The sequence below is a fragment of the Bacillus sp. FSL K6-1338 genome (assembly GCF_038006965.1).
GTDB classification, from domain to species: domain Bacteria; phylum Bacillota; class Bacilli; order Bacillales; family Bacillaceae_G; genus Bacillus_A; species Bacillus_A thuringiensis_S.
In genome coordinates this window covers 350,172-465,514 of sequence record NZ_JBBOWI010000001.1, presented here as the reverse complement: position 1 = coordinate 465,514, position 115,343 = coordinate 350,172, and the positions used below count along the sequence as shown (strand labels likewise).

The window sequence follows — 115,343 nt, the reverse complement described above, 5'->3', positions numbered from 1 at the left end:
AACAGCTCTGGTGGCAGTGGCTCTGGCGACAACGGTTCCGGCGGTAACGGCTCTGGTGGTAACGGTTCTGGCGGCAATGGTTCCGGCGGTAACGGTTCTGGTGGCAGTAGCTCTGGTGACAACGGTTCTGGCGGCAACGGTTCTGGTGGCAGTAGCTCTGGTGACAACGGTTCTGGCGGCAACGGCTCTGGTGGCAACGGCTCTGGTGGCAATGGCTCTGGTGGCAATGGCTCTGGTGGCAATGGCTCTGGTGGCAATGGCTCTGGTGGCAATGGCTCTGGTGGCAATGGCTCTGGTGGCAATGGCTCTGGTGGCAATGGCTCTGGTGGCAATGGCTCTGGTGGCAATGGCTCTGGTGGCAATGGCTCTGGTGGCAATGGCTCTGGTGGCAATGGCTCTAAAGGCGGTAATCGTGTTAAAGGCGATAGCAGTTCTCAAGGTGGTAATGGCTCTCAGGGCGGTAACCGTGTTAAAGGCGATAGCAGTGGAAACGGCTCTCAAGGTGGCAATGTAAAAGATAATGCGAAAAAACAAGGCGATAAGTTACCGAATACGGCAACACATTATCCTGCATCTATTTTAATGGGGCTTTCAACATTCCTAATTGGTATGTTACTATTTATTCGCCGTAAAAACGCAAAATAAAACACATCCTTCCATCTAAAAAATACATGAAATAAATTGTAAAAACTAAAAGGACTTTAGGTTGCATTTTATTATGCAGCCTAAAGTCCTTTTTATCACCTATCAGAAGGATTATTAATACGCTTTTCCCCAATACACCATTTGTTTAGCTTCTTTACCACAACAAATACATTCGTCAGCTAAATGCTCTTGCTCAAAAGGCATACAACGTGAAGATACTCCAACTTCTTCTTTTAGTTTCTCTTCACAAGCTAATTCTCCGCACCACATTGCCTTAATAAATCCTTGCTTTTCATCAGCTACTTGTTTCATCTCTTCAAAATTCGTCGCACTATACGTATTCTCATCGCGAAATACTTTTGCCTTATTAAATAAAGAGTCATGAATTTCCTCAAGTAGTGCTGGAATACGTTCTTCTAATTGATCCATTGATATAAATTCTTTTTCTTTCGTATCTCTTCTTACAAGTACAACTTGATTCTTTTCAATATCTTTAGGCCCAACTTCTAATCGAATTGGAATGCCCTTCATTTCATACTCATTAAATTTCCAGCCCGGTGTTTTATTACTAGCATCTATTTTCACGCGTGCAACTTTTTGAATATGTCCTTGTAACTCTGTTGCTTTCGCTAAAACTCCTTCTTTATGCTGAGCAATTGGTACGATAACAACTTGCACTGGAGCAACTTTTGGTGGCATTACAAGTCCATTATTATCGCTATGAACCATAATTAGCCCACCTATCATTCTTGTTGATACACCCCAAGATGTTTGGTGTACATATTGCCACTTACCGTTACGATCTAAAAATTTAATATCAAATGCTTCAGAGAAATTCGTTCCAAAGTTATGGGATGTTCCTGTTTGAAGTGCTTTCCCATCATGCATTAAGCTTTCAATTGTATAAGTTGCCTTTGCTCCAGCAAACTTCTCTTTTTCTGTTTTTTGTCCTTTAATAACTGGTATCGCTAAATAATCCTCACAGAAAGAAGCATATAAGTTTAAAATACTTAATGTTTCAGCCTGCGATTCTTCTGCCGTTTCATGGATTGTATGACCCTCTTGCCATAAAAATTCAGTCGTACGAAGGAATGGTCTAGTTGTCTTCTCCCAACGAACTACTGAACACCACTGGTTGTATAATTTTGGCAAATCATTATAGGATTGCACAATTTTTGAAAAATGCTCACAGAATAAAGTTTCAGATGTAGGACGTACACAAAGTCTTTCCGCTAACTTTTCATCTCCGCCATGCGTAACCCATGCTACTTCAGGAGCAAACCCTTCAACATGATCCTTCTCTTTTTGCAATAAACTCTCTGGGATAAACATTGGCATATATACATTTTCATGGCCAGTTTCTTTTAGCTTCTCATCCATCACCTTCTGCATATTCTCCCATAAGGCATAACCATATGGACGTAAAATCATGCACCCTTTTACACTTGAATAATCAACCAGTTCGGCTTTTTTTACAATATCGGTATACCACTGCGCAAAGTCCTCTTCCATCTTCGTAATGGCTTGCACTTGTTCTTTTGCCATAGTCAGTCTTCCTCCTTCTTCTAGAAAATACAAAAAAGCCCGCGTCCCTAAATAGGGACCGAGCTTTGCCGGCGTTACCACCCTGATTCATACACAAAAATTGTATATGCTCTCTTCTTGATAACGGGAAATTCCCGCTGCATATGCAGAACTCAAAGGCAGGTTCCATATTGCCTTTTTAAGAATCTTTCAGCCTGGCGGATTCTCTCTCTGCTAAAAAGGTTGAACATGTACTAGTCCTTTTTCATCGTTATAATGAAATAAATTTGTTGATTATCATAATACAAATTCTTTTTTAAAACAATAGCTAATTTTCTTATTATTATATATTCTTTTCGTTTTTTACAGTTTTATACGTAGCTTTTTCGAGAGATTTTTACAAGTTGATGTGCAATCATACCAATAAGTGTACCTAGTAGAACGAAGAAACCAATAAATCCATATCCCATTCCTTCCCACCCACCAATAACCATCATGGTAACAGGAAATGATGCTAAGCAAAGAAGTATTACAATCAGTGCAAATATAATATCAAACTGTTTGTCTGGAAAACGTTTCTTTAGTAAATATGAAATAGCAAATACAAGGAGAATTGTGATGCCACCAATGATGTAAAATATACCGAATCCATCTAACCAGTCCATACTATTCCCTCCGTCCGTAGATTCCCTTATACTTATTATATGTTTAATTTTTCTGAAAATAAACAATAAATTTTATTCGAAAACATATTTTTATTACTAGGTATTAATAGTAATATATAAGAATAGGTTTTATATAATTAGGAGGATTACTTTATGGATAAAGCATTAACGAATCGTGTCATTATTTTATCATTCGACTGTTTATCAGCTTTAGATTTTCCTATACTACAAAAACTACCTCATTTCCAATCTCTAATAAAAAAGGGCACGGTTGTCGAAAAAGTAGAACCAATTTATCCTTCTGTAACATATCCAAGCCACTCAACAATCGTAACCGGTAATTATCCTAACAAGCACGGTGTTGTTAGTAATACGTTACTTCAACCAGGACGTGAATCACCTGATTGGCATTGGTACCGAAAATCGATAAAAGGAACAACATTGTATGATGAAGCGCGTAAAGCAAATTTAACGACAGCTGCCCTTCTATGGCCTGTTACTGGGAGAGCAAACATTGATTACAATTTACCAGAAATTTTCCCCAATAGACCGTGGCAAAATCAAGTGTTAGTTTCCTTATTTAGCGGTAGCCCACTATACCAATTAGATTTAAATCGTCGTTTCGGCCATATAAGAAATGGTTTATCACAACCAGAGCTGGATGATTTCGTCCTCGCCTCTGCTGTACACACCATTCAGACGAAAAAGCCTAATGTTATGTTCGTACATTTCACTGATTTAGACACGCAAAGACATTATCATGGCTTTGAATCTAACGAAACAATAGCTGCAATTCATAGACATGATGAGCGGCTAGGGAAAATTATTCAAACTTTAAAAGACAGTGATCTATACGAAGAAAGTACAATTATTGCCCTTGGTGATCATAGCGCTTTAAGTGAAAACAAATCCATCCAATTAAATGTGCTATTCCATCAAAGAGGACTTATATCTCTTAATAAAAAAGGCAAATTAGTAGACTGGAAAGCCTATTGCCAAAGTTGTGATGGCTCTGCCTATGTATATGTGAAAGACAAAAATGATACGGATACAATTCGAGAAGTACAACTACTCCTTGAAGAACTGCTGCAAAATAAACAGAATGGAATTGAATTTATACTTCATGATGAAGCTGCGAAAGACCGCGGTGCAGATGGTAATTGTTTATTTATGTTAGAAGCACAAGAGGGTTATTATTTCACTGAAAACTATACAGGAGATTTTATAAAAGAAATTACTGAAAAAGATGTTACGCCTAGTAAAAAATATACATTTGGTACGCATGGATACTCTCCAACAAAACCTAACTATGAAACAATTTTTATCGCTGCTGGGAAAGGAATAAAAAGCGGCGTTACCGTCCCGTACATGAGGCTTATTGATGAAGGTCCAACTATCGCTAGACTACTCGGTTTACACTTAGGTGAAACAGACGGAGCAATTGTAGAGGATTTACTCCAATTGTAAAGAACTGTGTATATATGTAAAAGTTATGTAAAATTCATCACTGTTTCTCTTTTTATAATTTTTATTTTTGTACACTGTTAGTAAAACAAATTTAAGGGGGAACATTATATGAAAAAAATGTCCAGACAAGAAAAAAGCTGGATATTATACGATTGGGCGAACTCGGTATATTCGCTCGTCATTACAACTGCATTATTTCCAATTTACTTTAAAGCAGCTGCAAAAGAAGCTGGACTATCCGGGGCAACTTCAACAGCATATTGGGGATATGCAAACTCGTTCGCTACACTTTTAATTTCTATACTTGCTCCTATTCTCGGCACAGTTGCTGATTATAAAGGATTTAAAAAACGATTTTTCACATTCTTCTTTGGACTCGGTATCGTATTTACAAGTATGTTAGCAGTCGTTCCAACATCTCAGTGGTACTTATTATTAGGATGCTATATGCTCGCCTTAGTCGGTTTTGCTGGAGCAAACATTTTTTATGATGCATTTTTAGTAGATGTCACTTCTGAAGATAGAATGGACCGAATTTCTACGCGAGGTTTCGCATTAGGCTATATTGGGAGTACTATTCCTTTCATCGGTTGTATCGCTCTTATTATTCTTTCTCAAAAAGGAACTATCCCTTTATCTGTTGGTATTGCTAGTCAAATTTCATTTGCGATAACAGCTCTTTGGTGGGGGTTATTTACGATTCCAATGCTAAAAAACGTAGAGCAAAAGCACTATATTGAACGTCACCCTAGACCAATTACAATGAGCTTCAAACGCCTTGCTGCTACTTTTAAAAATATTAAAGAATATAAAACTGTATTCATGTTCCTAATCGCTTACTTTTTCTATATTGATGGGGTCGATACAATTATTACCATGTCCACCGCTTACGGAACAGATCTCGGTATCAGTGCAACGAATCTATTAATCATATTATTTGTAACACAAATTGTCGCTTGTCCATTTGCTTTATTATATGGAAAATTATCAGCAACATTTACAGGTAAAAAAATGCTATATGTCGGTATCATTATTTATATCATCATTTGCATATATGCTTATTTCTTAAAAACGACACTTGATTTTTGGATTTTAGCAATGTTAGTTGCTACATCTCAAGGTGGTATTCAAGCACTAAGTCGTTCATACTTTGCAAAACTAGTACCAAAAGAATCTGCTAATGAATTCTTCGGATTTTATAATATCTTTGGTAAGTTCGCCGCAATTATGGGCCCGGTATTAGTCGGTGTTACAACGCAATTAACAGGAAAAACAAACGCTGGTGTTCTTAGTATTATTGTTCTGTTTATTATCGGTGGATTCTTATTAACTAGAGTTCCAGAAAATAATACATCCGTTACACCAACTAGTCCAAAGACTAAAACACTATAAGAAAAGATCCTCTTCTCATGAGAAGAGGATCTTTTTTATTTTTAACGGTGCGCCTTATAATAAACGACTCTACTGCTTGTACAAAAATAATTTATCAACAGTTGTTCCTAATACTTCAGCTAAACGGAATGCTAACGCTAAGCTTGGATCATATTTATTATTCTCAATTGCATTTATCGTCTGTCTAGAAACCTTGCATTTATCAGCTAATGCGCCTTGTGAAATATTATTTTCAGTGCGTAATTCATAGATTTGATTTTTCACACCATTGCTCCTAACCTGTAAAATCGTTTTTACAACATCAGTATATAATTGGCTCATATAGTTGTCAAAAGTTCCTCAAAGAAAAAGGGAGCAATTTTGCTCCCTTAAAATAGTTATTTCGAAGCTAACGAATTTGTTAGTTTCTCTTTATTAACGACATCTTCTTTCTTTATTTGCATGCGTAGAACTGGCCCTATCGCTAATAAAACAAGTGCCATTGCTATACAAAACACAATAACTAGTGAAGTTAGTTCCTTTAATCCTCCAGCTAGTGAAGTTCCAATTAGCATTGCCCCCATAAACAGTGGTAAAATCGTCCCGTTTACTCTTCCAACCATATTTTCTGGTACAAGTTGAATCATAAGCGTACCGACAACGATATTAACACAAGCTAAACAAATACCTGTTCCAAATCTCATGAAACTAGTAATCCAAAATGATGTAGATAGCCCTTCTACTAAAAATGACATCGCTAATATGCTCATACCGAATACGAACATCTTTTTCGGATTCACTTTTGAAGCGAAAACTGCAGCAACAATACCACCGATTAACATACCTATTCCATCAGCTGCTGCTAAATATTGAACAGCTTCTTTTTCCATGCCTAAACGTTCAATTACAAGGAATACTTCTAATGGATTCGTTAATCCAACAGCTAAACCCATAATAGTAAAAGTGATCGTAATCATACGTAAATTTTTCGTGTGAAGAACGTATTTCCATCCTTCTTTTATATCATTTTTTAATGAATCTCTTGCCACTTTCTCTTTTTCAACCCATTTTGGTAAAAATGAAAGGGCGATAGCAGATAACAAAAATAAAATGATTAAGCTATATAGTGACGTAAATAAACCAAGTTGTGTATACACAAGCGATCCTACCACTGGCCCAAAAATTAGAAATAATGACTGTAATGTTTGGTTAAATGCAATCGCATTTGCTACCTCTTCTTCTTTTACATAGCGCTTAAATATACGCGAAGATGAGGGCTGAGAAAACTGACCTACAATCGCGGAAATGAGTGTTGCAAAAAATATAGCCTGCCAATAATCCAGCTTTAACAACAGGACAATTCCTATAATAGACAGTACACTCAACACATCTCCAGCGACCATTGTTCTTTTCGGATTCCAGCGATCTGCTAATGCACCACCAATGAACGAGAAAATAAAGATAGGTGCATACTCCATGACAGATAATAGAGACACTGAAACTGGATCATTATTTGTCCGCTCCATTATGAAATATAAAAGAGCCATATTTCTGATCCAAATTGCAAATTGTTGTAAAATATCAGATGCCATAACGAGCATAAATGCTCGGTTTTTAAATAAAGCTTTCACTTTCATTCCCCTTCCATAAACCGACCGTTCGGTCTAATTTGTTTTGTAAGAAAAGCAACTGACTTATTATTCAGCTGCCATTCCTTTTAACAATACATCTATTGCCTTTTTATAAATACGTTTCAGCTCTTTATAATCTAACTCGTAGTAAAGTACTCCAAGCCCTGATAATAATCCGTTCACAATATACATAAGATCACGAGTATTATCTTCACGGAACTCTCCAGACTGTATACCTGCTTCAATTAATTTCTCAAACATAACATATGATTCTCTAGTTAAAGCTAACAGTTCATCCAGAATCTCTTTACTTACAACTTGGCTCATAGAGAATTCCTCTATTGCATTTGAAATTGGTTGCTGTATGTCCTCTACATGATATTCCGCGAGACCATATAGTTTTTCAGTACTAGTACTATACAACTTCTCTTTTTCATTCCATTTTTCAACCCAATCATACGTATGCTGTTTCACTACAAATAAAAATAATTCTTCTTTACTTTTAAAGTGATAATAAATACTTCCTTTACTTCGCTCTGTAATTTCACAAATCTCTTCCATAGATGTAGCTGCGTAGCCCTTCTGTGAAAATAGACTTTCTGCTTTATATGCAATTTCTTTCTTTATCTCTTCTGCGCTTCTTCTCATATTCACACCTCTTTAAACCGACCGTTCAGTCTAATAATAACAAATCAAAAACCTCTATCGCAAGAGGCTATATTCCTTATTTAAGAAAATGTACTTTCAAACCAAGTTCGAATCATATGTATTGTTCCAAATTTAAATGTTAATTTAACAAGAAATACGCCTCCCACAGCTAATAAAAATAACACTACTTTCCCCTTATTTTTCACTCTCGGTTCCCTTTTCATTTCCATTCCCCTTAGTATGTTAAAAATATTAATCAAACGTTTGTTTAACTGTGTTTATGCATATGTAAGCCAACTAATCAAACGTTTGTTTAAAAAGAAATACGCCTATATAAGGCGCATTTTCATCAATCACCACCACCGCAGCTTCCTCCGCTATCTCCCCCAAAAGACCCTCCACAATCATGTGAGCCACCATCATGCGAGCTATCATTATCAGATCCAGCAAAGAAAAATAATGGTGATGAGCTGTTAGATGAATTATGAATGTTATTTTGTTTTGTAAGATTTACCTTCTTTTTGTTCGATCGAACTGCTGTTACGATTATTCCAACTACAACAAATAATAGTATGACGATAATAAATTCCATATAAAAGCCTCCCTTATTCCTCGAATAATTGAATGGTTCTCTCTAGATTTTCAAGTGAAATGAAGCGCGATTCTCGAAGGATCTCTTTTCCATTATAAAATAATAAAATTGTCGGTCCTGTAAATACGGCATATCGCCCCGCAATCTCTTGCATGTCTTGTAGTAATATCTCTATTTTCTCTACGTAATCATAATTCTCTAATACGCAATTTACTTTTCTTAGCATAACATCACAAACACCACAATTTTCCGTTTTAATAAACAGAAGTACCAATTGTTGTTCTTCGATATAGGTCGCTATTTCTTCTATCGTTTTAAATGTAGTCATCTTATCCCTCTTAGCGTAATTTACGAAATACTTTGTCTTGATACATACGAAAAGCTGAACTATCTTTAATCTTTCTCTTTTCCATTACCTGCTGAAAACGTAACGTTTTTATTGTTAACTCTTCTCGTAATTTCTTTCTCTCTTCTTCATCATAACAGCAGGCAATTAGATCCTCTATTTTTAATATATCTTTTTGTAGTTCCATCTCTGGTGGAATCATTCCCGCATTTTTTAAAATTTTATAACTCATTCTAAGTTCTGGAGGTACCATTGAAAAATCTTCTAATTGTAGTGGTTTTCCTTTTCCCGGAAGATAATCAAGATCACCATTCCGTATTGCTTGGCGAATTTTTTCTTCAGCAATGTTCAAAAACACATCCACACTATTCCCTCCTTTACATATTTTTACTATTATTTTACATGATATTTCCTTATCTTTCTACGTCTTTAATAATTGGCTCCATACAATTTTTTCTCAAATTTATTTATAATGAGCTATTTCCTCCCATACCGACCTTTCGTTTTCATATATAGTTTGTATTCAAGCCTTTTTGTATTGAGAAAGTCTTTTTCAACTTAATAAAGCGTTTACACTAAATCTTACATTTGTTACGATTTAATCACCCCCAGCTCCCTTGTATAGACTTCGTGATGTCTGATCATTTTATCTAGACGTTTCATACGTCTAGATTCATTTTGATTTATTGGCGTATGCCTTTAAATATATCTTTTATTTTGAAAGGAGAAATGGCTATGAGGTCTCAAAAATTCACACTGCTATTACTATCTCTACTACTTTTCTTACCTCTTTTTCTCACAAATTTTATTACTCCAAATCTCGCATTAGCAGATTCACCAAAGCAAAGTCAAAAAATTGTTGGGTACTTTCCTTCGTGGGGCGTTTACGGACGTAATTATCAAGTTGCTGACATTGATGCATCAAAACTTACTCACCTTAACTATGCTTTCGCGGATATTTGTTGGAATGGAAAACATGGAAATCCTTCTACCCATCCGGATAATCCAAATAAACAAACGTGGAACTGTAAAGAATCTGGTGTACCATTGCAAAATAAAGAGGTTCCTAATGGTACTCTCGTACTCGGTGAACCATGGGCTGATGTTACCAAATCGTATCCTGGCTCAGGTACAACTTGGGAAGATTGCGATAAATATGCCCGTTGCGGAAATTTCGGAGAACTAAAACGATTAAAAGCTAAATATCCTCATTTAAAAACAATAATTTCCGTTGGTGGCTGGACTTGGTCTAACCGCTTTTCTGATATGGCCGCTGATGAAAAGACAAGAAAAGTATTTGCCGAATCTACAGTAGCTTTTCTTCGCGCATATGGATTTGATGGCGTAGATTTAGACTGGGAATATCCGGGCGTTGAAACAATTCCTGGTGGTAGTTATCGTCCTGAAGATAAACAAAATTTCACTCTTCTTCTTCAAGACGTCCGAAATGCTTTGAATAAAGCAGGTGCTGAAGATGGCAAACAATATTTACTAACAATCGCGTCAGGTGCAAGTCAACGCTACGCTGATCATACAGAGCTAAAGAAAATTTCTCAAATACTCGATTGGATTAATATTATGACATATGATTTCCACGGTGGATGGGAAGCTACTTCTAATCATAATGCAGCTCTATACAAGGATCCAAATGACCCAGCAGCAAATACGAATTTTTACGTAGATGGTGCTATAGACGTTTATACCAATGAAGGTGTTCCAGTGGATAAACTAGTATTAGGCGTACCTTTTTACGGACGTGGCTGGAAAAGTTGTGGAAAAGAAAATAACGGACAATATCAACCTTGCAAACCAGGTAGTGATGGGAAACTTGCTTCTAAAGGTACTTGGGATGATTATTCTACCGGTGACACAGGTGTGTATGATTACGGTGATTTAGCAGCCAATTACGTTAATAAAAATGGTTTTGTACGCTACTGGAATGACACAGCTAAAGTACCTTACTTATATAATGCGACTACAGGCACATTTATTAGCTACGATGACAATGAATCTATGAAATATAAAACAGACTATATAAAGACGAAGGGTTTAAGTGGAGCAATGTTTTGGGAACTAAGCGGGGATTGCCGTACAAGTCCAAAATATAGTTGTAGTGGTCCAAAATTACTTGATACGCTAGTAAAAGAATTACTTGGTGGACCTATTAGTCAAAAAGATACTGAGCCACCAACAAATGTTAAAAATATTGTAGTTACGAATAAAAATTCAAGCTCAGTTCAATTAAGTTGGACTGCATCCACTGATAACGTAGGCGTTACTGAATACGAAATTACTGCCGGAGAAGAAAAATGGAGTGCAACAACAAATAGCATTACAATTAAAAACTTAAAACCTAATACGGAATACACATTTTCAGTAATTGCCAAAGATGCTACTGGAAATAAATCACAACCTACCGCTCTTACTGTCAAAACAGATGAAGCTAATACGACACCTCCTGATGGAAATGGCACTACTACATTTTCAGTCACTTCGAATTGGGGCAGCGGTTATAACTTCTCGATTATAATCAAAAATAATGGAACGACCCCTATTAAAAATTGGAAATTAGAATTTGATTATAGCGGCAATTTAACACAAGTTTGGGATTCTAAAATTAATAGTAAAACAAATAATCATTATGTAATTACGAACGCAGGATGGAATGGCGAAATTCCTCCTGGCGGATCTATTACAATTGGTGGTGCAGGAACAGGTAATCCTGCCGAACTTTTAAATGCCGTCATTAGCGAAAACTAGACGTAATATCCATTAATTATTTCACTAAAGTTTGAATTTAGGTTTGAGCAATACCTCCTAAATTCAAACTTTTAATTTTATGAAAAATAAAAAGCATCACAATAACCTATTATAATTAATTTCTACTATGAAGTTGATATGAAGTTAATTTGAATTTTACATGAATTTCCTTTAATTTCTATTGTCTTCCTATAATATCCACATTATTCTTTACATATAGGAATTATTTTCATTCCACTTTGAACTATCTATATATATAAAGAAAGATAGTCACCTGTTAGGGAAAGGCTTTCGTATTATTATAAATATAACAAAAGAAAAAGCACGCTTATAAGCGCACCATAAGAGTGCTTCTTCATACAATTCTCATGTAAGAGTTCTCGAAAATCATGTTAATCACAAAGAAAAGACATTAGCTCATAAAAGCTAATGTCTTTTCTTTATTCATATTGTTCAGCATTCCACTCTTCTATATTCCATACTTTTGTTATCCACGATTCATAGAAAGAAGGTTCATGTGAGACAATTAAAACCGTTCCTTTATATTGTTGTAACGCTTCTTTTAAAGCCATCTTAGTTTCTACATCCAAATGATTAGTCGGTTCGTCTAAAATTAAAACATTGCTTTTCGTTGCGATGAGTTCACATAAACGCACTTTCGTTTGCTCTCCACCGCTTAATAAATGAATAGGTTTTAATACATGTTCTTCTTTCAATCCACACTTCGCTAATGCTTGGCGCACTTCTTTCTTTGTCATATCTGGTCGCTCTGCCCAAACTTTCTCTAATGGTGTTATTTCTGAAGCAAACTCTTCCTGTGCAAAATAAGCAGGATTTACTCGTTCCCCAACAAAAATTGAACCGCTTAGCGGCTTTATTTGACCTAATAACGTCTTTAACATTGTCGTTTTTCCAATACCGTTATGACCAACAACAGCTATCTTTTCTCCTTTTTTCACTTGTAAATTCAAGCCTGGAAATAACGGCTCACTATAACCCACTCTTAGTTTCTCAGCCTGTAATATACGACTTACTGGTTCATTATAAACAGTAAAAGCAAAACGGGACCGAGGTATATTATTAACCTTTTCAACCCTTTGCATTTTCTCCAATACTTTCTCTCGACTTTTTGCCTGTTTTGCTTTTCGAATCTTATTTTTTTGAATAAATGTTTCTAACTGAGCAATTTCTTTTTGTTGTTTCACATACGCCGATTGTAATTGTTTCCTTTGTACTTGGTAACTTTGTAAAAACTTTTCATAATCCCCTACATATCGCTTAACTTTTCGTTCTTCTAGATGGTAAATGACATTCGTAATATTGTTCAAAAATACTTCATCATGCGAAATGATAATATAAGCTTTTTCGTACAGTTTCAAGTACGATTGCAACCATTCTATATGTGCTGTATCTAAATAGTTCGTTGGTTCATCTAGCAATAAAACATCAGCTTTTTCTAGAAGAAGCTTTCCTAGTAATAACTTTGTCCGCTGTCCTCCACTTAACTTTGAAACATCCTTTTCCAATCCTATTTCAAACAGCCCTAAACCAATTGCCACTTCTTCAATTTCTGTATGAATTTGATAGAAATTAGAGTTTTCCAATATAGTTTGTAACTCTCCATACCTTACTAACAATTTTTCTACTTCTACTGCTTCAGCCATCTCTTCTGCAATTTTTAACATTTCATATTCAATCGCATACAAGTTAGAAAATGCACTTTGCAAGTATCCTGCAATTGTTATTCCTTCTTGTAAATCTATATGCTGCTGCAAAAATCCAACCTTTACATGTGGAAACCATTCAATGTTCCCATCATCATGTATAAGTTCTCCTGTTAAAATTCTTAGCAGTGTTGATTTTCCAATCCCATTTTTCCCTACTAACCCAACATGCTCCCCCTTTAATAATCGAAAGCATGCATTATATAAGATGGTTTTCTCACCATACGAATGACTTAAATTTTCTACTGTTAATATACTCATTTTTTTCTCTCCTTTACTTATCGTCCATAAGCTAAATAGAGAGACCAACAGTATGAATCCTTATTTAATTATGCATATAAAAATGGGTAAGGTGAATACACCTTACCCATTACATATTATCGTAAAAAAGGATTAAGGTTCTTTACCTGCTGTCTTCAATTTAGCTTAATCTTAAAAAATGGGCAGACTTCTCCCATATCAAGCTAAAACCATTTGAAGAACAGTTGATAAAGTCATTTTATCCTTTCACTCCTTTAACATTTGTTATATTAAGAGTATAAACTACTCTGTTATATTCTATTCTCTATTTTCCCTTTTGTTCCTTCTCCATCTTTTCATATTCTAAAAAAAGCCTCTTAACAGTAATTATACTAACAACTGTTAAAAGGCTTTTTCTATTTTTTCATATAAGGAGCTAACACACTTAAAATCTCTTCTTTATCCTTTTTTAATTCGAGTGATGTTAACATATCCATCGTTCTCGGTCTAGGTAATTTCACTTGTACCTCGCCAACAATTGACGCTGGTCTTTGAGATAAAATAAATACGCGATCTGAAAGCAAGATTGCCTCATCTAAGTCATGTGTAACCATAACGATTGTTTGCTTCTCTTGATGCCAAGAGTTTAAAAGCCAGCTATGTACTTCCATTTTTGTAAATGCATCTAACTTTCCAAAAGGCTCATCAAGCAGCATAATTGGCTTTTCACATAAATATGTGCGCAGAAAACTAATTCTTTGACGCATACCACCAGACAATTCATCTGGATAATGGTCTGCATATTCATCTAGTTCGAACTGCTTTAATGCTTCCATTCCTTCTGTCAGCCTTTGTTTTTTCGGCTTTCCTTCAATTTCTAACGGAAGAACGATATTTTGCAAAGCTGATCGCCACGGTAGTAATAAATCTTGTTGTGGCATATAACTAACAACATCTTGCTCTTGTACTTGCTTATCTTTATACATTACGTTCCCGCTTGTTGGTTTTTCAACATTTGCAATCATGTTTAATAATGTGCTTTTCCCGCAACCACTCGGTCCTACAAAGGAAACAAACTCTCCCTCTTGTATAGAGGCACTAATATTCTCTAATACATTCTTTCCGTCGAAAGATTTCACTATATTTTTTATTTGTAATCCGCTCATTTTTCACTTGGAAGGAATTCATTTGTAAAAGCATCTTTTACATCGATTTTCTTTTTAATAACTTTGTTGTCATATAAGAAATTCATGTAATTCGTCCAAATTTCTTCCTTCTGTACTCCCCATGCTTTCGCATCATCTTGATACTTCGTACTTAACCATTTCTGGCTTTCTTGAACTAAATCTTTATTTACATCTGGAACAGCTTTAATTAGAATATCAGCAGCTTCTTTCGGTTCCTTAATTGCAAAATTATAACCTTCTGTTGTTGCACTCATAAACTTTTTCACAAAGTCTTTATCTTGCTTCGTATGTTTTTCACTCGTAATAATAACAGGACTATAGAAATCAAGCGCTGGATCTAAGTCCTTCACCATAATCGTATTTAACTCTTTTCCTTGGCGCTTCGCTTCAATACCATCCCAACCGTAATAAATCCATTCGAAATCTGCATCACGACCGATTGATTTAAAGAAATCTGTTTGTCCTAAGATGATTTTTTCAACTTTATTAAAATCAGCTTGATGCTTATCCATAATCGTCTTTAATGTCGCTTCTTCCGCTGGTCCTCCCCAGCCGCCATAACGTTTACCTTCAAAATCTTTCGGTGACGTCATATTATCTTTCTTAAGCGATGCAAACGCTGAAGTGTTATGCTGAATAATCGCTCCTACAGATACAACAGGAATTCCTTCCACACGAGCTAACGTTACATTTTCTTGTGCGCTTATTGCGAAGTCTGCTTTTCCTGATGCTATCATTTGCTCTGCTGTTACATTGTCACCCGGTTGAATAATTTCTACATCTAATCCTTGCTTTTTGTAATAATCTTTCGTTTGTGCTACATATAAGCCAGTATGATTCGTATTTGGAAACCAATCTAATACTACTTTTACTTTTTGATCTTTACTTGCACTTTCTTCTTTCTTCGCCGGATTACATCCAGCCACACCTACCGCTAATAAGGCAGCTAACATAACTTTCAAACCTTTTTTCATTTTCTGCCGTCCTTTCTATATATCCATGGTGCTGTTATTCTTGCCATAAACTCTACGATAAAATACAGGCACAATGTCACCATAACGATGATTGCTGCAACACCAAATACTCGAGCAGTCAAAAATGATTTTGTAGCCCTCGTAAGCATAACGCCTAATCCTTCACTTGCACCGAGCCATTCTCCGATAATTGCCCCCATTACGCTATATGTAACTGCAATTTTTAAGCCTGAGAAAAAGTATGGAAGCACTGCTGGAAATTTTACTTTCTGGTAAACTTGCCATTTCGTCGCCTTCATTGTTTGTAACAGCTTCAACATGTTTTTATCTACTGTTTGAAAACCTTCTAAAATACTAAGCGCAATTGGGAAGAAACAAACGAGTATTACGACCATTACTTTCGGCAACATCCCATATCCAAACCAAATAATAAATAGTGGTGCAAGTACAACAATTGGAATTGTTTGCGAAATAACGAGCAATGGATTTATTAAAATACGAAATAACGGTATAACGTCCATAATAATTGCGATGCTCGTCCCCAATAAAATTGCAAAGAATAGTCCAATTATAACTTCCTGCAGTGTTTGCATCGTATTTGGTAATAGTAAATCTTTCATCCCAATTAATTCTTGAACAATGGCAGAAGGCTTTGGTAAAATCCACGGTTCGATTTTAAATAATGAAACAGATCCTTCCCATATCGCAATGAGAAGGATAAGCCAAATAGTTGTAATAAGTTTAGATTGCTTCTGGTTTTGCATATTCATCACGGTACTTCCAAACCTTTTCATCTATCGTTACACCAGTGCTTGGACGATAATGGATTTTAATAGAAGTAATCACTTCTTCTGCTCCAGCATCGACGCAAGCTTGTTGTGCACGTTTAACGACATCAAGAAGTACATCTAATTCTCCTTCCAAAGTTGTTTCCATTGCCCCTACTTCATAACGAACTCCCGATTGTTGCACAACTTCAATTGCTTTATCGACAACAGAATATACATCTTTCGTTTTCGCTTGTGGTACTACTGAAAATGACATTGTAACTTGTTGTGACATAATAAAATCCCCCTTATAAAATTAAATTTCAAAAATAAGAAAAGGCTTTCCTACTGCGTAGGAAAGCCTTGTATGCAAGTTATTATAGAATAACATATGCTACATCACTTTAAGTAACTCCCTACGCTGGCATTATCCAGATCAGGTTGAGGGTCGATGTTTACTTACATCCTCTCAGCCAATTGGCTCCCCGGTCCTTAATTCGTTTTCATTGTAGCATGATTTATTTTATTGAACAAACAAAAGCATGCATAATCATTTCATTATTTTTGGAAAATAACCAACTTTTTCACCATGAGCTAATAACTGCTGTATAAATTCTTTATTAATTGCTGGTACTTTCAATTCTTTTTTCTTAATCCATTCATTCGTTCTACGCGTACCCATTACAATTTCAGATTGCTGCGCTCCATCTCCTGCAACTTGAGAAGCAATTAACTCTGCTATTACTTCATTTCCCTTTGCTAATTCAAGTCCGGCATTTTCATATTCTGAAAGTGTAACCAGTTCAAGATTGTATCCACACTCTCCAATTAGCTGTATAAATTGTTCAAACTCAATTTGATGTGGATGACAGATGTGCAATGTTTCTCCATCTATTTGTGAATCTTGTACATACGTTACAATTGATTTACTAGCAAAATCAATTGGTGTGAAATCAACTTTCCACTTCACATTTGGTGCTTTTCCAATTAATAGCATTGTTTTAATAAGACGATAAAATGCGTTTCCTTCAATATTTTGTTGGAACGAACCTGTTTCTGAATGACATGCTAAATTACCTGCACGATAAATATTTCCACGCAAACCATTTTTCATTGCTTCACGAACAATGTTTTCCGCTTGTAGTTTACTATTTGAATATACATTCTCTAAGTCTACACTGTAATTAAAATCACCAGTTTTCATGTATGTATCCCATTGATCTACTGCTAATTCTAACGGGATACCAATCGTAGAAATAAAATGGAATGTAGCATCTTTTTCCACTAATGCTAGCATACGGCTAGTTCCTTGGACATTTATATTTTCAAATTGTTTTACATCTCCAAAATGTCTTACATCTGCACCGCAATGAATTATCGTATCCATCTTAGAACTGATGAACATAAATTCTTCTTCGCTCATCCCAAGATACTCTTCTCCCAGATCACCAGCTACGGCCTGTATACGCTGTAACCATTCTTCACATATATCATTAAAGTAAGCTGTTAATGTATCTATAATTCTTTGCTGCACATCTTTGGTTGGTCTTACTAAACAATAAATAGTAGCAGATGTATCTCTCAGCAATTCATATAATATGTGTGATCCTAAATAACCAGTAGCTCCTGTTAAAAAGACATTTGAAATCTGGGTTTCTTCCAAAACGTTTGCATACGTAATAGTATCCGGTTCGTGAATCACTTTATATTCACGAAATACTTCTTCTTTCTCTACTTTTACTTCTCGCTCAATTCGAGCTAATCCATATATCGTTCTTTCTTTAAAGAAATCTTGAATTGTTAAATGTGAGAAATCTTCTTTTAACAATGTTAAGACTCGTAATACTTTCAATGAATGTCCACCAATTGTAAAGAAATCATCATGCACTCCAACTTTTGAAATTCCTAATACTTCCGCCCAAGCGCGCGCTATTTGTTTTTCTGCTTTATTAGAAGGTGCAACATATTCTTGTAGACGAACCGGTTCATACTTTTCTTCTAACTGAGCTAACTTCTTAACATCAATCTTTTTATTAGGTGTAAGTGGTAATTCATTAATATAAATTAGTTTAGATGGCACCATATAATCTGGTAATTGCTCTTGTAACTGATAAACTAATTCTGGTATTTCTTTTTTATTTAAAGTTGTATAGAACGCGATTAAATATTGGCTACCTTCCTTACTCTTCTTAGCAAAAACAGCATTTTCTTTTATATTATGATTTTGAGAAATTTTACTTTGGATTTCTCCTAGTTCAATACGATGTCCTCTAATTTTTACTTGATCATCTTTCCGATGTAAAAATTCTATATTTCCATCCTCTAACAACTTAACAATATCACCTGTTTTATATATATTAACTATAGGATTAAAAGGGTTCGGAATAAAAGCTTCAATTGTTTTATTAGGTTTATTAAAATACCCTTTTGCTAATCCTACTGAATCTATATATAATTCACCAGGTACACCAATTGGACAAAGATTCATATTCTCATCCAAAATCATAACTTGATAATTAGAACATGGTTTACCAATGGGAATACTCGCAACATCCTCATTTAACTGACTAGGTATTTTATAAGTTGTCGTCACTACTGTACATTCTGTCGGTCCGTATACATTATGAATTTCAACATTTGTACCTATTCTTTCTCTCCACAATTTAATAACCTCTACAGGCAACATTTCACCGCCAATCGCAATTCTTTTTAGGGAAGCTAGCTTATATATATCTTCTTCTGCTAAATAAGTTGCTACTTGTCGAACAAAAATTGTTGCTAATGCCAAGATCGAAGTTGCTTTCACTTTATAGATTGCATGTGCAAATGCTTCTACAGACAATCGCTCTTCCTCTAATAATACATACAAGTTTCCTCCACAGAATAAAGAAGCAAATGACTCCCATACAGAAGCATCGAAACTAAAGGAAGGAAATTGGGCAAATACATCCTCTTCTGTCAATTCATATTGCTTTTGCATCCAAATGTACAGATTAACAACGCCTCTATGTGCTAACATCGTTCCCTTTGGATTCCCTGTTGAACCAGATGTATAAATCATATAAGCTACATCATCACAATGAATAGACAACTTTACATCTATATCTTCACAAGTTTCACTATCATACATTGAAACTGTTTGAACCCCATCACATGTTATAGGCGTCTCTTTCATCAATATAACTTTCGCTTGGCTATCTTGAATAATGTACTGTATTCTACTTTCCGGATAATCTGGATCAATCGGAACATACGCTGCACCAGCTTTTAATATAGCTACCATACTTACTACTGTGTCTATGCTACGTTTCATAAATATTCCAACATAGTCTCCTAATTGGACGCCGTTTTTAATTAACATATGAGCTATTTGATTACTTTTTTTATTTAGCTCCTCATAAGTTAAAGTACCTTCCCTTGAAGATAAAGCTATGCGATTTGGAAATTGAGTAACAGTATTATAGAACATATCGACGATACTTTTCTCAGGATATACTGCTGTCGTATCATTCACTTGACTATAAAGTGCCATCTCGGCCTCTGTAATAACATTAAAATCATTTATATAATTATTATTATTTTGTAATGTATTGATTAAAACACCTTGTATTTGTTGTGCATAACGAGTAATCGTTGTCTCTTTCCAATTAACACTATTAAATATTATTTCTACGCTTTGCATATTTTTACTGAATACAAATTGTAATGTATTCGTGTCTTGTAGCTCATAATATGTTTCACCAATAATAATAGGTGACATTTCATATAATGTATTACCGTTTTGAAACTCTTCTATTTCTTCCTCATTCATTTCTTTAATTTGTTCCAGTTGCTCTTCAATCTGTAAATTCAAACTTTCATAGGAGAGAAAATTAGAAATTTCAATAGTAATCGGAAATAAACTTCCTCTTACATGATAAAGCACGACAATATGTTTTTCTTTAGAAATATGATATAACCACGTTGCAGTCGCTCCTATTAAATCTACAATGTGAGTCAAATTTGGAAATAGTTCAGTTTTTCTTTTTACCCCAAATTCTGTTCCTTGAACATCTTTAGGTATTTTAATACTTCCTTCTACTTTTCCTAAAAATTCTTTTACCATCTCATTATAAGAAATTGCTAATTTCATATTTATGTAAATTCCTCTCTCAAATATAATAAAGGTGTGAAAATTCACACCTTTTTCATCCCTTATTAACGGGCAAATTAGTTCAATTCATAATCAAAGGGGGATCCCCCTTCGATTAGAATTGATCTTTCTTCTTATTCACTTTTAAACTCACCAATTAGCTCTTGTAATTCCTGAGAAAGCCAACTTAAAGAAGTCGCTAATTCTGCAATATCTTGTACTGATATTTCTTGCTCTTTCATGCTTTCTTCAACATTACTACTGCTGTTGGCATAAGTATTTGCAATATGTGATAATTCATTTACGACTTGAACAATATTCTGGCTATTTTGTAAAATGTCACTCGAATTACCAGAGACAGCTTTTACTTGATCTGTAACAGATTGCGCTGATTTTGAAATTTTTTCAAAGAAATCTCCACTACTTTGAACAAGTGAAATTCCAGTTTCTACTTCTTTTGAACCTTTTTGCATTGAAACTACAGCATCTTCTGTCTCAGCTTGTGTTTCACCAATTAATTTCGCTATATCTTTTGCAGACGCTTCAGTTTGTTCTGCTAATTTTCGTACTTCATCAGCAACAACTGCAAACCCTCTTCCAGCTGCTCCAGCACGTGAAGCCTCAATAGAAGCATTTAAAGCTAATAAATTTGTTTGATTTGAAATACCTGTAATTACAGTTACGATATCACTAATTTCTTTTGACCTTGTTTCTAACGAATAAATGATGGAAGATAAATCCTGTACTGCATTTTGGATTAAACTCATTTGATTAATAATTTGTCCAATCACTTCATTACCTTCAATTGAATGTTGCTCCATACCTTCAGAAGCAACCGCAACTTGTTTTGCAGCCCCAGTTATCTCTTCTACCTTATCTTCCATTCCATGTACAATTCCTAAACATTGTTGTACTGAAGTTTTTTGAGACTGTGCCCCTACTCTTAAACCTTCAATAGAACTTGCAATCTCTTGAACTGCCATACTGTTTTCCTCTGTACTCGCCGACAATTCTTGTGAAGAAGAAGAAACTTGCTCAGCAGTTTGCCTTACTTTATCTATAATCCCTTTAAATTTTTCAATCGTGTTATTGAAATAAACATTAATAATTCCAATATCATCTGGTCTTTCTTTTAATTTAATACTTAAATCACCTTCACCAATTTTACGTAATCCTTCTCGTAAATCTTTTAATGGAGCTAGCGAGTGACGCACGATAAAGAATTGAGTAATAGTCGCAATTGCTAATGAAATAATGATAAAGAGTAAGCCCTGTATCATAAACTTCTCTTTTGTAATAGGAACAATGGAAGCATCTAAGTCAGCCGCAATAATTGCAACAATATTGTTTTCTCCATCTGTAATTGGTTCTAATATTGTCACCCACGAACCTATTTCATCTTCATATACTTCTGTCATTTGGGCCTTTTTCGTATCAATGACCTTATCGTACGCCTTCATCCAATGAGCGGGTTGTTCATAATAATCTCCCGGCTTTATAGGGAATGCATTTGTTAACTCTGTAGTCAAACCAACGAGTTGTAATTCTCGCTTTTCATTCGGCTTTGCTCCTGTAACATACGTTTGTCCAACACTTTTCAATTCTTTTGACACTTCATCTAATTTCTCTGTTAACTTTTCTTTTTTCACTTTTTCGGCTGTAGGATCTTTCGCCATGTCTCTAACTAATTCTACATCCAATTTTTTCAACACTATTTCTCCTGTTTCAATAGACTGTCTTTCAAATAAAGACATCATACTATTTTGAAACATGTTGAAACTTAACGCGCCCATACTTCCAACAAGTGTCAAAATAACTAATACGGTTAATAAGACGTTCTTTTGAAGGAACGATAACTTATGCCAATATTTTTTCATTAATATCCACCTTCCTTAATGATTCTAAACAAAAAAACAAAATATATGAATATTTTGTTTAAAGATGTTTCTCAATATGTTCGAGAATAAAAAAAAGCCAATGTAAAAGCATTGGCCAAGACCAACCCTATCCGTCCGGTAACTGGCTAGCATAGCCTTTCGACCTTAGCTCCTGTAGTTTTGCGTCCTCATGTTTCCATCAGTTTGCCTTTCTCGCTGAACGAGTTGAACGATATGGGAGTTCTATGAGAATCATATATTCTCTATCAAAGGTTACAACATATAAATCAAAATGTCTACTTATTTAGAGATATAAATACAAATTTTTAACGAATTGCTTTTTCGAAATAATTTCAAAAAGTACGTGAATGTTACTTTTTTTGTGTTATATAATAAAAAATGTATAAATAACAAGGATTTCTTCGGGTATTTATTTAATTTTCATTCAAATTAAACTATTCGAATATATCTTAACTAATGAATTTCGGAGGTAGTTTATCATGTTTTGGCTACAATTTCTTACCTTGTTACTCTGTATTTTTATTGGTGCACGCCTAGGCGGAGTTGGTTTAGGAGTAATGGGTGGAGTTGGTATGGCAATACTCGTTTTTGTCTTCCACTTACAACCGACCGCGCCTCCTATCGATGTAATGCTTATGATTTTGGCAGTAATTACAGCCGCTGGTGCTTTGCAAGCTGCTGGAGGAATGGACTATCTTGTTCACCTAGCTGAAAAAGCATTACGAAAAAATCCAAAGCGTATTACTTTTTTTGCTCCAATTGTTACTTATTTATTCACACTATGTGCAGGTACTGGTCACGTTGCCTATTCTGTACTTCCTGTTATTGCAGAAGTCTCTCGTGAATCAGGGGTTAGACCGGAACGCCCAATGTCGATTGCCGTAATCGCTTCTCAACAAGCAATTACAGCTAGCCCAATTTCAGCTGCCACAGTTGCTCTTTTAGCAATGTTAGCTGACTATAAAATCACTTTATTAGATATTTTAAAAGTGAGTATTCCTTCTACTTTCATTGCTTGTATGTTAGCAGCATTCGTTGCTAGTAAGATGGGAAAAGAATTAAATGAAGACCCTGAATACTTAAAACGATTAAAAGAAGGAATGATTCCTAAGCTTGAAGAGAAAAAAGAATTTGTAGGTGTAAAGGGCGCCAAATTATCAGTTATCCTTTTCCTTGTAGGAACCTTCCTTGTTGTACTTCTTGGTTCATTTGAAGCACTTCGTCCAGGATGGATAGTTGATGGGAAGTTAGCCCGTCTTTCCATGCCGAACACAATTGAGATGGTTATGTTAACTATCGCGGCTCTTATTATTATTTTCTGTAAACCAAATGTAGAAAGCATTGTGTCTGGTAACGTCTTTAAAGCAGGAGCAACAGCAGTTGTTGCTATTTTCGGTATCGCTTGGATGGGAGATACTTTCTTTAATGGAAACTTAAATATGATTCAAGGATCTATTCAGCATTTAGTAACAAGTGCACCTTGGCTATTTGCCATCGCACTATTCATTCTATCTATTTTACTGTACAGCCAAGCAGCAACAGTACGTGCCTTAATGCCACTTGGACTATCCCTTGGTATTCCACCAGCACTACTGATTGCGATGTTCCCTGCAGTAAACGGATATTTCTTCATTCCAAACTACGGGACAATCGTTGCTGCCATTAACTTTGACCGTACTGGTACAACAGGTATCGGTAAATACGTATTAAATCATAGCTTTATGATTCCAGGCTTAATTGCAACATTTACTTCTATCGGAATTGGAATGCTTTTAATTTCTATTATGTTTTAAAGAAAAAGCACAAACCCTTATTTAAAAAGGTTTGTGCTTTTTTAATAAGGGTTTGTTTAAATTTTTTGGGCAGTCTACTTCTCGATGTAGCACTTAAAATACTACATGTCCTTTTCTACAAACTTCTCTTTACTTCTTCAGCTAATTTTCTCGTACTTTCATACGCAGATTCAGCTAAACTAATTGCTGAAATAACTGAAACACCGTCCGCACCCGCTTCTATAACTGCCGCTGTATTTTCAATTGTAATCCCACCAATACCAACGATTGGCACTGTAATTCCTTGTTCTCTAAAATAAGCTAATCCTTTCGTTCCTTGAACCGCTTTCGTATCTTTTTTCGTACTCGTTGGGAAAATAGGTCCAACACCTAAATAATCTGCTCCATTTTCGATTGCAAAGCGTGCTTCTTCAATTGTATGAGCAGATACGCCGATAATTTTATCTCCCATTTTTTCACGAACAGATGTAATCCCTTCATCATTTTGTCCTACATGAACACCATCTGCATCTAATTCAATGGCTAATTCTACATCATCATTTACAATGAAAGGAACACTATATTCCTTACAAAGCGTCTGCAATTCTTTTGCAAAGCGCACTCTATCTCCTCCGATTAAAGAACCTTCCCCCTTCTCGCGAAACTGAAAAAGTGTCACTCCACCATCTAACGCTTCTTTCAATACAGCTAAAGGATCCCTCGTGCAGTTATTACTTCCCATAATAAAATACACTTGTAATAACTTAGACATTTTCTTTGTTTCAATGCGCATCGTATGTTTCATCCCCCTTACTCTAACTCCTCAATCTTCCCATACTTCTCAATATCAGCTGAAGTTGTATTCGCTAATTGATTTAAAAATTCAATTTGGAAACTACCCGGCCCTTTTTCTACTGTTTTAACAGCTGCCAGTTCCGCAGCTACACCATAAAACGTTAATGCGGCTACTACTGCTTTTACATAATCTTTTTCTACTGCTACAAATGCTCCTATTACCGAAGTTAGTAAACACCCTGTTCCCGTAACCTTTGTTAAAATAGGATGACCATTTCGAATAAGAACAGTTCGCTCTCCATCTGTAACAACATCTTCTTTTCCAGTAATGACAGCAACTGTATTTAGTTCATCTGCTGCCTGCCTTGCAATACTTACAACATTGCCATTTCCAGTACCAGCGTCTACCCCTTTAATTTCCCATTTCTCATTAATAACGTTTGCTATTTCAGCCGCATTGCCGCGGATAATTGCTAAATCTATTTCGGCTGGAATATGTCTCGCAACTTCTGTTCGATACGAAGTTGCTCCTGCACCAACTGGATCAAATAGTACTGGCACATTGTTCACATTTGCTGATTTACCAGCAAGTAACATCGCTTCTACTTCCTCAGGACGAAGTGTTCCCATATTTAATACTAACGCTCCAGCAATGCTAGCCATTTCTGCTACTTCTTCTTTTGCATACGCCATTACAGGCGATGCCCCAAGTGCCAACAAACCGTTAGCAGTAAAATTTGTTACAACAACATTTGTAATATTATGAACGAGCGGATTAGATTCTCTCACCAAATCCACTACTTTACTAATTTCTTTCATATTCATCCTTTTCATCTCCTAACTATAATGATGGGAGATACACAAAAAGGCACTTCGCGCGTACGCAAAGTGCCTGAACATGTGCTTTTACACTCTCCCTACGCTGGCATTATCCAACAGGTTCAAATGGTCAATGACGGACTAGTAGCCATACTCTCAGTTTGTATCCACAAACTCCCATGTGTTTCTTATTCATCTACTTCAAAGTCTACTCTTATTCTAGTAAAATAACAAGTTCTTTACTTTTCTATATAAAGTGAAACTTTAATCAGTGAGGATTTTGTTCATTCCACTAAAAACAGCTCAAATATGAAGCGAAACTGAATCTCAAGAAGATGTATGCTATATTTAACTTATGGAAATTTGAAAGGATGTTTTTAATATGTCAAAAAGCGTTGTAATCGCTGAAAAGCCTTCCGTTGCACGAGATATTGCTCGTGTACTGAAGTGTGATAAAAAAGGAAACGGCTATCTTGAGGGTAGTAAATATATTGTAACTTGGGCTTTAGGTCATCTCGTTACATTAGCAGATCCAGAAAGCTATGATGTGAAATATAAACAGTGGAATTTAGAAGATTTACCGATGCTACCAGAGCGTTTGAAATTAACGGTTATTAAACAAACTGGTAAACAGTTTAATGCTGTAAAGAGTCAGCTACTTAGAAAAGATGTAAATGAAATTATTGTAGCAACAGACGCTGGACGTGAAGGGGAATTAGTCGCACGCTGGATCATCGATAAAGTTAAGCTAAACAAACCAATCAAACGTTTATGGATTTCTTCTGTAACCGATAAAGCAATTAAAGATGGTTTTGCAAATTTAAAACCAGGTAAAGCCTATGACAATTTATACGCTTCAGCAGTTGCACGTTCAGAAGCTGACTGGTATATCGGTCTTAATGCAACTCGCGCTTTAACGACTCGCTTTAATGCTCAGTTAAATTGCGGTCGTGTACAAACGCCTACTGTCGCTATGATTGCTAGTCGTGAAGATGAAATCAAGAACTTCAAAGCACAAACTTACTACGGCATCGAAGCTCAAACGATGGAGAAACTCAAACTTACTTGGCAAGATGCAAATGGCAATAGCCGTAGTTTTAATAAAGAAAAAATTGATGGTATTGTAAAAGGTTTAGATAAACAACATGCTACTGTTGTGGAAATTGATAAAAAACAGAAGAAGTCATTCTCTCCTGGTCTTTACGATTTAACTGAATTACAACGTGATGCAAATAAAAAGTTCGGTTACTCTGCGAAAGAAACATTAAACATTATGCAGAAGTTATATGAACAACATAAAGTGCTAACGTACCCTCGTACAGATTCACGCTACATTTCATCTGATATCGTTGAAACACTTCCAGAACGTTTAAAAGCATGTGGCATTGGAGAGTACCGTCCTTTAGCACATAAAGTATTACAAAAGCCTATCAAGGCTAATAAATCATTTGTTGATGATAGTAAAGTAAGCGATCATCATGCGATTATTCCAACAGAAGGATACGTTAACTTCTCAGCATTCACAGATAAAGAACGTAAAATTTATGATTTAGTTGTAAAACGTTTCTTAGCTGTTTTATTCCCAGCATTCGAATACGAGCAACTAACATTACGTACCAAAGTTGGTAGTGAAACGTTCATTGCACGCGGAAAAACAATTTTACATGCTGGTTGGAAGGAAGTATACGAAAATCGATTTGAAGACGATGATGTAACTGATGACGTAAAAGAGCAGCTTCTACCCCACATCGAAAAGGGCGATACATTAACTGTAAAGTTAATTATGCAAACATCAGGTCAAACGAAAGCACCTGCACGCTTTAATGAAGCAACTTTACTTTCAGCAATGGAGAATCCTACAAAATATATGGATACGCAAAATAAACAACTTGCTGATACGTTAAAATCGACTGGTGGATTAGGTACTGTAGCGACACGTGCAGATATTATCGACAAACTTTTCAACTCTTTCTTAATTGAAAAACGTGGTAAAGATATTCACATTACATCAAAAGGTCGTCAATTACTTGATTTAGTACCAGAAGAGTTAAAATCCCCTACACTAACTGGTGAATGGGAACAAAAACTTGAGGCTATCGCAAAAGGTAAGCTGAAAAAAGAAGTATTCATTTCTGAAATGAAGAACTATACGAAAGAAATTGTTTCTGAAATTAAATCGAGTGATAAAAAATATAAACATGACAACATTTCAACGAAGTCTTGTCCAGACTGCGGTAAACCAATGCTAGAAGTAAACGGCAAAAAGGGAAAAATGCTCGTATGCCAAGATCGTGAATGTGGTCATCGTAAAAATGTATCTCGTACAACAAACGCTCGCTGTCCGCAATGTAAGAAGAAACTAGAATTACGTGGTGAAGGTGCAGGTCAAATCTTTGCATGTAAATGTGGCTATCGCGAGAAATTATCAACATTCCAAGAGCGACGTAAAAAAGAATCTGGAAACAAAGCTGATAAACGTGACGTTCAAAAATATATGAAACAACAGAAAAAAGAAGAAGAACCATTAAACAACCCGTTCGCAGACGCATTAAAAAAACTAAAGTTCGATTAAACAAAAAGGTTCCTACCGCTCTCGGTAGGAACCTTTTCTTAATGAATGATTTTACTTCCTTTTGCATTCTCAACAAATTTTTCACTTGATTTGTTAATTGGTGTTTTCAGTAATAACGCAGCAACAATCATAACTACTACGAAAACACTTAACACAAGTAAATCTCGTGTTACGATATCCCAAAGCATTCCGCCAACTGTTTCACGAATTGCACTAATTGCATACGTGAACGGTAAGAACGGATAAATTGCTTGGAAGAACGCTGGTGTCATTTGAATTGGGAATGTTCCGCCCGATCCTGCTACTTGCAGTACAAGTAAAATGATCGCCATCGATTTCCCAACGTTTCCGAAAATAGAAACGAGTGAGTATACGATACAAACGAAGACTCCACCAATAAATAAACTAAATAACACAAACCAGAACTTATCGACTACGTACGTACCGAGTAAGAATATATCTCCCATCGATACGATAAACGCTTGTGAAAGACCTATCGTTAAGAATGTTAATAAACGTCCGAAGTAAATTTCATGGCTCTTATAATTCGCGCCCTCTTCGTGTACTTCTACCGTTAATAATGAAACCATTAATAATGCGCCTACCCATAATGCAAGCACTGTATAGAATGGTGACATCGCTGAACCGTAGTTCGGCATCGCAAATAATTTATTTTCTTTTAAATTTACTGGATTCGCAAAGTAATCACTTTGCTTCTCAACATCGTTTTTCAATAAGCGTATGATGTCTTTTAAATCCTCTTCAGATTCAAAATCACGAATTTTATTTGCTAAATCTTTAATCTTTTTCTCAGTCTCCGGCATTTCAGCTTTAATGTCTACTAATTTCTTTCTACCGTCTACCAAGCCTTTTGATGAATCTTCTAGTAACTTTTTAACATCTGGAAGCTTTTTGTCTGCATCGTTTAAAATTTGAGTTGTATTTTTCGACATCTCTTTTGTACGAGCAATTGCTGTATTGAAGTTAGGTACAATCTCTGAATCATACGTCGATAATACATCTGTTAATTGAGCTGATCCGCCCTTCGCAGCATTGTTAATACTTTCAATTACATCTTTTGTAGGTTTCTGTCCATTGTTAAGAAGTGTAATCCCCTTATTCGTTGCATCTACACCTTTTTGCAGACTACTTTTCGCTTTATTTAATTTTGCGATTCCATTATTAAGGTTTTTATCACTATTTACATCCGCTAAAACCTTATTTGTACTTTCTAGAACTGGAATCATATCATCAATTAAACCGATTCCAGATTGGAATTGGCCATTTAAGCTTTTCAAGGCTTCCTTCGAACCTTCTAAACCATTAATACCTTTGTTTTGTACATCCTCTAGTGCTTTTTGGACACTAGATTTAGTACTTTCTAGACCATTTTTCGCTTTATCATAATCAGCTTTTGCATTATCGTATATTTCATTCGCATTAGCTTTAGCTTGATCTACTGTGCTAACTGCTTTTTTATAATCTGCTACAAACGTTTCATTATAATCTTTTTCAGCTTGATCAATTAATGCATTTGCTGCATCTAATTTTTGATTTGCTACATCTGTTACATCTTTCTTTACTTCTTGTCCTGTACCGATAACATTTACAATATCTTTAATACCGTTGTTTGCATTTTCCATACCACTTTTCAGCTTAGTTAGGCGATCCACTCGCCCTTGGAAAAAGCTTTTTCCAAAATCAGTCGTCGCTGAGTTTTGAAGTTCAGTAAATACATTAATAAGATACGAAATACCTTCTGTACGAGCTTGCAATTGATTTGATACTGCATTTAAATCTTTCTTTGCTTGTTCTGGATCAAACTGACCATTTTGCAATCCATTTAAAACACTTTTCCCATAAGCTGTTCCTGCACGTGATGAGCTTAAAACATTATTTACTGTTTGATTAATATTTTGCGCTATACTTTTATATCCGTCATTATTCAACTTAGAAAGGTCCGGTCTTGCAGGGAATTCAGGTAATCCATTCATTCCAGAGAAATCAGGAATATTTAAATCCACACCTGGATTCATTAAAAAGTTAGTAAATACAGCTGCACTATCCATAACGCCTTTTGCTACTACTAAATCATTTCTTATCGTTCCTGGAGCGTTTTTTAATGTTTGATCTTGTCTTGCAAAGAACTTATCTAAATTCGCCAATGCTTCCTGCCCATCATTTATTACACTCTCTACAACAGGTAAATCTTTTTGCGCCACTTTCACAATATCTTCTGCTCGAGTCGCATCATCTAACGCCTTATCCATGAGTGTATTCATTTCTGGGAACTGCGCTTCTAACTTAAATACAAGATCTTTTACTTTTTCGATACTTGGTAAGTTTGTTTCTAAATCGATTCCAAGGTCATTGAAAATTTTAAAAATCTCACCGTTTGCTGTTTTTACAAAGTTTTTACTAATTTCTTCTGTAATACCTGATGCACCTTTTGCTGTAATCTTCGGTGCAATCGCGTTTACTTTTTCATTCACATAATAATCCAGTTCTGGTTTTTTCGGATTTTCATCCAGAACAGTTGCAATTTTTTCAGAGAAGTCTTTTGGAATCGTAATACTTGCATAATAATCCCCACGCTCAACTCCGTAAATTGCTTGTTTTTCATCTACAAATTTCCAGCCAAGATTTTTGTTTTTCTTAAGGGAGTCTACAATCTCTTTCCCGATATTAATGTCTTTCCCTCTTAAATTAGAACCTGCATCTTGGTTAGAAACTGCAATGGGAACCTCTTTTGTATTTCCATACGGATCCCAAGAAGCTTTAATGTTAAACCATGCATATAACGATGGTAAAATCATTAATCCTAAAACAATAACAATTGCAGCCCAATGTTTGGCTACATTCCGTAAATCTGTCTTATAAATACGCCAAATCTGTTTCATAGAAGTTATCACCTAATTATATATTTTTCCTTCTTTAGAAAATGATACATACATTTTGCAATTATATCACTTTCTACATCGTGTATTAACCAAAAACGTACTATTTTTTCCCATTAACTTTCACTTACTTCATTATATAACGAAGTGAGTGAAAGTATGAATACAAAATGACCAAATCGGTTTTACATTCAATAATAACAAATATATATGAAATGTCATAAAAAATACAAGTATTTTCTCTTGGAAATACTTGTATTCCTAAAAAAAATCCTCACAGCTTTTATTCTCTGTGAGGATTTCTTCTATTATATATCCAATTGAACCTCTACACCGAAATGATCTGAAATTACATTTCTGTTTGTACCATTAAAAATAACTTTTGAAGAATGAACCTTTTTACTTTGGTTACACAATATTAGATCGATTCGCAAACTATGTTTATTTTCATCCCAACCAGCAATCTCGCCTTGGACAGTCGTTCCTTCATCCTTCTCTATTGCTAATTCATATGTGTCATACAACCCTTTTTGCATCATATACTCATAACCTTCGCCTTTCAATCGAGCATTGTTATTAAAATCTCCCATTAAGAAGGCGAGCTTATTGCTATCTACACGCTCCATCAAACGATCGACTTGACCTTTGAATGACTCTTCTTCATCATTCCACCAACCGAGATGGCAAGAGTAAAACGTTACATCCTTACCATTATAAGCAAGTGTTGTACTTACAATTTTACGCGTTTTCCAATACGTTGTATCCTCGTTTTCTGAAATAAAGAACGTATCTTCTTTTATAATATTATGCTTCGTTATAATCGCTAATCCTTCTTCATACACGTCATAACCAATATGAGAGAAATCCCAAGTAATATTGTAATCTTTTACATGTAGCGCTTTTAACTCTTCTAATAGTAAAAGTCCAAAATTATCTTCTTTCTTGTTACCGCATACATTTTCAGCTTGTATGGACTGACTTACTTCTTGCAATGCGATGACATCGTACTCTTCTTCTTGAATTACTTTAGCAAGGTATTGTATCTTTTCTATTTGATTCTCTTCTTGCCAAGAATGACAGTTTAAAGTTAGCAATTTCATATTATTACGCACCTAACATATCTTGAATGTCTGACTTTAATACGTCAGCTTTCGGACCATATACCGCTTGTACACCTTTATCTTTTACAATAAGCCCTAAAGCACCATTTTGTTTCCACTGTGCTTCTGGTGCAACAACATCTAAGTCTTTTACTGTTACACGTAAGCGTGTCATACAAGCATCTACGTCAGCAATATTTTCTTTTCCACCTAATAAATCGATAACTTTTGTTGCTAATGAACCGTCTTGTACATTTCCTGTTCCTTCTGATGCCTCATCTTCATTATCAATATAGTTACCTGCACGCCCTGGTGTTGGTAAATTGAATTTTTTAATTAAGAAATTAAATAGTGTAAAGTTAAGACCGAAGAACACTAATGAAACAATAACAAAGTTGATTAAGTCTCTTGTTAAACCTGCATTAACCATCATTGGTGTACGAGTAATTAACTCAATAAATCCAAATGCATGAACACGTAAGTTAATTAAATCAGCTAGCGCGAATGCAAGTCCTGTTGTAATAGCATATACAACATATAATACTGGAGCAATAAACATGAACATGAATTCAATTGGTTCTGTTACACCTGTTAAGAATACTGCTAATGCTGCTGATAAAAACATTGGTTTATATTTTGCACGCTTTTCTTTATCAACGTTACGGAACATCGCAAATGCAATCCCCATTAACGCTGCTGTTGAGCCGATAACTTGTCCAGCTTTGAAACGAGCTGGTACAACGTTATTTAATAAATCGTTATATGCCTTCGTATCTCCATTTGCTAATAAATTATTTAAATCTGTAATCCATGCAAGCCATAATGGATCTTGTCCTGCTACAACTTGTCCAACTTTTGAACCAGTTAGCATCGTATATGTTCCGCCTAGCTCTGTATAGTTCATCGGAATCGTTAACATATGGTGTAAACCAAATGGTAATAATAAACGCTCTAACGTTCCATATACAAACGGTGCAACAACTGGTGCACTATCTTTTGAAGCTGCAATCCAGCGACCAAATTCATTTAACCCACTTTGGATGAATGGCCATAGAAGTGATAATACAATCGCAGTAACTGTAGACCAAAGAATTACAACGAATGGCACAAATCGTTTTCCATTAAAGAATGCTAATGCCTGTGGCAGTTTATTATAGTTATAATATTTGTTATATAGATTAGCTCCTAAGAAACCTGTGATAATCCCCACGAAAACTCCCATGTTTAATGCTGGTGCACCAAGTACAGAAGTAAAATAATCTTTTACAAGTAAATCTCCTGCTATTACTGAAGAAACTGTCGCTTTTGAATCCGCTAACATTTGAGCGTTTACGCCAAATATAGCTCCTGTAATTCGGTTTGTTAAGACGAATGCTAATAGTGCTGCAAATGCACCGCCTGCACGATCCTTCGCCCAAGATCCCCCAATTGCTACTGCGAATAAAATGTGTAGATTTGTAATGATTGCCCAACCGATGTCTTCCATTACGCGAGCAATTGTATGAACTGCGTTAACATCCCCAGCAGACATCCCAATTAACTTACCGATGGAAATCATTAAACCGGCTGCTGGCATTACAGCTACAACAACTAATAACGCTTTCCCGAACTTTTGCCAAAAATCAAAAGACGTAATTTTCATCTGTTCTTCCTCCCCTTTATTTATAACAACATAATGATTTAAATTATAATTTCTGTTCCCTTTATGAAAACGATTCCTTATATTACTTTATTTTTATCTTTACGCAACCGTTTTCATAAATCTATTTTAATAAAAGCGTTTTCACTTTGCAATAGAAATTTATTTTTTTTCATAAAAAAAGATGCTCAAAGAGCATCCTTTTTTATTATGAAATGCGATAAACCCTTGTTTCATAAGGTTTTAAAGCAATTGTTGTTACTTCTTCATGTTCCGCAACTTCATAGTTATTTAAAAGCAAACGTTTGCGTTCTAGTGCAAATGAACCCTCATTATACACAGCTTCCTCTTTTGAGATATTACTAATTACAATGACTTTTTCATCCTGTAACGTACGTGTATATGCATAAATTTGTGGATCGTCTTCTAAAAGTAAATCGTACGTACCATAGTTCAGTACATCGTGCTCTTTTTTCAGGGCAATCATTTTCTTATAGAAATTGAAAATAGACTTTTCTTCATTTTTTTGCTTTTCAACATTAATTTCTTTGTAATTTGGATTCATGCTAAACCAAGGTGTACTTGTTGTGAAACCAGCATTCATCTCATCATTCCACTGCATAGGTGTACGTGAATTATCGCGGCAAGAAGCCCATATAATCTCCATCATATCTTGATGTGGTACGCCCTCTGCAATTTTCTCGCGATATAAATTTTTAATTGCTACATCATCGTAATCTTCAATATTTGGTAACTGAACATTTGTCATACCAATTTCTTGGCCTTGATAAATAAACGGTGTACCGTGCATAAAGAAATACATCGCCCCTAGAGCTGTTGCACTTTCACGCCAATATTGTTTGTCATCTCCCCATGTTGAAACGATACGTGGTTTATCGTGATTCTCAATATATAAAGCGTTCCATCCTTTATTTTCTAATCCTTTTTGCCATTTCGTTAATACTTTTTTCAATCCTACAACATCAAGGTCTTTCTTCTTCTCTGCATCCCATAAACTTAAATGTTCAAACTGGAATACCATATTGAACTTACCTTGCTCTTCTCCAACCCAAAGCTCAGCATCTTCAATCTTAACGCCATTTGCTTCACCAACAGTCATAATATCGTACTTAGAGAATGTATTTTCTTTTAGCTCTTCTAATAAAGGTTGAATACCTTTCACATTCATATGTTTATCAAAAGATGGCACATATTTTAACTCTTTTGGATTTGGCATATCCTTAAAGCCTTCTTCTTTTTTAATATGACTGATTGCATCAACGCGGAAACCATCAATACCTTTATCAAGCCACCAATTAACCGTATCATATAGTACTTCGCGAACTTCTTTATTCTCCCAGTTCAAATCTGGTTGTTTACGTGAGAATAGATGTAAATAATATTGTTCTGTTTCTTCATCATATTCCCATGCCGAACCATTAAAAATACTTTCCCAGTTGTTTGGCTCCGCACCATCTTTACCATCATGCCAAATATACCAATCACGCTTCAGATTATCTTTAGATGAACGTGATTCAATAAACCATGGATGTTCATCACTCGTATGATTAATAACTAAATCAATAATAAGCTTCATATCACGCTTATGAACTTCATCTAGTAAAGCATCAAAGTCTGCCATTGTACCAAACTCATCCATAATATCTTGATAATCACTAATATCATAACCATTATCATCATTAGGCGACTTATACATTGGACAAATCCAAATTACATCTATACCTAAGTCTTTTAAATAATCCAGTTTTGCAATAATACCTTGTAAATCTCCAATACCATCACCATTTGAATCCATAAAGCTTCGTGGATAAATTTGATAAGCAACTGCTTCTTTCCACCATGTCTTATTCATAGTCCTTCTCTCCTTTTGCATCCCATCAGAATTTTATGCAAACGTTTTCGTAACACTATCATAACAAAATATGAACAGTTTGCAACTGTTTTCATTGAACTCTATGTAGATTCTTTATTCTTATGCTTTATTTATTTCTCACAAAGGTAAATCTCATTCTCCACCTCTCCTTGTCCACGCGTATTACAGACATTTTTCATATATTAATAAAAAGCTCTGATTATTTTGGAAAGGAGTAAGAAATTGAAGCAAACAAAATTAACAGGTCGTATCGTTGTTCCCACAGATCCTGACTACAATGTAGCCCGAATGAATTTAAATTTAAGTATTCCAAAACTCCCTTGTATTATTGTTTTTTGTCAAAATAACAAGGATATCTGTAACGCCTTAAAATGGGCACGTGAACGTCATATACCATTTCGGTTAAGAAGTGGACGTCATAGCTATGAAAATTTTTCTCTTTTAAATAGAGGACTTATTATTGATGTGAGTGAAATGCATCGCATTACTGTTAATACAGAGAAATTAACAGCAACAATTGAGGCTGGTGCAAATCTTGGCACTGTTTATAAAGAACTTTGGAATTACGGTGTTACAATTCCTGCTGGTACAAGTGCAAGCGTTGGAATTGTTGGATTAGCACTTGGCGGTGGTATTGGTATGCTTTCACGCTTATTTGGATTAACATGTGATCAATTAATGGAAGTGGAAATGGTACAAGCGTGTGGAAAATTTGGTGCAAAACCCATTCGTGCAAATGAACAAGAAAACTCTAACCTTTTTTGGGCATGCCGTGGTGGCGGTGGTGGAAACTTCGGAATTATCACTTCCTTAACTTTTCGAGTCCACCCCGTAAAAAATGTATCAATTTTCTCAATTACATGGGAATGGGAAGACTTTATTGCTGCATTTCAAGCGTGGCAAAACTGGGCACCTTATATAGATGAACGTCTCACTTCATCGATCGAATTATTCGCCAAGCAACGAAATAAAATCGAAGCACAAGGCGAGTTTGTCGGTTCTCCCTCTGAACTCCATTCCCTATTATCCCCTCTTCTTGAAACTGGCAGCCCCTCTCTCTTTATAGAAGAAGTTCCTTATATAAAGGCTGTCGAATTTTTTAATGGCGGTAACATCCCTGAAAATTTCAAGCGCTCTGGTTCCTATGTCTATAAACCTATTCCCCTTAAAGGCATTCAACTCATGCAATACTTTCTTTCTCATGCCCCAAATAAAGATGCTAGTATTTGGCATCAATCGCTCATAGGTGCTGTTGAAAATATTTCGCCGAATGAAACGGCTTATTTTCATCGTAAAGCAATTATTGCCCAAGAATACATTACCTCTTGGAAATGCGATGATGAAGAAAATCGAAATATACGCTGGGTTAAAGATTTACGAGAAAGCTTAGATCCTTATACACTAGGTGACTATGTGAACTGGCCCGATATCGACATTAAAAATTGGCAAACTAGTTATTATGGCTCTAACTTTCACAGATTGCGTAAAGTAAAAACTATGTATGATCCTTGTGATGTTTTTCATTTCCAACAAAGTATTCCTCCTTTTCATACGTGAAAAAGAGGATAACATAAAAAAATCATCCAATATACCGTTACCTCACAGTATGTTGGATGATTCAAGTTGATTTTCTATATCGTTTCAAATTCTTGCTCCTACTCATAAACTTTTACTTACAGATTAATTGTATTTCGTATCATTTTCATGCAATGAATGTAATTTAATATTTGGTACTTTATCTTTTTCCATACCTCTATTATAAGAAACAGGAACTTGAAATTCGAATTGCTTTGTCTCATGTTTTTGTAAATAGACTGGTTTCGGTACTGGATAGCTTTTTGAATTCTCGTTTGCATTATCATATAAAACAACTTTTAATGCTTGTGAATGATTACGATAATTTTTTAAAGTAACAATGCACTTCGGTTGGATATTATCTCCATTTTTCTCCATTCTACACTGGCTATCTTCTTTTTTATATTCTATTGCTTCTACCCCTGTTTTTCCTGCATAGTACCATGTTTTATTCAATGTCTGGAGGATTGTATTTAAAATAAACGGCATCATTACAATAAAAATACTAATGCCTACTACTTTTATCTTATTCATTTTTCTAAATGTACTAGACTCCTTTTTTCCTAGCCATTTTAAAAATAATATAAATGCAATTACATGTAGTATGAAAGAAACAATCAATATATTTGAGACTTTATAATCCATATAAACATACGTATGTATCGGAACCTTATAGACATTGAATAGTTTTTCCCCAATTAATTCATTATCATTTGGAATTTTTAATAATAACAAAACCCCTATACTGTAACAAATAGCTACTAATCGATCATACTCAATACGAATCATTCTTTCTCCCCTTCACTTTGTTTTTTATTATCGATTTTAGCTATTATTACCATACTATACAATCTTTTTATAGAGGATAACGTAAAAAAGTTCCTTATAAATATATAAAGAACCTTATTAATATACATTATGAATTAAAAAATCAATATACAATTTTCACATTGAGATTTCTTCAAAATATGTTGGATTGTGTATTGTAATTTTTTTATCTAAAATTGTAACAATGCTATCATTTTTTAATTGTTTTAATACGCTGCTAACTGTCTCTCGAGATGTTCCAGATATTTTGGATATTTCAATTGTTGTAAGTGGACATGAAATTACAATCTTTTCCCCACTCTGTTCTCCTAAATCCTGCATTAAATAATTTAACGTTTGGATAACACGATCTTGTGCATTAGGAATTGTAATATTTTGCACTCGATTTTCATTCAATTTTAATATAGATGATAATTGCTGAACAACGTACATCAATTGCGTTCTGCTGGATTTTACCATATCTTCAAAGATTACCGTTGGAATATAATATACCTCCACATCCGTCATTGCTTCTGCTGTATAGTTATATCCTCTGTCTGTAAACATACCACCATAAGGAAAAATAGAATACCGCTTTACATAGTCATCGTATAATAAGTTCCCATTTTGATTAACCCGCTCTAACTTTACAAAACCATCTAACATGAAGTAAATTCTTTCCCTTGAATCCCCTTCTAAAAATAAAAATTGACCTTTTTTATAAGTTCGCCAATAAACAAACTCTGTTAAGCCTTTCAATTTTTTTTCTGTTAAATGAGCAAATAATTCGAACTGCTTTAAGTCTTTCACTACGTTCCGTCTATTCATAAAATTCCCTCTCTCTTGCTGTATGTTGGAGCGAAAAATCAAGAAAGCGTATTCAATTTGAATTTTATCATAATTAACTTATATATTCAGATTTCATCATGAAAACTTTATGAACAATGAGTACAAAAAATATTAATAAATAAAAAGAATGAAGTTATTAACCTCATTCTTTTTTTTACTACTAAGTAGCGTACATAATAATTTAAACATACATGCATACATTCTGTTTTGAAATAATAGTACCAGCTTTTTCTTCTAGTGCTTCATATACTTTTTCTAAAGACGTAATAATTGTTTTTCTTTTTGGATTTGTATTAACAAAATTAATAGCAGCTTCAATTTTTGGAAGCATGCTTCCCGCAGCAAATTGTTGTTCTTCAATATATTCTTCTAATTGATTCACTGTGACATGCTCTAATTTTTTTTGATTCGATTGATTATAATTTACATACACATGATCAACTGCAGTTAAAATAACGAGCGTATCGGCATCTACTAATTCTGCTAATTTCTGCGCAGCGAAATCTTTATCGATAACCGCTTCAGTTCCTTTTAACCCTTCTTCGGAATCAATTACTGGAATTCCACCCCCGCCAACAGCTATCACTATGTTTCCATCTTCCACCAAAGAATTAATCACTTTATGTTCATGAATACTTACAGGCTTCGGTGATGGAACAACACGTCTCCATCCTCTACCAGCATCTTCTTTAAACACTGCTTTTGTTTCATCCATTAATCTTCTGGCCTCTTCTTCTGTATAAAAAGGACCAATTGGTTTAGTTGGATTTTTAAATGCCTCATCTTTTTTGTCCACAACAACGCGCGTTATAACCGTTGCTACATCTTTTTGTATATTCCGTTTTTTTAATGCCTTTTCAATCGCATTTTCCATCCAATATCCAATCATCCCTTGGCTCATTGCCCCACAAGTATCTAATGGCATTGCAGGTGTCTTTTCCGTTTCTGCAGCTTTTTGCTGTAATAAAATATTCCCCACTTGTGGGCCATTTCCATGCGCAATTACTATATCCACATCATTTTCCATTATTTTCACAAGTTGTTCCGCCGTTTTTTCCAACGCTTCTTGCTGCGCTCCCGCAGTAGCTTCTCCAGACTGTATCGCATTTCCCCCTAGTGCAACTACAATTTTTCTTCGTGCCATATTTCAGCCCTCCAGTTCATTTCGCTTTCACAGCGCTTTATAAAGTAATACTGCCTGTAATTAATCCATAAATCGCAAAGAATGCTAAAGCACCAATTGCTACGGATGATGCTAATTCCACTCGAGTAAATATTTGCTTCGAACTCTTTTGCTTTTGAACATTGTAAAAAATAAAAATACCTGGCGCATATAAAGTCATTGTTAATAATAAATACTCTAAACCAGCTGCATAAACTAACCACACACCATAAATACTTGCTATCAAACCAATTATTATATTTTTATTTCGATCTACTTCTTCAGATTTTAAGCTATGCTTCAGTTGATAAAATGCTGAAAAAGCATATGGAATTAAAATGGCTGAAGATGCTAAAGAGAATGCAAAGTTATACGCCTGATCAGAAACGACGAATGTTAACAAGAATATTTGAATTAAACCATTTGTTATCCATAATGAATTTACTGGAGCCTTATTTTTATTTTCTTTTGCGAACCATTTTGGAAATACTCCATCTTTAGCCGCTAAATATGGAATTTCAGAAGCGAGCAAAGTCCAACCTAACCAAGCACCTAATACAGAGATGACCAAACCTAAATTTATAAAGATAGCACCCCATTTTCCAACAACACTTTCAAATAAATAAGCCATAGCTGGATTTTTCAAACCAGCAATATCTGCTTGCTGCATAAGTCCAAGAGACAATAATGTGATTAAAATGTAAATGATGAGTGTACCAATTAAGCCAATAACCGTTGCTTTCCCTACATCACTTCTATTTTTTGCTCGACTGGATAAAACAACCGCCCCTTCTACCCCAATAAATACCCATAGAGTTACAAGCATTGTACTTTTAACTTGGCTGCCAACTGCTCCCCATGAAAAAGAACCAGTTTGCCCCCAAAATCCATCTAAGAATGTATCAATATGAAACGCGAAGATTCCTATGACAATAAATACAAATACAGGTACTAATTTTGCGATTGTAGTTACTAAATTCACAAGTGCTGCTGATTGAACTCCACGTAAAATTAACATGTGAACACACCACAATAATACGCTTGCACCAATAATGGATTCTACATTTTGACCGCCTTCAAAGATCGGGAAGAAATATCCTAATGAAGAAAATAATAATGTACCGTAAGCTACATTCCCAAGCCAAGCAGATAGCCAGTATCCCCACGCACTATTAAATCCCATAAAATTACCAAATCCTGCTTTTGCATAGCTAAAAATACCACCATCTAAATCTGGCCGTTTTACAGTTAGATTTTGAAAAGATAATCCAAGTGCAATCATCCCAATTCCTGTTATAACCCAGCCAATAATAATGGCTCCAGCACCAGCACCTTTTGCCATATCACTCGCTAAATTAAAGGCTCCACCGCCAATCATAGACCCAACTACAAGAGCCGTTAGTGTAAACAACCCTAATTTCTTATCTTCACCCATTCCACTCACCTCTCTTTAATTGCAATAACAATACAAAAGCAATAGTGAATGATAGTGTCTAAAGGAGGAGAAAGAAGAAAGGAAGACTCCCTTTCTTCTTTACTCCATGTTTCCTAAAGTAGCTGCCATAACCGCTTTAATTGTATGCATTCTATTTTCAGCTTGATCAAATACTTTTGAATGTTTACTGCGGAATACTTCGTCAGTTACCTCCATTTCTTTCAACCCATATTTCTCGTAAACTTCTTCGCCATACATCGTTTCAACATCATGAAATGCAGGTAAACAATGTAAGAAAATCACGTTTTCATTCCCTGTTTCTTTAATCATTTTCATATTTACTTGATAAGGTCTCAATAACTCGACACGTTCAGCAAATTTTTCTTCTTCCCCCATAGACACCCATACATCTGTATAAATTACATCTGCATTCGCAACAGCTTCTTCCACATTACTTGTTATCATTACCTGTTCATTATATTTTTTTGCTAAATCAATTACTTCTTGTGCAGGCCATAAAGATTCTGGTGTGCAAATACGTACATCCATTCCAACGATTGCTCCACCAACTAGTAAGCTATTAGCAACATTATTTCGTCCATCTCCAACGTAAACGAGCTTCACATTTTTCAACTTCCCTACATGTTCTCTAATTGTTAATAAATCTGCTAGTGTTTGTGTTGGATGCCACATGTCTGTTAATCCATTCCAAACTGGCACACCAGAATTTTGTGCTAAAGATTCTACAGTCTCATGATTAAATCCACGAAACTCAATTCCGTCAAACATACGCCCTAACACTTTTGCTGTATCCTCTACGGATTCTTTTTTCCCAAGCTGAATATCACCTTTCCCTAAATATTCAGGATTCGCCCCTAAATCTGTACTTGCTACTGTAAATGCACAGCGCGTACGAGTGGAGGTTTTTTCAAATAAGAGCGCTACATTCTTATCTTCTAAATAATGATGCGGGATACCATTTTTCTTTTTCTCTTTTAATTCTGCTGCCAAATCTAGAAAATATAACAATTCTTCTTGTGTAAAATCTTTTTCTGCTAGAAAGCTTCTTCCTTTTAAATTTGGTCTAGTCATTAACATACTTCATCCCTACTTTCTCCGTTATTTATACTAAATATCTTTACGAACAATTGGCATACTCATGCAACGTGGACCCCCACGACCACGAGATAATTCCGAACTTAGCACTTCAATTACTTCTATACCGTGCTCCCGTAATAACGTATTGGATACATAGTTGCGATCATATGTAACAACTACACCTGGTGCGATTGCTAATGTGTTCGAGCCATCATTCCATTGTTCACGAGCAGAAGCAATTACATCTCCTCCTCCACATGGAATAAGAACTAATTCACTTAAGCCTAATACCTCTTTTAATGCTTCCATTAAAGAAGTACGATGTGTAATTTTAAGAGTTTCCTCATCTGATCCTTTTTCTAAAATATAAATATTCATATTCCCTTTTGGCCCTTGAATGGCTGGATGAATTGTAAACTTGTCATAATCAACCATTGTAAATACTGTATCTAAATGCATAAATGCTCGGCATTTTGGAATTTCTATTGCTAACACTTTCTTAATTTTATTTTGTCGGCTAAAGAGATTTTTAGCTAAACGTTCAATTGCTTTAGCTGAAGTACGAGCAGACACTCCAATCGCAATTGTTTCTTCATTTAAAATTAGCTCGTCGCCACCTTCAATTGGAAATTTATAATCACGATCTAACCAGATTGGTACATTATGTTTTGCAAATCTTGGGTGATATTTAATGATGTACTCCATGAATAATGATTCACGTCTACGCGCTGGTTCTCTCATCTTATTTATCGTTAAGCCATCGCCCACGCTAGCTGCTGGATCACGAGTAAAATATAAATTAGGCATTGGATCTAAGTAAAACGGATAATGATCTTCCATTAATTCATATAAATGTGTCTTCTTACTTGTTTCAATTTCGTTTTTCCGTACACCGCCCATAATTTTTTGAATTAATTCTTCATTTGAAAAGGAAAGTAAATATTCTTTTAAAGTTTGATGTGCAACATTTACGTCAGCCTGTCCTTCTTTTAAAATACGATCAACAAATTCTTCTCGAAGTTTTTTATCTACTAACGCCTCAGCGGCTAGTTTTTCTAAATAAAGAACTTCAACACCCCGATTGCGTAACGTTTGTGCAAAATAATCATGCTCTTTTTGAATAATTGGTAAGTATGGAATATCATCAAATAATAATTGCTGCAAATAATCTGGCGTCAAGTTTTCCACTTCTTTACCCGGTCGTTTTAATAAAACCGTTTGTAATTCCCCAATTTCTGAAGTAACATGTATCGGATGTTTCATTTGTTGTACCTCCTTTTAAATATGTTTGATGTCTTACAAGTACATAATAAATGCTCTGCACTTTCATCTTTGTGAAAGCATCCACATTATCATTGTGAAATATTAAACAAGTTATTTTTTTAAAATCATACGAATTTGTATTTTTATAACAAACTCTCTCGCTTTTTCAATAAAAAACACATATATTACGCATATATGTTGAATATTCAACTTCCGTATTTAAACAAAAATCCTGTTTTTAATTTTATTAAAAACAGGATTTTTACATCTAAATAATTAAATTTAATCTTTCTTCTATAATCTCCCTATCTGATTTCGACTGTGAAATTATAAGGCATGTATCATTTCCACATATACATCCTATTTTTTCTTTCCAATCTAACTCATCAAATAAAACACCAATAACATGTGCATTACCAGGTAATGTTTTAATAACCATTAATTGATCTACACAATCAATTTTCACAACAACTTCTCGTAATTTTTTCTTTAACTTTATATCAGTTTGTAAATGCTCTTCTGAGAAAACTTTATATATCATTAATCCTTCTTGAGAAGGTACCTTCGTTAAGTTTAACTCACGAATATCGCGAGAAACCGTAGCTTGTGTTACTAATACATCTTTTTTTGCTAACAATTCTACTAATCTTTCTTGCTTATCTATTTCATACTCCTTTACAAATTGTTTAATTAACCGTTGTCTTTTTTCTTTTTTCATAAAAGACACCCCTTTTAATATTATAGCTCGCTATAATTTTCATCCGAAAGGGAGAGAAAAGAATGTTGCGGAAACGTTCATAGTTTAACTGTAAATATTAAATCAAACTAAATAAAAAAGAGAAGAACAGCATTCTGTTCTTCCTTTTACATTGAAAATCGTTCAATTGTTTGTTTCAAATCAGTTGCTTGCTTCTCTAAATCTTTTAATAATTGATCGATTACTATCATATTTTTAGACTGTTGTAGCGTCACACGCGCCACTTCTTGCGAACCAGCTGACGTTTCTTCAGCAATTGCTGCTACAGCTTTTGTTTGTGCTCCTGTTTGATGAATGTGGCTCACTTGTTCATTCATATAACTACTAATTTGCTGAGTTGCATCGGCTACTTCCATAACACTTGATGACATTTCTTTTAAAATTAATTCCGTAGCTTCCCCACGTTTCGCCTCTTCTTTAGCTATTTTCACTTGTTCTGTCATTTTCATTGCAACTTGTTGTACTTCATCTTGCATATTCCGTAATAACTGAGATATGTTTCTTGCAGAATGATCACTTTCATCAGCAAGTTTACGTACTTCTTCCGCAACAACCGCAAAACCTCTTCCATGCTCTCCTGCGCGAGCTGCCTCAATAGAAGCATTTAGTGCTAATAAATTCGTTTGGCTAGCAATCGCACTCACAACAGACACAATATGTTCTACTTGTTTCATTCGTTCTTCTAACTTCTGTACATTTTGCATTGAATCTTCATTTTCTTTTGCCAATGTTTGAATACCTTGAATTAAAGACGTAAAGACACGAGTACTATGCCCTAAAGCTTGAACCATTTCTGAAGACAACGTATCAGACTGCTTCGCTTTTTCTTCTACTTCACTTGCAATAGACGTCGTTGTATCAACAGCAGAAACAATTGCTTGAATTGATGCTGCTGATTGCTCAGCGCCTGAAGAAATCTCTGCAAGAGTCTCAGATACACCTTGCGCTTGTCTCGTTGCTTCTCCTGTTTGTTTTCTAATCTGCTGTACTTGATTGTTTGTATAAGAAAATGTTGTATCAATATTTTTTACCATGCCCCTTAAGTTTCCTAACATCATATTAAATGCAACACTTAAAGATTTAATTTCATCATCTGTCTTCGGTAATGGAACATCTTCACGAATATCACCCTCAGCTGCTTTTCTTGCCGCTTCCTCTAACTTGCGAAGTGGTTTAATTAAAAATACGGCTGCTCCATATGCTAAAATTCCAGACCATACTACCCCTAATAACATAACGATAATATTATATACAGTTTGACTTACATAACTTTGAAAATAATCGTATATCACGTAAATAAAAAATATACTTGTTGAATATGTAATAAAAGCTAAAACTGTAGTGAATAGCATAAGTTGTGTACGTAATCCAAAAGAAAATGTTTTTCTTTCTTTTTCCATCTTCCCTTTCCCCCTTTTTATAAGCAATATAAATACTACCTATATATTATTATCCATATTTTCATTATAGAAGGATATAGAGATTTTAAAAATCATTATTTCTTTGAATATCAAATTGCACGAAAAAAATAAAGGATTCTGACAATTTATGACTAATAACAGAAATACGGGGCAACATTTGTAAAATATATTTTTAACTGGGGGTTTTGTATGATTCAAGTTCGAAATCTAGTAAAATCATTCGGTTCACTTGATGTGTTAAAAGGAATTGATTTAGAAGTAAAAGAAAAAGAAGTTGTTGTTTTAATTGGTGCCAGTGGTTCTGGTAAAAGTACATTACTTCGCTGTCTTAACTTTTTAGAAATGTACGATGAAGGCGAAATTCACTTACAAGGTGAGCGAATTGATCCAAAGCATTCAAATTTAAATAAAGTCCGTGAAAATGTCGGTATGGTTTTTCAGCACTTTAACCTCTTTCCTCATATGACCTCACTAGAAAACATCATAGAAGCACCTATTCATGTAAAAAAATTAGAGAAAGCAAATGCACAGGATATTGGAAATCAACTTCTCCAAAAAGTCGGCCTTCAAGATAAAGCGGATGTAACTCCTCATCTTCTTTCAGGTGGTCAAAAACAGCGCATTGCCATTGCACGAGCTCTTGCAATGAGCCCTAAGATTATGCTATTTGATGAGCCTACCTCAGCTTTAGACCCTGAACTTGTTGGAGAAGTATTGCAAGTTATGAAAGAACTTGCTGAAGAAGGGATGACAATGGTTATTGTTACTCATGAAATGAATTTCGCAAAAGATGTAGCTGATCGCGTCATCTTTATGGACGATGGAAAGATTGTAGAAGATGCTCCGCCAGCACAATTCTTTTCAGCTCCATCACATGAACGAGCAAAACAATTTTTACGTAACGTTTTATAATGTAACTTCTGTTTCAAACGAAAAGGAATACATTCATACGGTGCACAACTAATCATCCAAATAAAATATTTCAATAACATACTGAAAAACATCCGTATGATCAATATATAGGAGGGGTTTTATGAAAAGAAAACTATTAACCATTGTTGCGAGCATTACACTATGTACATCCTTCATACTAGGAGCTTGTAGCAAAGAAAGTTCTACTACTTCATCAAATGGTGAAAAAGAATTTCGCTATGCGATGAGTGGATTATACAAACCTTTTAACTATAAAGAAAATGACGGCAAACTTGTCGGTTTTGATGTAGAAATCGGTGAAGCTCTTGCTAAAAAGATGAACATGAAGGCTACGCCAGTTACAAACCCATGGGAAACGCTAATTCAAGGTCTTCAAGCGAAGAAATATGATGTAATACTGGGTAGTATGGCAATTACAGAGGAGCGCTTAAAAGCTGTTAGTTTCTCAAATCCGTACTATCGCTCTGGCGCCCAAATTTTTGTAGCTAAAAAGAATACCGCTATCTCTTCTCCAGAAGATTTAAAAGGTAAGAAAATTGGTGTTGTAAAAGCTAGTACCTTTAAAAATCTTGTTGCAAAATATACAGATCAAATCACAGAATATGACAGTGATATTACTGCTCTTATGGATTTAGAGCCTGGGCGTGTTGACGCAGTAATTACGGATCAAATGGTTGGTCTACGTATGATAAAAGAAGGAAAATCGAATATAAAAGAAGCCGGAAAACCATTAAATCTTGATGAAATGGGAATTGCTATTCGCAAAGATAATAAAGAAATGGTTGAGAAAGTAAATAAAGCGTTAGATGAAATCATTAAAGATGGTACGTATGATAAGATCAGTAAAAAATGGTTCGGACGTAATATTCTTGGTGAAGAGGAAAAAACGAAGTAAGTAAGTTAGCCATTCAAAAGATTCATAAACAGTGCCCCACTGATTAAGTGTTCATTTTATGCGGGGCATTTCATTCTCTACTAAAATCTATACAATATGAGGTGAAACGCATGTTTGAAATTTTTATCTCTTCCTATCCCACACTCTTAAAAGCTACTATTGTCACATTACAATTAACATTAACTTCCCTAGTACTCGGTTCATTAATTGGATTATTATTCGCTTTCTTTCGAATCTCTAACAATAAAGTTTTAAATAGTATCGCTCATGTCTACATTGCTATTATTCGTGGTACACCTTTAATTGTTCAAATTGCCATTCTCTATTTTGGAATTACATCTGTTGTTGTTTTCACCCCTTTTTGGGCAGGAGCAATCGCTTTAGCAATTCATAACGGTGCATATATTACGGAAATTTTCCGTGGATCTATTCAATCCGTTGACCGAGGACAATTAGAAGCAGCTCGCTCTTTAGGCATGCCTTATCCTTTAGCTATGCGACGAATTATATTACCACAAGCATTTCGTCTGTCTCTTCCTCCTCTAGGAAACCAATTTATTATCGGATTAAAAGATTCTTCACTTGTTGCTTATGTAGGAATGTCCGAATTATGGGGATCGGGTTTATCAATTGCAGCAGGTAACTTCCAACAATTAGATACTTACATAATCGTTGGTGCATACTATCTCGTACTTGTTCTTCTATTTACTTATTTTGTTAATCTTTTAGAAAAACGATTACAACGAAAAGAAACTAACTCCTTCCAAGTCAATAAAAAGAACAAAAAGGAAGTTTCTTTATAAGAAAAAGCAAGCCTGAGATGGCTTGCTTTTTCACTGCAAAAATATATTAATTTTTACTGATTTATTTTTTTAATACTCTCTTTTTCTTCTATATGTTCCTCACGATATGAAATATTATGAGGGTCTAAGCCATTTCCTAAAGAACCGTAGAAATGCTCTCTATGCGGATCAACTAATTCACTTCCGTGATAATACACACGTGGTGTATTCCAAAGTGCTGCCAATGCTTTTGTCATCGGCATTTCGTGATAACGTTCCGGCCACATTTCTTTAATCTTCTCTTTTACTAACGGATAGTATTTAGAGCTCATAGCAGGGAACAGATGATGTTCTGTATGATATGAGAAATTGAAATGCAAAACGTCTACCCAGCGCGGCACTGTTACTGATAAGCAGTTTGCTAACGGATCATTTACTGGAACAATTGGATTTAAGCGGTGATTTGTTGCGATATATGCCATTACAATAAAGTTAGCAATTAACAACGGAATGACATATGCAAATAACCATTTTCCAGGTCCCATAATAAACAATAAACTAATCCAAACTGTCCAAGGCAAAAGAAGTTGAAGCCATACAGATTTTTGATTGGATGACTTGAACTCTTTTATAAAATGAAAGAACATTCGAGTCGAATGCAATGTAAATTGAATTGTTAGTGACAGAAAACTAAAGAATGAACGTACATGTAGAGGCATACGATATACCCAACTCAAAAACTTACTCTTCTTAAGTTTCTCAAGTGTCGGCCATGCATCCGGATCATTCTCTTCATGCTGTGTATGAACATGATGCGTTGCATTATGCCACTTTCTCCAAAGCTTTGGCCCTGTTGATAATGGCATAAATGCAATCGCTCCTAAGAAGTCACGAAGCCATGCCTTTCTTACAACAGTTCCATGTAAAATTTCATGCCCTAAAAATCCTAGTGAAGCAAAACATAATCCAAGAACAATCGCAATTCCTAGATTCGCCCACACATTCAATTCAAATACACCAATCGATATTAATCCCGACAATGCCACAAGCAAATAAGCCAATCCACCAAATAAACGAGTAGGCACTGGTTTAAATGCTTTTTTCGGCAAATGTGGTGATACACGTGCTGCATACCACCCAAATGTATGAAGCTCCTTCATCCTTTTGCCCCTTTCTTATGCCGCGCCTTGCGCAACTTACATATATCAATTCTTGCTTCCAGATTGATTTTACTAAATGATCCAAAAAGCATGTATTATAAGGAAAATATACTCACTCTATCGTCACTTATTTTTCGCTTTTATTATCAATGAAAAACATTTCTCTTTTTACTCTCTATCAACCTTTCCACATGATGAATCATAACAATAGAATTTCTATATTGTCAACAACTTTTATGACCTAGTAATAAAAGTTGGTTATATTTTTATAATCATACTTTATTTCACTAAAGAAAATGTATATATTACATAAGGATTTATCCACTATCTATAGACATTTTCTTAAACGCCATAGACCCTATCTCATTCAATAAATCTCTATGTAATCAACAAACAGAATCACTTGAATTTAGTTTTATATAAATCCTACTTCTTCATAATGCCCCACCTAATTAATTATATCAAAATAATTTATAACCTCTTTTAATAAAAATAGACTTCTTCTAAAACAACACACATGAATTTCATATAATATGGAAATATTAAAAGGAAAATTGTTCTAAAATCAGGAGGTTTCAGCAATGACAAGTGATACATTTCCACAACTGCCGCTATCTTATTGGATTGAATCTACTCAGTTTCCTACTTTCCCTCGTTTATCCGAAAATATAAAGGCGAAAGTTGCTATTATCGGTGCTGGTATTACAGGTATTACTACTGCCTATTTACTTGCAAAAGAAGGCATCGATGTTGTTTTAATTGATTCTGGTCGTATTTTAAACGGGACGACTGGGCATACAACAGCGAAAGTAACAGCACAACATGATCTTATTTATGATGAATTAATAAATCACTTCGGTGTAGAAAAGGCCGGGCTTTACTATGAATCAAATAATCAGGCTCTACAATTCATAAACGAAACTGTTCAAACATATAAAATCGACTGTAATTTCTCAAATGAAGATTCATATTTATATACAACTACTGATAACGGATTAAGAAATTTATCGAAAGAATATGAAGCTTATCAAAAATTAAATATACCTTGTGATTATGTTCAATCTCTATCGATTCCTATTCCAGTACAATCTGCACTTGTCATGAAAAATCAAGCACAATTCCATCCCCTTCTTTATTTAAAAACACTTTTAGAAAAGTTTGTGGAGATGGGTGGAAAGGTCTACGAACAAACAACAGCTATGGATGTGGAAAAGGGAGATTATCCACAAATAATTACAAAAGAGGGCCATCATATCACTTGTGAATATGTTGTCTCTTGTTCACATTTTCCTTTTTATGATGCGAATAGCTTTTTCTTTACGCGAATGTACGCAGAACGCTCCTACGCTCTTGCAATAAAAGCCAAAACAGATTATCCAGGTGGCATGTATTTAAGTATTGATGATCCAAAGCGCTCCTTACGCTATATAACAAACAATGGAGAGAAATTAATTTTAATTGGCGGAGAAAGTCATAAAACAGGACAAGGAATAAATACGATGCTTCATTATGAAGCACTCTATTCTTTTGCTGAAGCAACTTTTGGAATAGACGAGGTTCCTTATAGATGGTCAGCACAAGATTTAATCACTCTAGATAAGCTTCCTTATATCGGACATATTAACGAAAGAAATCCAAATATATTTGTTGCAACTGGATATCGCAAATGGGGAATGACAACTGGAACTGCTGCCGCTCAGCTACTGAAGGACTCCATCCTAAAAGTCCACAGTCCCTATAAAGAACTGTATGCACCATCACGCTTCCATGCAAATCCAGATATAAAAACGTTCCTCTCCCAGAACATTGATGTTGCGAAACATTTAATTGAAGGAAAGATCGAAACCGCATTACGTAAGCCAGAAGATCTCGAAGTTGGTGAAGGATCTGTCGTACATGTTAACGGTAAACGAGCAGGTGCTTATAAGGACAAAGAAGGAAAATTACATATCGTCGATACAACTTGTACACATCTCGGCTGTGAAGTTGAATGGAATAATGGTGATTGTACCTGGGATTGTCCTTGCCATGGTTCTCGTTTTTCAATTGAAGGAGACGTTCTTGAAGGTCCAGCAGATCAACCGTTAAAACGAGTTGATAATGAGTGAACAAATAAAGAAGTTCAACATAATTACTGTTGAACTTCTTTATTTGTTATAAAACCTTTTCAGATAAATTTCAACACAGGGAGGAAAATATTAACATTAAATGAAATAATATATTCATCTACAAATTAAAAAGGGGGGGAATATTATGCAACCTTCAGCTCCACCTCATCTAGAATCTACAGAAACTATCTTTTCAAGCTCTATTACAAAACTTGTTGTTTTTATTTGTTGGCTAGCCATTTTAGCTGATGGATATGATTTAGGTATTTACGGTGCCGTTCTACCAAAGCTCCTAGAAGACAAAAGCTGGGCGCTATCACCATCGCACGCTGGCACAATTGCAAGCTATGCTTTATTTGGGATGTTTATTGGGGCTATTCTAGTTGGAACGATTACAGATCTAATTGGACGTAAATGGACGCTTATATGCTGTTTAGCACTTTTTTCTATCACAATGGGTTTAGCGGCTATCGCTCCTTCTCCTGAGTTATTTGGATTATCTCGATTTATAGGAGGAATCGGATTAGGCGGTGTTATCCCAACAGCTTCAGCACTTACTGTTGAATATTCACCCAAAAAAAGGCAATCTTTTATTTATGCTCTTATGTTTACTGGCTATCCTTTAGGTATCGTGTTAGGTGCTATTTTGTCTATATTTATGTTAGAAGATTTCGGATGGAGAATTATGTTTGGTATCGGAATGATTCCACTACTCCTCATTCCTTTCATTATTCGCTATTTACCTGAGTCCATTCAATTTTTATTATCACGTAATCGCCAAGAAGAAGTGAACCAAATTCTTAATCGTTTTCCAATTGAATTTCATGTGAAAAATAAAACTCATCAAGCTCCATCTACTATACAAAAGAAAAATGGATTTACTACGTTATTCTCAAAAGAATACATAAAAGCAACGCTACTTTTTTGGATCACTTATATAATGGGAATGTTTTTAATATACGGTTTAAACACTTGGTTACCACAGATGATGCGCCAGGCAGGATATCCTCTTGGGTCTAGTCTGTCATTTCTACTTATGCTAAATATTACCGCAGCTATCGGCGCATTATTCGCTGGAGCAATTGCTGATCGTATAGGAGCAAAAATTGTTATTAGCATCTCTTATCTTATGGCAGCTATATGTATCGGACTATTAACAATCAAACCATCTGTTACAATCATTTATCTTTTAATTGGCCTTGCTGGTATTGGATCAGTCGGTATTACTCAAATATTAAATGCATATGTAACACAATACTTCCCATCACATATCCGAGCTACCTCCTTAGGCTGGGGACTGGGGCTTGGCCGAGTTGGTGCAATTGCTGGCCCAATTCTTGTCGGTATTATTATGACAATGCAATATGACTTAGCATGGAATTTTTACTTATTCTCCTTTGCAGGTCTTATCGCAGCTATATCTGTTTTCTTCATTCCTACAAAATAAAAAGGGCACAAACTTACTTGTGCTCTTTTTCATATGCTTCAAACAACATATCTCGAAACAATGTATTTAAACTCTCAATATCGATTCCTGATCCCTTTTCAATTCCTTTTACATATTCCTGATAGTAATGAATTTGTTCTTCTAAAAATTGATTTAGCACCTTAATTTTCAATCCAACATCTAATTCAGTACCTGCTTTTTTCTTTATTAACAACTTTTCAATTTCATCTAATACGCTACGTTCTAATGATAATTCTGTAATCAATCGGTCAAATTCTACAGGAGGTAAAGTCGTTTTCTCTTCTAGCCACTTACAAGCTAAAATGGGACGTAATACATAAAAGTACTTTTTCAGCTTTACATTCTCACCTTGCAAAAATTCACGATAATTTTTCGACGCCATATGTAAATAATGATATATCGTTGCTTTTGGATCAAAATTCTTCTCACTCATCTGTTGAAGTAGTTCTGGAAAATTAGAGTTTTTCGAATAAAAAATTGGTGATCGAATCCACTCAAGTAAAGCAGGATTCGACTTCGCGAATAGTTGCAATGCCTTTTTAATATCCCAACCACTTATATCTAAATCATCGCTAATTGGATATTCAATTACATCTCGTTTATCATGAATTGATAAATACCATTCTACTGGATGTATATAAATAAACCTAACATCATAATCGCTATCTTTCGATGGAAACCCCCAAGCACGACTCCCTGATTCCACCGCAAATAAAATTTTCACATCATTCTCTTTTTCAATTCTTTCTAACTCCAACTCGATTTTCTCTCTCATTTCATAACAACTCCATTTTTTGATTATTTCCTTGGAAATTCGACAATACACTATTAATTTTACTACATACTAAAAAAACTGTCAGAAATTACTGACAGCCTAATGAAACGTCTATTGTTGCTTTTCAATTACAGTAGCAGCAATTCGTTCAAACTCTTTTTGAATCTCCTCTTTATATGCATCTACTATTGAAAAATCCATAGCAGCAATATAAATTCGTTCTAATTTATCACGAACCGATTTTGCTTTCGCTAAGAAAGACATCGCCTCATTCATTTTTGCTTTATATTGAATGGAGACATCACGAATTTCCTTCGCATATTTCTCATCCGTCCCTGGCGTAACAATAAGGGCATACATATCAATAATTTCATCACCCTCGCGACTTGGAAAATATTCATGTGGTGCGGTGCTATCAAAAATTGCAAATCCTAATTCTCTTACGATAACCATATCAAGACTATTCGGGTCAAATCCGCAATGATATACTTCAACTTCAAACCCTTTTTCCTCAGCTGCCTTAGCTAACTTTTTGAGCATCGTTGATTTTCCAGAGCCTGGGCGCCCTTTTATAAAATAACGATGTGGTAACCCTTCTGTTAAATTAGGAACAAAATCAACTGCTCCTTTCGGTGTAGCAGCTCCTAAAAAACGATGTTTTACAAGCGATTGTCTCCCGCTTTTATCTGCAAATAATTTCTGGATTAGCTGATTGGTTAGTTCATTTGCTTTATTAAAATCTATATTATCAATATATATCTTCTCCCACTCATCATGTATAACCAATGCCTCTTTAAAACGTGCGTAAGCAGACTGAAAAGCTTTGCTTGCTTCTGAAACAAATCTTTCAATTTCTAACTTCTGCTTTCTTAGTTTATCTGAGTCCCAAGCAATTCCTAAATTTATATACTCTTCAACAACTCCTGGCATTTTTGGCTCAATAACATGCGGCGATGTCCCATCAACAATTCCTACTTTTAATTTTGGGATAATTACACCATCAACCGATTTATTATCAGAAGAACAATGTAACAATTCAATATCATATCCTTTTTCAATCCATTCACGACCTATTGCCTTTATTAAAGAAGATTTTCCCGTTCCTGGGCCACCCTTTAAGATAAATAATCTGTCTAATCCTTTTAAATTCTCTTCGTATAAATTGTGAAATCCCCTAGCTGTATTACCACCAGCATAATAATTTAATACATTTCCTGTCACTGCACTCACTCCTTCGCAGCATTCTATTTACATAACCTACAATATGCGAGCAGCTTTATTTGGGTGAATACCTATTTTGTATTGCACGAAAAAAGGAAATGAATTACAATTTAACTATCGGAAAATTCCGTTTTCAAAAAAACTGAATACTTCTTTATCAAGAGAGGCAGAGGGACCGGCCCTTTGAAGCCCAGCAACCTCAGTTTATACAAACTGAATAGGTGCTAATTCCTGCAAAATGCATTGCATTTTGGAAGATAAAACTCAACTAGCATGTAAAGCTCACCTTTCTTGATATTGAAGGGTGAGCTTTTTATTATTTGAAAAATATATATTGGAGGTATGTAAAATGAAAGTAATTGATTTATCGCAAACATTTGAAAATAATATGTCTCAATTTCCTGGAACACCTAAAATACAACTAGAAGCTGTTACAAGTGTTGAAGAATCAGGCTATCAAGTTACAGATTTTCATTCTGTCGTTCATGTTGGCACGCATTGTGATGCTCCTGCGCATTTTATTTCAGGCGCAACGACCATCGATCAATTACCGCTGGATCAATTTGTAGGTGAAGCTGTTCTTATAGATGTAACACATATTCAAGAGCGAAAATTACCTAAGGCAGTATTGCATAATACTGACATAAAAGAAGGTGATATTGTTATTTTTCATTCTAATCTATCCACCAAATGGAATACAGAAGCTTATGAGAAAGAAGCATTTTATCTTTCTGAAGAATTAGCTGAAGAATTAGTTCAATTAAAAGTAAAATCTATCGGTTTAGATTTCATTTCTCCTGATGAAGTCACAACAGAAACATCACCGATTCATCACATATTACTAGGGAATAATATTTACTTAATTGAAAACTTAACAAATCTAGATGCTATCGAAACAAAACGTTTCTTTTTCTCAGCCGCACCTTTAAAAATTAAAAATAGTGACGGTGCTTTCGCAAGAGCATTTGCTGTTATATTTTAAACACAACCTATAAAGTGAACCTTTAATCAGTGGGGGTTTTGTTCATCCCACACCTAACTTCTTTGCTTCCGCTGAATTTTAAGGTGGGGGTCTTACTGCCCGGCAAATAGCGGGATTAAAAAAAGCAAAGGCCACTACTGGTCTTTGCTTCTATATTTTCTATTTAAATTAAGAAAGAATTGTTCCACACGGGGACGCACCCAAGCTAAACAATCTATCTCTTTCTTCTTTGTGCAAGCTATCTCTTCTCCATCTACCATTTCAACAAGTTCTAGTTCTAACAGTTGCCTCGTGAATGCTAACATATTCACTTCTTCAGATGGATACTCTTCTTTTAATTTCTCCTCAATTTCTCCCAATAAAAAACCGTCACGCATCATTGCCAATGCATCAATCCAAAGTGGCGGCATTTCATATTTTTCTCCTGTAATTGTATCTTTTACAATATAATTCTTTTGCTCTTTTCGAAATTGAATCGTGTGTAAACATACAGTCGAATTTAATGTTAATTCCATCATACCACCTCTTTCATAATATCTGCATAGAAAAAAGGATGCGCGTGCACCCCTTCTTATCTTTTCATAACACTACTGAACCGTTACATGAGTAATCAATCTCATGTCGATATTTTCCTCCATTATAAACGAAGTATTTTATAAAAAAAACCCTTCTTGAAACATTTTATAAAATGTTTATATTTACACAACAAGAACACTTTTCTGAAAAATCTTTTCTCCCAATACATTAAACGGTCGGCAGAAAAATTTCTACTTTCGTTCCTACTCCTAGACTACTTTGGATTGTGATACTCCCTTGATGTTCCTTAATAATTTTATATGTAATCATTAATCCAAGTCCTGTACCAGTCTCCTTTGTTGTGTAAAATGCCTTGCCGATTTTTTCCAACTTTTCATTCTCTATACCAAATCCTTGGTCTTCAACAGAAATACACAAATGTCCTTGCGTTTTTTGATATGCACGGATATGAATTTCTCCGCCCTCTGGCATTGATTCTATTCCATTTTTAATGATATTTAATAACACTTGTTTTAATTGCTTATCATCACCGTTTATAGCCGGTAAATTCCCATCTACTTGTAAATGACATTTAACTCTATATTGCATTGCATAACTTTCCATTAGATGCACAACATATAGAAGGATGTCTCGTATATTACACCTTTCATAATTTGTTGGCTTTGGTTTTCCTAACAACATCAATTCACTAACAAATCCATTAACCCTTTCAATTTCTTGTAACATAATGTCGTAGCTCATCGTATCAGCTGGATTTCTTTCTTTTTGCATTTGCGTAAACCCTTTTAACGCTGTTAACGGATTTCGAATTTCATGGGCAATTGTTGTAGACATAGTTCCAATCACAGCTAAATTTTCCGTCTCTTTCATATTGTTCATCATTTCAACCACTGTTCTTACATAAGATTGAAATCGTTTTAATAAAGAATGTGAAATAATGAAATAGAATACACATAAAACAAGTGGAATTACCACTTTTAAATCTTGTAATAGCAATGTGAAAAATACGTACTTTCCAATTACACTAAAGGAAACTAAATAAAAGTATTTTCTATTCACGAAAACTGGGGCAAATAAAATTAATAACATTTCTACCATACTACCATGTTCAAAAGGTCTATCCGTTCGCAAATAAATCATTAAATTATTAACAAGATTGATAAACATGTACCCAAATAAAAATAAATATTTTACAGAATATACATACCCTCTTTTTTGAAGGTATATAGAAATAGGAAATATTGCTATTACAAATATAGGCACACCTATCCCAAGACTACCTTCTGGCCAACCTACCGCTGTTCCACTAATATTCATAGCAGGATACACAAAATAATATATAGCGTCATATAAAAAGAATATAATATAGAATAATAATATAAATACCTTTAAGGCTCTTCTTTCTTCATAAATCAAGCTCTTGTATTTGTTCATATAAAAACTCCCCTTGATCGATACAAAAAACTTTCATTGTTATCTCCTTAAAGTATAAGTATGAAATTGCTTTCAGGGCAATATTTAACCTTATAATACTAAAAGGAAGGAGATCTCTCCTTCCTTTTGGTAACAAATTACACCCATCTTACCCTGTCATGTAACAATCCATCAGTAAAATTATTATGCCCCATTACAAAATCCTTCATATATAAATTTAAATACTCACCGTACTTACTTTCTGTATTTAATAACAACTCCTCGACGTAATAAGCACCTTGTTCAAAGCGATCTAAAAGTAAACTGGACAAGCCCGCATAAATCCCGCACCCTACCTGAAAATACGTTGCATTCGTTTTATATTTACGAAAAACTTGGCTACTATTCATCACATTATACATATATGTCTCACTATTTTCATAAACGAGTAACACACCGACCAAGTCCTCTCCAGCAACCTCTTCTTCCGCTGGATTAAACACTTTACGATTCCAGTTCCATAAATCTTCTACTTGGTCTAAATTCTGTCTAATTATATTTGTTGTATACTCATTAATTCGGTAAAGAAAACCAACTTCCATATTAAAGTTTTTCCCTAAAATTAATACTTCCTCATGTGGCATTAAACAACCATAGAATTCTTTTTCTCCCAACTTCACTTTATACTCTGAAGCATATACATCTTCATAAAAGTAAAGAGGACGATGTTGACTCATATACATCGGATAACTCCAGATTGCTTCATCTAAAAATCGCTCTACTGCCCATGAAGCATAAAGTGTATGTGGCTTTATAAGCGCTATATCATTCAAAAACGACGTGTCATGTTCTACAATATAACATGCTCTTGGCCTTTCATTTGGTCGTTCCTTCATAAGTTCAACAACCATCCATTGAACAACACCTGGATTCATACCTGAACCTATAATCGCTTTTGTATTTGTAAATTTCTCTTTCTCCTTCTCAAACCTTGTATATCTTTCCGTAAGCTGAAAGCCGATTAAGCTATCGTCCTGATCTACGGCCTCATTTTCCAAGGCTGAATTAATATAACAAATTCCTAGTTCATTACAGCAGCTTAATACTCTAATTGTATCTGCTCCTGAAACATCAATCACAACACTCGTTCTTTTTTCTTTTAAATGTTGTTTAAATTCCACTACATTTTGAAGGTTTATTTCATATAAATATAAGCGACCTTTCAAATTCGAAAACAACTCATCATAATAAGTCCTATCTTTTTGTTTTATATCCACCAAATGAAATTTGGCATTCTTTAATACTTCATAAATTGGATCTTTTTCATTTGCTATCGCTTGATTTAAAATTGCTAAAACTGCTTTTGCTGCTCCACCAGCACTACCAAGCAATGTAATTGATAACGAATTCGGAAACTGCTCCACAAACAAAACCCCTTTAATAAATTAGTTGAGCAGCTCCTCCTCAAAAAATAAATTGAATACATAAAAAGATAGCTCGTACATATTTCTTTATAAAGTAGTGCAAAATTATTTTTAAAAGATCACACTATAATATATTTATATTCAATTCATTTTTCCCCTCATATCCAAATTAAACTAAATAAATAGGCTCGACCTTTTCTTCTGCATATAAAAGAAAAAGCCAGCCCTTCCAACTAATCTACGGACAATGGACGGATTTTACATGTTGAATATTCACATACATTTTTGCATCACGTGCTTTTGATATTTCAATATGACCTTCATCAATTTTCGCCATTTTTCCAATTTTATTGGACTCCTCACCTAAATCGAACACCATAATTTTCCCTGTCATTTTAATAAGCTGTTCTTCAAACGTTCTAGCTAACGTAATATTTAACGGATTTACGGGGAGTTCATTTTTATTGAGGGCATACGGTACTTGGTTTTCTTTATACGGAATTAACCATTTTAAATGCTTTAAAGATATATATACCGTTTTATAAACCGGACTATAAAAAACAATATAATCGTTCATCACACTTGTAACATAACCATGTATTGGAGCATTTCCTGCTACATAAACTTCTGTAAAAATACCTTTAGAAGTACTTAATACTTTTCTCAAAGAAATTGAAGGGGATTCCCTCTTAATTACAGAATCAACATCTGGTTTTGATATTTCTTCGTCATATGGTCTTAAAAATTTATAGTATTGTACATGATATAAAGATATATATACGTAATCTTGTCCATTGTAAAGAACAACGATATCATTTCCTACATCAATTAATACACCTTTAAATCTTTTTTCACCGATTAATTTAACATATATATTTTCTCCAATACTTTTATTCAACTCATTCATCTATATCCTCCTTCCTATGAATATCAGCTTTCCTATCTTCCGTTTCAAAAAAAATAATCAGGGCAATGTTTTGTCTTAATAGTAAGTAATTCCTTTTCATACTATCGAAATAAGAAATTGTTCTTCTCTTTCCCTCATAATGCCCCTCTTATTTATTAAACATTATTCATCTTCATTCTTTTTACATTTCACTACTTGACTCACACTCTTAATATGATAATTAATGATATAAATGACTTCATCGCAGTTTACTAGTGTAATACATTCTTCATGCACTTCACTTAATAATCCTTCCACACATTCTGGACCGCCACGATTAATCTTTACCCACTTATACTTCAAGTCACGTAATACATCGACAAAAGTATCATCATCAGAGCAGAAACATGAAACATAGGAATCGCCACATTTACTTTCTTTCACTTTCTTAGCTAGACTCTTCACATGTTTCAATTGGTAATATACTAATTCACCAAGAGGAAGTTGTAATGTAAGGTAATCTCTCCCTAACGATACAAGTACCCCCACTCGACTCTCTGGTCCACGAAGATTTACTTTTACAGTCTCACCGACTAAGCATTTAATTTGCTCACAGCATAATATACTTTCCAAATTTGTATCCTCCTTTCTTATTATCTTCCTCTACTTGACTGTCTTTGTGCGCGAGCTCGACCTGAATTATCGCTACTACTTTCCTTACTATTACTATCTTCGCTCTCATCGCTCTCTCCGCATGCTAATGCATTATAGTTAACACTTTTAATATGCTTTATTGCAATTAATATAACTTCTTCTTTTACAATTAATGTAACGAAGTCACAAGAAACATCTTGTAAAATGCCTTCCACTTTCTCTGGACCACCGCGATTAATTTTCACCCAGCAATATTTGAAGCTTAGAAGTAGTGCTTCAAAGTCGTCTGCACATTCGCAATCTTCCCAATCACAATCACTTGATCCACAGTCTTTTGCATTTTTCGTAATACTTTTCAGATGGCTAAGTTGATAGTAATAAAGCTCACCTTTTTCATTCTTCAATACGAAGTAGTCCGGACATACTGATATTATTGTTCCTTTTTGAGATTCTGGACCACCCCTGTTTACTCTCACAAAAGATCCAATTAAGTCTTTCAGAAAATCACAATGAAATAAACTCACGAGAAAACCCCTTCCATTAATTTATAAGCTTTTGCACTGATAGTATATGTATCTGTACAGGTTACGTTCTCTATGTTTGTCCTAGCTAGAAAAAAATATGCTTTTAACATGGTAGACTACTACCTATCAAAAATATAAGAAATTCTGCGTGCCCATTAGGATTTTGATACATTTAAACAAAAATCCCGTATGAAGATACATTTCTGCATATCTTCATACGGGATTTCCCAAAGTTTAGTCTTCGTCTTTAACATCCATATCTTCTGAAATTGGTTCATTTAATATTTCTTCCACTAACTGCTTATATTTCTCCATTTGTTCTAAATGTGTATTGAATTGTTCTTTATTTACTAAATATTGCTCTCCATCGAATAGCGCACGAATTTTCTTTTGCTGAATTAACTCTTCAATATACGATTTCGGTAAATTCAAATACTCCGCAGTCTCTTCTACTGTTATATACAATGCGTTCATTCCTTTATTATTTTTTCATCTATACTGTATCTTACTTTACTTTATTTTTGTAAACAAATAAAAAAGATTTTGTAAATGCAGTTCAAAAAGCAGGTAGATGCATTCCATATATTGTATAGTATTATATAGTAAGAATTTTTTAAATATAGAATGGTATTACCCATTTACACAAAGGAGAGTTAACATATGGCTACTCGTCACATCATTACAATGTTAGAAAAAACACTACAAGTTGAAACAGAAAACACAATTTCTCATTTGAATGTATCTTTATCTGATCGTTTTCTTTCTCAAAGCACAGCAATACATGAAAACAATTGTTATCATACAATTGGTGAATGGTACAAAAATCATTTCTTATTCCAACAAGATGATTTCCTTTGGGCTAAATATGCTTTCTATGACGCATATTGTGAAGCCATCAAAAAACAAGGCCATCTTACAAAACGCGTCCGTCAAATATTAGAATCATTGGCTCGAAAACATGGAAAACAATATATTGCTTCTATACTAAATATGCCATTTCCTAATGAACGCGCTAAAGGGACAGCGTAATTTAGCCATGTTCTGCGTAAGCAAAACATAGCTAAATTGTTTTCTAGGATGCTTTACCAATAAAATGTTCATATCATATGAACTGATGAAACCGGTGTCATTATAATGATTGAAAATATAGTAAACAGGAAAACCCCCACGTACATCTCTCATCCATTTGAATAGAGAAGTATGTGGGGGTATACTTGTTCCTTATTATTTCATCATCTGTTTAATCAGTTCTCGATTTCTCTTCTTAAATACTTCATTATGAGAAGAAACCATTCCGTACTCACTTGCATCTGGTTGGATAAATTGCTTTGCTTTATTCACAGCATTTCCAGCATCTTGGAATGCACCTGCAATTAAGTGTAGTTTCCCTTCGTGCTTTAAAATATCTCCAGCAGCATATAATCCATCTACTGAAGACTCACTATTTGCATTACCTGCAATATAATAATTATCTATAATCGCAACGTCTAACTCACTATTTTCTAATAATGTAATGTCACGTTCATATCCATGATTAATAATAACTTCATCAATAGGTAAATGAGAAACCTCACCTGTTTCATGATTTGTCAATTCTACATATTCGATCGCTTCATGATTATCACCAGCAATGAGTTTTGTAATCGATGTATTAAAGAAACACTCCGCCGAGCTGTTCAGCAGTTGTTTTACTTGTGCTTCATGACCAGATAATTCTTCTTTTCTATATGTTACATACACTTTTTTCGCAATTGGTTCTAATTCATTTGCCCAATCAACCGCAGAATTTCCTCCGCCGGAAATAATGACCGTCTTACCTTTGAAACGCTTTAAAGATTTCACTGTATAATTTAAATTAGATACTTCAAATCGCTCAGCACCTTCAATTGATAGCTTTTGAGGTTTCAATATACCACTTCCAGTTGCGACGATAACTGTTTTTGAAAAATGTTCTTCGCCATTGCTTGCTTTTAACGTAAAAGTGCCATCTTCGTTACGAATAATCGATTCTACTTTTGTATTTAATACCACTTCTGGCTTAAATGTTAGCCCTTGCTGTACAAGTTGTTCAATTAATTTATCACCTGTAACTGGCAGCAGCCCTCCTACATCCCAAATCATCTTCTCTGGATAAACATGTATTTTTCCACCTAACTGTGGTTGAAATTCTATTATTTTCGTTTTCATCTCTCTGAGTCCACTATAAAAAGCTGAATAAAGCCCTGCAGGTCCTCCGCCTATCACAGTTACATCAAACAATTCTTCTTGATTCATTCGTGTCACTCCTCAGCTACTAGTCATTGATTATCATTCTCAATAAAATATAACCTGTTTCCGCAAAATTTACAATCAAAATTACTATTGACAATACACCTATATAAAATTATATTATTTAAAGAATCAATAGTGATAATCATTATCAATTTGTTAATAATTAGCAAATTGAGATTACATCTTCTTTCATTAATATGGTTAATACTATATTATAAAATCTCATATTCAAGATTTTTAATAAATTATTTTGCATTACCACTACTCTTTCAAAAAGATTACAGTTAAACAAATTATTGTATACACATATCATCTATGTTAAAGGAGAAAGACGATGAAAAAGTTATTTATTTCACTAACAGTTCTTTTCGTTCTTGTTATGAGTGCTTGTAGCAATGGCTCTACAGACAAAAAGAACGATGCAAAAGGTAGTAAATCAGAAACAATTACATACCAATCTGAAAATGGTAAAGTAGAAGTTCCTGCAAATCCAAAACGCGTTGTTGTATTATCATCATTCGCTGGTAACGTAATGTCATTAGATGTAAATCTTGTTGGGGTAGATTCATGGTCTAAACAAAACCCACGTTTTGATAGCAAACTTAAAGATGTTGCTGAAGTATCAGATGAAAATGTTGAAAAAATCGCTGAACTAAATCCAGATTTAATCATCGGTTTATCAAATATTAAAAATGTCGATAAGTTAAAGAAAATCGCTCCTACTGTAACATACACTTACGGAAAAGTTGATTACTTAACACAGCATTTAGAAATTGGTAAGTTATTAAACAAAGAAAAAGAAGCAAAAACTTGGGTTGATGACTTCAAGAAACGTGCACAAGAAGCTGGTAAAGAAATTAAAGCAAAAATCGGTGAAGATGCAACAGTTTCTGTTGTAGAAAACTTCAACAAACAGCTTTATGTATACGGCGAGAACTGGGGCCGCGGAACAGAAATCCTGTACCAAGAAATGAAATTAAAAATGCCTGAAAAAGTAAAAGAAAAAGCATTAAAAGAAGGTTACTACGCATTATCTACTGAGGTATTACCGGAATTTGCTGGTGATTACTTAATCGTAAGTAAAAATAAAGAGACTGATAACTCATTCCAAGAGACAGAATCATATAAAAACATCCCAGCAGTAAAAAATAATCGCGTATATGAAGCAAACATGATGGAATTCTATTTCAATGATCCACTTACATTAGATTTCCAACTAGACTTCTTCAAGAAGAACTTTCTTGGTAAATAATACAAACATGAGGAATTCTTAATTTAAGAATTCCTCTTCCTTTATTCTATGAACAGAAAAGATGTGAAACGAATGACAAAAGATCATGAAAATCCACGTTCTATAGCTTTTACATACAAACTAATTTTAAGCTTAATTGCATTCTTTCTTATTTTTATGGTTGCAATGGTATTAGGTGCTGCAGATACTTCGATAAAAGATGTATGGTTAGCACTCACTTCCTCCGCTAAAGGAGACAAAATATCTATTATTCGAGAAATACGTTTACCACGTGAAGTTGCTGCTATTTTTGTAGGAGCTGGATTAGCCGTTTCTGGAGCGATTATGCAAGGATTAACACGAAATCCACTTGCAGATCCTGGTTTATTAGGGCTATCTGGTGGAGCAAATGCTGCGCTTGCACTGACACTTGCTTTCAATCCTTCCATCAGCTATCTTTACTTAACATTAGCTTGCTTTATCGGTGCGGCAATTGGCGCAATCATGGTATTTGGAATTGGTATGGTGAAAAAAGGCGGCCTTTCTCCTCTTCGAATTGTATTAGCGGGCGCTGCAGTTTCCGCATTTCTACTCGCAATTTCAGAAGGAATCGGCATTTATTTTAAAATTTCACAAGATGTATCACTTTGGACTGCTGGGGGCGTAATTGGAACAACTTGGAGCCAATTAAAAATTATTATTCCAGTCATTTCAATTAGTATCTTTATCGCTATCTTACTAGCAAAAAAATTAACAGTTCTTAGTTTCAGTGAGGAAGTGGCTATTGGACTTGGTCAAAAAATTATTGTTATTAAAACTATTTTATTTATCATTATTATCTTACTTGCAGGTGCATCTGTAGCGCTTGTTGGAAATATGGCATTTATCGGTTTAATGGTACCTCACATGGTACGCCCAATTGTCGGTCCAGATTACCGATTTGTTATACCGATGTCAGCAATTGCTGGAGCTTCCTTTATGCTACTTGCAGATACAATCGGACGTACTATTAACGCTCCGTACGAAACACCAGTTGCGGCAATTGTCGCGATTGTAGGGTTACCATTCTTCCTATTCATTGTACGTAAAGGAGGAAAAACATTCTCATGATGCAATCTATTCTAAGAAAACAACGTCTTATTATACTCGCTTTACTAATACTGACCATCACCACCATTGTAGTTGGAATGGGACTTGGTTCAGCATCTTTATCTTATGATCGACTACTCCCAACATTAATGGGACAAGGGACTTTTAAAGAGGAGTTTGTTTTATACTCTTTAAGACTACCTAGAATTGTGATTACATTATTAGCTGGTATGGCTCTCGCTTTATCAGGGGCTATATTCCAAGGAATTACTCGAAATGATTTAGCTGAACCTGGTATTCTCGGGATCAACTCTGGGGCCGGTGTTGCTGTTGCTATTTTCTTTTTATACTTTCCAATAGATGTAGGTTCATTTCTTTACTTACTACCAGTCGTTGGATTTATCGGGGCTTTTCTGACAGCTGTTCTAATTTACGTATTTTCATATAGTAAATCAACTGGGCTTCAGCCAATCCGACTAACATTAACCGGTATTGGTTTTTCATTTGCACTATCTGGAATGATGATTGTCCTTATTTCATCCGCTGATCGTATGAAAGTGGACTTTATCGCCAAGTGGATTGCCGGAAACATTTGGGGAGATGACTGGGTCTTCGTTTTAGCAATGCTCCCATGGTTAATCGTATTAATTCCGTTCGTTTTCTATAAAGCAAATCGATTAAACATTCTAGCATTAAACGAGCCAGTCGCAATCGGTGTTGGAATTGAAATTGAAAAAGAACGCAGATACTTATTAGTTGCAGCCGTTGCGCTTGCAGCTGCAGCTGTTTCCGTAACAGGAGGAATTAGCTTTATCGGACTAATGGCTCCTCATATCGCGAAATCTTTAGTAGGTCCAAGACATCAAATTTTCATGCCTATTGCCGTTTTAATCGGCGGATGGCTATTGCTATTAGCAGATACAATTGGCCGAAACATCGTTGAACCTAACGGCATCCCAGCAGGTATTGTCGTTGCTTTAATTGGGGCTCCTTACTTTATGTATTTGTTGCTTAAGAAAGCGTAAAAAACACCCTCAAGATCTTTTCTTGAGGGTGTTTTTGTTTCATTCTACTGCTGCCCATACCCTTCAAACTTCTTCGCCAAATTCTCCATCTCATCTTCTGGCAAAAGCTTCGGTTCTCCGACGCTTTTCGTTTGATAATAAATTTGAGCACAAAACTCAATCTCTTCTGCAACAGTAAACGCCATTTTTATATTATTTGCACCAGCAATTAAACCGTGATTTGCAAGTAGCACAGCACGACGATCAATCATGCCTTCAAAAGCAGCATCCGCTAATTGCTTCGTACCAAATGTTTCATACGGTGCACAGCGAACATTCGGGCCTGCGAAAGCAATTAAATATGAAACAGCAGGAAGCTCCCATCCTAATGACGCAATCGTCTTTGCGTAAGGAGAATGTGTATGCACAAGCGCATTTATATCTTCACGATTTCTATAATAAATAAGATGCATATCTAGTTCGCTTGATGGCTTTCTCTCTCCCTCTACCACTTCACCATCTAAGTTTAATATAACTACATCTTCAGGTTTTGTTTCATAATACTCTAAACCACTTGGACTAATCGCAACAAGACCTTGTTCGCGATTGAAAATACTAATATTACCCCCAGTCCCCTTTGTTAAACCACTAGAGATCATTTTCTTTCCATACGCTACAATTTCTTCTCTTTCTTTTTGTAATAACATATACATCCCCCTAAGTATGAAGCTTATGATGACTGACTTTTATATTTATCTATTTATTGAAATAGCTTTTTTAAATTCTCCGTAAACGGTGCCTTTACAATCCCTTTTTCTGTAATAATCGCTGTTACATTTTCATATGGAGTAACATCAAATGCTGGATTATATACTTTACTTTCTTTCGGAGCTGAATATTGTCCGAAACGATTAATCACTTCAGAAGCATCCCTTTCTTCAATCGGAATTTCTTTTCCTGTCGGTGTTTTTAAGTCGATTGTTGGTGTTGGCGCTGCTACATAAAACGGAATGTTGTAGTATTTAGCTAAAATAGATACGCCTAATGTGCCAATTTTATTTGCTACATCACCGTTTGCTGCCACGCGGTCACATCCAACGATTACAGCATCGATTTTTCCTTGTGACATGACCATAGCTGCCATATTATCCGTAATGACAGTAACATCAATTCCCGCTCGCTGTAGTTCTAATGCTGTTAACGTTGAACCTTGTAACCTAGGACGAGTTTCATCTGAATAGATTTTTAAGTCCCATCCTTTTTCTTTCGCTAAGTACATTGGTGCTGTCGCAGTACCATACTTAGTCGTCGCTAACGCACCAGCATTGCAATGTGTTAATACTCCCATTTCATCATGGAATAATGTTAATGCATGCTCTCCAATTTGACGATTAATTTCTTCATCTTCTCTATGAATCTCTTTTGCCTCTTCTAGTAATCTGTCTTTCAACTGGACGATTGATAAGTGCGCGTTCTCTGTCGCTACCGCTTCCATTCTTTCAAGTGCCCAGAATAAGTTTACTGCCGTTGGCCTTGATGTTGCCAAATATGCACATACCTTTTTGACTTCCTCTATAAAGTCTTCCATCTTACTTTGAATAACTTCCTTTGTTCCTAAATACACACCGTACGCTGCCGAAACACCAATTGCTGGTGCTCCTCGTACTTTCATTACTTGAATGGCATCCCACACACTTTCAGCTGTCTTGAAAGATTCATAGACAACCTCATTCGGTAATAATGTTTGATCTAATAAAACTAAAGCATCATCTTTCCACTGAATGGGTATTAATTGCTCTTCCATCATATTCTCCCCTTACTTCGCGTAGTGCATTGACTGTTCTTTTAACGTTTCTACAAAACGTGTACCCGTTCTATATTGATTCGCTCGTAAAATAAAACTCTTCGCTACTTGAAGACAAATTCGCTCCGCTCTAGCACGTGCTTCCTCATTCTCAATACAAGTAATATCTTTTACTTTCGCTAATCCAACAATACGGCGAATTAATTCCAGACCTGTCACTGCAGCCGTATCCTCTAATACAGATTGTAAATATACTTCGCTAAAGCCTTCTTCCTTCGCCATAATCTCGGTCACATGAATATCCCAAGCATCTAAAAACTTCTTCTTAAATAAATCAATTACCTCTACCATCGTAGTTTGTAACCAATCCATATACGTATCTTTCTCCGCTCCAGGTGGCATCGTTGCATCTGCATTCACCCAAGCAAACATTAAATTCGCCATTACATTCCCAACGTCATATCCCATAGGTCCATAAAAAGCAAACTCAGGATCAATAACCTTTGTAGAATCATCTCTTACAAAAACAGAACCAGTATGTAAATCACCATGAAGTAATGCCTGTGCATTCGTCATAAAAGAAAATTTACGTTTCGCTACTTCCATACGAAGCTCTTTATCACTATAAATATGTTCCCTAATCCATCCCTCATTTAACGGAAATAACTCATTACGCTTATTATGATTGGTAAATGGTTCTGAATATACGAGGTCCTCTGTAATCTCACATAATTCAGGATTTATATAATTCTTCACAAGTTCCTTCTTCTCTTTATGATTCATTACAACATCCGATGTTAATAAAAGTGTATTTACCATAAAAGTAGTTAAATCATCCGCAAGCCACGGAAATATTTGATGATTTATAAGTGCTGTACGTAATATTGTGTGATCCGATAAATCTTCCATTACGCAACAATTCATCACACTATCAAATAAATACACCTTAGGAACAAGTCCGGGTGCTAACTCATCCTCTAACTGCAAAACATCTGATTCTATACGAATACGGTTTGTCGACAACTTAAACTCATCTGAAATGCGAGCTGTATCCCCAGCTTGCTTTACGATGACTGACATGTTCTCTTTTTCATCCCAAACGCGGAACACATAATTTAAATTGCCATCACCTATTTCTTTACACTGTAACTCCTTTGCATGTTCAAACTTAGACAATTTCTCTTTCACATATGCAATCACATCTTTAGCTTCCATTAAAAAATACTTCGTGAACTTAGACATGGTTTCCCCTCCACACTAATTGTAAGCGTTTTCTAAAAGCTATAAAAAATAATAGGTTGAATTTTTTCATCCTATAAATATGTATTCTTCTTTTTGAAAGATATATCTAGGTTTTATTATATCTTGTTAGCACTTTGAGTCAATGTTTCTAACTATCATCTTAATATACTTCCTAATTATATATTTGAGATGACAAAAATTGTTCAAAAAATTTCCGATTCATTTTATTTTATTTATCACAAAATTCTTTGTAAAATAGAAGTAAGCAGTTCCTTTTCAAAACCACAACTTCTAAGAAATATTTCCTTCCTAAAAAATTAAACTTACACACTATCTCTAACATACACACTAAACTTTTCAAACACTCATCTAAAATTTATAGACTTAAAATTACCTTTCTATTCCCTGATAGCCTTAATTGAGAATAAATATTAATTAAATTGGAATAAAGTTGGTTTATTCGCTTGACAAAATAACCAATTCTATATGATAATTAATATCGAATTAGAATTATTATAGTTAATTAAAAAATATATTTTATGAGCACACTATTTTTTGATGCTCAAACCAACATTTAGGAGGAATTTTAACATGTTATTAATCGGCACAGAAGTAAAACCGTTTAAAGCTAATGCTTACCATAATGGAGAATTTATCCAAGTTACTGACGAAAGTTTAAAAGGAAAATGGAGTGTAGTTTGTTTCTACCCAGCTGACTTCACATTCGTTTGCCCAACTGAACTTGAAGACTTACAAAACCAATATGCAACTCTAAAAGACTTAGGCGTTGAAGTATACTCTGTATCTACAGACACTCACTTCACTCACAAAGCATGGCATGATAGCTCAGAAACTATCGGCAAAATCGAGTACATCATGATCGGTGACCCAACTCGAACAATCACTACAAACTTCAACGTTTTAATGGAAGAAGAAGGTCTTGCTGCTCGTGGTACATTCATCATCGATCCAGACGGCGTTATCCAATCTATGGAAATCAATGCTGACGGTATCGGCCGTGACGCAAGCATTCTTGTTAACAAAATTAAAGCTGCTCAATACGTACGTAACAACCCAGGTGAAGTTTGCCCAGCTAAATGGCAAGAGGGTTCTGCAACACTTAAACCAAGCCTTGACCTTGTAGGCAAAATCTAAGGAGTTCGATCAAAATGATACTAGATGCAGATATAAAAACACAACTATCCCAATACCTTCAGTTAATGGAGAACGATATTTTACTTAAAGTAAGCGCAGGAGACGATAACGTATCTAAAGATATGTTAGCTCTAGTAGACGAATTAGCTACTATGTCATCTAAGATTACAGTAGAAAAAGTTGAATTAGAGAGAACACCAAGCTTTAGCGTAAACCGCCCTGGTGAAGACACTGGTGTCGTATTCGCTGGTATTCCATTAGGACACGAATTTACATCATTAGTGTTAGCTTTACTACAAGTAAGTGGACGCGCTCCAAAAGTTGAACAGAAATTAATCGATCAAATTAAAAACATTCAAGGCGAATATCATTTTGAATCTTATATCAGCCTAAGTTGTCATAACTGTCCTGATGTTGTACAAGCTCTTAACGTAATGAGCGTTCTTAACTCTAGTATTACACATACTATGATTGATGGCGCTGCATTCAAAGAGGAAGTAGAAAGCAAAGACATCATGGCAGTACCAACTGTTTACCTAAACGGCGAATCTTTCGGAAGCGGTCGTATGACACTTGAAGAAATTTTAGCTAAAATGGGTAACGGTCCAGATGCATCAGAGCTTTCTGATAAAGATCCATACGATGTTCTTGTTGTTGGTGGCGGCCCTGCTGGTGCAAGTGCAGCAATTTACGCAGCACGTAAAGGCATCCGCACTGGTATCGTTGCTGAGCGCTTCGGTGGTCAAGTAATGGATACTATGGGCATTGAGAACTTCATCAGCGTAAAAAAGACTGAAGGTCCTAAGCTAGTAGCAAGTCTTGAAGAGCACGTAAAAGAATACGATATCGATGTAATGAATCTACAACGTGCGAAACGTTTAGAGAAAAAAGAACTTATTGAAGTGGAACTTGAAAACGGCGCTATTCTGAAAAGTAAGAGCGTAATCGTTTCAACAGGTGCTCGCTGGCGTAACGTTGGCGTACCGGGTGAAGCTGAGTTCAAAAATAAAGGTGTAGCATACTGCCCACACTGTGACGGTCCATTATTCACTGGAAAAGACGTAGCAGTTATCGGCGGAGGTAACTCTGGTATTGAAGCAGCTATCGACTTAGCAGGTATTGTTAAGCACGTAACTGTTCTTGAATTCATGCCAGAATTAAAAGCTGATGCTGTATTACAAGAGCGTCTTAACAGCTTACCAAACGTAACTGTTCTGAAAAACGTTCAAACGAAAGAAATTACTGGTACTGATAAAGTAAACGGTATTTCTTACATCGATCGTGAAACTGAAGAAGTTCATCACGTTGAATTACAAGGTGTATTCGTACAAATCGGTCTTGTGCCAAACACAGACTGGTTAGGCGAAACAGTTGAACGCGCTCGCGGTGAAATCGTAACAGACAAGCACGGCGCTACAAACGTACCAGGAGTGTTTGCTGCAGGTGACTGTACAAATAATCCGTACAAACAAATCATCATCTCTATGGGTTCAGGTGCAAACGCAGCTTTAGGTGCATTTGATTACTTAATTCGTAACTAATAAAAAAACAGGTGCCTTAGCACCTGTTTTTTTTACCTTAATGTATAAACTAAAAACCTCTCATTCCCATTCTTCTCATAAGCACCTGGCAATCTAACTTCTTTCTTCAGCTCAAACGCAGTCTGATTTTCTAAGAAGAAAATATAGTCCTCAGAAGGATAATATAAAATAATATCCACTTCTCTCCCCGTTTCTTCTACCGAAAGCAAAATGTTATTTACTACATTCATAAACACTTGTACAGAAAATGGATTAAAAAAATAAAACCTATTATCATGCGGATCAATCTCATATTCCTGCGCTAAACAACATTGGAACTGGATTTTCCCCTTACTGTTTCGTGTCTTTCGTGCATAACGATCTCGATTATCCATCGCTTCTTTATAAAACTCTTCATTCATTTCAATTCCAACTGCTGATGCACCACATTTATGATGCATATAAAAGTTTAATCTTCCTTTTCCGCACCCAAAGTCTACAATTCGGTCGCTACTTCGTATTTCATATTGATTCAGTAACTCATCTAATCCGCTATAGGGCGTCGGTTCATAGCGGTGATAATGCATAGACTTGTTAAACCCCTTTTGCTCACCGACTGTTTTTATATGTAAAACTGCATCGTAATATTGTTCGTTCATTCGTTTTCTCCTATTAAAAAATGGTACTTATTATTATACACCATGTACTGGAGATTCATTTTTAATCAAATTAATAGGTACGTGAAATTATATTAACGATTTTCTTAATATATCTATCGTAACTTCAAATATATCAACGATTTTTCAAATATATCGATTTACCGACAATCCACGACAAAAAAACAGGAGCTCTCTAGCCCCTGTCTTCTAACACTTTCAATACAGTTTGTTTCAATATTTCTACTCCATCCATAATACAACTATGATCAAACCTCATATACGGATGGTGTAATCCAGGTTGTAGGTCTGCTCCTAGTCCAAGCATGACAGCTTTTAAATGTGGTCTTTTCACTGTGTAATAATGGAAATCATCGCTTCCTGTCGTATAGAGAGGTCCCGTACATCTCTCTTCCCCATACACTTCGATAATACCTTTACGCATAAAGCGCTCTGCTTCTTCGGAAACCTCTGCTCCTGGTGCAAGATCCATCCATTCATATGAAGTTTTCGACCCCATCGATGCAGCTGATTCTATTACATGCTCAATCTTTTCCTTTAATTCTTCTAATAGTATATTACTCTCTGCTCTTACATCTAAACTGAAATGACCATTTCCCGGAATGATATTTAAATTATCGCCACCAGCTTGGCATCTCGTCATTTTTACTGAATAGGAACTTTGCGGTGGCAACCAAATATTTTTCAAACCGATATTAATCATGGAAATGACATCAATTGCATTCACACCTTGGTGTGGTCTCGCCCCGTGTGCATCCTCCCCATGAATCATCCCCTCTAAAAATCCAGCTGCTCCATGGCGAATAGATGAGGCTCCTTGTTTCAAAGATAGTTCTTCAATCGGTCTTAGATGGACACCAAATAAGAAATCAGCATCATCTACAGCACCTTTCTCCACCATCTTCAAAGCACCATTACCCTTCTCTTCTGCCGGCTGAAAAATAAACCTAACCGTACCACTTTTCCATCTCATATTTTTCAATTGTAAAATAACTCCCATTACAATGGTCATATGAGCATCATGACCACATGAATGGTTCGCTTTAAATTCTCCATCTACTTCTTGCCAAAGTGCATCCATATCAGCACGAATCGCAATAACTGGATTCCCGCCTCCAATCTCAGCAATTACACCTGGACAATCATCAAATGTTCTATATGAAATTCCTTCTTCTTTTAAAAAGTCAGTAATATACGCTGTCGTTTCATATTCTTTCCAACTTACTTCAGGGTTTTCGTGTAAATGCTGAAAAATCTCCGTTAAGCGCTCTTGTAGTTCTAATGTTTTCAACGTTCCAGTCTCCTTCCCAAATTATAAACCATCAGGTTAATTATACTTATGAAAAACAGATGTTTTTATGAACATATTGAATTTTAAGAAAAAAGTCAATTGTTTATTTTTAAATACGATCGACAACTCACTTCATAACGATAGAACATTCCTTATTTTCTGTTTTTATGTTGACGCTTACATAAACTTTTAGTTATCATAACCTAATAAACGTCTATTTTACGACAATTCTAAAAATACAAACAAACATACGTAACAAGGAGGAACTTTATGAAAAAAGAAATACCTTTTGGAATAGCGATTATCCCTATTATCATTACCGTTGCAGTTATGATGGTTACAATTGTTGTATTAAAACAAAGCCCTCACGTTCCACTTATTATCGGTACAACCGTTGCTTCTATTGTCGCTTGGCGTTACGGTTACAAATGGAATGATCTTGAAGAAGCAATGTATAAAGGGATTCGTCTTGCATTACCCGCTATCGTCATTATTATTCTTGTTGGCTTAACAATTGGTGCTTGGATTGGCGGTGGAATTGTCGCAACGATGATTTATTACGGTTTAAAACTTTTAACTCCATCACTATTTTTAGTTTCCATTACTGTCATTTGTTCTATCGTTGCATTAGCGATTGGTAGCTCTTGGTCTACAATGGGTACAATTGGTGTTGCTGGAATGGGAATTGGCCTAAGTATGGGAATTCCAGCTCCAATGGTTGCTGGTGCCATTATTTCAGGCTCTTATTTTGGCGATAAAATGTCACCGCTTTCAGATACAACTAACTTAGCCGCAGGATTAACAAATACAGATTTATTCGCACACATTCGTCATATGTTATTTACTACAGTTCCCGGTTTAATTATTACTCTTATCGTATACGCGGTCTTAGGAAGAAGCTTCGGCGCTAACAATATTGATGCGAAGAGCATCGATCAAACGTTACAAGTATTGCAACAAAACTTTGTTATCTCACCTTTCCTACTCATTATACCCGTAGCCGTTATGGTATTGGTCGCTAAAAAGGTTCCTGCCATACCAGCCATTCTCGTCGGTATTATTTTAGGATTCTTATCACAAGTCTTTATTCAAGGTGGTTCTGTCTCAGCATCTGTCGGTGCACTCCAAGCTGGATTTGTTATAGACACTGGAAACAAGCTAGTAGACGAACTATTTAACCGCGGTGGCTTAGATTCGATGATGAATACAGTCTCTATGACAATTGTCGCTATGACTTTCGGAGGAGTATTAGAACATACAGGTATTCTTCGCTCAATTGTAAATCAAATTTTAAAGTTAGCGAAATCAGCAAAAGGGCTTATCGCTTCTACTATCGCATCTTGTTTTGCAACAAACCTTACTTGCTCTGAACAATATATTTCAATTGTTGTCCCTTCAAGAATGTACGCAAATGCATACACAGAAAAAGGACTACATTCAAAAAACTTATCCAGAGCATTAGAAGATGGCGGAACATTAACTTCTGTCTTCGTTCCTTGGAATACGTGCGGTGTATTTATTCTCGCTACACTTGGCGTAGGTGCATTTGAATATGCTCCTTATGCTATTTTGAATTTCATCGTACCTATTATCTCAATCATTTATGGTATAACAGGTTTCACAATTGTAAAACTATCAGACATTGAAAAAGCAGAACTGCTAAAGAAACAAAAAGCTCAACTAGAAGCTTAAAAATAGCGGTAAATTCAGTTCATATAGTGCGCGAGGTCGCCCTTGTTGATAGGGCATTTCCTCGCCGCAAATATGAGCATACCCGTAATCAACTAATTTCTTTAACAACCTTTCTGTCGATCTTCGAGTCACTTGTAAGTACTCAGAAAGGTCAGCTGCTGTAAATTTCAATGACGGATGCGATTGACTAAATTGAATAATTTTTGACAAGTTGGCCGGACTAAGCTTCGTTTCCTTCGCTATTTTCATTAGTTCCGGATTATCATTTTTCAAACTTTGTACTCTCTGTTCTCTCGGGAATGGACCAAACAAATCTTTATCACTTGTTAGTATATAAAAACAACGATCTATTGGATTATTCTTTGCAAAACTTTGAGCAATTTTTGCATTTTGCTCCGCTTCTTTCACGGTTTTTCCATAACCAAATCCAATAGCTATCGTTCCTTCTACACTCGCAAACAAGTTATCTATCGCATTTGTTTTAATAATTGATTCGATATCACCACGAGTTGTATACAAAATGCATGTCATTTCATCCACTTGTTTAAATGAACCACGTAGTTCTTTTGAAATGACATCTAGTTTTTCAAGCAAACTCGTTCGTAATTCTAAGGACGAAATAATACAAGTACCAACAGTAGCTGAATAGCTTTTTGCTAACTCAGCTTTTATTTTTGCATCTTTTAGCCCATGTATAATGGATTGTGTTGGATCAATCATACGCTCTGAAGGAACACCCATTTTTTGAAGCTCGTCGTAAACAGCGTGAATACTAGTTAAAGCTAAATGAGCTTCTCCAGATTGATATTTAGCTACATGAAAATCGATAACTCTATTTATTTCATCTTTACTCCACAGCATATTTTCATAATCCAACACTTGCGGACTTTCTTTTATACCGATATCATGGAACACATTTGTAATAAACGAGCGGTCTACTAAATCGATGGAAATGTTATGTGGTTGAATACTTTGATGATACATGATAGAAAGAATGGAAGATGCGACAGTTGTCTCGTCTTGCTGTAAGTATGTACTTGGAATTCGTAATTGTTCTCTTACTTCTTTTGCCATATAATAAGGTAAAGCACCTGAGAAAAAGATGACATCACAAGGCTTTAGACACTTTAATAGTTCAGAAGATTCTGCCGGATGAAGGTAAATATAGGAATCAATTTCTATTCCTTCTAATTTTTGAGCAATAGGAAAAAGGTTATCCATAAACTCCTTTGAACCGACAACTGCAATTTTTATCATCATTTTCTCTAACTCCTTATCATTAATTAACGACTATTTAACGTCAACTATATCAAATGTATAAAACTATTGTAAAACAGGAAGGAGTTTCTATTCAATGAAAATTACAGCTATTCATCTTTACGCAATTCGTTTACCGCTTCGCAGTCCGTTTGTTATTAGTTATGGCTCTTATTCTGATATGCCCTCTATTATCGTCAAAATGGAAACAGATGAAGGTATTATCGGTTACGGTGAAGGCGTTGCTGATGATCACGTCACAGGTGAATCATGGGAAAGTACTTTCCATACTTTAAAACATACGCTAACCCCTGCTCTAATCGGGAAAAATCCAATGAATATCGAAAAAATACACGACATGATGGACAATACAATTTACGGTGTTCCAACAGCGAAAGCCGCAATTGATATTGCTTGTTTTGATATAATGGGCAAAAAACTAAATCAACCTGTATATCAATTAATTGGTGGGCGCTATCATGAAGAATTCCCTGTCACTCACGTTTTAAGTATTGCCGATCCTGAAGATATGGCTGAAGAAGCTGCTTCTATGATTCAAAAAGGTTACCAATCTTTCAAAATGAAAGTTGGTACGAATGTAAAAGAAGATGTGAAACGTATTGAAGCTGTACGAGAACGTGTAGGAAATGACATCGCTATTCGCATTGATGTAAACCAAGGCTGGAAAAATAGCGCGAACACATTAACAGCACTGCGTTCATTAGGACATTTAAACATTGACTGGATTGAACAACCTGTTATCGCGGACGATATTGATGCCATGGCTCATATTCGTTCTAAAACAGATCTCCCGCTTATGATTGATGAAGGACTAAAAAGTTCTCGTGAAATGCGCCAAATTATTAAATTAGAAGCTGCCGATAAAGTGAATATAAAACTAATGAAATGCGGCGGCATATATCCAGCTGTAAAGCTCGCTCATCAAGCTGAAATGGCCGGCATTGAATGCCAAGTGGGATCAATGGTCGAATCCTCTGTTGCCTCTTCCGCAGGATTCCATGTCGCTTTCTCAAAGAAAATCATTACGAGCGTAGAGCTAACAGGACCATTAAAATTCACGAAAGACATTGGAAACTTACATTACGATGTACCATTCATTCGCTTAAACGAAAAGCCGGGACTCGGCATTGAAATAAACGAAGATACACTACAAGAACTAACCGTCTTTCAAGACGTTGTACGCTAAAGGAGGACTATCATATGACGGTTCTATACGAAGGAACATTAAAACAAAATAACGAATCATTTCACGTTACATTACTATCACTAGAGCACATCGAACAAATTTTATCACTACAAAACATTGTAGTTGAAGCACTAGAAGATAAAAATCGTTTACAACCACTCTCACAAGAAGAATTTCAATACATTCTAAAAGGAAACGGCATGATGATCGGTGCTTTTATCGAAAACGAACTCATCGCATTTCGCGCTCTACTCGTCCCGCCTATCGATGATGAACATTTAGGGCTTGATATTGGTTTGCCAGAAAGTGAACTACACCGCGTCATCTATCAAGAAATCTCAAACGTTCATCCGAACTGCCGAGGAAATGGTATGCAAAAAATATTAGCAAACGTCATCATGGACGAATTGCAAAAAGAAGATAGCAAATATGATTATGTATGCTGCACCGTTGCTCCTTTTAACATCCCGAGTTTGAAGGATAAATTTGCGCAAGGGATGGAGATTGCTGTGTTGAAGGAAAAGTATGGTGGTAGTCTGCGGTATGTTTTTGTGAAGAAATTGCGCGGAGATAATGAAAGAGATTGGACGGATATTCAAAGTATTCTAATGAGTGATGCTAGTGGACAGCAGGCTTTGCTTTTGGAGGGGTATCGTGGGTATGAGATGGAGAAAGTTGATGAAGAATTTGTTGTGAAGTTTGGACGATAATCTATATACTCGAAAAGAGGAGATGTCCCTTGTGGCATCTCCTCTTTTCGATTTGTTGAACAATCCTGTAGTAAATGAAATTATATCAACGATTTTTCGAATATATCTATCAAAACTCACAATATATCAACGATTTTTAAAATATATCTATCAAAACTTACAATATATCAACGATTCGACAAGAAATATCGATTTACCGACAAAAATTGATATCCCTTCCTAAACCGTCATCTTCCAACTAGATAAAGCTAACCAGTTCTCCATTTCCTTATAATCAGGCATTATCTTCCCGACAAGACGCCAAAAAGAGCGATCATGATTTAAATGAACCATATGACACATTTCATGAACGACTACATAGTCAATTACTCGCTGTGGTGCCATTGCTAGCTTCCAATTGAATGTTAGTTGTAAATTCGAATCGCAAGTACCCCAAGTACGACTACTATCTGTAATACGAATAGAACGTGGTTTTGTTTTGAAATTACTTTGATGCGCTTTAATACTCTTCTCTACTAAAGATTTACACTGCTTATAGTAAAATCGTTTTAAAGCTTGCTGTATTTTCTCATCCTTTAGCTCTTTTACATAAATATGTAACTTATCCCCTTCAAAAATCGCATTGTCTTGCTCAATGCTTGCATCTTGGGAAATCTGTATCGGATACGTATTCCCTAAATACAAAAAGCCCTCTCCTTGATCATAATCCTTTTCCTGTGGTCCATGCGCTCGCTCCGCCATTTCCTTACGAGTTGTCTGAATCCAATCCCACTTCTCCTCTAGCAACTGGACTAAGTATTCAACAGGTGTCCCTTTCGGAGCCTGCACTTCCACATTTCCATACGAATCTACAAAAAGACGCACGGACTTTTTCTTCTTATAAGTTATATGAAAATTAATTGTCTCACCTAAATATGTATGTACCATTTCATCACCTAGCGTATTATTTTACAAATAAAAAAGAGTAGGATACAAACGTCCTACTCTACCTATTATATCATTTACTGCTTTAACGAACTCATTATCCTCTATACTTTACACCTAATCCCTTAATGAAATTCCTTGCGTATCTATCGCCGCACTCTTTGTAATTTTTATGACCTTTTTTTCTTAATAGAGCGCCTAACTCTCCTTTTGTTACCGTAACGCCTACGCTATCTAATATATCAAGTACATCCTCACTCGTTAAAGATAGTGCGATTTTCATTTTCTTTAGAAGAAGGTTATTGGCACTCTCCTTACTCTGTACAGGTGCAGGCTGCCCTGGTTTCGGATCTTGCTTTCCTCTTTTTAAAGTAATAAATCCATTGAAAAATGCCTCTAACATCATCATATCGCATGTTTTTACGTACTCATCTTCGATTACATCCGCATCTTCAGCTTCATGCTGAGGAGCTCTCTTTATTTTTGTAAGCATATCAACTACGTCTTCTTTCGTTACTTCCATCCCGCCGAGTTTAAAGATTTCCACCATATCTATATCTCTTATATCTAAAGCGTATCGTACTCTTTTTAATATATCGTTGTTGCTCATTGCCATTGGGTTTCCTCCTGAAATGTTGATTATTTATTCAGCAGTTAAAGTTTATCCTATAACGTGCTTTAAATTATCATGTTTAAATCTAACCTTTTAGTTATTGTCCGCTAAATTAATACTTTAACATTTTAAAGATATGTTTTATAGTCTTACCCGAACTTTTCTCTATCATTGTATCTACAGAGCTCTTACGTGTTTTTTATATGCCTTTAAAAAGATTTCTCTCTTAACATTAACTAAAAGAAAAAAACAGTGCTTTGATTTCTCAAATACACTGTTCTTTTCCAGCTCTACGCTTATTTTCAACTCACTCATGTCATACACTACATATGAAATGATTTAACTGCTTAAAAGTTAAACCGTCTCACTATCCTGAGCAACACCAACACTATCCTCAAACTTATCCAACAAAGCACGCACCTCATTGGTCGATTTCGTACTCATCAATTGATTTCTCAATTCCGCAGCTCCTGGGAAGCCCTTCACATAAATTTTGAAGAAGCGGTGAAGTCCTGTGATTGAGCGTGGCAGTACTTCTGCATATTGATCTTGAAGATCAAGTTGTAGTCTTAAAAGATCTAGATGTTCTTTACTGCTATGCTCTCTTGGCTCTTTTTCAAAAGCAAATGGATTTTTGAAGATGCCTCGTCCGATCATTACACCATCAATGCCGTATTTTTCAGCAAGTTCCAGTCCCATTTTACGATCAAGGATGTCTCCATTGATTGTTATTAACGTATTTGGTGCGATACGGTCACGTAATTTTTTAATTTCCGGAATTAGTTCCCAATGCGCATCTACTTGGCTCATTTCTTCTCTTGTGCGTAAATGAATAGAAAGGTTCGCAATATCTTGTTTGAAAATGTGCGTTAACCAATCTTCCCACTCGCTTAACTCTTTAAAGCCAAGTCTTGTTTTTACGCTGACAGGTAGTCCGCCCGCTTTTGCTGCTTGGATAAGTTCTGCTGCAACGTCTGGACGTAGAATAAGACCACTACCTTTTCCTCTTGATGCTACATTCGGTACAGGGCAGCCCATATTAATATCAATGCCTTTAAATCCTAACTCTGCCATACCAATACTCATTTGACGGAAATATTCAGGATTATCTCCCCAAATATGTGCCACCATTGGCTGTTCATCTTCTGTAAAAATTAAACGACCACGTACACTTTTCATACCTTCTGGATGACAATAGCTATCTGAGTTTGTGAACTCTGTAAAGAATACATCTGGACGACCAGCCTCACTTACTACGTGACGGAAAACAACGTCTGTCACATCTTCCATTGGTGCAAGTACGAAAAATGGTCGTGGTAATTCACGCCAAAAATTATCTATCATTTCAAATTCAAATCCTCTCACTATGAATACAATTTCAAAATCTCAATTTATAATTTGTGAAAATCAGCAATATTTATTTTAACTAAAATCGCTTATGAATGGTATTTTTGTAAACCAAAAAGCAGATGGTATAGATTTTCCTATATCAACTGCTTTCCTATTATACTAACTTAAGCCAAGCCACACACTCCACATGAGTCGTATAAAGTATATCATATCTTTTGGTGTACCCTATATTACTGTAGTGCATTCTTTTGCAAAGAAAATAAAAATAAATGTCTTTTGTTTGTTTTGAATAAACTTAATTTATTTTAAGTGTGTGGTCATTTTTGTGGTCAGTGGTCAAAAAAGAACTGAGTGTATATTCAGTTCTTTTTTATTTACCTTCGACAGAATACGACACAACAAAGATGATCATCTTTGTTACGCTTAATTAAGATTTTTCCAAAATAAAAATAACATACAAAAGGAGTATTTTTTTATGGTATCAGTTACTCAAAGAATTGCTAAGTTTAAACAACCAAGGGGTGGCTATATAAAGCCAAAGGACTTTATCGTTACAGACTTATTAGATACTGCTATTTTACACGAAAATGAAAATATTCATAGCACCTTAATTGGACTAGCAGTAGATTATTTAACTAGGTTTTTAAATGGTACATCAATTGAGGAAGCATTTAAAATTTCATTAATGGGAGCAATTAATGTTGAAGAGATTGAGTTAGCACATAATTTACTACTCAATATAAGAGGAATAGATGATATTTCAATCGAAAACACATGCAAAATGGTAGGATTTGATGTGGCGTATCGTGCGGGAAAAGCGATGTATAAACCTGTAGAGTTTATTAATCCTGATAAAGAAACTATATCAAACATACGAGTTATGGTTAATAGAAGTTTAAGTTTCTTTGAATCCTATGGGCCTATAGTAAAAGACGGATTTACTTTTGAAGGTGGATATACATCTTTAATTAATACTGGTGATGGTGATTTCTTGACCCAAAATACATTATGGGATTTTAAAGTTTCAAAATCAGCACCAACTAACAAGCATACATTACAATTACTTATGTACTATTTAATGGGTATTCACTCTGTCCATTCTGAATTCGAACAAATCGAGAACTTAGGGATATTTAATCCTCGTCTAAATAAAGTTTATTTATTACCTATAAATACAATACCTGATGAAATTATCAATGAAGTTAATACTGCTGTTATAGGATATTAATGAATTATTGAATAGTAACTAAAAAGGGCCTATCCAATAGATAGCTCCTTTTTAGTTATCAAACTATTCTTTTGTACAGTAGTATGTTTTATTTTTCAAACTTCACATATTCACCAGAAACCCATTGGTCGCCGCCAACATTATACCAACCGTCTCTATATCCCCAAGACTGATATGTTTCACTTTGGTACACATTTTTCACGACACCGTAGTTAGTTCCTGGACCAGTACGAACGCGTAATACATCAGCTGTAATAGTCACTACACCAATGCCATCAATTGAAGGTTTAGAAGGTGCTGGTGCATTTTCTCCTGTATAGCGAATATATGATGAATCATTATATACCCACTGATCGCCACCCAAGTTTAGCCACCCATTTGACTCACCCCATACTTGGTAGCATTCTCCTTTACCTAACTTACGAATAACTGCATATCCAGTTCCAGGTCCTTTTCGTAAATTCACGTTATCACCATTAATGTAAGCAACTTTTGTACCATCGTTTGAAGGTGGAATAGGAGTTGGCATTACTGGACTACCTCCACCGTTATATGCATTTTGGACTCTTTCAATAAAACTATTCCAACGTCCTTCTGCTAACATACGATGAGGACAGTACTTTCCACTCCATGATTGATGTGTGCGAACTTTACTAATTGGAATATTGTACTGTTTCATTAGTTGAGCTACGACGATAGCTGCATTATCTTCCGCTTTATAATATCGATCTCCACCACTTAGAGAGTAACAGATTTCAACTCCAATAGATTTACGATTTCCGTTACCGCCACCATCACCGCAATGCCAAGCGTTACGCTCTAAAGGAATTCCTTGTACAGCTTCTTTATCATCTACGGCAATATGAAAAGATACTTGGTTATCATTACGAATCATATAAGATACTTCATTTTCTGCTGTAGCATCGTTGTAAGTATTGTGGACTGTAATGAATTCTGGATTCATTGTATACGGACACTTTGTACCATATTTACTTGGGTCAACTAATTTTTTTCTGATTTCCATTATTGAACATCTCCCTTTTTCTCTTCTTGTTTTTGTTTACCACCTAAAATTTCAACTGCATTTGTTAACGCTGAAGGTAAGGGAATTCCCATACGACCAGCGTTTTCTAAAAGCGAAAGTAACTCATTGCCCATGAAGAAGAAAATAGTCGCTTCACGAATTGCGCTATTACTTCCCAATGCTGAATCTAGTTGAGCGGCCGCTCCGACCAAAAGAAAAAGCACCACCTTTTTGGCGATGCCTTTGAAACCAACTTTACTTTTTAATTCTCCGTTATATCCTGCTGCAATCATGCCAGTTAAATAATCAATAACTGCCATCGTCACTAAGATTTTCAATGTTGCATCCCATCCTCCCAAAAAATACCCACAGAAGCCACCAAACGTAGCTATAAATGCTTTCAGTAATACATCAATGCGATCCATCTTTTCCTCTCCTTTTTAAGCTGCAAAATAACTTGGGTCCATCCCAAATATTTCTGCAATATCTTCCTCACTTCTATCTTTCAAATAAGATTCAGTTGTGGAAATATCAGAATGATTAGCGAGTGATTTTAGTTTTTCAAGTGGTACTCCTTGCACTTTCAAATTATCTAATCTGCTATGGCGGAAACAGTGAGGATTAATTTTAAATTCCTTCCCTTCTTTTTCTTTCAGCATCTTAGCAAATATGTCGCACCAATAATTAAATACACTCTTTTTCAACCTTTTTCTCTCACCATTCTTATAAACACGCACAAACAAATCTGGAATAGTATCCTTACCTCGCTGATTTATATATAAACGGATGCATTTCTGCACCCGGTGATTGTAATATAATCTAAACTTCTTACCACGTTTCCCTCGTACCACATTTGTATAATAATGTTCTGTTAATCCTTCTTTTTGAACCTGGTAAACCTCATTCTTTCTAGCTGCACTGTAATAAGAAAGAGCTAAATACATAGCCAACATATATTTCTCTTGCTCAAGTAATTCATCGATTAGCCAATTAATCTGGTCCTCTGTTATAAATGTGATGTCTCGAATTGGATTCTTAGGTAAACCACGCACCCTTGAGCCTACATTGAACTCGTAATTATAATCATCATCGTCAGCACAAAACTCAAGAGCTGAACGTAATGCACTCATCAATCCATTCACACGTGCGTTTGACATTCCCATCTCTTGAAAGATAATAGATAAATTCCGAATATCTTTACGTGTTAAATCAATAAGCTTTTTATTTTCGAAGTGTTCATGTATCAGAAACAGAATAATTCGTAAATCCCAACTGTATTGCTGTAAAGTGCTTGCCGCTTTCCCTTGCGATTTCTTTTCAATGAGAAAATCTTTGACTAGGTTTTTATTTTCCTGGCTAACATGCTTTTCATAAATTACTTGGTCTACTATTCGTTTCACACTGATCATCTCCTCAAAATAAAAAGAGAAGTGAAATCACTCCTCTTGATTGATGAATTGAATCAAAGCCGTATTTTGTACAAAATAAAAAAGACCAGCTATTGCTGCTCTTGCTCTGTTTGTTTGTTACTTTCACTAGTTGTTGGCGGTTCTTGAGATGGGTACTTCCCTGTAAGTTTAAAATAATCATTTGCACAAATGTTCCTTTTAGCAACTCCTAAGTTCAATTCATATAATTTGGCTCCACAACCACATAACTCACATTTCGTTAAAACCCTAAAACCAATAGTTCCGTCAGACATATCCCTCCACACCTCAACTTTACTCGTATCATTGGAAACCCCTGCATTATCTAACATGTCAGCAGGTACTTGTATAAAGACTCCTGTTTCCGTTCGTTTTACGTCTACTATTCTTCCCATATAAGGAAGCATTTCACCTTCTTGAAAAGGCATCATATAGTTAATATCCATGTTTAATTCTTCCTTTCTATCCAAGTGCGTTAAATTTCCAACCACTTGGAGTACTCACATAAAAACCCGCTCCAGCATTACCGTCTGTAAAGCGAATGTGCCCCCATTGTTGGAATCCACCGCCACCTAAGTTAATTCCCTGCATTGCTCGAATATTCCTAAAGATTTTCACTTCTTTTTCAGTACTTATATCAAACGTTTGTCCGTCTGGTGCTGGAGATATATTGTTATTCACACCACCTACAGCAAGTGCGTTAAACGGCTGAATGCCATCTGCTCTTTCTGCTGCAGCACGATCCCAATTATACATAGATGCATATTTCCCACTGTATAGCGTTACGCCACTTACACAAATCGCTGTCCCTTGTCTCATGTCAGCATTAGCAGAACAAACTTTAATAATCAAAGCATGTTGTTGCGGAATATAGTTTGTCGGCACTTTGAAAGTGAAAGAGTATCTTCTAATTTCACCATAGTATGTGGACGGTTCAGGAAAGTCCATCTTTTGTTCACTCAATATGTCGTAACTTACGTTGTCTCGGAATTTAACGCAACACACGTGTATCCTCGGTTTACCTGTCTTTCGCACGCCATTTATCATGGCAGTTCTAAAGTGAGCGGATGCTGTGTATTCGTTACCAGGATGTATACCGTTATTTACCACCGTTTCCGGATAGTTATACATATCTACCCTTGCAGCATTTACCATTTGTTCATAATCGAATATATGTGTATTCTTTTCTATTACGACATTTCCCCAGGACTTCCAAGTAAGACCGTATCCACCTTCAAATCCATAATAATCGTTATGTCCAATGTTTTTCTTTGTAACACTAGAAAAGTCTGGATCTGCTATTAGGTTTCGTCTTGATACCGCAGTTGTTTTTGTGCCCCATTCATCTTGGAATAAGAAGTCTAGCATTTTAACAGTTACGCCATCTTTATCAATGGTTATCTTATCGCCGTCAATTCTAATAAGATTCGTATCAATACCTTTTGCAGTTAACCATTTCACCATTGTATCGGCATTGATAGCTACCTTTGAAACATCAATTTCTAATTTTTCCGATGAAAAGTTAATAGCTGCGATGATATTCCCTTTTTTAACCTCTGCAAGGATTCCTTCATCAAGCACCTTAAGTTTAGAACCCGTTTCTTTTACATAAGCGGCGTAAGTCTCATTAATAAATTTTTCTTGTTTCTTCGATGTTATTTCGACGCCTTCTGCAGTAGCACTAATACCTCTTTCTAATTCTGTAACTTTTTTATTGTAAGGTTCAGTTGCTACTCTATTAGCAATATCCTCTATCATTTTATCAACATCCGTTTGATCTTTTGGATGTAACCAAAATTCTGTAGCTACTTTACCACGCTGCAACATAGGTAACGCAATCCATAAGGTTCCATTTCTTCTCACCCACGGTTTATAACGTGCTTTAATAGCTCCAGTCGGAACTGTTCCGGAAATAACAACCCTAATCCAATTAGAATTTGCAGTTACATCGATACCAATTGATGATTGTGAAACTCGGCTGCCCTGGGCATTTAGATACTCAATTTCTAACACGAAACCTTGTCCTATGTTATTGGACATAAAGTAACCCGAAGCTACAACGTCTTCACCAGCAGTTACGTCTATCGTTTGATGAAGGCTATACCATTTATCTTCATTCAATCCAGTCGCATGTAATTTAGCCGTTGTATAGCCTCTGTATGTTACAGAAGAGTCAATAACAGCACTATTACCATTTTGTGTCCAGTATTTGAATCCTTGAGCAAATGAAGCGTTCCGTAGATCATTTATAGAACCCAATCCACCAACATAATCCTCAACATCTTTCTTTTTCATTGTTAACTTTAATGCTTCAGAATGTTGACCTATTGTTGTAGTAGCCTCACTAATCGTCTTTCCTTGCGCAGTTTGTGTTTCCTGTAATTTCTTAACACTTGCAGTTGTCCCTTCTGCATTCTTTTCTACGGTGTTAACACGTTCATCAAAAGAGGTTTGTGTTTTTTCTACCGTTTTAATACTTTCTTTAATACCATCCACACTTTTTTCAATCTCTGTTGTTTTCTTAGTGAATTCATCATTCGTTACTTGATTTTCTGGAGCTGGTGTCCAATCCTGTGGCTTATTCCCTTTATATAAAGCAACCCATTCTACAGTTGCCTTTGTAGCATTATTTGGATAATTATATAAATTTAATCTTCGTTCATTCCCACTTGTAGTTGCAACAGCTTTAAAAGTTACATAAGTTATTCCGTTAGCATAGACACTTGTTGCATATCCAACATTATTTGAACCACCATTCTGCCAAATTCCAAATTGTTGGCCCTGCGGGACACTTCCTTTAATTACAAAAGTATATTCCTCACCTGTAACAAAATTTTCAGTTAGAGAATATGGATTGATTAGATAATCTGTTTTTTCGTATTTAGTATTTGAATCTAATAACAGATTGCGTCCTCCAGATTTATCGTTATTAACCTTTATTTCTACTTTCGTTAACTTTTCACTAATCTTCCCTGCTGCTTCTTTGATCTCTGTTGTTACCTTGGTTAAAACATTCCCATCTGCAATATCTTCAGGAGCAGGTCGCCATGAATATTCTTTGCTGCCTATAGTCAATTGTGGCGAACTTTGCTGATACCAACAACCACTAGGAGGATTTACATCGGGCTCTATACGAAAATGACTCTCGTTATCCGTTCCTGTTGATGCCATCATACTTGCTGTCACTGTGAACGAAACGCTTACTCTTTGCCATTGATTATTAGATTTATTTGGACGGATTCCGGTAGCACTTGGTGCAAAATAGAAAGTGTGTTGTAAATCTTGGCCATCCGGTAAACCTTTTACACGAGTAAAAATTGAATAGGTTACTTTATCTCCTACTTTGACAACTTTTCGATCTACTAAATCTTTGAAGTTATAAGCTAAAGCGGTCCATGATGATTGAGTTTCTACGACTGTATTTCCTTGAAAAACATCCTTCGAAATTTTGACTTTATCTGCTGACTTAAGCCACCAATGATTGTCTGCTTGCGCAATGGTCAAAGCTCCATCAAAGGATTTAGAACCGACTAACAAATTTCTTACATCGTCATTAAAGTTTGCTACACTTTCTTTAACTTCAGAAATAACTCTCTTATTTCCGTCCACATCATTTACTAAGGTGTTGATTTTACTTGTAGTATCAGTACTATTGTTCGTTAACGATTCAATAGAAGTTTTAAACCCCTCAGAATCCTGCTCAAACTTGGTTACTTTTTTATCAATTTCACCCTGATCTCTTTGTACATCAGTAATAGTTCTCGTAACTTTTTGAAGATTTTCTGTTACTTCATTAAATTGGCCAGTGGTTTCTTCTTGTGCTTCTTCCACTTTCTTATTTAATTCTTCTTTTGTGAGTTTAATATCCTTACTCACCTGCTCCAGTGTATCTTTTTTAATTGATTCCACATCAGGAATAAGAAGCTCCCAATCTTTACCGTCCCACACTTTTAAAATACCTGGTTTACCATTACTAATATCTCGCCAGATCGTCTTACCAATTTTAAGATTCGTTGTTGGTGGATTTACAGCCTCGATGATTTCCACTGTATTATTCTTCAAATTTTCTTGAACTTTCTCTGCTAACTCTTTCGCTACTTTCGACTCTTTCTGTGCTTCATTTACTTTTTTATCAGTATCTTGTACAAGTTCTTCTAATCTATCTAACAATTCTTTATTTGCTTTATTTCCTAAAGTAGCGCGAATCCTATTGTACATTTTTCTTAACTCTTCGTTCGCATCAGTAATTTCACGATAGTCACCAAATACATATTGATCTTGTGAAGGGTCAGTAAATGATTCGTCACCAGCGATTGCTCTTGCTTCTAAATAAAGCTTTGGTGTGAATCCAGTATCTTTAATACGGATTGTATCGCCTTCATTAATTAATTCATGTGCCAGCCCAAATACTCGTCCAATACTTTGTGCTTGAACTTCGTAAGAAACAGATGTATTAATGCGTTTCTTATGTTCAATTTTCATGAGAGTCATTAGGCGTTCTGGGGTTATATCTTGTTCTGTCTCTGGAGTATAGAATCCGAATTTATGCTTTCCGTGTTCATTCCACCTTTGAAATGCATCATTATCAATAATGTAAGGAAGTCCATTATTGATGCTTTCGATTGTGATAAGTTTATCACCTTCATATCGTACAAAACCGACAAGCGCTGTACAAATATCTCTTGAGTGCTCAATACGTCTGACACCAACTAAATCTTTTTCTAGCACTACTTCTTTTCCAGTTTCTTGACCACGTTTCTTTATCATATCGACATACCAGCCAGTAATTTGAGAACCTACTACTTCGACACGATATTGAATTTCTAACTCAAACAAAGTAGCGATTTTCTTTAAAAAAGTGAGCGGATCTATAAATTCATCAATAGTCATCGTATGGAATGAAGAATAATCCGTTTTTCCACGTTTCCATTTTGAATCCGCAAGAGCAATATCAATAAACGTATTAACTGTTTCGCTCTCTATGCGTTGTGGTTTAATGAACCCATCTTTGGCTATTTGAACCCAGGCGCCAGAAGCATGTACAGTAATCGTTCTATCATTAGATTCTTTTTCTACTTCATTATTGATAACATACGGAACAATACGACCATCGCGTACTTCCTTTAACACTAAGTTCTGTTGTTGTAATGTAACTGCATGTGGAGTTCCATCAAAAGTTTTAAATTCTAACATATCAATGTTATTTTTGATTTCCCAATGGCGTTTATCATCCCAATAGTCCTTTGATTGCATGACTGCTATAATCTGATCTGTTTTGAAATCAACAACATGGAGTAACCCACTTGGTGTTCTCATCTAAATCGCTCCCTATATTTAACCTTTGCTGTTCCTATATCGGAAGGCATGATTTCAAGTTTATTCGTACCTTTATTGATAACGGGAAAATTACTAAAAATATCTTTTATGTTTATAGCGTTTTTCCCTTCAATACTTACATGACTGCTTTCTGTATCAATCACGACTTTGTCACCAACATCGACTATATAAGGCGGTGTATTTTGATTATTTAAATTCACTTTCCAAAATTTCAAATCAGAAACTGACATCGCTTCTACTGGCGGAACATCTTGCCACTGCATGATACTAATCTGTATTTGAGCTGCTTTTTCCATATGTTTATTGTCTTTATCGGTCCATCTTGCAAAGCGTTCTGAATCATCTTTTTCTGTTCCAGGAAGAAATTTTGAAATATAAGCCTCCCAATCATTACCGGTTCTAGCGATCCATAACCTACCATAATACTGATTCCATGTATTCGGATAATCACCACTCTCATAAATTAAACCTGTTTTTCCAGGCTTATTATCATATCCAATTACCATCGTTCCAAAATTTTGTTCCGCTTGCCAATAGAGGTCATTCATGGCAATTTTTGAAAGAACTTTGCTGTTTTCATCGAGTATCGCTATCTCAACTCGTCCCATTTCATTGACCTTTTTACTTTTACATGTAACGTGGGCTTGCATAATAAAATCTTGTACTGGCCCACCAGGGATACTCTTCTTAACAGCTGCGCCATGCCATCCATTACCCGAGCCATAATCCGAACAATAGAATTGGTAACTATCCGTTTTCATTTCACCAACTGGATTACCATCTTCCATAGAACTAACCTTACTCCACCCTACAGTTGTGGACATTTCATCCCATATAAGACGTTGATTTCTTTCTACAGGCAATTGCTCCATTTTTAATGGAAATCCAATACGGAAATAATCCGGCTCTTTTGAATATTTATCTTCAAACCATACATCTAAAAAAGTATGTGGTTTTGTAATGTCAATTTCAATAATCGGATTTGAATGCACAGAGCCTTTGTTTTTGACATTAGCAATTAACCCTCGACCATCATTTTCAAAATCAACCGTTTGCTCATTTCCTAACTTATACGGCATTGGACAAATAAATTTCAAAGTACCTTGTCCGATATCCACAAATTTATCAATATCAAAATCTTCATCTATAACTGCCATATATGTTCTATCAGGCATTACATCAAAAATCAGTTCTGCTGGATTTTCAGTAATAAGCCACTCCGCTATTTCTTCTTTTAATATTTCTAAATTTGTCCCATTTGGAACAATAACCCCCACAGGTACAGGAAGAGGACGGGTTTCGGTATCTGTACTTAATAACCTTGCGCCTGGATATCCGGGGGTTTTTAGAAAATTCCTCCTTAAAGGTGCCCATGTTGGAGGATTCCATCCTCTTTCAATATGAATATAACTTTTTCTTTCTCCATTAAATTCAAAGGAACTCATTGTCTCCCTCCTTTTGCACAAAAGAAAATAAACCCAAATCTAAAAGACTGAGTTTCTTGCTTGTGCTCTATTTTGATATTCAGTTACATACGGATGGCTCACACGCGCTATTTCCCTTCCTTCTAGTATGACCGGAATTTCAATATAAGTAGGTTCTGGTTTTATATATGGTTGCTTATCTGGATTATCATTGTCAGGTCTGTATTGTATGACATTCGGATTGTCAGATAACACTTCTCTCCACCTGGAAAGATTACCAACATCGTTGATTGAAAGTCCTTCAAAGCGTTCCATTTGACGTCCAATTTCTCTTACCATATCACGCATACTTTCAGGGATATGAGTGATCCAATCGTTTTGCCAATCTCCATCTACAAAGATTGCATTAAAATACTTTGTTAGTGGGTCATCACCTTGGAAACTAAATATTTCTTCTGGTTTTATAGAACGAATACTATCAATAGCCCCTGATACTGTATCTTGTAATGCATTTCGTACGACAGAATATTGCGTTTTAATCCCTTCTGCAATTCCACTTGCCATTTGAACGCCTGTAAATAGCATTTTATTTGAACTACTACCTAACGCTAATTCATTTACTAAAGCATTATTTGCCCTTGAACCAAGAGTACGACTCTCACGTTCAGCCATATAAGATCCTTTTTGAATACCTAGAGCAAATCCTTCACTAAAAGGTTTACCACCTTGATCACGTGTCAATCTTGATGGAGAGTTTACATTAAGTGTAGCCTTTAACGCCATAAAAGCACTTTGAGCTAAAGCTGACGCTACATTTTTTACATTCCATTCTCCATTAGAAATACCTTTAGCAAACCCACTAGAAAATGCTTCACCTGGGCTAGTAGTACTAACGCTTTTCAGACCAGAATTACCACTTTCCGCTACATTAGAACCGCTCGATCTCGCTTGCCCTTTTGTATTTTCCATACCTTGCGCAAACTGACTACCACCTTTTTGACCTTGTGGAGTACCATTGATTGTATTAAAACCAGCATGAGCCGAAGTAACGGCTTCTAGAGCACTTCCTCTGATATAACCTTTTTGATTTACAATACCACTCCCGAATCCTTGTCCCCCTTGATTACCTGCTGGGTTACCATTGATTGTGTTAAAACCGGTATGAGCACTAGCAACCACTTGCAAAGCGCTCCCCCTGATATAACCATCTTGACTTATTATCCCTCGCCCTAGTTCGCTGCCACTCTTACTTCCACCACCACCATCTGTAGTACTTCCCATGATACCCTCTACGGCTTGTTTCTTTCCTGTTGCCGCATTCTCAGGAGCTGTATTACCAGAAATACCATTAGCCTGCGTTTGACTAATATCAGATCCAACTTGCGTTAAATCTAACTTCGCTCCATTTTCAACTAGTAAAGCAATTGCTTTCGCTGCTAACTCAGCGTTAATGGAGCCGTTTTGCATACCTTGAACGAGTGTCTGTACATTAAATTGTCCAGCTTCACCAAGATCCACTTGAACATTACTTTTAATATCTAGCCCCATAGTCTGTGCGACTTGTGGTAAAGATAATGCCCCAATTTGCATTCCATTAATTAAAGTTTGAATGTTATTCTGACCTTCTTGAGTAGCGTCAACATTCATTCCGTTTTTAACGTTTTGTTGAAAGAATTGGAATACAGTATCAAAAGATAAAGTCCCTGTTTGAAGTCCTGTAATCCACGAGTCCATTGTCATTTTCCCGTAGATTCCTAAATCAATTGTGGTATTACCTTGCATATTCTTACTTAGGAATTCTCTTACTTCACCAGTATCTTTTGTTTTAATACCATCAATCCATTTTTGCATGGATTCAATACCACTTTGTGATAAATCCACTTTATAAACTTCTTTTAATTTATTAGCATTTGCGGTTGCTACAGCTGAAGAATCTAATTCACCCTTTTGAAGTTTCTGTAAGAATGTATCAATTGTGAACTGTCCAGCTGGCCCTAAATCAATTTTCATTTTGCCATCAATTTCTTTTGCCATTGATTCGGCTAACAATCTAGATGATTCTGTACCCTTTTGTAATTCAGAAAGATACATTCCTATACTTTCAATTTTAGATTTGCCATATTGCAACTCGTATCGAAGCAATTTATCTTGATAATCTTTTTCGGCTTTCTCTTGATCACTTCTAAAGCGTTGTTCCAAATCAGCCGATTTTTCACGGAATCCATATGCCGCTTTGAATCTTTCGCCCCATCCCTTATCTTCTGCTTCTATCCTTTTAGCTTGTGATGCCAAAACTTCTGAATCTTCTTCCTTCATATGTTGCTGTAACACTTTAAATCCATCATTTCTAATTGTCTGCAAGTCATTTACATGCTTCGATTCATAAAGTGCAATAGCATCTAATGTTGCTTTTCTTTCTTCCGGTTTAATTTCACCTAATTTAAACGCTTTTTCTACATTTTCGCGCCAACCTTTGGTTTGCTTTTCTAAAGATTTAACACCATCTTCATATACCTTTATGATGCTTTCAAACCGTTTTTTACCAGCATCTAAAGATAGCATCCCTCCAGCTTCAATCTCTTTCGAAATAGACGTGATTTCCTTTGCTTTTGTGTAAAACTGTTGAACGTTTTTATCAGCAACCTGTAATGCTTGTTCGAATTTTTGAGCGAAATCTTTGGGCATCTTCATGGTATCTCCTTGATACCTTTTAATACCCTCTTCCAAAATCTTTTCCGCTTGTGTAGCAACTTCAATCTCTTTATTAATGGATTCAATGACATTATTTTTCACTTGTTCTAGGGTTTGTTTAGCACCCTCAGGAACAGTTCCCATCAACTGACTAAACATTTTATTGAATTCGCTTTTCTTTCCTTCTAACTCTTTAATAACTTCATTTGTCATTCTTTGAAAAGCTTTAATGGTTTCGTCCGCTGCTTTATTCGCTTCTTCACCTGTTTTAAGTTTTAAATCCATCATGTTATTGATAGCTTTATCTTTTAGATCTACATAAGCACCAGCTGCTTTACTCGTTGCGTCACTTACTCTTTTACCAAACTTATCCATATCATTTTGTGCCTGTTTGGATTTTTCGTTCAGATCAACTATTGCTATACCTAGCGCCCCTACAGCAAGAACAGCTCCAGTAATAGCTAAAGCAATCGGGTTTGCTAATAAAGCACCTATCCCCATTGCTAAAAATCCTACAGCTGTTGTTACCCCTGCTATCCCGAAAGCCAATAAAGCACTTTTTGCAATCATTTGTTGTGTCGATTCATCTAAATTGTTAAACCAATCTACGACACCCTGAACACCAGATACTACATCAACTAAAATAGGTAATAACGCATCACCAAATGACTTTTTAAGAGTATCTACAGCACCACTTAATTCTTCAATTTTTCCTTTTGTTGTATTCATCTTTGTCTCGGCAACTTCTAATGCTGTTACCTTTGACATTTCCGTATACATATTTTTCACACCATCTGAGCCCTCTTTATAAAGAATATTAGCAGCACGAATAGCATCTGAACCAAACAATGTATACATGTACGACTGTCTTTGCTCAGCCGTTAATCCTTGCATTGCCATTTGAAGAATTTCAGCAATATCGGACATTTCTTTCAAATTACCATTTGAATCGAAAAAGGCATTTGTCATAATACCCGTTTCAAAAGTTAATTTTTGAAACGCCTTCTCTGCTTTTTCAGATCCAACCTTCACACCTGCTTGTTTTGCTGCGTACTCAGATAAAGCACCAGTTACATCTTTAAATGAATTTGAAGTTGGCTTAATCCCTCTTTCTCCAAGAAACTGCATTGCTTTGCCAGTATCGATTGTTATTAATCCCAAATCACTAAACATATCGTAAGCTTCATTAGATTTTGGAATTAAGTTTGCTAACATTGTCTTCAATGACGTACCTGCATCAGAACCTTTTAAGCCGTTCTGTGCAAATAAAGCTAATGCCGTTGTTGTATCTTTAAAACTAAGTCCCACACCAGATGCAACCGCTGAAACCATTGATAACCCAAACTTCATTTCTCCAACACTAGTTGCTGAAGCATTTGCTGCACCAGCTAATAGATCAGCTGCTTGAGCTACTGATAAATTATCATCCTTAAATGCATTTAGAGCTGTAGAAGCAATTTCTGCTGCATCCCCCAATTCTAATTCTCCAGCTGTCGCTAAGTTCAAGGCACCCTCTAAACCGCCGTTAATAATGTCAGTTAGACTTACCCCTGCTTTAATTAGCTCTTCAATACCTTGCCCTGCTTCCACAGATGAATATTTTGTTTTTTCTCCCATCTGTACTGCAAGTTCGCTAATTTTCTTCATTTCATCGCCAGTTGCACCAGAAACTGCTTGAATATCAGCCATCTTCTGCTCGAAATTCATAGATTCCTTTACAGCCATCGCAAGTCCAGCACCAATAACCCCAGTCATGGCTGCAAAGGTAGTACCGACCTGTCCACCTACATCTTGCATTTTATTTCCTGTATCGCGCATCCGTTCTCCGGTACGATGAAGACGATTTTGTTGCTCGGCCAATTCACGGTTCGTTTCTCTTATTTCATTTTGAATCCGCTCTTGAGCTGTTTCAGCACGATTCATAGCAATCGTATTGTTATCGATTTGTGTATTTAATCGTTGGAGCGCTTGACCGTTTGATGTATATTCAGCTTGAAGTTGTTTTAATTCTTGCTTTAATTGCTTTGCTTCTTGTGAATTACGTCCGAAATTCTGGACAGCCTGATTATACTGTGTTTCAAGACGTTCCATTGATGCTGCCAACGTTAAATTTGAAGCTTGTAATTGTTCTTGTTTTTGTCTTGCTTGTTCAATCTTTTGGCGGTAATGTTCCACCTTTTGTCCTTGTAATGTGAATTTTTCATTCAAATGAGTTAATTTATTTTGTAACTGTTCAACAGAATTACCAAGTAATCTAGCTCTTTCACTCGTTAAATTGAACTCTGAATCTAACAAACGTAAACCACGATTGATTCCTGCCACTCCATTTTCAAAGCGTTGGGTATCAAGCGTAACTCGTGCACCAATCTCCATATCTCCAGCCATTTGTCTCACCTACCTTTATAACCAATCTGGGGCCTGGTTTGCTGTTCGGACTACATTTTTATCTTCTTGCTTTTTCTTATAAGCTAATGTTTTAAAGAAAAGTACTAGATCCATCTGATTAATATCTGTTTGGGACATACCAGAATCTTGTAACATACTATATATACCTAACATCATTTCTGTTGGTTTGAACGGTTCTTTCTGTTCCTCTGTCTCTTTTTTTTTGCTGCATCTGTCTTTGAGTCAATAGCATTAATAACTGCCACAGCCTCGGCGATACGACCTACAATCGCTAAACAAATTGCATAGATAGTTGATGTTAAAAACCAAATGTGTACTCCCTCAAGGAACTCTTCCACTGTAAACCGATTTCCAAACACTTTAACAACAAAGTGAGTAGCTTCTTTTAGCACATCAAAACGAACATTTTCAACATTTAATTTCTCTGTCCATTCAGCTGCTTCAAAACCGTCAGTAGACGAAATGTATGTTGGTAAAAAGAAAGTTTTTTTACCAGTGGGTAGATTTAAAACCAATTTAAACGATTCTGTCTTTTGATTTTCTTGCATAATTGAATCTCCCTTCATAAATAAAGGGCACAGCATTAAGCTGTACCCTTTTTATAATTTTATTTGCTAAGTGATGGTGCTGTTTCTGTTGGTGGTGCTGGAACTGTTTTAAACCAGTTCGATGCAACAGCAGCATCGTATCCTGTTTCTTCTTCATCTAAACGATGTCTCCAATTTCCATCTGAACGTTGGATCGCTTTGCACTTAATTTTAGCTGATTGGAAAGTCGGTTTGTCTTCGGCTGTCTTGTGTTCATCTTCAGGAATTTCAAATTTCGTTTTGTAGTAGCAATAAAAACGATTTTTCCCATTGTCTTTTGGTAAACGATATAATAACGCTACATATGGAGCAACATCATTTACATTATCAATTACCTGACCTTTAATTAGTTTCTTCCCTAATAATTCAGCGTAAGTAGATAATGAAATATCTGCTGTTTCTAGTTCAATCTCCACACCACCAAAGGCACTTGCTGTTGCTAGCGGCCCTCCTTCTGCATAGAACGTTACGGATTCATTTTTAGGTGAAGCCTTGCCACTTACTGCATCTCCAATTTTCTTAGGTGCTGCATACGTAAACTTACCATCTGGTGTTTCTGTCAAAATCGCATAATGTAAATCTCTAAAATCGACTGCAATTGCCATATTTGTTTTCCTCCTAAATTTTTAATTCTGTACGAAACCTCATACCATAATGATAGATTTTCGTATCTGGTTCATATAAATTTGCTGTTGTAATACGCTGAAATCCTATATTTTTCATAGAAGTGTTTACCGCTTCTTTTAAATCACCCTTCACAGGGCTAAAGGACCAAATATCTACTTGAAATAAAATAGTGCTAGTAGATTCCGCACCCTCCGCGTATCTGCTAGCACTATTATCTAACTCAGAATAAGTAATCCATGTTTTTCCGTTATCGTCACCACGAATCATATTGTAGATATATTCTCCACCAATTTTGTCTACAATAAAAGGCGTTGTAAGTGCACGTAAAACATCTTTTTCTAAAAATCTCATACAATATGCAACGCCGTTGCAAAGACATTTCGCATCTCATGAACTGCCTTTACTTCTGTGTGAGTTACTGTCTTCTCTATAAACCCTTTATGTGGTGGATGTGGCATTTTACTGGTTCCCCAGTTTTGGAATTTCATATAAAAGTGTGGGGAATTATCATCTCTCTCCCACCCCACACTAATTGATTTGACTCCATTCCTAGTTTTTATTTTTCCGACAAGCACCTCGTCCTTTGCATGTTTACCTGTTCTCCATGATTCTTTTGGTGAAGGTGGTTTTGGATGTGCACTTATAGGACTTTCTATCTCTAAAGCATCCCTTACTACCTCAGCGCCTTTCTTTAATGCTGAGTTTTCAATTGTTTTTACACTTCTTCCTAAAGCTTCAAAACGTTGAATCGCTTCTTGTATCCCAAAGGTTGTTACTTCTGCCATATAGATCGCTCCTCGCACACCAAGCATGTCTCTTTATGTTGTTCATCAACATCTACAACAGCTTTTATTTCAAAGAGTCGGTCATCATATAAGACTCGCATTTTCGAATCAATTCCCCCACGAAATCGAATAAAAAAATTCACTGTACGTACCGCATTTTCAGTATTTCCAGCGAATATTTCATAGTTAAATCCCTTTCCAAATGGTGTTTTTGCTCTTGCCCAAACAGTGACAACATCCTTCCATTCTGGTGGAATTGGATTCCCTTCTTCATCTTTTTTATTTGTAATTTCCTGTTGAATTGTTATTCTTTTATTTAATTTACTTGGATTCATGATTATCACCGTTATTATAGTCCCTTAATTGTAATATGGTAGTTTCTAATGACTGTTTTAACGCAGGGACATTTAATGATTTATCTTGATTCTCATAGTTTAATAAAACATGTGTAATTACCGCTATTTTGTAAAGGGCCTTTTCACTTTCAGGAACACCAGAACCTAGTAAGGCTTCTTTTGCTCCATCAATTAGAAGTTGAATAACTGTATCCTCTTCATTCCCATCAATTTTTAATTTTCCTTTTATAAGCTCCAGCATGCTATCACCTACGATCCTAAAGCACTTGTTTTCGCTGATAATTCAACTCTTAACGTTGAACTTAATCCGTTATTCCCAACAGCTTTCACTTGATAAGAATATGTTGTATCACCTGTTAATCCTGTATCTTTATAAGTTGTTGCTACTGACGTTCCTACTTGTTTGCCATTACGTAATATTTGATATTCTCTAATGCCCCCATCATACACAACAGGAGACCAACTAATGTTGGCCGTTGTTACTGTTGTAGAATCAACTTTTAATCCTGTTGGCGCTTGGGGTTCCTTAGGGCTGGGCAACTACCTTCGCAATACGGAACGCTGATTTGAGTTTGATTTTATGATCTAGCCACGCTGTAAGAACAAACAATTCTACACCACTATCCACATCTTTATCACGATCATATAACATATTTAGATCATAGTTGAAGTGAGAATAACGGAAATCCCCTACAATAGGGTCAGTTGCGTTATCACAGAAAACAACAGGTTTTCCTAATACCTGCTCTGGTTGAGCACTATATAATGTTGCATTCCCGTTTGCTAAAAGCTCAATAATATCCGAGTAATCTTTATATGTCATTAAAACTCTCGCATTAGCGCGAAAATCTTCATGTAAATCAGCAATCGAATCCTTGATTGCTTTTAATTTTGTAGCTGCTGAAATTTCTTTAATGCCTACTTTATAGAATGACATTGACTCTTCTCCGTTTTTGGGAGTTTTGGCAAACGCAACTTTCTTTTCTTTCGCTGCTAGACCGCTTTGTAAGGCTAAATCTACTGTTTGTACTAGATTAGTATCTGTACCGTTTAAAATAGTCTCAGAAACTTTTGCTTTTACTTTAAATTTATGACGACTAAATGTTACAACGTCACCTTCTGTCTTTATTTCCTTAGCTGTTGCTTCATCTGCAACAAAGTCATCATCATCTAATGTGAAATCAATTTTCGGAACTTCTAAATTAGTAATATTTGTGAATGTAGAAGTATCACGAAGTGGGTTTTTAACAAACGGTTCATGTAAAAGTTCAGTTGTTAATGTAGATGGTAAAAACTTTTCACCACCTGTAGAGTTATTATCTCCTAAAGCCATTCTTGCATCTTCAGAAATTGATCGTTGGCGAATTGTAGCACGAATCAATTCAGCTTTTGCTACAGTCATTTTTTGTTTTGGATCTTCAATAGATTGCATATTGTTTTGAGTTTGGAATTTTGCTTTTTGTTCAGCTTCCATCGTATCATGTTGATCTTTAATTACATCAAAACGCATCTGTAGGTCTTTCTTTGATTGTTGTAAAGTTTGAATACTTTCCATTGTTGCAGATGGATCGATAGCCTTTTGTGCCAAATCACTTTCTACTTTTTGAAGTTGCTGACCGATAGTAGATAAATTTTGCTTTAATTCAAATAAGGTATTACTTGAAAAGTATTGGAAGTTACCAAGAGATAATCGAAATTTATTTTTCATTTTCATAAATGAATTCCTCCTAAAATTGTTTTTATATAATTTGCATTTGCTTTCGCTTCTTCAGCAATTTCTTGACGTTTCTTCATTTCTACATTTGAAATAACTGTACTTTTCTGCTCAACCAATTGCTGAGGGACATTTTTATATTTTGCAAAGAAGTCCTTGTTAACTGATGCAGACATTTGATTTTCTTCTTCTACTACATCACATAAACCATATTCAAATGCTTGATCTGCCGAAAGCCAAGTTTCTGCATCTAGCATTTCTTTAAGTTTTTCTTCAGTAAGCTTATCCCCAGCTTTTTGTAAGTACGTTTGCATGCTTGAATTACCAATACGGTCAAGATCGTCTGCTGCCTTTCTTAATTCTGTTGCATTGCCTTCTACCCATGTCCATGGATTATGGATCATCATCATACTATTTTTAGGCATATAAATAGTGTCACCCGCCATTGCGATGACACTTGCAATTGAAGCTGCTAAAGCATCTACATATACGTTTACCTTTGCACTATGGCGTTTTAACATATTGTAGATAGCTATTCCTTCGAATACAGAACCTCCCGGTGAATTAACATGAAGATTAATTATTGAAACATCGCTTAGTTCATCGAGATCATCTTTAAATGTATTAGATGATACATCCTCGGGAAAATAGTCCTCCCACACCCATCTAACAATATCTCCGTAAATGAAAATATCTGCTGAACTATTATCTGTAGACATTTTCATTTCCCAAAACTTTTGACTTTGGTTATTCTTCTTTTGCTTTCCCATTATCTTTCACCCCCTTCCGTTGAGTAGGATCCATGTCAATTGGATATAGATCACCGCTTACCCAAAGTTTTGAAGCATTACCACCCACAGGCGGCTCATCTTCTTTTTGACGAACATCATCTTGTGATAACCATCCACTCCTAATTGCCGCTTGATAATAAGCTGTTCTTGAAGCTGTATCGCCTCTTAACAGCCCTCCAAGGTTGAATTTAAAGTAATGACCTTCTTGCCGTTCTTTTTTATTTAGCAACTTACGATTCATCTCTTGCTCGTACTGACGAACAATAGGAGTCAAAGTCATTTGAACAAATTGAATCATCAGCTGTTCATTACTGCTATAACTTTGTCCTTCCGTGTCATTTAAAAATGTAACCGGAACGTTAAAAACGTTAGCAACCCGTGAACGTGTAATTCGTTCTGATGCTAACGTATCTGAAGCGAAGTATTTCCGCTCCATTTCTTCTATATTCACACCTGGTTCCCTGAATAAAATACCACCATTCTCTTGATAAAATCGTCTAAAATCATCAATAATTTTTTGTCTCTTATCATTATCTACCTGTGTTGCATAATCCAAAATAAAACTATCTTTCTTCTGCATTTCTGACAAACTAAATTCTTGTACTGCCTTATCATATTCAAGAGTATTTCTCAAAACATCAATTGGACAGATACCTTTCCACCTTGAAATACCTGTGATGTGTTTGACATGAAACATGTTCATATTGTGGATGTAATACGTTCCTTCAATTCCACGTACCTCATACCACAAATTATTATCATCCGTATTTAAAAAAGGCGTTACATAAGAAGATTCGATAGGGATTAATGATTCCACTTGAAATCGAATATCACGAATAATAGCTGCATATCCATTTCCAGTTTCATTTCTTGAAACTTCAATTTTATTTATCCATTCAAATCCAGTCATGTTTGGATTTGGTTCATTCATCACAACATCCGACACTTGATTAACAACAGTGTCATAATCCTTATAAAGCTTTAACGGCAAAGATGCTACCGTATTAGATAATCTGCTAATCACACTAAAAATCGTCTCATTTGTAGCTAGCTTTGCATTATCAATACCCCAAAACTTCCTTCCAAACCATGAAGAAAAATTATATCCAGCACCTTTCCATCCCAATGATGCTCCTTTAATCGCTCCCTTAACACGATTAATCAGTTTCAATGTCTCACCGCCTTTCTATTTAAAAAGATCGTTAACTGATATAAATTCAATATTTCCATCACCTTGTAATTGAGATAACATAGGAATTACTTCTGTATGAGCATTTAAAAACGCTGCAAAACCATCAATCTTACGATATTTACTCTGTTTAGATGGTAAAAAGTTCCCGTTCCTGTCTTCCACAAGCTTTACATTGTTCATATACCAACGGAAAAGGCGGTTTTTATTACTGATTATTTTTCCGTCCAACAACAATTCTTTTACGTCCTTTAATGCTGGACTTAAAGTTAAATGCCCTTGCCGAACTGGTTCGGTTTTAAATCCATACGCTTTCAAATCTTCATTTAAACGGTAAGCATTAGCTGGATCATAAGTAATTTTCTTTATGAAATATTGTTCGGATTGCTCGACAAACCAATCATAAACATACTCATATTTCACATACTCACCAGGGATAATAGTGAGCCAACCTTTGTCTTTAAACTCTTTGAAACTAATATTTTCGTTATCACGATCAACTTTAGCCTGCGGAACCCAACTATGAGATAGCACAAAAACATTTCCATCCTCTAGAGGAAACTCTAAACAAGCGCTTGTAAAATCTTCTGTTGCAGATAAATCATAACCTGCAACACATTCTTTACCAGCTAATCCCTTCATATCAATAACTTCTTCATTCCTTTTTAATATCTCAATACCAACAAAGGACATTTCATCATTATCAACAAAGATGTTAAATTGTTTTGTAATCCAGTCATTCTTTTCAGCATCCGTATGCTTGTCTGTATTCCAATCATCAATAAGCGATGGAAGATCTAGCGAAACTCCCATATTTGGATTTGCTTTAATCCATAGTTCGGGATTCTCAATTTCATCCACGCTATCCATTTCAGCCATGAAATAAAACTTTCTATCTTGGTCGATAACCCCTTCCAAAACATCAGTTGCAATTTCATAGTATTGAACAAGTGGTCCTTCAAGCTGATATCCTGCCGTAGTGATATAAACAATCATTGGTTGTTTACGTGCACCACGTGATTTTTTTATAACATTAATTAACTTAAAGTTTTTGAATTCATGTATCTCATCAAAAATACCAAGGTGTGTATTTAATCCGTCTAGTTTCTTACTATCCGATGCACGAGGTTCAATTTTAGAATGCGTTTTATCATGGAAAATCCCTTTCTGATTTTCGCGTAAATGTTTCCGAAGAAAGGGTGATTTTTGAACCATTGCACGACTTTCATCAAACAATTCTCCAGCTTGTTGTTTTGTGTTTGCCAAAACATAAACCCGAGCACCTGGCTCATTATCTTTAGCAACAGCATAATTAGACAAACCAGAAATCATTGTTGTTTTTCCGTTTTTACGGCCAATAAAAATAAGGCCCTCACGAAAGCGCCTATAACTTGTATCTTTATGAACCCATCCATACAAAGAACCTATAACAAAGTGCTGCCACGGTTGTAGAACTAATCTTTTATAATCACCTTTTGACGGGCGACAGAACTTTTCGATATATCGTATAGGTCGATGAGCTTTTTCTTCATCGAATATCCAAGGAAATTCCTCAGTACCCTGTCTCTTCAAATCATTTAGATGACGTTGACAAGACAAGATATTTTTCTTACTGGCTTTTATGTTTCCCTTCACAACTTGTTCTGCATACCAAGTTGTTCTTAGTTCAGGAGATGGATCTACTAAAATATTAAAATGCTGTATCTGTTCATTCCGCCAATTTTTATACCACTTGGCTATTTCAGATGGCTTAGAAGTCGTCGAAATCATCATCAGAATCTCCAGTTAGCTCTTCCTGAAGTTTTTTACGACTTGCCCCAGTCAATCCTAGTTCCCCTAGATATTGACGAATCTGCTGTAAATACTTAGGTATCTCGGATATCAAAGGGTGCTTAGTCAGATTGGTAGCATTGGCCTTATTTGTATGCTCCATTGTTAGTCCTTCTTTTTTCACATTACCTGCCATCTCTCTAAACATTTGATAACTGAAAGCAATCGCTTCAACTATAATAGGATCATTGATATCAGCCTTCCCTTCACCTTCTAAAACAGACCAAATACGAATCCAAGTATCTTTTCCTACCTTTTTTAAATGCGTAGGTGGTTTCCTCTCAATCAATCCTTTATCCACGATATCACCTCACTTACATTTTATGGATAAAAAGTACTTGTTCGGAAATAAAGAGCTCTTATTTTCAGGGTTTACCCCCCTTTAGAAAAATCACTTGCGCTACCCACGAAGGGGGCGTCCGGTCTGGGCGGAAACGGCTCTGAATAATAAAAGGAGGGGGGCTATATGAATTCTTTGTTCGCTTTTACTTTTACGAACTGAATCTTTCTTTTATTTTTCTTTTTCCCTCCACCCTTTTCAGGATGTTCTTTATTATGACATGCATTACATAAACTAATTAAGTTATCTAATGTTAATGCAAGTTCAGGATATTCGCTTCTTTCTTTGATATGATGAACCATATCAGCAGGTACTGGCATCAATGGATCATGCTTCATGCACTCTTGGCAACGGTAGTTATCTCGTATCAGCGCTAGCTCTCTACATCTCCGCCAAGCTGTACTGTCATAGAACTTCTTCGCTTCTTTATCCCGCTTGTATTTATCGTAGAACTTTCGTTGTTGTTTTCTTTTATTTTCAGTCATTATCTTGGGCTGTTGTACGAGCTATGGCTTCACCATCCAAATATAATTCAACAGTTTCAACCGCTCCTGTATACTTGTTCATAACCTTTTCTAACTTCTCGAATGCACTTACACATTCATTGATAGCTAATGTAAGTTCTTCAACATTTGCTTTTGCTTCTGTTGTATCAATATCAATGTGAGCTGAAACAATATTTTGTTTTTCCATCCTTCATTCCTCCAAAATAAAAAGCACCCTTTACGAGTGCTTTAATGATCCAATATATTTATTAACTCTTTCATTACCTAACTTCCAATACTCTTCATCCATCTCAAAACCAATGTAATTGCGTTTAGTATTAATACATGCTATGGCAGTTGTAAAACTACCCATACAATTGTCTAATACTATTTCGCCTTCCTTTGTATAAGTCTTTATTAGGTATTCAAATAAAGCTACAGGCTTTTGTGTTGGATGAAACGTTTTGCTATCCCGCGGAAAATCAATAACTGATTTAGGATAATTGGTATACTTTGTAACATGCACTTTACTCAACGATTCATTGTTTCCCTTACCAAATATCTTTAGTTTTTTCGATGTACCCTTTTGATATATTGGTTTATCCAATAAGATTAAATCTTGCGGATAATACTTAGGCAACTTCTTGTAAAATACTAGTACATTTTCATGGTTTTTTAGCGGCATTCTATTTGCGTTTGGAAACCCTGTTACATGATTCCCTTTCTTCCAAATCCATTCATAACGGAACAATTTCATATTTGATGAAATTAACTTTGTAGTAAATGGCTGGCTTGCAGTTAATAAGATAGCTCCATTATCTTTTATAATTCTTTCGTACTGCTGCCACAATAAATCAAAAGGAATAATACTATCCCATTTACAAGCAGTAGTTCCGTAAGGTAAATCACAAAGAATCATATCAATAGATTTATCCTCAATCATTTTCATACCTTCTAAACAATCCATATTAAAAACTTGATTCAACATTTTCTATCCCGTCCATTTCCTTAATCTAATTTATGAATACATTTGGAGTGTTTTAGATTTAGAATCTGGTACGTGAAGTTTTACACTTCTTCCAATCACCTAATATAGTTATATAGCTGTTCATTGAACAATATTAAGTAACTGGAAGAAGAGCAAAAGCTCTTCCTAATAACGGTACCATTCAATCATTACCATCTGCTGGTTTCGGATTTTATGTGCCATCATTACGAAATCGTTTAGACAACATATAGTTTATAAAGGAACATTGTGAGTTATGTTTTCCGCCACTTCTCACAATACAAATATATCATGTTAAAAACCAAAACGTGTTCGTAAATAGTTCGCAAATAGTCCGCGAATAGTTCACGTTTTTCATCTTCTCTTTTTCTCCTCAGTTAACAATCTTGGGTTTGTTACTATGACCGACCAATCTTTACCAGAACTCCAATCAATACCTCCTATTAATTCAATATCATCTCCTGCACCATTAATAATTGGAGAATAAAATTCTCGCCTTGCTTCCGCATCACTTACTAATATCTCTCGTAAATTCTGCTCCACTTCATCATAAATTACCGAACCGCAATTTACCCCATCAATACTTCCTGCACTTTTTTTCATCGTTTTTCAGCCTCTTTTCGCATAGTTTTGATTAGTTATGATCTTTTATTCTTAAAAATGAATTAGCTATAAACTAGATTGTGTTAAATTCCCCTATTCCGTTTAACCTTAGATATACCAATCTCTTTCTCATTTTATAAAAATGAATTTGACACTTTCAGTTTAACGCTAATTCAATAAGTGATAAAAAAATAAAGGAGCTAGATTCTAAACTTCCTTTGATAATCATTTAATGTATCTTGCTCCATCCCAATGTATCTCAATGTTTCTTTCTGATCTGTATGATTTAACATCTTTTGCAAGGCAACTACATCTTTAAATTGTTTGTAATGGTGATACCCATATGTCTTTCTAAGTGAATGAGTACCGATACGTTCCAACCCAAACTCTTCTGCCGCTTGATTCAATATGACATATGCCATTGCACGAGTAATCGGTTTGTTTTTTCCGTTCCTACTCTTAATCAGGTATTCATTCTTTGGCTTTCCTTCAGTATAATTTCTGATGGCTCTCTTCAGCTCTGAAGGCATCTTCACATCTTTAATCTTTCTTGTTTTCTTTTCGCGTATTACAATATTCCAACCTTCCACATCACGAACACGTAAACGCAAGATGTCCGATATCCTGAATCCTGTATTAATACCAAGAAGAAACAGAATGTAGTTCCTCTCATTCTGCTTCTTATAGAATTCCTTTATTTCTTGTATTATTTCTTTATCACGAATCGGCTGTACAATGTTCATACTACTTCTACCTCTTCATTTTGCGCCTTTTGTTTAAATACTTCTTTTCGCAAACTGAAAGCTAAACGTAATAAAGCTTTTCCTTTCACCTTATAATACGTGGTTCTACCCAATCTCACTTCATCCATAATGTCTGGATCGTATCCCTTCTCTTCTTCCATATAATACATATGAATGATCTGTCTTTCTCTTTTTGGTAATCTGTTAACAGCCCTATGAACCCAATTCATAAATTTATCTCTAGCCATTTCATATTGCAGCCTTTCAATTGCTATGTTTTCTGTAGAACTGTTGAATTCATTCGTTACAGATGGAGGAACAATTGAATATGATGCGGTTACTTTAGGTAAAATGTCACTTGGCATTTGAGATAAATACATACGATACTCCTCAAATACTTTTTCAACTTCATTTTTTGTCTCTTCTTCATCTAAAACAGGCATTTTAAATGTTAATTGTTTATTCATATTAAATTCCTCCATTGTTATTATTTTTGTCTTAATGCTCCACGTCTACGCTCGTAACAAGGTCTATGCATCCCCATTAAATCTTCAATGTCACGAGTACTTAATTTTTCTTTTCGTTTTTTCTTATTTTTCTTCTTTACTTGTTTTGATTGCTTTTTTCCATTCACGTAGCTGATCCTTTAACACCTTCATTTCCCCATCTCCCTTTTCAAAATAAAAAGGACACCTATTCGTAAAACAGCCTTAATTGCTGTTTTAATGAATTGGTGTCCTCTAGTTTTCTAGCCGGACTGTATTCTGTTTGCGTTCACTTTAAAATACCAGCTTGTACAAAAATGTTTCTCCAAGCTTTATTAACTTGATACTTCTCCACTTCTTTTGTGCGACGAGCAATTGCTTTTCTAATCTTTCTTTTCTTTAAACTAGCCATTTCTCTTAACCTCACTTTCTATTTTCGACCGTATCTACATTCGGAAACATAGATAACACTGGTACCCTATAACCGCGTAATTTAAATTCATATTTCTCTCCATTGTTAACTTTCGCTTGAACATCTGCTGAATCGAATTTCATCATAAACACACTATCTTTATTTACAATTACCTTTTCTGAACTATCATCTTGTTTGACAACAATATAAAATTTATCGTGATCGTTACTTCTCTTTGTATATTTATCGATCACTTCCCCTTTAACTGTTGTTACATGCGTATAATTAATCACTTCAAAAACAATTGAAAACAATATTATTGCAGCAATTGCTATAAGACCAAACCACTCTTTACTTTTCATCTTGTAACCTCACTTTCTATTAAAAGGATTATTTTGTTCAAATTTAATTCCCCTTAAATAAAGAAATTCTATATAATGTAATTAACAACTATAAGGAGATGTAATAATTGTTAAAATTCTTATACATAATAATTTTTCTTTATATTATATTTTTAATTTCTTATTTAATATTCGATTATATAAAAAAGGAGAAACTTAAAAAAATTTATATAGAAGAACTTCGCCAATCAAGTATTTATGAGATTGATCTTATGAATGGACGACAATTTGAAGAATACTTGAGTTACTTATACGAATTCTTCGGATACCAAACAGAAGTTACAAAAGGATCTGGTGACTTTGGAGCTGATTTAATCCTAAAAGATAATAACGAAACAATCATTGTGCAAGCAAAACGTTATAGTAATAAAGTTGGCCTCCAAGCTGTTCAAGAAATCGTTGCAGCAAAAAAATACTATAATGCTAACCATGCATGGGTTGTAACTAATAATTATTTCACAGCACCAGCACGTAAATTAGCTGATGCTAATGATGTTTTACTTGTAGATCGTGATTTACTGGTAAAATTAAGTGCACAAATGAATCGTCAAACCAATCAGCAACCGATAGACTTAGAACAGAGCAGCTATTAAAAGCTGACTGTTCTTTTTTCTTTAAAATGAAATTTTTATTAAAAACCGAACATTATCCGTAAACTGCAGCTGCAAACTTAAATCAAATTCCGAACATTAATACTCATAGCTAATATTATTTGCTTCCATCCAGTTTTCTCTTTCTACTTGTGCGATCATTTCTTGCTCCGCTTCAATCTCTAAACGCTCTTGCTCATTCCAAGTGTCTTTCATTTCAAATTCTCCTTTTCTAATAAAATAGCGTTTTTATTCAGTTTTCTTTGTTTAAATGCATTTCTAAAACTTGTTTTTCATTCCGAACCATTTCTAATGCTGATTCCAAGTTATACTCCAACCTCTTTAAATCATCTATTCTATTTTCAACCTGAACAGTTGAAACGAAATCATATACATTCGCCCCCATAGTACCGAATGATAATTTTATTTTTGCCTTTGGATAGAAACCACTCATCTTCATTCCCCTTTTATGCCAAATAACTACTTTGTTTTGTTTTCAGCTAAATACATTTCAATAACTCTTTCTTTTGTAATAACATCCATTCTGACCATTAAATCAACATCTACTTCTCCGTCACCGAACCAATATTTTGCTTTTTCCCATAACTTTTCCGTCTTTTTCTTCTTTCCCATAAATCAACTCTCCTTTTGATTAAAATAACGCTTTTGTATTAAACCTCAATAGTTAAGTTAATAGCCCCAACTTGATCTAAACTTACTAATAAGTTCTCTGCTACTAACTTTTCCTTTCCATCAGTAGCGACTGCAATTTGCTCTCCATCTACAGTAATTATTGTTTGATTCCCAACGTATTCAATTTTTACATCCTTCATATTCCACAGCTCCTTTTCTCCAAAATAACACTTTTGTTTAGTTTCTTTCCGAACGTGGTGTGTACACTAAAACAGGTTCTATTAATCCTGGTGCATAAAATGTTGTCTCGCCGCAATATGGACATAGATTTTCATAATTGCTATTCACTTCTTGCAAACTAATTTTTCCGCATTCACCCTCCACGCATTTCATCTCATATAAAACTATCTCAGCCATTACTATCTCTCCTTTTATTCAGTTTCTAACTTTTTAACCCATTGTATGTTTTCATTTATTTTGTTCTGATTTTCGTTCATTTCGTAAAGCAACTGACTTTGTCGTCTACATAGTCTTTCTGTCTCTTTGTTAATTTCTTTTATAATATCTTCCTTTGAATGCTCCATCTTTCACACCCATTTCTATACAAAATTCAAATTTGGTCTTACTTTAATAGATCTGAATCCACACTTTTCCCTCTATGTTGATTTAAGATAGTCTCTAATGCAATTGCTGTTCCCTCATTCGCAATCCATTGACCACGATAGTAACCTGATAAACCTAAATCTCCAGCTTCATACGCTTTGTCTGATTCCTTTCTGTTTTCCATCGCTGATTGTTGCAATTGATTTATATATTCCTTGATTACTTCCTTCATTATCTCCAGCTCCTTTTCTAATTCCTTCAGTTTCTCACAATCGATTTCTCGAATCGTACTGAGGCATTTTTTCCAGTTCTAATTACTGGTGTTGATACAGCCTTTTCTATATCCCATTTTCTAGTGATTACTCTTGTCATAAACGTGCTATAGCCAATTCCATTGGGCTTAGCTCGTTCTAACCACACTTTTCCCAAACCTTTTCTTTTTATAGCTGGTTTCGTAGAGGCCTCTTGATATCCCCAACCGCTATTTAATCTACTGTAAAATGTAGCTGCGTTTATCCCATTCGCCTCAGCGATTCTACGCCATTTCGTGTGCACTCCCTCAAACTTGTTATGTCTTACGCTTCCTGGCGGTGCTGTTAATGCTTCTTCTAAATCCCAATCCGCTTCATAAACACGATAATGTAACGTTTTCCTACTAATTCCATTAGATAAAGCCCTTGCATATTCTTCATCGGTTAACCATCGATTTAAAGCCGCCACCATACTCCCTCCTAATCGAGTGCCAAAAATTCTGTCCTAGTACGATTTGAATGAGTTATCCTAATCTTCTGAATACACTTGCCGTGCTCTTCTAACGCTGCATTCCAAGCTTCCACTTCAGTTTTAGCATCAAAACAATCCATTTTTTGTCGTTCTTCTTTATCGTAAAAATGCACTTCAAAACTTGGATTTAAAAACTTTTCACTGGTGCTTATGGCGTTGTAGCAAAAACTCCCTATTACATCATCAATCGATAATTGCTTCATAATCGCATCTCCAGTTATTTGATTTTTTCCGTATACGTAGTTGATACGCGATCAACCTTCCCACTTTGCCACGTAATGATTTGTTCACCAAATCCTGTTGCTGGAGGATTCAGCGGAGTAACTTCACCATTTTTGACCACGTAAATTTTATTATCATTAACATCGATTTCAACTTTCGTAGGCTTCATACGACTGAAATCCCCCTTTTTTTTGTTAGCTAACTTTTTGTTGCTGTTTACGTTGTAACTCTTGTTTCATTAACTCAAATTTAATTAAGTATGCTTTCCAACGCTTATCATTTTCTTCTTGCTGTTGCTTTGCTACTTCACAGTTACAACCTTCCGTTAGAGTTACACCTGAATAAATTTCTTTACGAATAATTCCTTTATCACGACATAATACACACATGCCTATTCCTCCTTAATAGATTCTTTTTCCACTCAAACCTACTATTTTGGTATAATCTCCCTTGAAGGGAGGGAAGTTTAATGAAAGATATTGTATTTACTTTAGAGTTTGATGATGATTCCGCTAACTCAAGAGCCAACAATTATTTAGAAAAAGGTTGGACCTTACTGCATGTTGGCACCAAGGTAATTGATCTCTACAATGAGCAAACATACTACAACACCGCCTATGTTGTAGGTGCTAATCAAGAACAATATGATGCGTATAAAAAAGAATTAGAAGAAGACAAATTCGAGCTAATTTAAGGCTTTTTGCAAGAATTATGAATTACACTTTTGTAAAGCTCTTCATCAGCTAGATGAAGGGCCTTATTTACCTCCACATAACTCAACTCACTTTTTAAGCATTCTTCTTTAATTTTCATCAATAAATTTTCTGTACTTCTTTTAAGCTCTTCTCTTTTAATACTTGTTGGCATTCCATCAGTTAATTGGATTTTTTTCATTTTTTATTCCTCCTTATTAGAAACCTAAATTTGCAAGTCTTTGGTCAGCTGTTGTGAATTTCAAAACCTTTGAATCACCTAATAAGCGACTAACGGTTTTAGCATCATATTTATTAAAAAGTTGTTTTCCAGTAAAGTTTGTAGTGGTAAATGTACTCATTCCTTGTCTAGCGTTTGATACTGCATATAAAAGACGTTGGATGAAATCTGAAGCTTGTCTATTGGAATCTGTCGAACCACTTTCCGCCCCAAGATCATCCAATACTACAAAATCAGCTCGGCCAATCAATTGAACGAAATATTGAAGTGTATATTTACTACTCTTATCATCGAAAGAATCCATAATCATCCTTGTTATTGCTTCTAATTCCACATATAAACAACTTTTCATAAGATGATAGTTTTCTTCCTCCTGACTGATATCCCAGAAATATTGATTTAATTCATGAAGCATGCTGTATGCTAGGAAACTTTTTGCCGTCCCTTGATTTCCCGTAAATAC

114 protein-coding genes, 2 pseudogenes, 4 riboswitches and 1 other annotated feature (2 of these 121 cut by a window edge) are annotated in these 115,343 nt (G+C 35.3%); of the genes and pseudogenes, 25 read left to right on the top strand and 91 right to left on the bottom strand.

The window, feature by feature from the left end:
• Nucleotides 1-645, top strand: the 3' portion of a protein-coding gene (locus NZ044_RS02500) for an LPXTG cell wall anchor domain-containing protein (RefSeq protein WP_340949534.1). It extends 414 nt beyond the left edge of the window; 645 of the gene's 1,059 nt are visible here — the last part of the coding sequence; its start codon lies off the left edge, out of view; its stop codon occupies nt 643-645.
• A gap of 114 nt (nt 646-759) precedes the next feature.
• Here NZ044_RS02500 and proS read toward each other — a convergent pair whose 3' ends face one another.
• Both proS and NZ044_RS02490 read right to left on the bottom strand, forming a co-directional pair.
• Complete coding sequence (gene proS, locus NZ044_RS02495) at nt 760-2,190, bottom strand: proline--tRNA ligase (RefSeq protein WP_098506758.1); 1,431 nt, start codon at nt 2,188-2,190, stop codon at nt 760-762.
• 50 nt (nt 2,191-2,240) lie between these two features.
• Nucleotides 2,241-2,447: a binding site (T-box leader), on the bottom strand.
• A 93-nt stretch (nt 2,448-2,540) separates the two neighbouring features.
• The gene (locus NZ044_RS02490; RefSeq protein WP_000383860.1) at nt 2,541-2,834 is read right to left on the bottom strand and encodes a YesK-like family protein; all 294 of its coding nucleotides are present in this window, start codon (nt 2,832-2,834) and stop codon (nt 2,541-2,543) included.
• A gap of 153 nt (nt 2,835-2,987) precedes the next feature.
• On the opposite strand from NZ044_RS02490, the gene NZ044_RS02485 reads away from it, so the two are divergent.
• Nucleotides 2,988-4,301, top strand: a complete 1,314-nt coding sequence (locus tag NZ044_RS02485) for an alkaline phosphatase family protein (RefSeq protein ID WP_000356444.1) — start codon at nt 2,988-2,990, stop codon at nt 4,299-4,301.
• A gap of 108 nt (nt 4,302-4,409) precedes the next feature.
• Nucleotides 4,410-5,693, top strand: coding sequence for an MFS transporter (locus tag NZ044_RS02480; protein WP_000738826.1), 1,284 nt, complete (start codon nt 4,410-4,412; stop codon nt 5,691-5,693).
• 69 nt (nt 5,694-5,762) lie between these two features.
• Here the strand turns inward: NZ044_RS02480 and NZ044_RS02475 are convergent, their stop codons facing one another.
• The 7 genes from NZ044_RS02475 to NZ044_RS02445 all read right to left on the bottom strand — a co-directional run bounded on the left by NZ044_RS02475 (nt 5,763) and on the right by NZ044_RS02445 (nt 9,253).
• Entirely contained in the window at nt 5,763-6,014 is a 252-nt protein-coding gene (locus tag NZ044_RS02475) for a helix-turn-helix transcriptional regulator (protein ID WP_002023181.1), read from the bottom strand.
• Nucleotides 6,015-6,070: 56 nt separating this feature from the next.
• Entirely contained in the window at nt 6,071-7,303 is a 1,233-nt protein-coding gene (locus tag NZ044_RS02470; protein WP_000645357.1) for an MFS transporter, read from the bottom strand.
• A 66-nt stretch (nt 7,304-7,369) separates the two neighbouring features.
• Nucleotides 7,370-7,951: a TetR/AcrR family transcriptional regulator gene (locus tag NZ044_RS02465; protein WP_001254448.1), complete on the bottom strand. Its 582-nt coding sequence runs from the start codon at nt 7,949-7,951 to the stop codon at nt 7,370-7,372.
• An 80-nt stretch (nt 7,952-8,031) separates the two neighbouring features.
• Nucleotides 8,032-8,175 (bottom strand): histidine kinase, encoded by a 144-nt coding sequence (locus tag NZ044_RS02460; protein ID WP_086396630.1) that lies wholly within the window; start codon nt 8,173-8,175, stop codon nt 8,032-8,034.
• 125 nt (nt 8,176-8,300) lie between these two features.
• On the bottom strand, nt 8,301-8,543 hold the full coding sequence (locus NZ044_RS02455) for a hypothetical protein (RefSeq protein ID WP_000394363.1): 243 nt from the start codon (nt 8,541-8,543) through the stop codon (nt 8,301-8,303).
• 13 nt (nt 8,544-8,556) lie between these two features.
• The gene (locus tag NZ044_RS02450; protein ID WP_000206513.1) at nt 8,557-8,871 is read right to left on the bottom strand and encodes a thioredoxin family protein; all 315 of its coding nucleotides are present in this window, start codon (nt 8,869-8,871) and stop codon (nt 8,557-8,559) included.
• Nucleotides 8,872-8,881: 10 nt separating this feature from the next.
• A complete protein-coding gene (locus tag NZ044_RS02445; RefSeq protein ID WP_000382370.1) occupies nt 8,882-9,253 on the bottom strand; it encodes a DnaJ family domain-containing protein in 372 nt (123 codons plus the stop codon).
• 371 nt (nt 9,254-9,624) lie between these two features.
• On the opposite strand from NZ044_RS02445, the gene NZ044_RS02440 reads away from it, so the two are divergent.
• The gene (locus tag NZ044_RS02440) at nt 9,625-11,649 is read left to right on the top strand and encodes a glycosyl hydrolase family 18 protein (protein WP_098506759.1); all 2,025 of its coding nucleotides are present in this window, start codon (nt 9,625-9,627) and stop codon (nt 11,647-11,649) included.
• A gap of 440 nt (nt 11,650-12,089) precedes the next feature.
• Here the strand turns inward: NZ044_RS02440 and NZ044_RS02435 are convergent, their stop codons facing one another.
• The 7 genes from NZ044_RS02435 to NZ044_RS02405 all read right to left on the bottom strand — a co-directional run bounded on the left by NZ044_RS02435 (nt 12,090) and on the right by NZ044_RS02405 (nt 22,550).
• A complete protein-coding gene (locus NZ044_RS02435; RefSeq protein WP_000025945.1) occupies nt 12,090-13,634 on the bottom strand; it encodes an ABC-F family ATP-binding cassette domain-containing protein in 1,545 nt (514 codons plus the stop codon).
• A 395-nt stretch (nt 13,635-14,029) separates the two neighbouring features.
• Complete coding sequence (locus NZ044_RS02430; RefSeq protein WP_000016079.1) at nt 14,030-14,779, bottom strand: ABC transporter ATP-binding protein; 750 nt, start codon at nt 14,777-14,779, stop codon at nt 14,030-14,032.
• Nucleotides 14,776-15,774 carry an ABC transporter substrate-binding protein gene (locus NZ044_RS02425; RefSeq protein WP_000715556.1) on the bottom strand — a complete coding sequence of 333 codons (999 nt, stop codon included), beginning with the start codon at nt 15,772-15,774 and terminating at the stop codon, nt 14,776-14,778. Before NZ044_RS02425 ends, NZ044_RS02430 begins: the two co-directional genes overlap by 4 nt.
• The gene (locus NZ044_RS02420; protein WP_001057166.1) at nt 15,771-16,544 is read right to left on the bottom strand and encodes an ABC transporter permease; all 774 of its coding nucleotides are present in this window, start codon (nt 16,542-16,544) and stop codon (nt 15,771-15,773) included. Before NZ044_RS02420 ends, NZ044_RS02425 begins: the two co-directional genes overlap by 4 nt.
• Nucleotides 16,516-16,836: an MTH1187 family thiamine-binding protein gene (locus NZ044_RS02415; protein ID WP_000082906.1), complete on the bottom strand. Its 321-nt coding sequence runs from the start codon at nt 16,834-16,836 to the stop codon at nt 16,516-16,518. Before NZ044_RS02415 ends, NZ044_RS02420 begins: the two co-directional genes overlap by 29 nt.
• Before the next feature lie 101 nt (nt 16,837-16,937).
• Nucleotides 16,938-17,039, bottom strand: a riboswitch (TPP riboswitch).
• 52 nt (nt 17,040-17,091) lie between these two features.
• Nucleotides 17,092-20,673, bottom strand: a complete 3,582-nt coding sequence (locus NZ044_RS02410) for a non-ribosomal peptide synthetase family protein (RefSeq protein ID WP_098506760.1) — start codon at nt 20,671-20,673, stop codon at nt 17,092-17,094.
• Between the two features lie 134 nt (nt 20,674-20,807).
• On the bottom strand, nt 20,808-22,550 hold the full coding sequence (locus NZ044_RS02405; protein WP_000761081.1) for a methyl-accepting chemotaxis protein: 1,743 nt from the start codon (nt 22,548-22,550) through the stop codon (nt 20,808-20,810).
• A 134-nt stretch (nt 22,551-22,684) separates the two neighbouring features.
• A riboswitch (cyclic di-GMP riboswitch) is annotated at nt 22,685-22,769 on the bottom strand.
• A gap of 281 nt (nt 22,770-23,050) precedes the next feature.
• Between NZ044_RS02405 and NZ044_RS02400 the strand changes: the two genes are divergently transcribed.
• Entirely contained in the window at nt 23,051-24,364 is a 1,314-nt protein-coding gene (locus NZ044_RS02400; protein ID WP_000498722.1) for an anaerobic C4-dicarboxylate transporter family protein, read from the top strand.
• 115 nt (nt 24,365-24,479) lie between these two features.
• Here the strand turns inward: NZ044_RS02400 and thiE are convergent, their stop codons facing one another.
• Together thiE and thiM are read right to left on the bottom strand one after the other, a co-directional pair.
• Nucleotides 24,480-25,148 carry a thiamine phosphate synthase gene (gene thiE / locus NZ044_RS02395; RefSeq protein ID WP_003255464.1) on the bottom strand — a complete coding sequence of 223 codons (669 nt, stop codon included), beginning with the start codon at nt 25,146-25,148 and terminating at the stop codon, nt 24,480-24,482.
• 5 nt (nt 25,149-25,153) lie between these two features.
• Nucleotides 25,154-25,963 (bottom strand): hydroxyethylthiazole kinase, encoded by an 810-nt coding sequence (gene thiM, locus NZ044_RS02390; protein WP_001056107.1) that lies wholly within the window; start codon nt 25,961-25,963, stop codon nt 25,154-25,156.
• Nucleotides 25,964-26,035: 72 nt separating this feature from the next.
• Nucleotides 26,036-26,148: riboswitch (TPP riboswitch) on the bottom strand.
• Nucleotides 26,149-26,339: 191 nt separating this feature from the next.
• Here thiM and topB point away from each other — a divergent pair.
• Complete coding sequence (topB, locus tag NZ044_RS02385) at nt 26,340-28,529, top strand: DNA topoisomerase III (protein ID WP_098506761.1); 2,190 nt, start codon at nt 26,340-26,342, stop codon at nt 28,527-28,529.
• A 38-nt stretch (nt 28,530-28,567) separates the two neighbouring features.
• Here the strand turns inward: topB and NZ044_RS02380 are convergent, their stop codons facing one another.
• The 4 genes from NZ044_RS02380 to NZ044_RS02365 all read right to left on the bottom strand — a co-directional run bounded on the left by NZ044_RS02380 (nt 28,568) and on the right by NZ044_RS02365 (nt 36,038).
• Entirely contained in the window at nt 28,568-31,429 is a 2,862-nt protein-coding gene (locus NZ044_RS02380) for a YhgE/Pip domain-containing protein (protein ID WP_000810075.1), read from the bottom strand.
• Between the two features lie 305 nt (nt 31,430-31,734).
• On the bottom strand, nt 31,735-32,526 hold the full coding sequence (locus NZ044_RS02375) for an endonuclease/exonuclease/phosphatase family protein (protein ID WP_000771991.1): 792 nt from the start codon (nt 32,524-32,526) through the stop codon (nt 31,735-31,737).
• Nucleotides 32,527-32,530: 4 nt separating this feature from the next.
• A complete protein-coding gene (locus tag NZ044_RS02370; protein ID WP_000705569.1) occupies nt 32,531-34,168 on the bottom strand; it encodes a PTS transporter subunit IIBC in 1,638 nt (545 codons plus the stop codon).
• A 205-nt stretch (nt 34,169-34,373) separates the two neighbouring features.
• Nucleotides 34,374-36,038 carry a glycoside hydrolase family 13 protein gene (locus NZ044_RS02365; RefSeq protein ID WP_098506762.1) on the bottom strand — a complete coding sequence of 555 codons (1,665 nt, stop codon included), beginning with the start codon at nt 36,036-36,038 and terminating at the stop codon, nt 34,374-34,376.
• Between the two features lie 243 nt (nt 36,039-36,281).
• Here NZ044_RS02365 and NZ044_RS02360 point away from each other — a divergent pair, with 243 nt between their 5' ends.
• Nucleotides 36,282-37,616, top strand: coding sequence for an FAD-dependent oxidoreductase (locus NZ044_RS02360; RefSeq protein ID WP_000814907.1), 1,335 nt, complete (start codon nt 36,282-36,284; stop codon nt 37,614-37,616).
• A 123-nt stretch (nt 37,617-37,739) separates the two neighbouring features.
• On the opposite strand, the gene NZ044_RS02355 is transcribed toward NZ044_RS02360, so the two are convergent.
• The 9 genes and pseudogenes from NZ044_RS02355 to NZ044_RS30775 all read right to left on the bottom strand — a co-directional run.
• Nucleotides 37,740-38,423 carry a hypothetical protein gene (locus tag NZ044_RS02355; RefSeq protein WP_000619191.1) on the bottom strand — a complete coding sequence of 228 codons (684 nt, stop codon included), beginning with the start codon at nt 38,421-38,423 and terminating at the stop codon, nt 37,740-37,742.
• Between the two features lie 156 nt (nt 38,424-38,579).
• On the bottom strand, nt 38,580-39,269 hold the full coding sequence (locus NZ044_RS02350) for a Crp/Fnr family transcriptional regulator (protein WP_001081906.1): 690 nt from the start codon (nt 39,267-39,269) through the stop codon (nt 38,580-38,582).
• 202 nt (nt 39,270-39,471) lie between these two features.
• Nucleotides 39,472-40,434, bottom strand: coding sequence for a carbamate kinase (gene arcC, locus NZ044_RS02345; RefSeq protein ID WP_000113954.1), 963 nt, complete (start codon nt 40,432-40,434; stop codon nt 39,472-39,474).
• A 37-nt stretch (nt 40,435-40,471) separates the two neighbouring features.
• On the bottom strand, nt 40,472-41,887 hold the full coding sequence (gene arcD / locus NZ044_RS02340) for an arginine-ornithine antiporter (protein WP_000503413.1): 1,416 nt from the start codon (nt 41,885-41,887) through the stop codon (nt 40,472-40,474).
• Between the two features lie 99 nt (nt 41,888-41,986).
• Nucleotides 41,987-42,985, bottom strand: a complete 999-nt coding sequence (argF, locus tag NZ044_RS02335) for an ornithine carbamoyltransferase (RefSeq protein WP_000930286.1) — start codon at nt 42,983-42,985, stop codon at nt 41,987-41,989.
• A gap of 30 nt (nt 42,986-43,015) precedes the next feature.
• Nucleotides 43,016-44,248: an arginine deiminase gene (arcA, locus tag NZ044_RS02330; protein WP_000682331.1), complete on the bottom strand. Its 1,233-nt coding sequence runs from the start codon at nt 44,246-44,248 to the stop codon at nt 43,016-43,018.
• 268 nt (nt 44,249-44,516) lie between these two features.
• Nucleotides 44,517-44,966 (bottom strand): arginine repressor, encoded by a 450-nt coding sequence (gene argR / locus NZ044_RS02325; RefSeq protein WP_000711826.1) that lies wholly within the window; start codon nt 44,964-44,966, stop codon nt 44,517-44,519.
• Nucleotides 44,967-45,112: 146 nt separating this feature from the next.
• Nucleotides 45,113-45,685: pseudogene (locus tag NZ044_RS30780) on the bottom strand (methyl-accepting chemotaxis protein); the annotation flags it as partial.
• Nucleotides 45,686-46,054: 369 nt separating this feature from the next.
• Nucleotides 46,055-46,240 (bottom strand): annotated as a pseudogene (locus NZ044_RS30775) (HAMP domain-containing protein); the annotation flags it as partial.
• Nucleotides 46,241-46,615: 375 nt separating this feature from the next.
• Here NZ044_RS30775 and NZ044_RS02315 point away from each other — a divergent pair.
• From NZ044_RS02315 to NZ044_RS02305, 3 genes are all read left to right on the top strand, one after another.
• On the top strand, nt 46,616-47,338 hold the full coding sequence (locus NZ044_RS02315) for an amino acid ABC transporter ATP-binding protein (RefSeq protein WP_000616926.1): 723 nt from the start codon (nt 46,616-46,618) through the stop codon (nt 47,336-47,338).
• Nucleotides 47,339-47,459: 121 nt separating this feature from the next.
• A complete protein-coding gene (locus tag NZ044_RS02310) occupies nt 47,460-48,254 on the top strand; it encodes an ABC transporter substrate-binding protein (RefSeq protein ID WP_000823756.1) in 795 nt (264 codons plus the stop codon).
• Nucleotides 48,255-48,301: 47 nt separating this feature from the next.
• Complete coding sequence (locus NZ044_RS02305) at nt 48,302-49,057, top strand: amino acid ABC transporter permease (protein ID WP_003255986.1); 756 nt, start codon at nt 48,302-48,304, stop codon at nt 49,055-49,057.
• Nucleotides 49,058-49,110: 53 nt separating this feature from the next.
• Here NZ044_RS02305 and NZ044_RS02300 read toward each other — a convergent pair whose 3' ends face one another.
• Nucleotides 49,111-50,196, bottom strand: a complete 1,086-nt coding sequence (locus tag NZ044_RS02300; protein ID WP_000661228.1) for a fatty acid desaturase family protein — start codon at nt 50,194-50,196, stop codon at nt 49,111-49,113.
• 581 nt (nt 50,197-50,777) lie between these two features.
• Here NZ044_RS02300 and NZ044_RS02295 point away from each other — a divergent pair.
• Complete coding sequence (locus tag NZ044_RS02295; protein ID WP_000199973.1) at nt 50,778-52,304, top strand: FAD-dependent oxidoreductase; 1,527 nt, start codon at nt 50,778-50,780, stop codon at nt 52,302-52,304.
• Between the two features lie 145 nt (nt 52,305-52,449).
• Nucleotides 52,450-53,751, top strand: a complete 1,302-nt coding sequence (locus tag NZ044_RS02290) for an MFS transporter (RefSeq protein ID WP_001183099.1) — start codon at nt 52,450-52,452, stop codon at nt 53,749-53,751.
• A 13-nt stretch (nt 53,752-53,764) separates the two neighbouring features.
• Here NZ044_RS02290 and NZ044_RS02285 read toward each other — a convergent pair whose 3' ends face one another.
• Both NZ044_RS02285 and NZ044_RS02280 read right to left on the bottom strand, forming a co-directional pair.
• Nucleotides 53,765-54,547: a nucleotidyltransferase domain-containing protein gene (locus NZ044_RS02285; RefSeq protein ID WP_001208229.1), complete on the bottom strand. Its 783-nt coding sequence runs from the start codon at nt 54,545-54,547 to the stop codon at nt 53,765-53,767.
• Nucleotides 54,548-54,658: 111 nt separating this feature from the next.
• The gene (locus NZ044_RS02280) at nt 54,659-55,768 is read right to left on the bottom strand and encodes a PRK06851 family protein (RefSeq protein WP_000147466.1); all 1,110 of its coding nucleotides are present in this window, start codon (nt 55,766-55,768) and stop codon (nt 54,659-54,661) included.
• Nucleotides 55,769-55,919: 151 nt separating this feature from the next.
• A riboswitch (SAM riboswitch) is annotated at nt 55,920-56,032 on the top strand.
• Nucleotides 56,033-56,117: 85 nt separating this feature from the next.
• On the opposite strand from NZ044_RS02280, the gene NZ044_RS02275 reads away from it, so the two are divergent.
• Entirely contained in the window at nt 56,118-56,750 is a 633-nt protein-coding gene (locus NZ044_RS02275) for a cyclase family protein (RefSeq protein ID WP_000862976.1), read from the top strand.
• Nucleotides 56,751-56,884: 134 nt separating this feature from the next.
• On the opposite strand, the gene NZ044_RS02270 is transcribed toward NZ044_RS02275, so the two are convergent.
• The 7 genes from NZ044_RS02270 to NZ044_RS02240 all read right to left on the bottom strand — a co-directional run bounded on the left by NZ044_RS02270 (nt 56,885) and on the right by NZ044_RS02240 (nt 62,662).
• On the bottom strand, nt 56,885-57,265 hold the full coding sequence (locus tag NZ044_RS02270) for a hypothetical protein (protein WP_000424116.1): 381 nt from the start codon (nt 57,263-57,265) through the stop codon (nt 56,885-56,887).
• Between the two features lie 229 nt (nt 57,266-57,494).
• Entirely contained in the window at nt 57,495-58,721 is a 1,227-nt protein-coding gene (locus tag NZ044_RS02265; RefSeq protein ID WP_001046097.1) for an ATP-binding protein, read from the bottom strand.
• Between the two features lie 137 nt (nt 58,722-58,858).
• Nucleotides 58,859-60,124: a hypothetical protein gene (locus NZ044_RS02260; protein ID WP_000434723.1), complete on the bottom strand. Its 1,266-nt coding sequence runs from the start codon at nt 60,122-60,124 to the stop codon at nt 58,859-58,861.
• Between the two features lie 238 nt (nt 60,125-60,362).
• Nucleotides 60,363-61,031, bottom strand: a complete 669-nt coding sequence (locus NZ044_RS02255; RefSeq protein WP_001004281.1) for a hypothetical protein — start codon at nt 61,029-61,031, stop codon at nt 60,363-60,365.
• A 162-nt stretch (nt 61,032-61,193) separates the two neighbouring features.
• Nucleotides 61,194-61,643: a hypothetical protein gene (locus NZ044_RS02250; RefSeq protein WP_000443833.1), complete on the bottom strand. Its 450-nt coding sequence runs from the start codon at nt 61,641-61,643 to the stop codon at nt 61,194-61,196.
• Nucleotides 61,644-61,663: 20 nt separating this feature from the next.
• Nucleotides 61,664-62,188, bottom strand: coding sequence for a hypothetical protein (locus NZ044_RS02245; protein ID WP_000051518.1), 525 nt, complete (start codon nt 62,186-62,188; stop codon nt 61,664-61,666).
• A 234-nt stretch (nt 62,189-62,422) separates the two neighbouring features.
• Nucleotides 62,423-62,662 (bottom strand): helix-turn-helix domain-containing protein, encoded by a 240-nt coding sequence (locus NZ044_RS02240; RefSeq protein WP_340949518.1) that lies wholly within the window; start codon nt 62,660-62,662, stop codon nt 62,423-62,425.
• Between the two features lie 186 nt (nt 62,663-62,848).
• Here NZ044_RS02240 and NZ044_RS02235 point away from each other — a divergent pair, with 186 nt between their 5' ends.
• Nucleotides 62,849-63,217, top strand: a complete 369-nt coding sequence (locus tag NZ044_RS02235) for a hypothetical protein (protein WP_000235474.1) — start codon at nt 62,849-62,851, stop codon at nt 63,215-63,217.
• A 195-nt stretch (nt 63,218-63,412) separates the two neighbouring features.
• On the opposite strand, the gene NZ044_RS02230 is transcribed toward NZ044_RS02235, so the two are convergent.
• Nucleotides 63,413-64,462 carry an NAD(P)/FAD-dependent oxidoreductase gene (locus NZ044_RS02230; protein WP_001070938.1) on the bottom strand — a complete coding sequence of 350 codons (1,050 nt, stop codon included), beginning with the start codon at nt 64,460-64,462 and terminating at the stop codon, nt 63,413-63,415.
• Between the two features lie 331 nt (nt 64,463-64,793).
• Here NZ044_RS02230 and NZ044_RS02225 point away from each other — a divergent pair, with 331 nt between their 5' ends.
• The 3 genes from NZ044_RS02225 to NZ044_RS02215 are packed head-to-tail and all read left to right on the top strand — an operon-like array spanning nt 64,794 to nt 67,804.
• Entirely contained in the window at nt 64,794-65,711 is a 918-nt protein-coding gene (locus tag NZ044_RS02225; RefSeq protein WP_000732570.1) for an iron-hydroxamate ABC transporter substrate-binding protein, read from the top strand.
• A gap of 48 nt (nt 65,712-65,759) precedes the next feature.
• Nucleotides 65,760-66,800, top strand: a complete 1,041-nt coding sequence (locus tag NZ044_RS02220) for a FecCD family ABC transporter permease (protein WP_002153558.1) — start codon at nt 65,760-65,762, stop codon at nt 66,798-66,800.
• Nucleotides 66,797-67,804, top strand: a complete 1,008-nt coding sequence (locus NZ044_RS02215; protein ID WP_000983742.1) for a FecCD family ABC transporter permease — start codon at nt 66,797-66,799, stop codon at nt 67,802-67,804. The genes NZ044_RS02220 and NZ044_RS02215 overlap by 4 nt, the downstream gene beginning before the upstream one ends.
• Before the next feature lie 44 nt (nt 67,805-67,848).
• Here the strand turns inward: NZ044_RS02215 and NZ044_RS02210 are convergent, their stop codons facing one another.
• Genes NZ044_RS02210 through mtnK form a run of 3 tightly spaced genes read right to left on the bottom strand, consistent with a single transcriptional unit; the run spans nt 67,849 to nt 70,829 of the window.
• A complete protein-coding gene (locus NZ044_RS02210; RefSeq protein ID WP_000926560.1) occupies nt 67,849-68,490 on the bottom strand; it encodes an L-fuculose-phosphate aldolase in 642 nt (213 codons plus the stop codon).
• 53 nt (nt 68,491-68,543) lie between these two features.
• Complete coding sequence (mtnA, locus tag NZ044_RS02205; protein ID WP_000392488.1) at nt 68,544-69,587, bottom strand: S-methyl-5-thioribose-1-phosphate isomerase; 1,044 nt, start codon at nt 69,585-69,587, stop codon at nt 68,544-68,546.
• A 12-nt stretch (nt 69,588-69,599) separates the two neighbouring features.
• On the bottom strand, nt 69,600-70,829 hold the full coding sequence (mtnK, locus tag NZ044_RS02200) for an S-methyl-5-thioribose kinase (RefSeq protein ID WP_340949513.1): 1,230 nt from the start codon (nt 70,827-70,829) through the stop codon (nt 69,600-69,602).
• Between the two features lie 591 nt (nt 70,830-71,420).
• Between mtnK and ahpC the strand changes: the two genes are divergently transcribed.
• Both ahpC and ahpF read left to right on the top strand, forming a co-directional pair.
• The gene (gene ahpC, locus NZ044_RS02195; protein ID WP_000924420.1) at nt 71,421-71,984 is read left to right on the top strand and encodes an alkyl hydroperoxide reductase subunit C; all 564 of its coding nucleotides are present in this window, start codon (nt 71,421-71,423) and stop codon (nt 71,982-71,984) included.
• A 14-nt stretch (nt 71,985-71,998) separates the two neighbouring features.
• Complete coding sequence (gene ahpF, locus NZ044_RS02190; RefSeq protein WP_000599506.1) at nt 71,999-73,525, top strand: alkyl hydroperoxide reductase subunit F; 1,527 nt, start codon at nt 71,999-72,001, stop codon at nt 73,523-73,525.
• Between the two features lie 32 nt (nt 73,526-73,557).
• Here ahpF and NZ044_RS02185 read toward each other — a convergent pair whose 3' ends face one another.
• Together NZ044_RS02185 and NZ044_RS02180 are read right to left on the bottom strand one after the other, a co-directional pair.
• Entirely contained in the window at nt 73,558-74,163 is a 606-nt protein-coding gene (locus tag NZ044_RS02185) for an SAM-dependent methyltransferase (RefSeq protein WP_001005634.1), read from the bottom strand.
• Between the two features lie 193 nt (nt 74,164-74,356).
• Nucleotides 74,357-75,472, bottom strand: coding sequence for a M20 peptidase aminoacylase family protein (locus NZ044_RS02180; protein ID WP_000853510.1), 1,116 nt, complete (start codon nt 75,470-75,472; stop codon nt 74,357-74,359).
• A gap of 270 nt (nt 75,473-75,742) precedes the next feature.
• On the opposite strand from NZ044_RS02180, the gene nhaC reads away from it, so the two are divergent.
• Nucleotides 75,743-77,164, top strand: coding sequence for a Na+/H+ antiporter NhaC (gene nhaC / locus NZ044_RS02175; protein ID WP_000711513.1), 1,422 nt, complete (start codon nt 75,743-75,745; stop codon nt 77,162-77,164).
• On the opposite strand, the gene NZ044_RS02170 is transcribed toward nhaC, so the two are convergent.
• Nucleotides 77,153-78,424, bottom strand: a complete 1,272-nt coding sequence (locus tag NZ044_RS02170; RefSeq protein WP_098506765.1) for a transcriptional regulator — start codon at nt 78,422-78,424, stop codon at nt 77,153-77,155. The genes nhaC and NZ044_RS02170 overlap by 12 nt on opposite strands.
• Before the next feature lie 94 nt (nt 78,425-78,518).
• Here NZ044_RS02170 and NZ044_RS02165 point away from each other — a divergent pair, with 94 nt between their 5' ends.
• The gene (locus NZ044_RS02165) at nt 78,519-79,628 is read left to right on the top strand and encodes a mandelate racemase/muconate lactonizing enzyme family protein (protein ID WP_000704500.1); all 1,110 of its coding nucleotides are present in this window, start codon (nt 78,519-78,521) and stop codon (nt 79,626-79,628) included.
• Nucleotides 79,629-79,642: 14 nt separating this feature from the next.
• Nucleotides 79,643-80,338, top strand: coding sequence for an N-acetyltransferase (locus tag NZ044_RS02160; RefSeq protein WP_098506766.1), 696 nt, complete (start codon nt 79,643-79,645; stop codon nt 80,336-80,338).
• A 219-nt stretch (nt 80,339-80,557) separates the two neighbouring features.
• Here NZ044_RS02160 and NZ044_RS02155 read toward each other — a convergent pair whose 3' ends face one another.
• The 3 genes from NZ044_RS02155 to NZ044_RS02145 form a co-directional block, all read right to left on the bottom strand.
• Nucleotides 80,558-81,265: a M48 family metallopeptidase gene (locus NZ044_RS02155; RefSeq protein ID WP_000233754.1), complete on the bottom strand. Its 708-nt coding sequence runs from the start codon at nt 81,263-81,265 to the stop codon at nt 80,558-80,560.
• A 94-nt stretch (nt 81,266-81,359) separates the two neighbouring features.
• Nucleotides 81,360-81,878 (bottom strand): YehS family protein, encoded by a 519-nt coding sequence (locus tag NZ044_RS02150; RefSeq protein WP_001251723.1) that lies wholly within the window; start codon nt 81,876-81,878, stop codon nt 81,360-81,362.
• A 351-nt stretch (nt 81,879-82,229) separates the two neighbouring features.
• Nucleotides 82,230-83,219 (bottom strand): tRNA dihydrouridine synthase, encoded by a 990-nt coding sequence (locus NZ044_RS02145; RefSeq protein ID WP_000566714.1) that lies wholly within the window; start codon nt 83,217-83,219, stop codon nt 82,230-82,232.
• A 481-nt stretch (nt 83,220-83,700) separates the two neighbouring features.
• On the opposite strand from NZ044_RS02145, the gene NZ044_RS02140 reads away from it, so the two are divergent.
• On the top strand, nt 83,701-84,453 hold the full coding sequence (locus NZ044_RS02140; protein ID WP_086389660.1) for a hypothetical protein: 753 nt from the start codon (nt 83,701-83,703) through the stop codon (nt 84,451-84,453).
• An 88-nt stretch (nt 84,454-84,541) separates the two neighbouring features.
• Here NZ044_RS02140 and NZ044_RS02135 read toward each other — a convergent pair whose 3' ends face one another.
• The 29 genes from NZ044_RS02135 to NZ044_RS01995 all read right to left on the bottom strand — a co-directional run bounded on the left by NZ044_RS02135 (nt 84,542) and on the right by NZ044_RS01995 (nt 111,077).
• Nucleotides 84,542-85,477, bottom strand: a complete 936-nt coding sequence (locus tag NZ044_RS02135) for an N-acetylmuramoyl-L-alanine amidase (RefSeq protein WP_079245280.1) — start codon at nt 85,475-85,477, stop codon at nt 84,542-84,544.
• Nucleotides 85,477-85,902 (bottom strand): phage holin family protein, encoded by a 426-nt coding sequence (locus NZ044_RS02130; protein WP_000373869.1) that lies wholly within the window; start codon nt 85,900-85,902, stop codon nt 85,477-85,479. Before NZ044_RS02130 ends, NZ044_RS02135 begins: the two co-directional genes overlap by 1 nt.
• Before the next feature lie 15 nt (nt 85,903-85,917).
• On the bottom strand, nt 85,918-86,877 hold the full coding sequence (locus NZ044_RS02125; protein WP_340949503.1) for a tyrosine-type recombinase/integrase: 960 nt from the start codon (nt 86,875-86,877) through the stop codon (nt 85,918-85,920).
• Between the two features lie 98 nt (nt 86,878-86,975).
• The gene (locus NZ044_RS02120; protein WP_340949501.1) at nt 86,976-87,350 is read right to left on the bottom strand and encodes a hypothetical protein; all 375 of its coding nucleotides are present in this window, start codon (nt 87,348-87,350) and stop codon (nt 86,976-86,978) included.
• Nucleotides 87,351-87,366: 16 nt separating this feature from the next.
• A complete protein-coding gene (locus NZ044_RS02115; protein WP_340949499.1) occupies nt 87,367-92,220 on the bottom strand; it encodes a phage tail spike protein in 4,854 nt (1,617 codons plus the stop codon).
• The gene (locus tag NZ044_RS02110) at nt 92,217-93,686 is read right to left on the bottom strand and encodes a distal tail protein Dit (RefSeq protein WP_340949497.1); all 1,470 of its coding nucleotides are present in this window, start codon (nt 93,684-93,686) and stop codon (nt 92,217-92,219) included. The genes NZ044_RS02115 and NZ044_RS02110 overlap by 4 nt, the downstream gene beginning before the upstream one ends.
• A gap of 39 nt (nt 93,687-93,725) precedes the next feature.
• Nucleotides 93,726-98,741 carry a phage tail tape measure protein gene (locus NZ044_RS02105; protein WP_340949495.1) on the bottom strand — a complete coding sequence of 1,672 codons (5,016 nt, stop codon included), beginning with the start codon at nt 98,739-98,741 and terminating at the stop codon, nt 93,726-93,728.
• A gap of 15 nt (nt 98,742-98,756) precedes the next feature.
• Complete coding sequence (locus NZ044_RS02100) at nt 98,757-98,897, bottom strand: hypothetical protein (protein WP_000938714.1); 141 nt, start codon at nt 98,895-98,897, stop codon at nt 98,757-98,759.
• A 17-nt stretch (nt 98,898-98,914) separates the two neighbouring features.
• Nucleotides 98,915-99,310 (bottom strand): phage tail assembly chaperone G, encoded by a 396-nt coding sequence (gpG, locus tag NZ044_RS02095; RefSeq protein WP_101336129.1) that lies wholly within the window; start codon nt 99,308-99,310, stop codon nt 98,915-98,917.
• Nucleotides 99,311-99,369: 59 nt separating this feature from the next.
• Nucleotides 99,370-99,954: a major tail protein gene (locus tag NZ044_RS02090; RefSeq protein ID WP_101336130.1), complete on the bottom strand. Its 585-nt coding sequence runs from the start codon at nt 99,952-99,954 to the stop codon at nt 99,370-99,372.
• 13 nt (nt 99,955-99,967) lie between these two features.
• Entirely contained in the window at nt 99,968-100,327 is a 360-nt protein-coding gene (locus tag NZ044_RS02085; protein ID WP_101336131.1) for a structural protein, read from the bottom strand.
• Nucleotides 100,324-100,761 carry an HK97-gp10 family putative phage morphogenesis protein gene (locus NZ044_RS02080; RefSeq protein WP_340949491.1) on the bottom strand — a complete coding sequence of 146 codons (438 nt, stop codon included), beginning with the start codon at nt 100,759-100,761 and terminating at the stop codon, nt 100,324-100,326. The genes NZ044_RS02085 and NZ044_RS02080 overlap by 4 nt, the downstream gene beginning before the upstream one ends.
• Nucleotides 100,749-101,096 (bottom strand): phage head closure protein, encoded by a 348-nt coding sequence (locus tag NZ044_RS02075; RefSeq protein WP_340949490.1) that lies wholly within the window; start codon nt 101,094-101,096, stop codon nt 100,749-100,751. Before NZ044_RS02075 ends, NZ044_RS02080 begins: the two co-directional genes overlap by 13 nt.
• A complete protein-coding gene (locus tag NZ044_RS02070; RefSeq protein WP_000891191.1) occupies nt 101,083-101,358 on the bottom strand; it encodes a head-tail connector protein in 276 nt (91 codons plus the stop codon). Before NZ044_RS02070 ends, NZ044_RS02075 begins: the two co-directional genes overlap by 14 nt.
• A gap of 8 nt (nt 101,359-101,366) precedes the next feature.
• The gene (locus NZ044_RS02065; RefSeq protein WP_340949487.1) at nt 101,367-101,657 is read right to left on the bottom strand and encodes a fibronectin type III domain-containing protein; all 291 of its coding nucleotides are present in this window, start codon (nt 101,655-101,657) and stop codon (nt 101,367-101,369) included.
• A complete protein-coding gene (locus tag NZ044_RS02060; protein WP_101336132.1) occupies nt 101,644-102,831 on the bottom strand; it encodes a phage major capsid protein in 1,188 nt (395 codons plus the stop codon). The genes NZ044_RS02065 and NZ044_RS02060 overlap by 14 nt, the downstream gene beginning before the upstream one ends.
• On the bottom strand, nt 102,828-103,601 hold the full coding sequence (locus tag NZ044_RS02055) for a head maturation protease, ClpP-related (protein ID WP_340949484.1): 774 nt from the start codon (nt 103,599-103,601) through the stop codon (nt 102,828-102,830). Before NZ044_RS02055 ends, NZ044_RS02060 begins: the two co-directional genes overlap by 4 nt.
• A complete protein-coding gene (locus NZ044_RS02050) occupies nt 103,579-104,793 on the bottom strand; it encodes a phage portal protein (protein ID WP_101336133.1) in 1,215 nt (404 codons plus the stop codon). Before NZ044_RS02050 ends, NZ044_RS02055 begins: the two co-directional genes overlap by 23 nt.
• A 15-nt stretch (nt 104,794-104,808) precedes the next feature.
• Nucleotides 104,809-106,581: a terminase large subunit gene (locus NZ044_RS02045; RefSeq protein WP_277558226.1), complete on the bottom strand. Its 1,773-nt coding sequence runs from the start codon at nt 106,579-106,581 to the stop codon at nt 104,809-104,811.
• Entirely contained in the window at nt 106,562-106,942 is a 381-nt protein-coding gene (locus NZ044_RS02040) for a phage terminase small subunit P27 family (RefSeq protein WP_101336135.1), read from the bottom strand. Before NZ044_RS02040 ends, NZ044_RS02045 begins: the two co-directional genes overlap by 20 nt.
• A 161-nt stretch (nt 106,943-107,103) precedes the next feature.
• Nucleotides 107,104-107,466 (bottom strand): HNH endonuclease, encoded by a 363-nt coding sequence (locus tag NZ044_RS02035; protein WP_086400927.1) that lies wholly within the window; start codon nt 107,464-107,466, stop codon nt 107,104-107,106.
• On the bottom strand, nt 107,459-107,674 hold the full coding sequence (locus NZ044_RS02030; protein ID WP_086400926.1) for a hypothetical protein: 216 nt from the start codon (nt 107,672-107,674) through the stop codon (nt 107,459-107,461). Before NZ044_RS02030 ends, NZ044_RS02035 begins: the two co-directional genes overlap by 8 nt.
• A gap of 30 nt (nt 107,675-107,704) precedes the next feature.
• Complete coding sequence (locus tag NZ044_RS02025) at nt 107,705-108,454, bottom strand: DNA-methyltransferase (protein WP_277498192.1); 750 nt, start codon at nt 108,452-108,454, stop codon at nt 107,705-107,707.
• 372 nt (nt 108,455-108,826) lie between these two features.
• Nucleotides 108,827-109,075 carry a hypothetical protein gene (locus NZ044_RS02020; protein ID WP_335352950.1) on the bottom strand — a complete coding sequence of 83 codons (249 nt, stop codon included), beginning with the start codon at nt 109,073-109,075 and terminating at the stop codon, nt 108,827-108,829.
• Nucleotides 109,076-109,275: 200 nt separating this feature from the next.
• Nucleotides 109,276-109,818, bottom strand: a complete 543-nt coding sequence (locus NZ044_RS02015; RefSeq protein WP_001028518.1) for a tyrosine-type recombinase/integrase — start codon at nt 109,816-109,818, stop codon at nt 109,276-109,278.
• On the bottom strand, nt 109,815-110,285 hold the full coding sequence (locus NZ044_RS02010) for an ArpU family phage packaging/lysis transcriptional regulator (RefSeq protein WP_086395682.1): 471 nt from the start codon (nt 110,283-110,285) through the stop codon (nt 109,815-109,817). Before NZ044_RS02010 ends, NZ044_RS02015 begins: the two co-directional genes overlap by 4 nt.
• Before the next feature lie 20 nt (nt 110,286-110,305).
• Complete coding sequence (locus tag NZ044_RS02005; RefSeq protein WP_340950058.1) at nt 110,306-110,452, bottom strand: hypothetical protein; 147 nt, start codon at nt 110,450-110,452, stop codon at nt 110,306-110,308.
• A gap of 140 nt (nt 110,453-110,592) precedes the next feature.
• Complete coding sequence (locus NZ044_RS02000; protein ID WP_078187667.1) at nt 110,593-110,715, bottom strand: DUF3983 domain-containing protein; 123 nt, start codon at nt 110,713-110,715, stop codon at nt 110,593-110,595.
• An 11-nt stretch (nt 110,716-110,726) separates the two neighbouring features.
• Nucleotides 110,727-111,077, bottom strand: coding sequence for a hypothetical protein (locus tag NZ044_RS01995; RefSeq protein ID WP_000836812.1), 351 nt, complete (start codon nt 111,075-111,077; stop codon nt 110,727-110,729).
• A 251-nt stretch (nt 111,078-111,328) separates the two neighbouring features.
• Between NZ044_RS01995 and NZ044_RS01990 the strand changes: the two genes are divergently transcribed.
• Nucleotides 111,329-111,709, top strand: coding sequence for a restriction endonuclease (locus tag NZ044_RS01990; RefSeq protein WP_340949471.1), 381 nt, complete (start codon nt 111,329-111,331; stop codon nt 111,707-111,709).
• 250 nt (nt 111,710-111,959) lie between these two features.
• Here the strand turns inward: NZ044_RS01990 and NZ044_RS01985 are convergent, their stop codons facing one another.
• From NZ044_RS01985 to NZ044_RS01945, 9 genes are all read right to left on the bottom strand, one after another.
• Nucleotides 111,960-112,160: a hypothetical protein gene (locus tag NZ044_RS01985; protein WP_076872884.1), complete on the bottom strand. Its 201-nt coding sequence runs from the start codon at nt 112,158-112,160 to the stop codon at nt 111,960-111,962.
• Between the two features lie 26 nt (nt 112,161-112,186).
• Entirely contained in the window at nt 112,187-112,339 is a 153-nt protein-coding gene (locus NZ044_RS01980; RefSeq protein WP_340949468.1) for a hypothetical protein, read from the bottom strand.
• Nucleotides 112,340-112,377: 38 nt separating this feature from the next.
• Entirely contained in the window at nt 112,378-112,539 is a 162-nt protein-coding gene (locus NZ044_RS01975; RefSeq protein WP_340949467.1) for a hypothetical protein, read from the bottom strand.
• Nucleotides 112,540-112,576: 37 nt separating this feature from the next.
• On the bottom strand, nt 112,577-112,756 hold the full coding sequence (locus tag NZ044_RS01970) for a hypothetical protein (RefSeq protein ID WP_340949465.1): 180 nt from the start codon (nt 112,754-112,756) through the stop codon (nt 112,577-112,579).
• A 205-nt stretch (nt 112,757-112,961) separates the two neighbouring features.
• Nucleotides 112,962-113,174 (bottom strand): glyoxalase, encoded by a 213-nt coding sequence (locus NZ044_RS01965; protein WP_149290179.1) that lies wholly within the window; start codon nt 113,172-113,174, stop codon nt 112,962-112,964.
• Between the two features lie 26 nt (nt 113,175-113,200).
• Nucleotides 113,201-113,665: a nucleoside permease gene (locus tag NZ044_RS01960; RefSeq protein WP_309459845.1), complete on the bottom strand. Its 465-nt coding sequence runs from the start codon at nt 113,663-113,665 to the stop codon at nt 113,201-113,203.
• Between the two features lie 8 nt (nt 113,666-113,673).
• Nucleotides 113,674-113,928 (bottom strand): hypothetical protein, encoded by a 255-nt coding sequence (locus NZ044_RS01955; RefSeq protein ID WP_000811696.1) that lies wholly within the window; start codon nt 113,926-113,928, stop codon nt 113,674-113,676.
• 14 nt (nt 113,929-113,942) lie between these two features.
• The gene (locus tag NZ044_RS01950; RefSeq protein WP_000805170.1) at nt 113,943-114,116 is read right to left on the bottom strand and encodes a DUF3954 domain-containing protein; all 174 of its coding nucleotides are present in this window, start codon (nt 114,114-114,116) and stop codon (nt 113,943-113,945) included.
• Nucleotides 114,117-114,141: 25 nt separating this feature from the next.
• Nucleotides 114,142-114,336: a hypothetical protein gene (locus tag NZ044_RS01945; protein WP_309459846.1), complete on the bottom strand. Its 195-nt coding sequence runs from the start codon at nt 114,334-114,336 to the stop codon at nt 114,142-114,144.
• Between the two features lie 80 nt (nt 114,337-114,416).
• Between NZ044_RS01945 and NZ044_RS01940 the strand changes: the two genes are divergently transcribed.
• A complete protein-coding gene (locus NZ044_RS01940) occupies nt 114,417-114,641 on the top strand; it encodes a hypothetical protein (protein WP_016123364.1) in 225 nt (74 codons plus the stop codon).
• On the opposite strand, the gene NZ044_RS01935 is transcribed toward NZ044_RS01940, so the two are convergent.
• Nucleotides 114,638-114,841 (bottom strand): hypothetical protein, encoded by a 204-nt coding sequence (locus NZ044_RS01935; protein ID WP_016123365.1) that lies wholly within the window; start codon nt 114,839-114,841, stop codon nt 114,638-114,640. The genes NZ044_RS01940 and NZ044_RS01935 overlap by 4 nt on opposite strands.
• A 16-nt stretch (nt 114,842-114,857) precedes the next feature.
• Nucleotides 114,858-115,343 carry the 3' portion of an ATP-binding protein gene (locus NZ044_RS01930; protein WP_340949457.1) on the bottom strand. The gene runs 390 nt beyond the window's last position, so the window shows 486 of its 876 coding nt (coding positions 391-876); its start codon lies beyond the right edge, outside the window; its stop codon occupies nt 114,858-114,860.

Coding starts and splice junctions, on each gene's coding strand:
- proS (WP_098506758.1), bottom strand. CDS start 2,190: ATGGCAAAAGAACAAGTGCAAGCCATTACGAAGATGGAAGAGGACTTT.
- NZ044_RS02490 (WP_000383860.1), bottom strand. CDS start 2,834: ATGGACTGGTTAGATGGATTCGGTATATTTTACATCATTGGTGGCATC.
- NZ044_RS02485 (WP_000356444.1), top strand. CDS start 2,988: ATGGATAAAGCATTAACGAATCGTGTCATTATTTTATCATTCGACTGT.
- NZ044_RS02480 (WP_000738826.1), top strand. CDS start 4,410: ATGAAAAAAATGTCCAGACAAGAAAAAAGCTGGATATTATACGATTGG.
- NZ044_RS02475 (WP_002023181.1), bottom strand. CDS start 6,014: ATGAGCCAATTATATACTGATGTTGTAAAAACGATTTTACAGGTTAGG.
- NZ044_RS02465 (WP_001254448.1), bottom strand. CDS start 7,951: ATGAGAAGAAGCGCAGAAGAGATAAAGAAAGAAATTGCATATAAAGCA.
- NZ044_RS02460 (WP_086396630.1), bottom strand. CDS start 8,175: ATGAAAAGGGAACCGAGAGTGAAAAATAAGGGGAAAGTAGTGTTATTT.
- NZ044_RS02455 (WP_000394363.1), bottom strand. CDS start 8,543: ATGGAATTTATTATCGTCATACTATTATTTGTTGTAGTTGGAATAATC.
- NZ044_RS02450 (WP_000206513.1), bottom strand. CDS start 8,871: ATGACTACATTTAAAACGATAGAAGAAATAGCGACCTATATCGAAGAA.
- NZ044_RS02440 (WP_098506759.1), top strand. CDS start 9,625: ATGAGGTCTCAAAAATTCACACTGCTATTACTATCTCTACTACTTTTC.
- NZ044_RS02435 (WP_000025945.1), bottom strand. CDS start 13,634: ATGAGTATATTAACAGTAGAAAATTTAAGTCATTCGTATGGTGAGAAA.
- NZ044_RS02430 (WP_000016079.1), bottom strand. CDS start 14,779: ATGAGCGGATTACAAATAAAAAATATAGTGAAATCTTTCGACGGAAAG.
- NZ044_RS02425 (WP_000715556.1), bottom strand. CDS start 15,774: ATGAAAAAAGGTTTGAAAGTTATGTTAGCTGCCTTATTAGCGGTAGGT.
- NZ044_RS02420 (WP_001057166.1), bottom strand. CDS start 16,544: ATGAATATGCAAAACCAGAAGCAATCTAAACTTATTACAACTATTTGG.
- NZ044_RS02415 (WP_000082906.1), bottom strand. CDS start 16,836: ATGTCACAACAAGTTACAATGTCATTTTCAGTAGTACCACAAGCGAAA.
- NZ044_RS02410 (WP_098506760.1), bottom strand. CDS start 20,673: ATGAAATTAGCAATTTCTTATAATGAGATGGTAAAAGAATTTTTAGGA.
- NZ044_RS02405 (WP_000761081.1), bottom strand. CDS start 22,550: ATGAAAAAATATTGGCATAAGTTATCGTTCCTTCAAAAGAACGTCTTA.
- NZ044_RS02400 (WP_000498722.1), top strand. CDS start 23,051: ATGTTTTGGCTACAATTTCTTACCTTGTTACTCTGTATTTTTATTGGT.
- thiE (WP_003255464.1), bottom strand. CDS start 25,148: ATGAAACATACGATGCGCATTGAAACAAAGAAAATGTCTAAGTTATTA.
- thiM (WP_001056107.1), bottom strand. CDS start 25,963: ATGAATATGAAAGAAATTAGTAAAGTAGTGGATTTGGTGAGAGAATCT.
- topB (WP_098506761.1), top strand. CDS start 26,340: ATGTCAAAAAGCGTTGTAATCGCTGAAAAGCCTTCCGTTGCACGAGAT.
- NZ044_RS02380 (WP_000810075.1), bottom strand. CDS start 31,429: ATGAAACAGATTTGGCGTATTTATAAGACAGATTTACGGAATGTAGCC.
- NZ044_RS02375 (WP_000771991.1), bottom strand. CDS start 32,526: ATGAAATTGCTAACTTTAAACTGTCATTCTTGGCAAGAAGAGAATCAA.
- NZ044_RS02370 (WP_000705569.1), bottom strand. CDS start 34,168: ATGAAAATTACGTCTTTTGATTTTTGGCAAAAGTTCGGGAAAGCGTTA.
- NZ044_RS02365 (WP_098506762.1), bottom strand. CDS start 36,038: ATGAATAAGACATGGTGGAAAGAAGCAGTTGCTTATCAAATTTATCCA.
- NZ044_RS02355 (WP_000619191.1), bottom strand. CDS start 38,423: ATGATTCGTATTGAGTATGATCGATTAGTAGCTATTTGTTACAGTATA.
- NZ044_RS02350 (WP_001081906.1), bottom strand. CDS start 39,269: ATGAATAGACGGAACGTAGTGAAAGACTTAAAGCAGTTCGAATTATTT.
- arcC (WP_000113954.1), bottom strand. CDS start 40,434: ATGGCACGAAGAAAAATTGTAGTTGCACTAGGGGGAAATGCGATACAG.
- arcD (WP_000503413.1), bottom strand. CDS start 41,887: ATGGGTGAAGATAAGAAATTAGGGTTGTTTACACTAACGGCTCTTGTA.
- argF (WP_000930286.1), bottom strand. CDS start 42,985: ATGTTAATGACTAGACCAAATTTAAAAGGAAGAAGCTTTCTAGCAGAA.
- arcA (WP_000682331.1), bottom strand. CDS start 44,248: ATGAAACATCCGATACATGTTACTTCAGAAATTGGGGAATTACAAACG.
- argR (WP_000711826.1), bottom strand. CDS start 44,966: ATGAAAAAAGAAAAAAGACAACGGTTAATTAAACAATTTGTAAAGGAG.
- NZ044_RS02315 (WP_000616926.1), top strand. CDS start 46,616: ATGATTCAAGTTCGAAATCTAGTAAAATCATTCGGTTCACTTGATGTG.
- NZ044_RS02310 (WP_000823756.1), top strand. CDS start 47,460: ATGAAAAGAAAACTATTAACCATTGTTGCGAGCATTACACTATGTACA.
- NZ044_RS02300 (WP_000661228.1), bottom strand. CDS start 50,196: ATGAAGGAGCTTCATACATTTGGGTGGTATGCAGCACGTGTATCACCA.
- NZ044_RS02295 (WP_000199973.1), top strand. CDS start 50,778: ATGACAAGTGATACATTTCCACAACTGCCGCTATCTTATTGGATTGAA.
- NZ044_RS02290 (WP_001183099.1), top strand. CDS start 52,450: ATGCAACCTTCAGCTCCACCTCATCTAGAATCTACAGAAACTATCTTT.
- NZ044_RS02285 (WP_001208229.1), bottom strand. CDS start 54,547: ATGAGAGAGAAAATCGAGTTGGAGTTAGAAAGAATTGAAAAAGAGAAT.
- NZ044_RS02275 (WP_000862976.1), top strand. CDS start 56,118: ATGAAAGTAATTGATTTATCGCAAACATTTGAAAATAATATGTCTCAA.
- NZ044_RS02270 (WP_000424116.1), bottom strand. CDS start 57,265: ATGGAATTAACATTAAATTCGACTGTATGTTTACACACGATTCAATTT.
- NZ044_RS02265 (WP_001046097.1), bottom strand. CDS start 58,721: ATGAACAAATACAAGAGCTTGATTTATGAAGAAAGAAGAGCCTTAAAG.
- NZ044_RS02255 (WP_001004281.1), bottom strand. CDS start 61,031: ATGAATGAGTTGAATAAAAGTATTGGAGAAAATATATATGTTAAATTA.
- NZ044_RS02240 (WP_340949518.1), bottom strand. CDS start 62,662: ATGAACGCATTGTATATAACAGTAGAAGAGACTGCGGAGTATTTGAAT.
- NZ044_RS02235 (WP_000235474.1), top strand. CDS start 62,849: ATGGCTACTCGTCACATCATTACAATGTTAGAAAAAACACTACAAGTT.
- NZ044_RS02230 (WP_001070938.1), bottom strand. CDS start 64,462: ATGAATCAAGAAGAATTGTTTGATGTAACTGTGATAGGCGGAGGACCT.
- NZ044_RS02225 (WP_000732570.1), top strand. CDS start 64,794: ATGAAAAAGTTATTTATTTCACTAACAGTTCTTTTCGTTCTTGTTATG.
- NZ044_RS02220 (WP_002153558.1), top strand. CDS start 65,760: ATGAACAGAAAAGATGTGAAACGAATGACAAAAGATCATGAAAATCCA.
- NZ044_RS02215 (WP_000983742.1), top strand. CDS start 66,797: ATGATGCAATCTATTCTAAGAAAACAACGTCTTATTATACTCGCTTTA.
- NZ044_RS02210 (WP_000926560.1), bottom strand. CDS start 68,490: ATGTTATTACAAAAAGAAAGAGAAGAAATTGTAGCGTATGGAAAGAAA.
- mtnA (WP_000392488.1), bottom strand. CDS start 69,587: ATGGAAGAGCAATTAATACCCATTCAGTGGAAAGATGATGCTTTAGTT.
- mtnK (WP_340949513.1), bottom strand. CDS start 70,829: ATGTCTAAGTTCACGAAGTATTTTTTAATGGAAGCTAAAGATGTGATT.
- ahpC (WP_000924420.1), top strand. CDS start 71,421: ATGTTATTAATCGGCACAGAAGTAAAACCGTTTAAAGCTAATGCTTAC.
- ahpF (WP_000599506.1), top strand. CDS start 71,999: ATGATACTAGATGCAGATATAAAAACACAACTATCCCAATACCTTCAG.
- NZ044_RS02185 (WP_001005634.1), bottom strand. CDS start 74,163: ATGAACGAACAATATTACGATGCAGTTTTACATATAAAAACAGTCGGT.
- nhaC (WP_000711513.1), top strand. CDS start 75,743: ATGAAAAAAGAAATACCTTTTGGAATAGCGATTATCCCTATTATCATT.
- NZ044_RS02170 (WP_098506765.1), bottom strand. CDS start 78,424: ATGATGATAAAAATTGCAGTTGTCGGTTCAAAGGAGTTTATGGATAAC.
- NZ044_RS02165 (WP_000704500.1), top strand. CDS start 78,519: ATGAAAATTACAGCTATTCATCTTTACGCAATTCGTTTACCGCTTCGC.
- NZ044_RS02160 (WP_098506766.1), top strand. CDS start 79,643: ATGACGGTTCTATACGAAGGAACATTAAAACAAAATAACGAATCATTT.
- NZ044_RS02155 (WP_000233754.1), bottom strand. CDS start 81,265: ATGGTACATACATATTTAGGTGAGACAATTAATTTTCATATAACTTAT.
- NZ044_RS02150 (WP_001251723.1), bottom strand. CDS start 81,878: ATGGCAATGAGCAACAACGATATATTAAAAAGAGTACGATACGCTTTA.
- NZ044_RS02145 (WP_000566714.1), bottom strand. CDS start 83,219: ATGATAGATAATTTTTGGCGTGAATTACCACGACCATTTTTCGTACTT.
- NZ044_RS02140 (WP_086389660.1), top strand. CDS start 83,701: ATGGTATCAGTTACTCAAAGAATTGCTAAGTTTAAACAACCAAGGGGT.
- NZ044_RS02135 (WP_079245280.1), bottom strand. CDS start 85,477: ATGGAAATCAGAAAAAAATTAGTTGACCCAAGTAAATATGGTACAAAG.
- NZ044_RS02130 (WP_000373869.1), bottom strand. CDS start 85,902: ATGGATCGCATTGATGTATTACTGAAAGCATTTATAGCTACGTTTGGT.
- NZ044_RS02120 (WP_340949501.1), bottom strand. CDS start 87,350: ATGGATATTAACTATATGATGCCTTTTCAAGAAGGTGAAATGCTTCCT.
- NZ044_RS02115 (WP_340949499.1), bottom strand. CDS start 92,220: ATGAGAACACCAAGTGGGTTACTCCATGTTGTTGATTTCAAAACAGAT.
- NZ044_RS02110 (WP_340949497.1), bottom strand. CDS start 93,686: ATGAGTTCCTTTGAATTTAATGGAGAAAGAAAAAGTTATATTCATATT.
- NZ044_RS02105 (WP_340949495.1), bottom strand. CDS start 98,741: ATGGCTGGAGATATGGAGATTGGTGCACGAGTTACGCTTGATACCCAA.
- NZ044_RS02100 (WP_000938714.1), bottom strand. CDS start 98,897: ATGTTACAAGATTCTGGTATGTCCCAAACAGATATTAATCAGATGGAT.
- gpG (WP_101336129.1), bottom strand. CDS start 99,310: ATGCAAGAAAATCAAAAGACAGAATCGTTTAAATTGGTTTTAAATCTA.
- NZ044_RS02090 (WP_101336130.1), bottom strand. CDS start 99,954: ATGGCAATTGCAGTCGATTTTAGAGATTTACATTATGCGATTTTGACA.
- NZ044_RS02085 (WP_101336131.1), bottom strand. CDS start 100,327: ATGAGATTTTTAGAAAAAGATGTTTTACGTGCACTTACAACGCCTTTT.
- NZ044_RS02080 (WP_340949491.1), bottom strand. CDS start 100,761: ATGGCAGAAGTAACAACCTTTGGGATACAAGAAGCGATTCAACGTTTT.
- NZ044_RS02075 (WP_340949490.1), bottom strand. CDS start 101,096: ATGAATCCAAGTAAATTAAATAAAAGAATAACAATTCAACAGGAAATT.
- NZ044_RS02070 (WP_000891191.1), bottom strand. CDS start 101,358: ATGCTGGAGCTTATAAAAGGAAAATTAAAAATTGATGGGAATGAAGAG.
- NZ044_RS02060 (WP_101336132.1), bottom strand. CDS start 102,831: ATGAAAATGAAAAATAAATTTCGATTATCTCTTGGTAACTTCCAATAC.
- NZ044_RS02055 (WP_340949484.1), bottom strand. CDS start 103,601: ATGGGAAAGCAAAAGAAGAATAACCAAAGTCAAAAGTTTTGGGAAATG.
- NZ044_RS02045 (WP_277558226.1), bottom strand. CDS start 106,581: ATGATTTCGACGACTTCTAAGCCATCTGAAATAGCCAAGTGGTATAAA.
- NZ044_RS02035 (WP_086400927.1), bottom strand. CDS start 107,466: ATGACTGAAAATAAAAGAAAACAACAACGAAAGTTCTACGATAAATAC.
- NZ044_RS02030 (WP_086400926.1), bottom strand. CDS start 107,674: ATGGAAAAACAAAATATTGTTTCAGCTCACATTGATATTGATACAACA.
- NZ044_RS02025 (WP_277498192.1), bottom strand. CDS start 108,454: ATGTTGAATCAAGTTTTTAATATGGATTGTTTAGAAGGTATGAAAATG.
- NZ044_RS02020 (WP_335352950.1), bottom strand. CDS start 109,075: ATGAAAAAAAGTGCAGGAAGTATTGATGGGGTAAATTGCGGTTCGGTA.
- NZ044_RS02015 (WP_001028518.1), bottom strand. CDS start 109,818: ATGAACATTGTACAGCCGATTCGTGATAAAGAAATAATACAAGAAATA.
- NZ044_RS02010 (WP_086395682.1), bottom strand. CDS start 110,285: ATGAATAAACAATTAACATTTAAAATGCCTGTTTTAGATGAAGAAGAG.
- NZ044_RS02000 (WP_078187667.1), bottom strand. CDS start 110,715: ATGGCTAGTTTAAAGAAAAGAAAGATTAGAAAAGCAATTGCTCGTCGC.
- NZ044_RS01995 (WP_000836812.1), bottom strand. CDS start 111,077: ATGAAAAGTAAAGAGTGGTTTGGTCTTATAGCAATTGCTGCAATAATA.
- NZ044_RS01990 (WP_340949471.1), top strand. CDS start 111,329: ATGAATGGACGACAATTTGAAGAATACTTGAGTTACTTATACGAATTC.
- NZ044_RS01985 (WP_076872884.1), bottom strand. CDS start 112,160: ATGAGTGGTTTCTATCCAAAGGCAAAAATAAAATTATCATTCGGTACT.
- NZ044_RS01980 (WP_340949468.1), bottom strand. CDS start 112,339: ATGGGAAAGAAGAAAAAGACGGAAAAGTTATGGGAAAAAGCAAAATAT.
- NZ044_RS01975 (WP_340949467.1), bottom strand. CDS start 112,539: ATGAAGGATGTAAAAATTGAATACGTTGGGAATCAAACAATAATTACT.
- NZ044_RS01970 (WP_340949465.1), bottom strand. CDS start 112,756: ATGGCTGAGATAGTTTTATATGAGATGAAATGCGTGGAGGGTGAATGC.
- NZ044_RS01965 (WP_149290179.1), bottom strand. CDS start 113,174: ATGAAGGAAGTAATCAAGGAATATATAAATCAATTGCAACAATCAGCG.
- NZ044_RS01960 (WP_309459845.1), bottom strand. CDS start 113,665: ATGGTGGCGGCTTTAAATCGATGGTTAACCGATGAAGAATATGCAAGG.
- NZ044_RS01955 (WP_000811696.1), bottom strand. CDS start 113,928: ATGAAGCAATTATCGATTGATGATGTAATAGGGAGTTTTTGCTACAAC.
- NZ044_RS01950 (WP_000805170.1), bottom strand. CDS start 114,116: ATGAAGCCTACGAAAGTTGAAATCGATGTTAATGATAATAAAATTTAC.
- NZ044_RS01945 (WP_309459846.1), bottom strand. CDS start 114,336: ATGTGTGTATTATGTCGTGATAAAGGAATTATTCGTAAAGAAATTTAT.
- NZ044_RS01940 (WP_016123364.1), top strand. CDS start 114,417: ATGAAAGATATTGTATTTACTTTAGAGTTTGATGATGATTCCGCTAAC.
- NZ044_RS01935 (WP_016123365.1), bottom strand. CDS start 114,841: ATGAAAAAAATCCAATTAACTGATGGAATGCCAACAAGTATTAAAAGA.